The sequence below is a fragment of the Streptomyces macrolidinus genome, from assembly GCF_023887685.1.
GTDB lineage: Bacteria > Actinomycetota > Actinomycetes > Streptomycetales > Streptomycetaceae > Streptomyces > Streptomyces macrolidinus.
Genome location: NZ_JAMWMR010000004.1, coordinates 55964 through 168095 on the forward strand (window position 1 = coordinate 55964; position 112132 = coordinate 168095).

Below are 112132 nucleotides of genomic sequence, written 5' to 3' on the forward strand. Positions count from 1 at the left end.
TCCTCGCCATGCCCGTGTTCTGGTTCGCCGTGCTGCTCAAACAGGCCGGTATCCGGTTCAACCAGCAGACCGGCAGCCAGTTCCTCGGCACGATCGGTGAGAAGTCGCCCTACCTCGAAGTCGACACCACCTGGAACCAGTTCACCGACCGCATCGGCCATCTCACCCTGGCCACCATCACCCTGGCCCTGGTCTCCTTCGCCTCCTGGACCCGCTACACCCGGGCCTCCATGCTGGAGGTCCTGGACAGCGACTATGTGCGCCTGGCCCGCGCCAAGGGGCTGCGCCGGGGCAAGGTCATGACCCGGCACGCCCTGCGCACCGCCCTCATCCCGCTCACCACCGTCGTCTCCCTCGACATCGGGATCATCCTCGGCGGGGCCGTGGTCACCGAGACGATCTTCCAGTGGCACGGCATGGGCGAGATGCTCGTCCAGGCGGCGACCTCCATCGACGTCTACCGGACCATGGCCTGGCTGCTGCTGTCCGCCGTGATCGTCATCGGGCTCAACCTCATCGCCGATCTTCTCTACGCCGTACTCGACCCGAGGATCCGCTATGACTGATCTCAAGGCCCCCGGCTCCCCGGGCACCGAAGTGCCGCGCGCCGACCATGAGTTCACGGTGAAGCAGCGCAGCCAGACCCAGTTGATCCTGCGCCGCTTCCTGCGCCACCGGGCCGCGATGATCAGCCTGGTCGTCTTCCTGCTGATCCTGCTGTGGGCGTTCCTCGGCCCGCATCTGTGGCACTACTCGTACCAGAAGTACACCCCGGACAATTCCCAACCACCCTCGGCCAAGCACCCGTTCGGCACCAACGCCGCCGGATACGACGCCTACGCCCAGGTCATGCGCGGCACCCAGACCTCGCTCAAGATCGCCCTCCTGACCGCCCTCGGGTCGACCCTGCTCGGCGCGGTGTGGGGTGCGATCGCGGGCTTCTACCGGGGCGTGGTCGACGCGGTCATGATGCGTGTCACGGATCTCGTCCTGACCCTGCCGCTGTTCGCGATCGCCCTGGTCATCTCCTCGCGCACGGGCGGCGACTGGTACTGGATCGCGATCGTCATCGCGGGCCTGACCTGGGCGTACGTGTCCCGTGTCGTACGCTCCACGGTGCTGTCGCTACGGGAGAAGGAGTTCGTGGAGGCGGCACGGGCGCTCGGCGCCTCCGACGCGCGCATCATCTTCCGGCATCTGCTGCCGAACACACTCGGCCCGATCATCGTGAACGCCACCGTGCTGGTGGCCACCGCCATCCTCACGGAGACCGCGCTGTCCTTCCTCGGCTTCGGCGTCCAACCGCCCGACACCTCCCTGGGGTTGCTCGTCTCCCAGGCCCAGACGGCGGTCGACACCCGGCCCTGGCTCTTCTACATCCCCGGCGCCTTCATCATCGCGATCGCCCTGACCATCAACTTCATCGGTGACGGGCTGCGCGACGCCTTCGACCCCCGGCAGCAAAGGGTGCGACAGTGACGACCACGAGCAGTGAGGGCGTCCGGGCGGGCGCCGCCACCGACGCCGTTCTCGAAGTCGACGGCCTCGGCGTGGAGTTCCCCACGGAGGACGGGATCGTACGGGCCGTACGCGGGGTCGGCTACCGCCTCGGCCCCGGCGACTCGCTCGGCATCGTCGGCGAGTCCGGGTCCGGGAAGTCCGTCACCGCCACGGCCGTGATGGGGCTGCTCCCGGCCACCGCGAAGGTACGCGGCTCGGTGCGGTTCGAGGGCACCGAACTGCTCGGCCTGTCCGACGCACGGCTGTCGGACATCCGCGGCAAGGGCATCGCGATGATCTTTCAGGACCCGATGACCTCCCTCAACCCCGTCTACACCGTGGGCTACCAGATCGCCGAGACCCTCCAGCGACACCACCCGGACATGAAGACCAGGGAGGCCCGGGTACGCGCGGTCGACCTCCTCGGCACGGTCGGTATCCCCGGACCCGAGCGCCGCGTCGACAGCTATCCGCACGAACTGTCCGGCGGTATGCGCCAACGGGTCGTCATCGCCATCGCGATGGCCAACGACCCGGACGTGATCATCGCCGACGAACCGACCACCGCGCTCGATGTGACCGTACAGGCGCAGATCCTGGACGCGTTGGAGACCGCGCGCGCCGAGACCGGAGCGGCCCTGGTCCTCATCACCCACGATCTCGGGGTGGTGGCCGGACACACCGACCGCGTCGCGGTGATGTACGCGGGCCGGATCGTGGAGACGGGCTCGGTCGAGGACATCTTCTATGCCCCGCGCATGCCCTACACCCTCGGCCTGCTCGGCTCGCTGCCCCGGCTGGACCGAGAGGAGGAACGACTCACTCCCATCAGCGGATCGCCGCCGTCACTGCTGAACCTGCCACCGGGCTGCCCCTTCGCACCCCGCTGCCCGATGCGCCGGGACGTCTGCGACCGCGACGAGCCGCCACTGCGTCCGGCCGGGCGCGACGGCCATCTCAGCGCCTGCCACTTCGCCGAGGACCTCGTCGGCACCGGAGCCGAGCAGGTCTTCGACGCGGTCGGCGCCGACTCCGAGGCCCTGGCCCGCTTCGCCGACGCGACATCCACCGGCAACCGCGAGGAGGATTCCGTATGAGCGCGCCCGCGCGGACAGCAGCCACCGCGCTGCCCCCGCTTCCCGGCCACGGCGGCACCGGCGAACCCGTCCTCCAAGTCCGCGACCTCGTCAAGCACTTCCCGGTCATGTCCCGCGGTGTCGTCCGCCGACGCGTGGGTGACGTCCACGCGGTCTGCGGGGTCTCCTTCGACCTGTTCGCGAACGAGACCCTCGGCCTGGTGGGGGAGTCGGGCTCCGGCAAGACGACGACCGCGCGCACCGTACTGGGGCTTGAGCAGGCGACCTCGGGTCAAGTCCGCTACGGCGGCCAGGAGTTGACCGAGCTGAGCCGTCGCCGAATGCGCCCGCTGCGCCGAGAGCTGCAGATCGTCTTCCAGGACCCCTACGCCTCCCTGGACCCGCGGATCACCGTGCACGAGATCGTCGCCGAGCCCCTGCGTATCCACGGCCGCTACGGCCCAGGCGCCCGCGACGAAGTACGCGAACTGCTGCGCCTGGTCGGCCTCAACCCCGAGCACGGCAACCGCTTCGCGCACGAGTTCTCCGGCGGCCAACGCCAACGCATCGGCATCGCACGGGCGTTGGCCCTGCACCCCAAGGTGATCGTGCTGGACGAACCGGTGTCGGCGCTGGACGTGTCGATCCAGGCGGGCGTCCTCAACCTGCTCATGGACCTGCAGAGCGAACTCGGCCTGTCCTTCCTCTTCGTGGCCCACGACCTGTCCGTGATGCGCCATGTGGCCGGCCGGGTCGCCGTCATGTACCTGGGTCGCCTGGTGGAGATCTCCCCCGCACGCGAACTGTTCGCCCGCCCCGCGCACCCCTACACCCAGGCCCTCGTCTCCGCGATCCCCCTGCCCGACCCGCGCAAGGAACGGGCCCGGAAGCGGATCACCGTCCACGGCGACGTACCGAGCCCCGTCGACCCGCCGAGCGGCTGCCGCTTCCGCACCCGCTGCCCCAAGTTCGCCCACGGACTGACCGACCCCGAACGCACCGCCTGCGTCGAACAGACCCCGGAACTCATCGACCGGGGCAGCGGCAACCCGGTCGCCTGCCACTACGCGGAGACGGTGCGCCTGCTGTAGACCTCCTGACGCATACGAGTCGAGGGCCCGGCTCAGTACGTGTCCGCCGCCCTCCGCAGCACGTCAGCCGCGTTCTCCAGGACCGGCTCACCATGGCCGAAGCACGCCACTTCCGTGTCGAGCGCGGCGAGTTGACGGAACGAGCGAATGGCCTGCGCCCGGTCGAGGTTGAACACGCCGAGGATGACGGCGCCGTCCGCGGGGGAGACGGCCACCGCGTCGCCCGTGAACAGGACGCCGTGCTCGGGGAGATGGAGCGCGATACTGCCGTGCGTATGGCCGGGGGCATGAACGACCCGGGCGCCGCCGCCGAAGTCGAGGACGTCTCCGTCCTCCACGCTGCCGACGCGGTCCGGTCGCAGGGGTTCGCCCCGCGGCAGACGCCGGGCGACCGCCGCCTGTACGGCGCGCTCCCCTTCCTCGAAGACCGGTGGCGGGGCGGGCAGTTGCCCCAGGACGACGGGTGCGTCCAGGCGATGGGCCAGGACCTCCGCGCCGCTCAGCGCGGCGAGTTCGGCCGCTCCGCCCATGTGGTCCTCATGGAAGTGGGTGAGCACGATGCGCCGTAGCTGAGACACATCCAGGCCAAGTGCCCTGATCGCCTCGGCGATCGGTGCGCCGGAGCCCTTCACACCGGCATCGACGAGGGTCAACTCGTCGTCGTCGCACCAGAGACAGGCCTGGCCGACCACGAAGCGCAGAAGGTGAAGACGAGGAAGGAGCGGGATGACGTCCATGCCCCGACCGTAGGCAAGGCCCCCGCCCGAAGGCAGGGGCCTCAGCCATGAGCAGAGGGGGATCAGCCCGCCGCGTAGTTGCGCAGGAACAGCGCCTCCGTGACCGACAGACGCTCCAACTCCTCCGGGGACACGCTCTCGTTGACGGCGTGGATCTGCGCCTCCGGCTCGCTCAGGCCGATGAGGAGGATCTCCGCCTGCGGGTACAGCGACGCCAGCGTGTTGCACAGCGGGATGGAGCCGCCCTGGCCCGCGTACTGCATCTCCTCACCGGGGTACGCGACCGCCATCGCCTCGGCCATCGCCGCGTACGCCGGGCTGGAGGTGTCCGCGCGGAACGCCTGACCCTGCCCCACCTGCACCGTCCGCACCCGGGCACCCCACGGCGTGTGCGCCTCGAGGTGGGTCTGGAGCAGCTTCGTCGCCTCCGCCGCGTCCGTGCCCGGCGCCACCCGCAGGCTCACCAGCGCGCGGGCGCTCGCCTGCACGGACGGCGTCGCGCCGACGACCGGCGGGCAGTCGATACCGAGGACGGTCACCGCGGGGCGCGCCCAGATACGGTCGGCGACCGATCCGGAACCGATCAACTCCACCCCGTCGAGCACCTTGGCGTCCGCGCGGAACTGCTCCGGCGCGTACTCCACACCCTCCCAGTGCGCCTCGGAGGACAGCCCGTCGACGGCCGTCGAACCGTCCTCGGCCCGCAGCGAGTCCAGGACCCGGATCAGCGCGGCCAGCGCGTCGGGCGCGGCCCCGCCGAACTGACCGGAGTGCAGATTGCCCTCGAGCGTGTCGATCGCGACCTGGACGAGGGTCATCCCGCGCAGGGTCGAGGTGACCGTCGGCAGGCCGACCCGGAAGTTGCCCGAGTCGCCGATGACGATGGCGTCGGCCGTGAGGAGGTCGGGGTGCTGCTCGGCGTACCGCTCCAGACCGCCCGTGCCCTGCTCCTCCGAGCCCTCCACGATGACCTTGACGTGCACGGGCACGCCGCCGTTGGCCTTGAGCGCGCGCAGCGCCAGCAGATGCATGACGACGCCGCCCTTGCAGTCGGCGCTGCCCCGTCCGTACCACCGGCCGTCCCGCTCGACCAGTTCGAAGGGCGGCGTGGTCCAGCCGGCCTCGTCCAGCGGCGGCTGCACGTCGTAGTGCGCGTACAGCAGGACCGTCTTCGCCCCCTCGGGGCCGGGCAGGAAGCCGTACACCGACTGCGTGCCGTCCGGGGTGTCGAGCACCGCCACGTCCTGGAAGCCCTCGGCGTGCAGGGCGTCGGTGATCCAGCGCGCGGCGCCCTCGCTCTCGCTCCTGGCGAACTGGTCGAAGTCCGCCACCGACTTGAAGGCCACCAGTTCGGTGAGCTCCTCCTTCGCCCTGGGCATCAGAGAGGCGACGGTCTCGGCGACCGGATTCGACGACATGGGCACGCTCCTTGTAGGTGCGATGGTGTACCGATGGGTATCGCGGTGTATCGGTGTACGTGATCGTATGGGCGTATGCGCGTCCTGGTCGGTCGTGCGTACGCAATGCCGATCCTCCCACAGCGGTCCGTACGGACGTCGCCGTAGGATGCGGGGGACAGGTGCGGCAGGTGGCTTGATCGGAGCAGTAGACCATCGTGAGCAGCGAGAACTCTTCGGCGGACGACGTGCAGCGGGTGTGGGACGTCGTCGTGGTGGGCGCGGGACCCGCGGGAGCGTCGGCCGCCTACGCGGCGGCGGTCGCGGGGCGCAGCGTGCTGGTGCTGGAGAAGGCGGAACTGCCGCGCTACAAGACGTGCGGAGGCGGCATCATCGGCCCGTCGCGCGACGCGCTGCCGCCCGGCTTCGAACTCCCGCTGCGCGACCGGGTGTACGCGGTGACGTTCGCCAACAACGGCCGCTTCACCCGTACCCGCCGCTCCAAGCAGATGCTGTTCGGGCTGATCAACCGCCCCGAGTTCGACCAGCAACTCGTCGAGCACGCGCAGAAGGCGGGCGCGGAGGTGCGTACGGGGGTGACGGTGTCCCGCGTCGAGCAGCACGGCTCGGCGGTGCCGGACCGGCGCACGGTCGCCGTCGTCCTGCAGAGCGGCGAGACGGTGCTGGCGCGGGCGGTCGTGGGCGCGGACGGCAGCGCGAGCCGGATAGGCGCGCATGTCGGCGTGAAGCTCGACCAGGTCGATCTGGGCCTGGAGGCGGAGATCCCGGTGCCCGAGACCGTCGCCGAGGACTGGAAGGGGCGGGTGCTCATCGACTGGGGCCCGCTGCCCGGCAGTTACGGCTGGGTCTTCCCCAAGGGGGACACGCTGACCGTCGGTGTGATCTGCGCGCGCGGTGAAGGCGCGGCCACCAAGCGGTACTTGGAGGACTTCATCGGCAGGCTCGGGCTCGCCGGTTTCGAACCGAGCATCTCCTCAGGGCACTTGACCCGTTGCCGTGCCGACGACTCGCCGCTGTCGCGCGGGCGGGTGCTGGTGTGCGGCGACGCGGCCGGGCTGCTGGAGCCGTGGACGCGCGAGGGGATCTCGTTCGCGCTGCGGTCGGGGCGGCTCGCGGGGGAGTGGGCGGTGCGGATCGCGGAGGCCCATGACGCGGTCGACACCCGCCGCCAGGCCCTGAACTACGCCTTCGCCATCAAGGCGGGCCTGGGTGTCGAGATGAGCGTCGGCAAGCGGCTGCTCGCGGTGTTCGAGCGCCGCCCCGGCCTCTTCCACGCGGGCCTGACCGGCTTCCGCCCCGCCTGGAAGGCGTTCAAGGAGATCACGCAGGGCGCCACGACCCTGGGGGAGATCGTCCGCTCCCATCCGATCGCCCAGCGCGCTCTGGTCGGGGTGGACCGCACGCCTTCCGGTGACGCTGCCGGTTCCGGTGAGGCTGCCGGTTCCGCTGACAAGGCCGGTTCCTGAGGCTGTTCCCGCGTCTGTTCCGGCGTCACTTCGTGACGGAGATGCGGAAGACCGGGTGGTCGGGCGCCGCCGCGATCAGTTCCTCGTCGGAGGACTTCGCCGTGACGCCCTGGAAGAACTGGTTGACCTCCCAGCCCCACCGCTCCAGATAGGTCCGCAGGATCGGGAGCTTCTCCTCGTCGGGAAGCTCCACCGCGGTGAACGCGCGGACCTTGCGCCCCACGCGCAACTCCCCGCCACCGGCGACCCGCATGTTGCGCACCCACTGCGAGTGCCCGCGGGCCGAGACGAGGTACTGCGTGCCCTCGTACGTGTGCGGGTTGACCGGGATGCGCCGCAACTCCCCGGACTTGCGGCCGCGCACGGACAACTCCGCCGCGCCCGCGAGGCTGATCCCATGGCGGGCGAGCCAGCCGACGGCGTTGTTGAAGCGGTCGTTCATCGCCGTGCCCTTGCGGTAGTACGGCGAGGACGGGGTCGGCGAGGAAGAGGAAGAGGAAGAGGACGACATGGGGACCCCCACGGGTTGATGTGCGTGAGCAGTGCTCTCGCGAGATTCCGAGAGCGGTGCTCTCGCTTGTGAGAAGTATGCAGGGGAGCGGCGCTCCAAAGCAAGAGCAGTGCTCTCTAATGTGGGCGCCGCTCCAAAACGTGTGCACCGCTCCGAAAGCTGGCAGACTGCCCCCATGAACGCTCCCCGACCGAACGCCCCCCAAGGAGCCCGCGCCCGCGCCCGGATCGAGGTCACCGCCGCCATCAAGGACGAGGCGCGCAGACAGCTCGCGGCGGAAGGCGCCGCCAAGCTCTCCCTGCGCGCCGTCGCCCGCGAGCTCGGCATGGTCTCCTCCGCGCTCTACCGCTACTTCCCGAGCCGCGACGAGCTGCTGACGGCGCTCATCATCGACGCGTACGACTCCCTCGGCGCGGCGGCCGAGGCCGCGGACGCCAAGGCCGCTGGCGCGGTCCCCGCCGAGCGGTGGGTCGCGGTGTGCGAGGCCGTGCGCGGCTGGGCGCTGGCGCATCCGCACGAGTACGCGCTGATCTACGGTTCACCCGTGCCCGGGTACTCCGCGCCGGAGACGACCATCCCGTCCGCCGCGCGCGTAGGCCTGCTGCTGATCGGCATCGTGCGCGACGCGTACCAGCGGAACGGCGTGGCCCGTACCCCGCTGCCCGCCGAACTGAAGCCCGAAGCGCAGCGCATGGCCGCCGCACTCGCGCCCGACCTCCCGCCGGAGGCGATCGCGAGCATGATCGCCGCGTGGGCGCAGCTCTACGGACTGGTCGGCTTCGAGCTGTTCGGGCAGTTCAACAAGGTCGTCGAGGACCGCGAGGCGTTCTTCCGGCACGCGGCTGCCCGACTCGCTCATGAAGTGGGGCTGGTGTTCTCGTAGGAGAAGTGGCGCGCCCGAAGCGCAGCAGCACGCTGACGACGCGTACGACGAAGAGCACGGCGGCCACGACGGCGCCCGAGACGACGAGCGCATGCCGCGTCGAGCCGGAGAGATGGAAGGCGAACGCCGGTCCGGCCACGGCCCCGAAGGCCAGCGCGGCGGCGAACGCCGCACTGCACAACGCGTATCCGATCTCGACGGTGATCGCGTCCCGCTCCGCCTGGCTACGACGCTGTGCGCGCCCGGTCGTACGCCCGCTGCTCCCCATGCGCCGAGTCAAGCAGGCGGGTGCCCGGCGAGGCAACATCGTCACGGGGTTTCGGGCGAACGTCAGCCCAGTGCCCGGTCCAGGTTGAACGCCGCGCTGATCAGCGCCAGATGCGTGAACGCCTGGGGGAAGTTGCCCTGTTGCTCCCCGGTGTGGCCGATCTCCTCGGCGTACAGGCCCAGATGGTTGGCGTAGGTCAGCATCTTCTCGAAGGCCAGGCGCGCTTCGTCGACGCGGCCCGCGCGGGCCAGCGCCTCGACGTACCAGAACGAGCAGATCGAGAACGTCCCCTCGTCGCCGCGCAGTCCGTCCGGGCTCGCCTGCGGGTCGTAGCGGTAGACCAGTGAGTCGGACACCAGATCCTGTGTCAGCGCGTCGAGCGTGGAGAGCCACTTGGGGTCGGTGGGGGCGATGAACTTGGCCAGCGGCATCATGAGCACCGCGGCGTCGAGCACGTCGCCGTCCTCGTGCTGCACGAAGGCCTGACGCGCCTCGCACCAACTCCGTTGCATGATGCGCCGGTAGATCGTGTCGCGGCACTGCTGCCAGCGGAGCAGGTCGGCGGGCAGGCCGCGGTGGCGGGCCATCCGGATGCCCCGCTCGATCGCGACCCAGCACATCAACCGCGAGTACAGGAAGTTCTTGCGCCCGCCCCGGGTCTCCCAGACGCCCTCGTCGGGCTGGTTCCAGTGGTCGCAGACCCAGTCGACCAGCGCGCAGACGTCGTCCCACTCGGCGCTGGAGATGGGCTGCGCCCACTTGTCGTAGAGGTAGATCGAGTCGATGAGGGCACCGTAGATGTCGAGTTGGAGCTGGTCGACGGCGGCGTTGCCGATCCGGACCGGTGCGGAGCCCTGATGGCCTGCCAGATGGTCGAGTTGACGCTCGGGCAGGTCCGTGCGGCCGTCGATCCCGTACATGACGTGCAGGGGGCCGGTGGGCCCGCTGTTGCCCGGAGTGATGTGCCGGGTCACGAACTTCATGAACGCCTCGGCCTCGCCGGCGAAGCCGAGCCGCAGCAGGGCGTAGACGCAGAAGGCCGCGTCGCGTACCCAGACGTACCGGTAGTCCCAGTTGCGTTCGCCGCCGATCCGCTCGGGCAGGCTGGTGGTCGGCGCGGCGACGATCGCGCCCGTCGGGGCGTAGGTGAGCAGCTTCAGCGTGAGGGCGGAGCGGTGCACCATCTCCCGCCACCGGCCGCGGTACCGCGACGCGGAGATCCAGCGCCGCCAGTACGCCACCGTGGTGCTGAACTGCTTCTCCGCCTCCCTGCGCGCGCACATGCGCGGCGGCAGCTCCTCGTTGATCTGGTCCAGCGAGAACACCGCCGTCTCGCCCTCGGCGAGCTTGAAGTCCGCCCAGACGTCGTGCTCGTCGCCCTCGAGCGGCATGGTGGACGTCAGCGCCAGGGACAGATCGGCGGAGTCGAAGACCGCCACGTCGCCGAGCAGGCGGACCGTGTGGGGCCGGGAGCCGTAGTCGAACCGGGGCGCCACCCGCACCCGGAACGGAATGGAACCGCGTACGCACAGGACCCGCCGGATCAGCCGGTGCCGCTCGGCCTCGATCGACTCCGCGCCGACGGGCATGAAGTCCTGCACCTCGCCGAGGCCCTCCTCGGTGAAGAACCGGGTGATCAGGACGTTGGTGTCGGGGAAGTAGAACTGCTTCGTCCGCGCGGGCACGGTCGCGCCCAGCTCGAAGGACCCGCCCCGCTCCGCGTCCAGGATCGAGGCGAAGACGCTCGGGGCGTCGAAGGCCCCGGCGCAGTACCAGTCGATGGTGCCGTTGGTTCCCACCAGGGCCACGCTGCGCAGGTCACCGATCAGTCCGTGCTCGGCGATCGGGAGATACCCGGAGGCACCGTCCAACGGCCGGTCCTTCGGCGATTCGGTCATCGCACCCTCCTGACCAGCCGATACGTGCCTCGCGTGCGCCAGCTCGTCCCGCAGCTCCCAGCTTAGGCGCAGCGGGGGAGGGGAGCACCAGGCGTGGAGCAGGAGGAGGGTGGACCACCTCGTGCGCGTGAACCACCACGGCCGTGCCTCGGCCCGTTCCGCAGACCGTGCCGGACCGTGCCTCGGCTCGTGCCTCAGACCGTGATCACCCGCAGGCCGGTCTCCTCGAACCGCCGCACCATGTCCGCCTCCGCCGCCGTGTCCGTGACCAGGGTGTCCACGGACTCCGCCGCGCAGATCCGGGCGAACGCGCGCTGTCCCAGCTTGCTGGAGTCCGCCGCGACGATCACGCGGTCGGCGCGTTCGCACAGCAGACGGTTGACGGCCGCCTCGGCCTCGTCGTGCGCTGCCGCGCCGTGCGTGACGTCGAAGGCCACGACGCCGAGCACCGCCACGTCCAGGGTGATCTGGCCGAGCACACCGTCCGCGAGCGGGCCGATGAGTTCGTACGACTGTGCGCGGGCCACCCCGCCCGTCACCACGATCTTGAACTGGGGGCGTACGGCCAGTTCGTTCGCGATGTTCAGCGCGTTGGTGACGACGGTCAGCGCAGGGGAGCCGCTCGCGAGATCGCCGCGCACCGCGAGGGCCCGCGCGACCTCGGTCGTGGTGGTGCCGCCGGTGAGGCCCACCGCCTCGCCGGGCGCGACGAGACCGGCCACCGCCTGCGCGACGCGCTGCTTCTCGGAGGCGTGGCGGGCGGTCTTGTAGCGCAGCGGAAGCTCGTACGAGACGCCGTGCACCACCGCGCCGCCCCGGGTGCGTACGAGCATCTGCTGCTCGGCGAGCCGGTCGAAGTCGCGGCGGATCGTCGCGGCCGACACCGCCAGCTCGGCCGCGGCCTCCTCGACGTCCAACCGGCCCCGCTCGACCAGCAGTTCCAGCAGCGCCTGCCAGCGGGCGTCGCGGGACATCCGCACTCTCCGTTCCTCGATCTCCCGGTGACCCTAACGCACCCTGCTCCGCGCCTGTTCTGCTCCGTCCCGCCCCCTGTCGCGCCACGAAGCGCGGGATGACGTCCGGCCCAAATGCTTGATGATGCTCGAAAGGTGGCTATATCTTGCAGGAACACGCATGGGCAGTGGATACGGAACACGCACGGACAGTGGACACGCAGGGCGGGGAGGCCGTGGCATGACGTATGTCGAGGACGAGCTGAACAGTCAGCCCGAGTGCTGGAGTCGCGCGGCCGAGGCCGCGGAGGCGCACGGGGACACGCTGCCCTCGGCGGGGGAGCGGGTCGCGATCGTGGGGTGCGGGACCTCGTACTTCATGGCCCAGGCCGCCGCCGTGCTGCGCGAGAGCGCCGGGCACGGCGAGACGGACGCCTTCGCCGCGTCCGAGTTCCCCCACGGACGCCCCTACGACAGGGTCGTCGCCCTCACTCGGTCCGGGACCACCACCGAGGTCCTCGAACTCCTCGGCCGACTGCGCGGACGGACGCGGACGACCGCGATCACCGCCGACCCGCACACCCCCGTGATGGAGTCCGCGGACGACACGGTCGTCCTCGCCTTCGCCGACGAACGCTCCGTCGTGCAGACCCGGTTCGCCACCACCGCCCTCACGCTCCTGCGCGCCCATCTCGGCCTGCACACGGACCGCGTGGTCGCCGACGCCCGCAGCGCGCTGGAGACCCCGCTGCCCGAAGGCCTCGTCGACTGCACGCAGTTCACGTTCCTCGGCCGCGGCTGGAGCGTCGGTCTCGCGCACGAGGCCGGGCTGAAGATGCGCGAGGCCGCGCTGGCCTGGACGGAGGCCTACCCGGCGATGGAGTACCGGCACGGCCCGATCAGCATCAGCACCCGGGGAACCGCGACCTGGATGCTCGACGAGGCGCCGGAAGGCCTGGCCCGGCAGGTGCGGGAGACCGGCGCGCTGTGGGTGGCCGCGAGCCTCGATCCGCTCGCCGAACTCGTCCGTGCGCAGCGGCTCGCCCTCGCGGTGGCCGCCGCGCGGGGGCTCGACCCCGACCGGCCCCGCCATCTGACCCGTTCGGTGATCCTCGCGCCCGACCCGAGCGCCAACCGAAGCGCCGACCGAAGCGCCCGCTGAGGAGGAACCGTGCCCCTCGCAGCCACCGGTGAGCTGGTCGCCGCTGCCGCCGCCGCGCGCGGTGCCGTCGCCGCGTTCAACGTCATCACCCTCGAACACATCGAGGCCGTCATCGCGGGCGCCGAGCGCGTGGACGCGCCGGTCGTCCTCCAAGTCAGCGAGAACGCCGTCAAGTTCCGCCACGGACGCGTGCTCCCGCTCGCCCGCGCCGCCGCCGAGGCCGCCGAACGCGCCGCGGTGCCCGTCGCTCTCCACCTCGACCACGTCCGCGACGACGACCTGCTACGGCAGGCCGCCCGCGCCGGGTTCAGCTCCGTGATGTACGACGCGGCCCGCCTGCCGTACCAGGAGAACCTCGCCGCCACGCGCGCCGCCACCGACTGGGCGCACGCCCAAGGACTGTGGATCGAGGCCGAGTTGGGGCGGATCGGCGGCAAGAACGGCGAGGCGCCGCCCGATCCGCACGCACCCGGCGCCCGTACCGACCCCGGTGAGGCCGCCGCCTTCGTCGCCGACTCCGGGGTCGACGCCCTCGCCGTCGCCATCGGCAGCACACACGCGATGACCACCCGCACGGCCGCGCTCGACCACGGGCTGCTCAAGCGGCTGAGCGCCACGCTCGACGTACCGCTCGTGCTGCACGGCTCGTCCGGGCTGCCGGACGAGGAACTGACGGGGGCGGTCGCGGGCGGCATCGCGAAGGTCAACATCGGGACCGCACTGAACGTCGCCATGACCGGCGCGATCAGGGAGTTCCTCGCCGCGCACCCCACGGCGGCCGACGCCCGCACCTACCTCGGTGCGGGCCGGGACGCGATGGCCGGGGCCGTGGCCCGCCTCATCAGGGTGCTCGGGGCCGTCCCGTGATCCCGGCGGGCGCGCTCTACCGCTTGACGGCCTTCAACACCACGAACTTCGCGTCGCTCGCGACCAGTTCGCAGGCACCGAACAGACGGCGCAGCGTGACGTGATAGCCCAGATGACGGTTGCCGATCACCCACAGCTCGCCGCCCGGCCGCAGGGCGCGCCGCGCCCCGGTGAACATGCGCCGGGCCGTGGCGTCCGTCGTCGCCTGATGGGAGTGGAACGGCGGGTTGTTGAGGACGAGGTCGACGCTTCCGTCGGGCACGCCCGCCAGCCCGTCGCCCACCCGGAACTCCGCCGCCCCGTCCGCGTTCTCCCGGTAGGTGGCCTCGGCCGAGGCCACCGCCTGGTACGACTCGTCGACGAACAACACCTCCGCTTCGGGGTGGGTCAGCGCGGCGGCCAGACCGACGATCCCGTTGCCGCAGCCGAGGTCAACGATCCGCTCGGCGCCCCGGTCGTGCGGCAGGTGCCGCAGGAAGAACCGGGTGCCGATGTCGAGGCGGTCGGCGCAGAAGACGCCCGCGTGGTTGGTGACGGTCCGGCCGGACAACGGGCCGATGCCGTCGGGAAGTCGATAGCGGTACGGCCAGGGGCTGGTGCCCCGCTCCCGCTCCCGCTCCGGGTCGGGGGTGCAGAAGATGAGCCGGGCCTTCTGCTCGGCGAGCGAGGTACGGGTCGGGCCGAGGATGCGCTCGAACAGCTTCAGCGTCGAGGTGTGGATCTCCTTGACCATCCCGGTGCCGACGATCACCGTCCCCTCGTGCACCGCGGGCGCCAGCCGGTGCAACTGGTCCTCCAGCAGCGCGAGGCTCTTCGGCACCCGGACGAGCAGGACGTCGATACGGTCGGGGGGCGCGTCCTGGGTGGTGAGCAGGCGCACCGCATCGCTGTCCACGTCCACGCCGCTGCGCCGGAGGTTCGCGCGGGTGGCCTCGTGGGCCAGGAACGAGTCGGTGATCTGGATCGGCCGGTGGGCCGCGAGCGCCGTGGTGAGCGCGCCCCACCGGTCACCGAGGATGACCACCGTGCCGTTCGACAGGGTGCCGCTCGCGGCCAGGTGCCGCAGCAGATACGCGTCGGAGGCGTCCCAGGCGCGCAGCCGGTCACGGGGATCCTCGGGGAAACGGGTCAGCGCGTACGCGCCCCACGGCGTGGTCATACGGTCGTTCATCGTGCGTCCAGGCTATGCGACCGGGGAGAAGGGCCGGGCACCCGCCTGGCTGTGGGGTACGTGATGATGGGGTGATGGACGCCGAGCTGTTCCCGCGAAGCCGCAGGGAGATCACGCCGGGCGCGGTCCATGTGCCGGACTGGCTGGACGCGGACCGCCAACGGCGCCTCCTCGAAGCCTGCCGGGAATGGGCCAGGCCGCCCGCCGGTCTGCGTACGGTGCGCACTCCCGGCGGCGGCACCATGACCGCCCGGCAGGTCTGCCTCGGCCGGCACTGGTATCCGTACGGATACGCCCGCACGGCCGTCGACGGCGACGGCGCCCCCGTCAAGCCGATGCCCGACCGGCTGGCCGCCCTCGGCCGTGAGGCGGTCCGGGCCGCGCTCGGCCCCCGGGCGGTGCCCGCCGAGCCGTACGACATCGCGCTGATCAACTTCTATGACGCGGATGCCCACATGGGCATGCACCGTGACAGCGACGAGAAGTCGGACGCCCCCGTCGTCTCCCTCACCCTCGGCGACTCCTGCGTCTTCCGCTTCGGCAACACCCGGACCCGGACGCGTCCGTACACGGACGTCGAACTGCGCAGCGGGGACCTGTTCGTCTTCGGCGGCGCGGCACGGCTCGCCTACCACGGGGTGCCGCGCGTGCATCCGGGAACGGCGCCGCCCGAGCTGGGGCTGACGGGGCGGCTGAACATCACGCTGCGGGTCAGCGGCCTGTGACCGGCCTCGGAAGGGACGGGCGGGAAGGGATGAGCGGTCCGGGATCGTCCCTGGTAGGGATCATGGGAGACTCGCCCTCATGAACGGAAAGGCGGGCCCCCGCGCGGCGACCACACGGACGCGGCTGGACCGGGGGCGCGGGGCGCTCGGACCCGCGTTGGAGCTGGTGCACACCGGACGTGCGCCGACGCGTGCCGTGCTCACGGCGGAACTGGGCATCACCCGGGCCACCGCCGGAGCGGTCGCCGCCGAGTTGGCGGCGCTCGGGCTGATCCGGGTCGACGCGCACCCGAACGCGGCCGGTGCGCAGGGCCGCCCCTCGCACCGGCTGGAGGTCGCCGAGGACGGGCCCGTCGCGCTCGCCGCCCAGGTGCACGCCGACGGCTTCCGGGCCGCGCTCGTCGGGCTCGGCGGCCGGATCGTGGCGACCGCGCCCGGCTGCGGGACCGTCGGCGCCGACCCGGCGAAGGTGCTCGGCTCGGTGGTCGAGGCGGGCGCCGAACTGCTGCGGCAGACCGGGCGGCGCTGTGTGGGCGCCGGGCTCGCCGTGCCGTCCGCGGTCACCGAACCCGAGGGCCTCGCGCTCAACCCCCTGCATCTGGACTGGTCGGCGGGCGCGCCCGTGCGCGAGGTGTTCGCCGAGCGGGTGCGGGCCGCGGGCATCACCGGGCCCGTCTTCGCCGCCAACGACATCAACCTGGCCGCGCTCGCCGAGCACCGGCACGGCGCGGGCCGCGGCTCCCGCCAGTTGCTGTGCGTGGCCACCGGGCACCGGGGTGTCGGTGGTGCGCTGGTGCTCGACGGCCGTCTGCACACGGGCAGTTCGGGGCTGGCCCTGGAGGTGGGGCACCTCACCGTCCGTCCCGAGGGGCACCCCTGTCACTGCGGCAGCCGCGGCTGTCTGGACGTGGAGACGGACCCGCCCGCGTTCCTCATGGCGGCCGGCCGCGCCGAAGGCCCCGAGGTCTCACAGCTCCAGCAGGCGGTCGACCTGATCCGTACGCGCTATCCGGCCGACCCGGCGGTGCGCACCGCCGTCGAGAAGCTGATCGAGCGGCTGGGCCTCGGTCTCGCCGGGCTGGTCAACATCCTCAACCCCGACCGCATCATCCTCGGCGGGCTGCACCGCGCTCTGTTCGAGGCCGCCCCCGAGCGGCTGCGCGCCGTCGTCGCCGACCGGAGCCTGTGGGGCCGCAGCGGCGGCGTCCCCATCCTCGCCTGCACGCTGGACCACAGCAGTCTGGTGGGCGCGGCCGAGGTGGCCTGGCAGCCCGTGCTGGACGATCCGCTGGCGGCACTGACCTGAGCGCAACGGGTCTACGGCACACGGATGTTGGCGATAACAGATGGTCCGCCCCCTTTCTCCTCATCGGACACATGTTCACCATCAGTCTCTGATTTGCCCCGCACGGTCTGGGCAGAGAATGATCGGCGGCCCGTCAGGATGATCTGACGGTCCGTCACTTCGTGAGTTCTCGCGCTCGACAAGGGGGCAAAGAGTGGCTGAGTTGACGCGTCGTAGACTTCTGGGTTCGGCCGCGGGCGCGCTGGGCGGCGCCGCGGCGCTCTCCCTTCTTCCACCGAGTGTCCAGAAGGCCGTTGCCGCCGAGCCGCCCCGGCGCGGCTCGTTGAACGAGATCGAGCACGTCGTCCTGCTGATGCAGGAGAACCGTTCGTTCGACCACTACTTCGGCACTCTGGCGGGGGTCCGGGGCTTCGACGACCCGCGCGCCCTCAAGCTGGCGGGCGGACGGTCCGTGTTCTACCAGCCCGATGCCGAGAACCCGAAGGGCTATCTGCTGCCCTTCCATCTCGACACCCATACCTCGAACGCGCAGGCCATCCCGTCCACCAGCCATGCCTGGTCCGTGCAGCACCAGGCGTGGAACGGCGGCAAGATGGACCAGTGGCTGCCCGCCCACCGCAAGGCCGACGGGGTCAACGGGCCCTATGTGATGGGGTATTACACACGCGAGGACATCCCGTTCCAGTTCGCCCTCGCCGAGACCTTCACCATCTGCGATCACTCCTACTGCTCGGTGCTCGGCCCCACGTGGCCCAACCGCCTGATGTGGATGACCGGTTCGATCGACCCGGGCGGCACCCGGGGCGGTCCGGTCATCAGCAACGCCGCGCCGACTCCGTACCGTTGGACGACGTATGCCGAACGACTCCAGGCGGCGGGCGTCAGTTGGAAGGTGTACCAGCAGAACGACAACTACGGCTGCAACATGCTCGAACGGTTCGCCGCGTTCAAGAACGCCAAGCCGGGCTCCGAGCTGTACGAGCGCGGCGTACGCCCGCAGCCCGAGGGTACGTTCGAGGACGACGCCCGCGCTGATCGTCTCCCGGCGGTGAGTTGGCTCATCCCGACGAGCCTGCAGTCGGAGCACCCCGACTATCTTCCGGCGGCCGGTGCCGACTTCGTGGCCTCGAAGATCGAGGCGATCGCGTCGAACCCGAAGGTGTGGCGCAAGACCGCCTTCATCCTCAGCTACGACGAGAACGACGGCCTGTTCGACCACGTGGCCCCGCCGACCGCACCGCCCGGTACCCCGGACGAGTACATCCAGGGCCAGCCGATCGGCGCCGGGTTCCGCGTCCCGACCCTCATCATCTCGCCCTGGACGGTGGGTGGTTGGGTCGCCTCCGAGGCCTTCGACCACACCTCCGCCCTGCGGTTCCTGGAGCGGTTCACCGGGGTGGCGGAGCCGAACATCAGCGCGTGGCGGCGCCGTACCTTCGGCGACCTCACGAGCGCCTTCCGCTTCCGCGACGCCGGCTCCCGCCCGCCCGCGCTCCCCGACGACACCGCCGAGCAGTTGACAAGGGCGAAGGCGGAGGCGGCGAAGCTGCCGAAGCCGACGTTCCCGGGCGCGGCGCAGACCGTCCCGCACCAGGAGAAGGGCCGTCGTCGGCGCGTGTGACCACTGAGTGACGTGTGGCCCCTGAGTGGCCTGTGGCCTCTGAGCGCCCTGGCGAGGCGCGTCACGCGAAGGTGCTCACCGCCCGGTCAGCCGACGACGGCGGACCGGGCGGGAGCGTGACGCGGCCGATGATCGTCGACCGCGTGTCCCGGGGCGGGCGGCTCCAGCGCCAGGTCGTACGGGGTGACACCGTCGTACGGGGTGACACCGCGTATCGGCCTGGTCGGGGTGGAGACGCGCGCCGGAAGCGTGAACCAGACGACCTTGCCCGAGTCGCCGTCCGGTTGCGCTCCCCAACTGTCGGCCACCGCCGCGACCATCGCGAGCCCGCGTCCGCAGGTGGCGGAGAGATCCACCTCGCGCACCACCGGCAGGCGAGGGTCGTGGTCGTGCACGGAGACGGTCAGCCGGTCGAGCAGCAGTTCCATCTCCACGGTGCAGGTCTTGTCGGGCCGGGCATGCAGGTGGACGTTGGTCAACAGCTCCGTCACACCGAGCGCCGCCCGGTCGATCAACGGATCGAGATGCCAGTAGCGCAAGTGCGCCGATACGATTCTGCGGACCTGACCGATCCGCGACGGCAGGGCTTGGAGCTCCACCGTGTACTGCCTGCTTGGCTGGCTGATCACGGCTGCGACTCCCCGAATTGAGGTCCGGAAGAAGACGGAGAACGGATCCAGCAGGATGGCCGGACATGCATGCCGCCTGCTGTGCGGCTGAGTGCTCCGGCCGCCTGGTGCGGAACGGCTTCGCACGAGGGCCGCCCGCTGTCCTGACCGGCGGGCTGGTTCTTCAGCGTGATCGCCGGTAAACCCAGAGTGATGTGAGACCAGCGTGACCTATGCGATGGTGTCCCGCAACTCGCGTGAGACGACAGGCGTCCGTGCCCGCCCGCGCTCCGTCAACCGCCGTGCCCGGCCGCCCTGCGCACCGCCTCGATGAACCGCCGCGCCGAAGGGGGCCCCGACTGTCCCGGCGAGGGGTCGCGGTCGCCGAGCGTCAGTGAGTAGCGGGTGCCGTTGAGATCGGCCAACGCCTTGTCCTCCGGCGCGAACCACGGCCTCGACGCGCGCACCGCCTGGACCGGCGCGCTGTCGATCTCGCTGCCGTAGCTGGTGAGCAGCCGCAGCCTGCCGTCACTGATCCGCACCTGCCCGGCCCGGGTGAGCGACCGCAGCCTCTTCCCGATCCGCACACCCGTGGCCGTGAACTCCGGTTCCGCCATGATGTCCGCCCCCTTGCGCCTTCGGCTGTGCCCGGTCCGGATCCGCGGTGGGACACGATCCGGCACGGCCCGATCGAGTTCGCTCGCGTCCAGTCTGCACCCCGTACGGGCCCGTGTCCCGCGCGGGTTCCGTCGGCCCGATCGTCGTCCTGTGCCGTGCGGTGTGCCCGATCGTCGTCCCGTGCCGTGCAGTGTGCCCGGACCCGGCGCCGGGCACCAGTGCGCACGACGGGGTCACACCGGGCGCTCGGGCGCACACGCGTGGACGCGCCCCCGCCCCGGCCTGCCGCACGCCCGCCGCGATCGCCGCACGCCGCAGGAACACCTTTGAGCCGCCCAAAGCATCGTTTATGCAAACAGGAATTGCGCCAAGCCCTGCTTATCATCAAGCTGTCCGACCGCGCGAACACGGCGTAGCCGCATTCCCGTAAGGAGCCCTGGCGTGAGCACTCCCCGGCCGACCCAGCCGACCCACTGCGGTGGGACCCTCGACGTCGACCGCAGCGACGCGGAGTACCGGGCCTGGCTCAAGGAGGCCGTCCGCAAGGTCCGGGCCGACGCCAACCGCTCGGCCGACACTCACCTGCTGCGCTTCCCGTTGCCCGAGCACTGGGGCATCGACCTCTACCTCAAGGACGAGTCGACCCACCCCACCGGCAGCCTCAAGCACCGCCTGGCCCGCTCCCTGTTCCTGTACGGCCTGTGCAACGGCTGGATCCGCCCGGACCGCCCGGTGATCGAGGCCTCCAGCGGCTCCACGGCCGTCTCCGAGGCCTACTTCGCGAAGCTCATCGGCGTGCCGTTCATCGCGGTCATGCCGCGTACGACGAGCGCCGAGAAGTGCCGCCTCATCGAATTCCACGGCGGGCGGTGCCACTTCGTGGACGACTCGCGCAAGATGTACGAGGCCTCGGCCGCCCTCGCGGCGGAGACCGGCGGCCATTACATGGACCAGTTCACCTACGCGGAACGGGCCACGGACTGGCGCGGGAACAACAACATCGCCGAATCCATCTTCCGCCAGTTGGAGTTGGAGCGCTTCCCCGAGCCCGCCTGGATCGTCGCCACGGCAGGCACCGGCGGCACCTCGGCGACCATCGCCCGCTACGCCCACTCCATGCAGTACGACACCCGCGTGTGCGTCGCCGACCCCGAGAACTCGTGCTTCTTCGAGGGATGGACGGCCGGTGATCTCGATGTCACGTGCGAGCGCGGCTCGCGTATCGAGGGCATCGGCCGGCCCCGGATGGAGCCCAGCTTCGTACCGGCCGCCATCGACCGGATGATGAAGGTCCCGGACGCCGCCACCGTCGCCGCGCTCCGGGCCCTCGAAGCGGCCATCGGCCGCAAGGCGGGCGGCTCGACCGGCACGGGCCTGTGGAGCGCGCTGAAGATCGTCGCGGAGATGGTCGCCTACGGCCGCACGGGCAGCGTGGTGACCCTGCTGTGCGACTCCGGCGACCGCTACCTGGACAAGTACTACTCGGACGCGTGGCTCGCCGAGCAAGGCCTGGACATCACCCCGTACACGGCGGCGATCGAGTCGCTGCTGGCGACGGGGGTGTGGCCGGACTGACGACCGGCCCTCGGCCCGACGGCCGGACCGGTCACTCAGGCGCCCGTAGCTTCCCCGGACTCTCCGGACTCTCCGGGCTCGCCGGGTTCCCCGGGCTCTCCGGCGATCACGAGCTGCCTGAGGTGGTCCGAGACCTCCGCCCGCGCCTCGGCCGGCAGTCCGGCGTCGGTCACCAGCGTGTCGACCTGCTCCAGCGCAGCGAACGAACTCAGGCCCACCGTGCCCCACTTGGTGTGGTCGGCGACCACCACGACCCGCCGCGCCGACTGCACGAGCCGCCGGTTGGTCTCGGCCTCCGCCAGGTTCGGCGTCGACAGGCCCGCCTCGACCGATATGCCGTGCACCCCGAGGAACAGCACGTCGAAGTGGAGCGAGGCGATCGCCTGGTCGGCCACGGGTCCCACCAGCGAGTCGGACGGCGTCCGCACCCCGCCGGTCAGCACCACCGTGGCCGCGCCCTGCCGTTGGCCCGAGGTGCGCTGCGCCGAGTGGAAGACATCGGCCACGCGCACCGAGTTGGTGACGACGGTCAGATCCGGTACGTCGAGGAGGTGTTGGGCCAGCGCGAACGTCGTCGTCCCGCCGGACAGCGCGATCGCCCTGCCCGGCGCGACCAGTTCGGCCGCGGCCCGCGCGATGTCCTCCTTGGCCGTCAGCTCCAGGCCCGACTTGGCCTCGAACCCCGGCTCGTGCGTACTGGCCTCGACCACCGGCACCGCGCCGCCGTGCACCTTCGCCAGCATCCCCTGGCGGGCTAGCGCGTCGAGATCGCGACGGATCGTCATGTCGGAGACGTTGAGCTTGCGCGTCAGCTCGTTCACGCGGACACCGCCGCGCCGCCGCACCTCGTCCAGGATCAGGGCACGGCGCTGCTCCGCGAGGAGGTGCTGATTCTCACTCACGTCCGCTCCGCTCCCATTCATCCGATTCATGCCCGATACTTCGTGGCACAGCGGCTCCGACGAGACCATGTCCCGCCGTCCTTGCCGAGGAAGCCTCATCCTCGCACGCGCCGTCCCCCATCGCGCCACCGCCCATGCCTCCGGGAGCCACCCCGGCGAGCCACCGCGGTCGAAGCACGGACCGCTTTCCGCCATCCGTCACACATATCGGGGAGATTTGCGGGGCAACAGGTGTGCACCCCCACGAGAGCGGAGATCCTGTGCCTGCGCATGCCGTACCGTCCGCGCGCGGGGGATGCAGACCAGTGGATCTCACACAGGAACACAAGGAAGAACGCGACGGCGCGAGACAGCCGTCCGAAGAGTCCGGAGCGACCCTGGAACTCCTGGTCCATGGAGTCGGCGGCACCACTCCCGAGGAGATGCTGGGCGATCCCCGCACGGTCCGGGTCACCGGCGACAAGACGGCCGCCGTCTACCGACGCGCCGACGACGCCGACGCGGAACAGCACCCGCGGGACCAGCGGGACGGGCCGATCCCGGAGGCGTACGTCTGGTGCAACCTCACCTCCGGGAACGCCGCCCGCGCCCTGTGGCTGTTGCTGCTGCCCTTCATGGTGGCCAACCTGGCGCACTGGATGCACCCCACGACGAGCGACCACCGACGATGGGTGCGCCTGTACGGCGTGCTCGTCCGCCTGGTCGGCCTCACGCTCACGGTGCTGCTGGTCGCCGCCGCCTGCGAAGTCGCCCTCGACCTGGCCGTCTGGCAGTGCGCGGGCTCACGGGCCTGCGCCGAGCGCCACTCCTGGCTCGGCTTCCTCTCGCCCGCCGTCTCCGGCGACGGCTGGTGGAGCCTGCCGGGGCGGCGCCTCGCCCTGGCCTCGCTCGTGCCCCTCGCACTCACCGGCCTGCTCTGGTACCTCTCCCGGCGCACCTGGAGCGCGTACGAGTCACAGCGACCGCTCGCCCCGCGCTCCGAACCCGACGAGGAGACTCACCGCGCGGGGCTGGGCAGCCCCGGCTTCTGGTACGGGCGGCGGCTGGTGGCCCGGCTGCGGGCCGCGCACACCGCCGCGGGGTTCCTGACCGTCGCGGCCGTGCTCAGCCGCCCCGCCGCGCACTACGACCAGGGCCACGACTCCGTCGCGCTGGAGGTGCTCAGCCGACTCCTGGAGGCAACTCTCCTCGGCAGCGCGGTGGTCGTGGTGTGGGTGGTGTGCCGCCGGGGCCGCACCGAGAACCTGCTCGACCAGGAACTCGACCGCGTACTGGTGCGCGTGCTGCCGCTGATCGCGCTCGCGGTGCTCGTCCTGACCCTGGTGTACGCGGGCTGGGCGCGCCCCGGCTGGCGTTCGACGGGACGGCTCGCGGGCGACGCGACGTTCGGCACGATCACCCTGGCGCAGGGCCTCCTCGTCGTCGCGCTCGGCGTCGTCGCCCATGTCCTGCACCGCGCCCGCCCGGACGCCCGCGCCGCGATGCGCGGACTGGCCGGACCCGCCGTGGCGATGCTGGCCTGCGCGCTCGGCGGCGTGATGACCGGCGGCGTGGCCCAGCGGGTCGCCGACTGGCTGGACGGCACCGGGCACAGCCTGGCCGGCCCACCCGTCCTGCTCACCTGGCAGGCGTCCGTGATCCCGCCGCTGCTGCTCGTCCTGCTGGCCGTCGTCGGCCGGCTGGTCCGGCGCGCCCTGCTGCTGCGCCGCACCGAGAAGGCCGCCGTCGAAGCCGACTACCCGGGCGAACCCATGGACCCGGCCCGCACGTTGCGCATCGCGAGCACCCGCGCGATGGCGAGCCTCACCGACCGGGCCCCGCGCGTCGTCGGCATCACCTCCGCCGTGACGCTGCTGCTGGGCGCGGCGGCCCTGGTGGGCGCCTTCGCCACGGGGGACACGCCGAACGGCGCCGCGCACGGCACCCGACCCGTCCTCCAGGGCTGCGCCGAGGCCGCGCAGGCGCTCGGCTCCTGGCTGATCGGTATCGGCTTCCTCCTCTTCGTCACCTCGGGGCGCCGCGCCTACAAGGACCCGTCCGCGCGCCGCACCATCGGCATCCTGTGGGACGTCGGCACGTTCTGGCCGCGCGCGGCCCATCCGTTCGCCCCGCCCTGCTACGCCGAGCGCGCCGTGCCCGACCTGACCTGGCGCATGGCCACGTGGACGCGGAGCACGGGCGGGCGGCTCGTCCTCTCCGGCCACTCCCAGGGCAGCGTCCTCGCGGCAGCCGCGGCCTGGCAGCTCGAACCCTCCGTACGCAGACGGGTGGCCCTCCTGACCTACGGTTCACCGCTGGAGCGGCTCTACGGGCGCTGGTTCCCCGCGTACTTCGGCCGGGCCGCGCTCAGCTCCCTGCACCGCGAGGTCGACTGCTGGCGCAACCTCCACCGCCTCACCGACCCCATCGGCGGCCCGATCCTGCTGCCCGGCGAGTGCGGTCCGCAGGTGGACCGGGCGCCGCTGAAGGACCCGCTGGTGTCCGGCCGCACCCAGGAGCACCCGCTGCCCGCCCCGATCCTCGGACACGGCGACTACCAGGCCGATCCGGCCTTCGCCGAGGAACGCGAGCGGCTGCTCGCGCGGCTGCGGTCGGGGCTGCCAGGACCGCGGCCGGGTGAGGCCGCTCAGGGCAGTTCGGGCAGGTCCTCCGGGTAGAGCAGCGACAGGTCGTCCGTGCTCGGCTCCGTCAGTTGGGCGACCCGGCCCGCGTGCCGCTCCACCATGGCCTCGAAGGTCTGGCGTGCGGTACGGCCGTTGCCGAACGCGGGCCCCTTCGGGAGCACCGTGAAGTACTTCACCAGGGCCTCGGCCGTCCCCGGGCCCAGTCGGTACTCCTGCTCCTCGGCCTGCTGTTCCACGATCCGCAGCAGCTCCTCGGGGTCGTAGTCGCCGAAGGTGATGGTCCGCGAGAAGCGGGAGGCCACCCCGGGGTTGACCGACAGGAACCGCTCCATCTCGGCCGTGTAGCCCGCGACGATCACCACGACCGCCTCCCGGTGGTCCTCCATCAGCTTCACCAGGGTGTCGATCGCCTCGCGCCCGAAGTCACGCCCGGAGTCCTCCGGCGAGAGCGCGTACGCCTCGTCGATGAACAGCACACCGCCGCGCGCCCGGTCGAAGGCCTCCTGGGTGCGGATGGCGGTGGAGCCGATGTGCTCACCGACCAGGTCGACCCGCGACACCTCCACGAGGTGCCCCTTCTCCAGCACGCCGAGCGAGGCCAGGATCTCCCCGTACAGCCGGGCGACCGTCGTCTTGCCGGTGCCGGGGGAGCCCGTGAACACCAGATGCCGCCGCACGGACGCCGCCTTCAGGCCCGCCTGCTGCCGACGGCGCCCCACCTCGATCATGTCCGTGAGGGCGCGCACCTCGCGCTTGACGCTCTCCAGGCCCACCAGCGCGTCGAGTTCGCCGAGCACGTCCGCCGACGCGCGCGCGGGCTGCTCCGGCGTCCGCGTGGCCTCGACCACCGGCTCCCGCTCGCCGGTCCGCTGGCCGGGGATGGAGCCCAGCAGGCCCAGGGACCCGCTCGCCGGTTGCGCGGCGGTCTCCCGGACCACCGGGGGCCGCAGCCCGGCGCTCTCGTCGCTGGTGCAGTCCTCCACCACCGCGCTGCCGCCGCCGGGCGCGCTCGGTCCGCCGTCCGCGAACTCGTAACCCGCGCGCGCACACCGCTCCGTACGGCACTTCCGCAGCGTGGCGCGGCAGCCGTCGATCACATGGAAGCCGTAGCCGCCGCTGTCGGTGACCCGGCAGTTCAGGAAGCTGCCCCGGCCGCCCGCGGAGACGTAGAAGCCCGCCTCGGACGGCGAGGTCACGGTGCAGCGCTCTACGGTGGGGTCGGCGCCCTTGGTGACGATCACACCGGTCTGTGTGCCGTCGATGGTGCAGTTGGACAGCGTGCCGCCGCTGCCGTGGTCCCGGAACCAGGCGCCGGTCGACGCCTCCCGGATCCGGCAGTCGTCCAGTTGCGCTATGGCGCCGTCGCTCACCGACACCGCTGTGTTGCGCACCTGAGCGAAGTCGCTGTCCACGACGTCCGCGCGGGAGCCGCGGTCGAGGACGAACAGGGCGTCCGGCACGTCGTGCACCCGGCAGGCGTCGAGCACCGTCGTCGCGCCGTCGCTGACCCACACCGCCGGGTAGTCGCCCGTACTGTCGGAGATCTCGCACTGGTTGGCGTCCACCCGCGTGCCCGGGTCCCACACCGACAGGCCGTTGCGCCCGAACTGCCGCACCGTCGTACGCGTCAGCGTGAGCACCGAGCGGGACCGCAGGTCGACCGCGTTCTCCGGGATGTCGTGGATCCGGCAGTCGGCCAGCGTCAGCACCGCGTCCGTGTCCAGCGTGATGCCGTCCGCGGTCGTGCGGTGCACCTCGCAGTCCGTCAGATGCGCCGCGGCATGCCCCGCGATCCGCACACCCGAGCCCCGGACCTCGTACACCTCGCAACCGACCGCTTCCAGCGAGGAGTTCTCACCGGTGGCCGACAGCCCCGCGCCCGACGTGTGGTGCACGCGGCAGCGCTCCAGCCGGGGGTGGGCTCCGCCGCGGACCGCGACGCCCGACTGGGCCGCGGCCAGCACCTCGCACTCCTCGAAGACGCCACCCGCGCCGTCCACGACCGCGATGCCGATACCGGCGGGGTTGTCGACGGTGCACCGCCGGACCGTGGGGCGGGCGCCCGCGCGGACCTCGATGCCGGCCGCGGACCGCGTCATGATCCGCACGTCCACCAGCTCCGGCGTGCCCTCCTCGACCAACAGCGCGGGCGCGGACGAGTCCTGGCCCTCGATGTGCAGGTCCTGGACCACCGCGGAGGCCCGCACGGTCAGCGGGACGCCGTCGACCGGCGCGATGCGCACCGAACCGGGGGAGCCCTCGGATCCGCGCAGCCTCACCGCCCGTTGGACGACCAGGTTCTCCCGGTAGATCCCCGGCGCGATGGTGAGCACGTCCCCGTCACCCGCGGCCTCCAGAGCGGCGGTGAGCGAGGGGTACTCGCCCGTGCGGCGTCGCCACCGCGATGTTCCGGTGTGCGTCACCTGGACCGTGCCCTGTGCCATGGCGTTGCTGTGCCCCCACCTCGTACTCACGCGGGTTCTCGCGAAGATGCCGAACAGCCCGAGAGTCCGGCCGGTCCACCGTAGCGTGCGGGACGGCGGGTGGTTGACCGGAGCCCGAAGGCGATCAACTGCCCGTGCCCGTCCGGCCCCAGTCGGGGCCCGCCTTCTCCCAGGCCTGGTCCCACCGCGCGTACCGACGCCGGACCAGGCTCCAGACGATCAACCGGCGGCAGGTCTCGGCGAAGGCCACGACCAGCGCGGCGGCACCGACACCCGCCAGCACGGCGTGCGTTGTCGCGGTGGCGCGGTCCAGCGGCCGGTCGGCTATTCGGCCGTGGTCGTCGGTCCAGAGCGTGAACCGGTCCCCGGGGTGCGGTGATCGGAGGTCGGTGAGGACCGCGCCCTGCTGTGTGGTGCCGTCGGCCCCGGTCCAGTCGGCGAGTACACGATTGCGGGTGTCGCGCGTCGACGTACTCGACGGATCCGGGTCCAGCAGGCCGCGGCCGAGCTTCTCCACGACCGTGGCCGTCACGAGGTGGTGGGTGCGCTGCTGTTCCCGTACCGACCGTTGCAGGGAGTCCTGGACGCGCGATCCCGTCACGACCCCGGCGAGGGGCGCGAAGGCAAGGATCAGCACCAGGGAGGCGAGCGCCACCCAGGCTTCGACCAGATCGGTCGTACGGCGCAGCGGATTGCCGCGCCAACGCCAGAGCCCCCCGATTGCACGCACCGCCCCGTATCCCCCTTCTTCGTCCCTGACAGCCCCGCGCCGCCGCCGTTCACCCCGGGCGGCAGGACGGGAGAGGGCACCTCCCTCTCGCGTCCCGCGGGTCTCTCATGAACGTCTCATGCACACCCAACGACCGTGCCCGTGGCCCTGGTTCCCACCCGTGCTCCGTTTGTGGATCCGCCCCGTCACTCCAGGATCGTGACCGGGTCGCCGACCCGTATCGTGCCGGGCGTCTGCGGGACCACGTACCGTCCGAAGACCAGGCGGTGGCCGATGCGGTGATGGCGGGCGAGGGTGCGCAGCGGTTCCTTGCCGCGCTCGGTGGTGCTCTGGTCGGTCGTCGTCACCACGCAGCGGCCACAGGGCTTGGCGGCCCGGAAGACGACGTCGCCCAACGCGAGGCGCTGCCAGTCGTCCTCGGCCCAGGGCGCGGTGCCGGACAGCACGACGTTCGGCCGGAAGCGGTTCATGGGCAGCGGGCCCTCCTCGGGGTGATCGCCTTGCGCGATCAGTGAGTTGAGGGCGTCGAGCGAGGCGAGGGTGGTGATCAGCAGGGGATAGGCGTCGGCCAGGCTGACCGTCTGGTCCGGGTCTTCGTGCGCCCAGTCGGCGAGCCGGCGGCGCGTGGCGGGGTCGTCGAGATGGACGAGGGTGACGTCCGCGCCGAGGTACGCGCTGAACCACCGGCTCGCCTCGGCGGCGGCGGGAACCGTCTGGATCTTCTCGCTGTTCCACGTCGCGGTCCGCGTGCCGACACCGTCGGGCACGGCGACGCTCAGCGGCTCCGGACCGGGCGCGGACAAGCGGAGGCCGCCGCCGGACAGAGGTTCGGCGGCGGCCAAGGCCAGGCGCGGACACTCGCGTTGGGTGACGAGCTTGCCTTCGTCGTCGATCACCGCCCAGCGCCGGTCCCCGGCCAGCCCCCATGGCTCCACCGCGGCTTCGCGAAGTGCGTGACCGCGCAGTGCTTTGACCGGGTGAACGTGAATCGACTGCAGCGCTGGTGTCGGCATGAGGCCCATGGTGCCATCGGGCACCGACAGCCTCCTGCCGAGAGGTGGATCAGTATCCGCGGTACTGCTGCCCGTTGTTGTACGGGTCCGGGTACGGCATCGGAGCCGGGGCGGGGGCCGGGCGCGGCGCGGCGGGGCGCATCGCCTCGTAGCCCGTGCCCGCGCCCATCGGGTGCGGCGGGGGCGCCGGCTGGAGCCCCGGCTGGGGTCCCGGATAGCCGCGGGGGCCCGTCTGCTGCGGGATGTACGCCGTGGGAGCCTGCTGCGGCGCCGCGGGCTGTGGCGGCTGCGGGTAGCCGTAGGCGGGCGGCTGCGGAGACGGCGCGGCCGGCAGCGCGGGCAGCGCCGACGGCAGTGCGGGCAGATGGGCGGCCGGTGTCTCGTACGGGGAGGAGACACGGATCGGGGCGATCTGAGGCGTTCCCCGTTCGGCGACGAGCGAGTCGTAGATCGGAGTGTCCCGGAAGGGCGACGCGGAGTGATAGCCGCCGCCGTAGGTGGAGCGGGGGGAGGTCATGGCACATAAGGTAAGCCCACGATGTGGTGGTTGGGGAGACCGATCAGAGGGTTGTTTGTCGTGTCCGTTGCGACCTGAGATCGCTAATCCGAGCGAACTTGGTGAAATAGGGCGGCAAATGATGTTTAGATCGTGTAAGGGCCATGTTCTTGCGGGTCGTCCGCGGTCGTCTCCCTCGTCTTCCGCTACGGGTCAGGGGAGTTCGGGGGCGCGGAAGGAATAGGTTGGCCGCGACGGAAACGACCGACTGCCCGGGGCGCGGCCTCGGCGCGGTGACATGTGAGGGGGCGGCCATGTCGATGCCCAAGGGATCCAACGTTCAGGTACCGACAACGGCTCTACGGGTCGAACTGGGGTGGCGCGCCGGACCCGGTGTGCCCGACGCGGACGCCTCGGCGCTGCTGCTGGCCGCCGGACGGGTCCGCAGCGACGGCGACTTCGTCTTCTACAACCAGCCCGCGCATCCCTCCGGTTCGGTGCGTCACGAGGGCAAGCGGAAGGCGGGCGACCAGGTGACGGACACGCTCCTCGTCGACCTCGCGCGCGTGGAGCCCGCCATCGAGACCATCGTGCTCGCCGCCTCCGCCGACGGCGGACCGTTCGGACGCGTGCCCGGCCTGTACATCCGGGTGCTCGACGCGCAGCGGGGCACCGAGGTGGCCCGCTTCGACCCCGCCGCGAGCGTCGAAACCGCCTTCGTGCTCGGGGAGTTCTACCGCCGCCAGGGAGCCTGGAAGTTCCGCGCCGTCGGGCAGGGGTACAGCAGCGGACTGGAAGGCCTCGCCACGGACTACGGGATCACGGTGGACGAACCGCAGCACGCGGCGCCGCAGCCATCCGCGTCGGCCACCCTGCCTCCTCCTCCGGTCACCATGGCCCCGCCGCCCCCGGTCACCATGCCTCCGCCCCCGGCCGTCGCGCCCGGGGCCGTGCCGCCTCCGCCGCCCGTTCCGCCGGTCGTACCCCCGGCCCCCGTACGCCTCACCAAGGTCACTCTCACCAAACACGCCCCCTCGGTCTCGCTGACCAAGCAGGGCGGCACCTCCGGCGCCCTGCGCGTGAACCTCAACTGGCAGACACGCAAGCAGTTCTCGGGCTGGGGCACCAAGCGCGGCCGGGCGGTGGCCCAGCACGCGGACCTCGACCTCGACCTGTGCGCCCTGTACGAACTGACCGACGGCAGCAAGGGAGTCGTGCAGGCCCTCGGCAATGCCTTCGGGGCCCTGCACCAGCCGCCGTACATCCACCTCGACGGCGACGACCGCACCGGAGCCGTGGAGAGCGGGGAGAACCTCACCGTCAACCTCGACCACCAGCGGAACTTCCGGCGCATCCTGATCTTCGTGACCATCTACGAAGGCGCCCGCTCCTTCGCCGACCTGCACGCCACGGTCACCCTCCAGCCCCAGCACGGCGCACCCGTCGAGTTCTCCCTCGACGAGTGCACGGTGCCCTCGACGGTGTGCGCGCTCGCGCTCATCACGAACACCGGAGGCGACCTCGTCGTCCAGCGCGAGGCCCGCTACCTCGTGCCGGACCGCGGCGTCAGCCCCCAACGCACCATCGACCACGCCTACGCGTGGGGCATGAACTGGACCCCCGGCCGCAAGTGACCGGCCCGCTCACCGCTCCTCGAACGCGGCGTCCGGACGCGCGTAGGTGCGGCCCTTCCAGGCCGCACCACGCCCCCGGTAGTGCTGCACCGCCGAATCGACGGTCATCAGCAGATAGAGGACCGCGGTGAACGGCAACGACAGCGCGAGCCACGCCGGTTGACGGTAGTAGCGCAGCATCGGCAGGTACGTCACCGTCATCACCAGCTTCGCCAGCCCGCCGACCACCATCGCCGCCACATCGCCGGTGACGATCCCGGCGACCAGGGCCGCGCTCGGCACGAGATAGACGAGAGCCAGTCCGAGCACCGTCCCGAGGAGCAGCGGCGGACTGTGCCGCAACTGGGCGTACGCGCTGCGCGAGACCATCCGCCACAGGTCGTGCAGCCGCGGATAGGGGCGCACGCTCTCGACCCGGTCGGCGAGCCCCAGCCAGATGTGGCCACCGCTCGTCTTGACCGCCCGCGCGAGCGCCACGTCGTCGATGACGGCCTGACGGATCGAGTCGGGAATCCGCGCCCGTTCGGCGGCGTCGGCGCGCAGCAGTACACAGCCGCCCGCCGCCGCCGCGGTGCGCGAGCCCCGCACCGCGATCCAGCGGAAGGGATAGAGCTGGGAGAAGAAGTACACGAACGCGGGTACGACCAGCCGTTCCCACACACTCTCCACCCGCAGCCGGGCCATCTGCGAGACGAGATCGAAGCCGCCGCCGTGCGCGGCGGCGACCAGCTCCCGCAGACTGTCGGGCGCGTGGGCGATGTCCGCGTCCGTCAGGAGCAGGTACTCGGGCTCACGCGCGCGTGCGAGAGCGATGCCATGACGCACGGCCCACAGCTTGCCCGTCCAGCCCGCGGGCGGTTCGCCGGGGGAGCCGACGGTCAGCGGAAGTCCGCCGTGCCGCCGCGCCAGTTCACGGGCCAGCTCCCCGGTTCCGTCCGAACTGCCGTCGTCGACCAGGAAGACCTCGGCACGTCCGGGATAGTCCTGCGCGAGCAACGACGGGAGGCTGTCGGGGAGTACGGCGGCCTCGTCGCGCGCCGGTACCACGACACAGACGGACGGCCAGGAGCCGGGCTCCCGGCGCGGCGGCAACCGCAGATCCGTACGCCAGAAGAAGCCCTGGCCGAGCAGCAGCCACAACCAGGCGACCAGAGACACGACGGCGATCCACACAAGGGCAGTCACCCCCCGCAGTCTGCACCACCACGCGGGCCGGTTCGAGGCCATCGACTATGGTTGCCGCGTGAAGATCGCGCTTATGGACTCCGGAATCGGCTTGCTACCCGCTGCTGCCGCAGTACGGCGTCTGAGGCCCGACGCGACCCTCGTGCTCTCCCTCGACCCCGACGGGATGCCCTGGGGACCTCGCACCCCCGAGGACCTCACCCAGCGCGCCCTCGCCGTCGCCGAGGCCGCCGCCGCACATCGGCCCGAGGCACTGATCGTCGGGTGCAACACCGCCTCCGTACACGCCCTGCCCGCCCTGCGCGCCCTGCTCGAACCCGGCCTTCCGGTCATCGGCACGGTCCCGGCGATCAAGCCGGCCGCCGCCGGTGGCGGCCCGGTCGCGATCTGGGCGACGCCGGCCACCACCGGCAGCCCCTACCAGCGCGGTCTCATCCGCGAGTTCGCGGACGGGGTGGAGGTCGCCGAGGTGCCGTGCCCCGGGCTCGCCGACGCCGTGGAGCACGCGGACGAGGCGGCGATCGACGCGGCCGTCGCCGCCGCCGCGGCGCGCACTCCGGCCGAGGTGACGACGCTCGTCCTCGGCTGCACCCACTACGAACTGGTCGCGGACCGCATCCGCGCCGCCGTCCAGCGCCCGGACCGTCCGCCGCTCGTCCTGCACGGTTCCGCCGGGGCGGTCGCGGCCCAGGCCATGCGCCGACTCGGTGTGGAACCTGCACCGACGGCGTCCGCCGACGGCGGGATGACGGTGCTGCTCAGCGGGCGCGAGGCAGCGCTGCCGCCCGCGGCGCTGGCGTACGCGGAGGGCAGGCTGCTGTCGGCGGTCAGCCCCGCGCGCTGACCCGCGTTCGGGATCGCCCCTGCCGTCGCTCGGACTGCCGCTCGCATCGGTGACGTTGCGCGACCCCGTGCCCGCGATGCGGAACGTCGGTACCCTCGAGGGCATGAGGGACCATCCCGATGGCGACACCGCCCCGCACCCCGAGGTGTGGACGGGGCGCGCGACCAACCGAGTCCAGTGGCTGCTCGCCCTCGTCGGTGCCGCCTGCATGGCGCTCGGTATCGAACTGGCCGTCGACTCCGCGTGGACGTCCGGCGTCGCCCCGCTCGTCATGTCCGTCGTGGGCTGCATCGCCGCCGGACTGCTGGTCCTCTTCGGCACGCTGGCGTTCGTGCATGTCGCCGTGAAGGTGGACGAGGACACCCTGGAGGTGCGCTGCGGCCACATCGGTCTGCCGCGCCGCCGTATCCCCCTCGCCCAGGTCGCGGGCGCCGACTTCGCTCCCCGGGTCACCCCGTGTCAGTGGGGCGGATGGGGCTATCGCTGGCGGCCCGAGAAGGGGACGGCCGTCGTCGTACGGCGTGGTGAAGGTCTCGTGCTGCGCCTCTGGGACGGCCATACGTTCACGATCACCGTGGACAACGCCGAGTCGGCGGTACGGGTCATCCGCGCCCGGCTGCGGCCGAGCCTGCCCGGCGCCGCGCACTGACGTCACTCCTCTTGCGGCCCGGCCCTCCCGGACTCCCGCTTCCCTTCTTCTCCTCTCTCCCCTTCCTCGCTCCCGAGTGGACGAGCCGTGGCGAATCCGGCCAGCAGGCCCGCCCCCACCGTCACCGTCGTGAAGCTGAGCGCGTTGCCGACCGACGCGATCACCACCAGCGCCGTCAGCGAGACACCCGCCGTCAGCGCGACCGGCGTGGGCCGTGATGTCCGCCACAGGGCGTACAGGGCCCAGCAGTAGACCGCGGCGAGCAGCGCCACGCCGACCAGTCCCTGCTCGGCCGCCTGCTGGAGCGGTGCGGAGTGCGGCTTGCCGTCGGGCAGGAGCGTCTGCGCCGTGGTGGGGCTCAGCTCGCCGAAGCGTCCCGGGCCCGCGCCGAGCGCCGGATCGTGGTGGGCCAGGGCGAGGGCGTCGCGCCACAGCAGGACCCGGTGCGCGGTCAGCCGGTCGCCGAGGAAGGTGGTCGGGCCGTCCGGCAGTACGTCCTCGGCGATCGCCCAGATCGCTCCGGTCACCGTCGCCGCGACGAGCGCGAGCCCTACGAGCGCGGGGCCGCGGTGGCGCAGCCGCGCGGCGGCGAGCGAGCACAGCAGCACGACGGCGGAGGCGACCAGCCCCGTCGTCGAGCCGAGAGCCGCCGCGGCCACCACGATGCCTGCGGCCGACGCCCTCAGAGCGAGGCGTGGCCACGGCGCACGGGCCGCCCACGCGGCGCAGCACCCCGCCCCCGTGGCCAACGTCAGCAGCGCGGCACTCGCGCCGTTGTGCCCGAGCGGTGCGACGAACTGCGGCGCGGCCGTGACGCGCGGGGCGGCGATCGCCAGTCCCAGCCCGGCGAACGCCCCCGCGGCGGGCGCGGTCAGCGGCAGCAGCGCCCCGAAGATCCGGCCCGACGCGTAACCGGCGGCGACCGCGAGCACCGCCAGCAGCACGCCCTCGGGTCGGCCTCCCTGTGCGGCGGCCGTGATCAGTGACCAGGCCGCGCAGGCGCCGAGCACCAGGAGGCCCGTCGCATCCGCGGTGTTGCGACTCTCGTCCTGTGTCTCCGCGGCCTCGGCCGCGGGCCCTGTCCCCGTGGATCTCACCCCGCCGCCCCCCTGTGACGGGCCCCGACCGTCCCGGCCGCAACCGGCCGCACGTTCGAAGCTCGGGCACACGGTAACGGTGTTGCGCCGTGTTGTGGACGAGTCGTGCAGAAACGATGCGTCAGAGGGGGTTGCGAACAGGTCATCAGAAGGCGGGGCGCCGGGGAAGAGGGGCGCGGGCCCGGAAGGGCCGAGCTGCCCGCGCTGTCCGCGGCCTGGTCACGCACCGTACACTCCCCGGGTGACCGTCACCGCACCTTCCGTGGGCGAGCCGGAACAGCTCGAACCCCAGGCCGCACCCGCACTCCGTGGTGCCCGCCGGGTACGCCGCCTCGTCCCGGCCGCCGTCGCGGCGCTCTCCGGAGTGCTGCTCTACGTGAGTTTCCCGCCCCGGACCCTGTGGTGGCTGGCCCTCCCGGCCTTCGCCCTCTTCGGCTGGACCCTGCGCGACCGCACCTGGAAGGCAGGCCTCGGCCTCGGCTACCTGTTCGGCCTCGGCTTCCTGCTGCCGTTGCTCGTATGGACCGGCGTCGAGGTCGGCTCCGGCCCCTGGCTCGCCCTGGTCGCCGTGGAGGCGCTCTTCGTCGCGCTGGTCGGCGCGGGCATCACCCTGGTCTCCCGGCTGCCCGCCTGGCCGGTGTGGGCAGCCACCCTGTGGATCGCGGGAGAAGCGGCACGCGCACGTGCGCCGTTCGGCGGCTTCCCCTGGGGCAAGATCGCCTTCGGGCAGGCGGACGGAGTGTTCCTGCCGCTCGCCGCGGTGGGCGGCACCCCGGTAATCGGCTTCGCGGTCGTGCTGTGCGGCTTCGGGCTCTACGAGATCGTGCGCGTGGCCGTCGACGGGCGGCGTGCCGGGGGCACGCTGCGGCGCGGCGCCGCCCTCACGGCCCTGCTGAGCTTGGCCGTTCCGCTCGTGGGCGCTCTCGCCGCGCGCTCCCTGGTCAGCGACAAGGCCGAGCACGGCACCACGACCGTCGCGGTCGTCCAGGGCAATGTGCCGCGCTCCGGGCTCGAGTTCAACGCCCAGCGGCGCGCCGTCCTCGACTACCACGCGCGCGAGACCGAGCGCCTGGCCGCGAAGGTCGAGGCGGGCAAGGCGCCGCGGCCCGACCTCGTCCTGTGGCCGGAGAACTCCTCCGACATCGACCCCTTCGCCAACGTCGACGCCGCCGCCGTGATCCAGGGCGCCGCGCAGGCCATCGGCGCGCCGATCTCGGTCGGCGCCGTCGTCGAGCGCGACGGCAAGATGTACAACGAGCAGATCCTGTGGGACCCGGACAAGGGGCCCGTCGACACCTACGACAAGCGGCAGGTACAGCCGTTCGGCGAGTACCTTCCGCTGCGCTCCCTGCTCGATGTCATCAACAAGAACTGGACGTCGATGGTGCGCCAGGACTTCAGCCGAGGCCACGAGCCCGGCGTGTTCACCATGGCGGACGCCAAGGTCGGGCTCGTCACCTGCTACGAAGCGGCCTTCGACTGGACCGTGCGCTCCACGGTCACCGAAGGCGCGCAACTGATTTCGGTGCCCAGCAACAACGCGACCTTCGACCGCAGCGAGATGACCTACCAGCAGCTCGCCATGTCCCGGGTGCGCGCCGTCGAACACAGCCGCACCGTCACGGTGCCGGTGACCAGCGGTGTCAGTGCGATCATCATGCCGGACGGGAAGATCACCCAGCGGACCGGGATGTTCGTGGCCGACTCGCTCGTCCAGAAGGTGCCGCTGCGCTCCTACGAGACCCCCGCCACTCGGCTCGGCACCCTCCCCGAACTGCTCCTCGTACTCGTCGCCGCCTGCGGGCTCGGCTGGGCAGTGACGTCGGCGGCGCGCGGTCGTCGCGGGAGCGGTGACGACCAGGACGTGCGCGCCGACGAGCAGGACGTGACCGAGGAGCAGGACGTGACCGAGGCCGCCCGCTAGGGTCGGCCCATGGCTACTCCCGAATTCATCCGGACCATCCGGGCCTCCGCCGGTCAGCAACTGCTCTGGCTTCCCGGCGTCAGCGCCGTCGTCTTCGACGACGAGGGCAGAGTGCTGCTCTGCCAGCGCGCCGACAACAGGGAATGGACGGTGATCACCGGCATGCCCGACCCTGGTGAGCAGCCGGCGGACTGCGCCGTACGCGAGGTGTACGAGGAGGCGGCCGTGCGGTGCGTGGCCGAGCGGGTCGTCCTCGTCAGGTCCGGGAAGCCGGTCACCTTCGACAACGGTGACATCTGCCAGTTCATGGACGTCACGCTCCGGTGCCGGGCCGTCGGGGGAGAGGCGGCCGTGAACGACGACGAGTCCTTGCAGGTCGGCTGGTTCCACGTGGACGCGCTCCCGGAGATGCGGGAAGGTCAGAAGTTCCGGATCAAGCAGGCGCTGTCCGATGCACCCACGTGGTTCGAATCCACGAGTTCCGACTGAAGTGTGGGGGGCGGCCATATAGAGCCGCATGTGGCCGCTTCCTAGAGTCGACATATGACCCCGCCCCCGCCCCGCGCCCTTCCGGGCTCCGAAGCCTTCGCCCTCGACCTCCGCGGACGCACCGCTCTCGTCACCGGTGCCGCAAGCGGCATCGGCCGCGCCTGTGCGCTGCGGCTGGCCGCCGCCGGGGCCGAGGTGAGAGCGGTCGACCGGGACTCCGACGGCCTCGACACCCTCGTCGGCGCGGCACAGGGCCTCGCGGGTGGCGTCGAGCCGCTGGTCCTCGACCTCACCGACCTGGACGCGGCCGAGCGGGCCGCCACCGGCACCGACGTCCTCGTCAACAACGCGGGGCTGCAACTGGTGCGCCCCTTGGAGGAGTTCCCGCCCGAGGTCTTCCACACCGTGCTGACGGTGATGCTCGAGGCCCCGTTCCGGCTCATCCGCGGGGCACTGCCCCGGATGTACGCCCAGGGCTGGGGGCGCATCGTCAACGTGTCGTCGGTCCACGGGCTGCGCGCCTCCGCGTTCAAGTCGGCGTACGTCGCCGCGAAGCACGGACTCGAAGGGCTCTCGAAGACCGCGGCCCTCGAGGGCGCCCCGCACGGAGTCACCTCGAACTGCGTGAACCCGGGCTATGTGCGGACACCCCTCGTGGAGAAGCAACTCGCGGACCAGGCACGGACGCACGGGATCCGGGAAGAGCGCGTGCTGTCCGAGGTACTGCTCCAGGACAGCGCCGTCAAACGGCTGATCGAACCGGAGGAGGTCGCGGAGGCGGTGGCCTACCTGTGCAGCCCGTCGGCCTCGTTCGTCACCGGTACGTCGCTGGTCCTCGACGGTGGTTGGACGGCGCACTGACCGGGCTCTCGGCGGAGTTGGACGGCGTACTGGCGTACTGGCCGGTTCTCGGCGGCGGTTGGACGGAACACGGGCCAGGTCATCGGTGGCGGTCGGACGGCGCACGGACCAGGACATCGACGGCAGTTGGGCGGAGTACGGACCAGGTCCTCGACGGCAGTTGGGCGGAGCACGGGCGGTGAGCATGCCAAGAGTTGTCCACAGGGCCGGGTTGCCCGGTCCGCCCGTGGGTCATCCTGAGGACATGTCTCGCGATCACGTTCAGTCCCCCCAGCGCCCCGGCACCAGTGCCGAGGAGCCGTTCCTCCAGCTCCTGGCCCGCGGCGCGTCCGCCGACGCCTACGAGCAGCCGGTTCTGCTCGCCCGCGCCGAGGGCCTGCCGACCGAGCACGTCCGCGCGCTCGAGCAGGCCAAGCGGCTCGCGCTGCGCGTGCGCGCGGAGATGGAGGGCAGACGCCGCCGCGAGGCGGAGCTGTCCGCGCTCTTCGAGACCGCCCACGACCTGGCCGGGCTGCGCGACCTCGACGCCGTCCTCCAGGCGATCGTCCAGCGCGCCCGATCGCTGCTGAGCACCGACATCGCGTATCTGACGCTGCATGACGAGGCCGCGGGCGACACGTACATGAGAGTCACCGAGGGCTCGGTCGCCGCCCGCTTCCAGCAACTGCGGCTCGGCATGGGCGAGGGGCTCGGCGGCCTCGTCGCCCAGACCGCCCGCCCGTATGTGACGCCCGACTACTTCCAGGACGACCGCTTCCGGCACACGTGGACGATCGACACGGGCGTCCGCGACGAGGGGCTCGTGGCGATCCTCGGGGTGCCCCTGATGATCGGACCCCAGGCCATCGGGGTGCTGTTCGCCGCCGACCGGCGGGCCCGGGTCTTCGAACGGGAGGAGATCGCGCTCCTCGGCTCGTTCGCCGCGCTGGCCGCCGCGGCCATCGACACCGCGAACCTCCTCACGGAGACGCGGTCCATGCTGGACCGGCTCGCCCGTGCCAACGAGATCATCCGCGACCGCAGCGCGGCGATCGAGCGTGCCTCGGACGTCCACGACCGGCTCGCCGAACTCGTCCTGCGCGGCGGCGGTGTCCATGACGTGGCCGCCGCGGTCTCCCAAGTCATCGACGGCACCGTCGAGTTCACGGAGGCCACCGTCGCGCCGACCGCGGCCCTGGAGACGTCCCGCGCCGAGGGGCACGCCGTGCGGCACGGGGCCGACTGGATCGCCGCCGTGACGGCCGGCGGCGAACTGCTCGGCGCGCTGGCGCTGCGCGGCCATCCGGAGCTCGACCCCGTCGACCAACGCACCCTGGAGCGCGCCGCGATGGTGACGTCCCTGCTGCTGCTCGCCCGCCGCTCGGCCGCCGAGGCGGAACAGCGCGTCCGCGGCGAGCTGTTGGACGACCTCCTGGACGCCCGCGACCGCGACCCGCGCGTGCTGCGCCGGCGAGCCGCCCTGCTGCGTGCCGACCTCGACGCCACCCATGTCGTGCTCGCCGCCCATCTCGACGGCGCCGCTGCCGACGCCGACCAGGCCACGGCCGCCCGCCACCGGCTGTGGTCCGCCGCGTCCCACCTCGCGGCCACCCGGCAGGGGCTCGCCGCCGCCCGGGACGGCGGTACGGTCCTGCTGCTGCCCCTCGACCCGGGGGACACGGCGACCGACCTGGCCCGCCGTACCGCACGGCAGCTCGGCACCGCCGTCCGCGACCAGGTCACCGTCGGAGCCTCGGCGCCCGTCGCGGACCTCGCCGGGCGCCCGGACGCCGTGGCCGCCGCCTACGCGGAGGGGCGCCGCTGCCTCGACGCCCTGCGGCTGCTGGGCCGTTCAGGAGACGGGGCCGCCGCCGAGGACTTCGGCTTCCTCGGACTGCTGCTCGCCGGGGAGCGGGACATCGCCGGCTATGTCCAGCGCACCCTCGGCCAGGTCATCGCCTACGACGAACGCCGCGGCACCGACCTCGTCCGCACCCTCGACGCGTACTTCGCCTCGGGGATGAGCCCGGCCCGCACCAAGGACCATCTGCACGTCCATGTGAACACGGTGGCCCAGCGCCTGGAACGGGTGGGCCGCCTGCTCGGCGACGACTGGCAGAGCCCGGCCCGCGCCCTGGAGATACAACTGGCGCTGCGGCTCCTGCGGTTGTCGTCGCCGCCCGGCTCCTGACGGAGCGCGCACTCACACGGTGTGGGCGTCCGCCACCGGGACGTCCTCGCTCTCGGCGTCCGCCGGGGAGTCGATCCGGGCCAGATCGCGGTCGCGCGTCTCCTTGGCGACTCCCACCGCGATCAGAGTGAGGACGGCCGCCGCGATGACGTACAGAGCGATCGGTGTCGAACTGCCGTAGTCGGACAGCAGCGCGGTCGCGATGAGCGGGGCAGGCGCCCCGGCCGCCACCGAGGAGAACTGCGCGCCGATGGACGCGCCCGAATACCGCATGCGGGTGGCGAACATCTCGGAGAAGAAGGCCGCCTGGGGCGCGTACATCGCTCCGTGCAGCACCAGGCCGACCGTCACGGCGAGGACGAGGTTGCCGAAGCTTCCCGTGTCGATCAGCCGGAAGAACGGGAACATCCACAGGCCGACCCCGGCCGCACCGAGCAGATAGACGGGCCGTCGGCCGACGCGGTCCGAGAGCGCGCCCCACGCCGGGATGACCACGAAGTGCACGGCGGAGGCGACGAGTACGGCGTTGAGTGCGGTCTGCTTGGAGACGCCGGCCGATGTGGTGGCGTACACGAGGATGAAGGCGGTGATCACGTAGTAGCTGATGTTCTCCGCCATGCGCGCGCCGATCGCGATCAGTACGTCCCGCCAGTGATGGCGCAGGACGGACACCAAGGGCAGCTTCTCCACGCCGGTGCTCTCGGCCGCCTTGCGCGCCTCGGCCTGCTTCAATGCCTGCTGGAACACCGGCGATTCATCGACAGAGAGACGGATCCACAAGCCGAGCATCACCAGGACACCGGACAGGAGGAACGGAATGCGCCACCCCCAGGTACCGAACGCGTGGTCCGAGAGCACGGCGGTCAGCAGCGACAGCACACCCGTCGCGAGGAGTTGCCCGGCGGGCGCCCCGGTCTGCGGCCAGGAGGCCCAGAAGCCACGCCGTCGCGCCTCACCGTGCTCCGACACCAGCAGAACGGCTCCGCCCCATTCACCGCCGAGGGCGAAGCCCTGCACCAGACGCAGGGTCGTGAGCAGGACGGGCGCGAAGGTACCGACCGTCGCGTGCGTGGGCAGCAGCCCGATGGCGAAGGTCGCCCCGCCCATCAGCAACAGGCTCAACACCAGCAACTTCTTACGCCCGAGCCGGTCCCCGTAGTGCCCGAAGACCAGCGCCCCCAGCGGCCGGGCGGCGAACCCGACGGCGTACGTCAGGAACGACAACAACGTGCCCACCAACGGATCGGAGTCCGGAAAGAACAACGTGTTGAAGACGAGCGCGGCGGCAGACCCGTAGAGGAAGAAGTCGTACCACTCGATGGTGGTCCCGATGAGGCTCGCGGCGACGATGCGGGGGAGTTTGGAGGGGGCTGGTGGAGCGGCTGCGGGGGAGGACATCGGCACCACTTCCTGGCGGTCGACGGGGACGTTTGTGTGTCGCCACACCGTAGGAATGCGCAGGTCAGGGGCGTATGTGTTGGGACAACATAGTTCTAGGCGTAAGAGTGCGCGTGGTCACCATGGAGGCGGCGCCGGGGCCTCTGAGAGGGCCTCGACGGGGCCGCGAAGGAGGGTGTCCAAGGTGCGTCATTCGGGCAGGATTTGGAGGCGCGGTGTTCTTTCCCGTGCTGACTTGGTGCTGACTACGCTGCGTAGAACTCCGGCATAGGTAGCGGATCGGACTCCGCAAGGCTGCGGCGACCTTCGGGGTACGGCGTGGTGTGCGTGCCCCGGGATCACGACCAAGGGACAACACTCGTGTTGCGTGAGCCTGCGCGGAGCCCTGTCTGCGCAAGGACGTCATCGCAGAGACGACCGCTCCCTCGACGAGTGTCATGGGGCACGTCGTTGTGCCCGTGGCCATCGGTGACCTGTCGCCGCGAAATCGGGCGACTTCTTCAAGAGGGAGCAAGACCCAGCGTGGTTTATGAGCGGGGGCCTGTGGTCCTCCAGGGCGGAACGCTGCTCGGGAGCGGGTTGGTTTCCCGACGACTCCCAACCCGACGCGCTCGGCCTTGTGCCTGCACGAGGTCGTCTCGCAGATCACGGCCGTGAGTTGGTCGGCGCGGTCGGGGTGAAGGGCGTGTCAGTACGGTGGACCACGCCAGCCTCAAAGACATGTGGGTTGGGTGTCGTCGTTCCTGGACGGGCGGGGTAGTTCGGTTCCAGTTGGTCCCGGAGGAGTGCGCCGGGCAGCGGTGGCCGGCTACCTGCGCGTGACCCCGTTGATCTGCGGTTGCTCGTCGGCACGGTTGGCGAGCGCGCGCAGTTCGTCGGCGTAGGTGGCCCAGACATCGCGGGTGAGGAAGTGACCGACGCCGGGCACAAGGTGCAGGCGTGCGCCGGGGACAGCGGCGGCGATGTCGCGCGCGGACGCTGCTCGCAGGAGCGGGTCGCGCTCGCCGTGCAGCACGAGGGTCGGTGCGGTGATCTGGGCGAGCAGCCCGCCGTGCCACTTCGCGCCGATCTGGCGGCTCTGCGCCTTCGAGTCGCGGAAGCTGGCGACCTGGTGCGCTGCCTCCTTGTCTACGAGCTCGCGCACATCGTGCTCGTCGATGTGTTGGCCGGGCGTGGCCAGGATGCGGGCGATGGCCACGGCCAGGTCCAGGTTGCCCTGTGGGGTCTCGGGGTAGTGAAGCCGGGCGAATCGGGGCAGGCATGCCAGGCGTAGGTAGCGCAGGATGCTCAGGCCTTTCGCGTCGCTGGGGACGGCCGAGGAGGTGGCCAGGCTCAGCACGCGCTGCGGGTGGCGGATCGCGATGCGCTGCGCGATGAGCCCACCCATCGAGTGGCCGAAGAGGTGGGCGCCTTTCCAGCCGAGGGCGTCGAGGACGGCGATCGCGTCGTCGGTGAAGTCCTCGACGCTGTAGGCGGGAGCTTTGCGCTGCAGCAGGGCCTTGATCGGCAGGCCGACGCGCCGGTTGGGCAGGTGGCTGGATTCGCCCGCGTCACGCTGGTCGTAGGCCACGACGTGGAAGCCGCGGCCGACCAGTTCGGCCACCAGGCCGTCCGGCCACCAGAATCGTGTGGTTCCCAAGCCCATGATGAGCAGCAGCGGGTCACCGCCCGCGCCCCCCAGATCCTCGAAGGCGATCTGGATCTCGCCGTTGTGCGCGAAGTGCGTCATCGTACCCCTCCCATTCGCATACGTCGTTCGCGAACACCGTATGCGATAGGTAGGGTTGCGGCAACACGGGAGGTGGCAGTGGCAGGACAGCAGGAGCCGGTGATCTGGATGCGGCCGGAGCGGGCACCGGTCGGACGCCCAGCCGAGCGCAGCCGCTCCGAGATCACCGCTGCCGCGGTGGAACTGGCCGACCGCGAGGGCCTGGAGGCCGTCTCCATGCGCCGCCTCGCATCCATCCTGGGCACCGGCGCCGCTTCGCTCTACCGCTACGTGGCCACCCGCGACGACCTGCTCGACCTGATGACCGACAGCACCGCGAGCGACTACGACCTGCCCGACCCAAGCGGCGACTGGCAGGCCGACCTGCTCGCCATCGCCCGCCAAGCTCGGCAGATCATGCGCCGCCACCCGTGGCTGCCAACCATGGTCATTAACCGCCCCACTCTCGGCCCCCACGGGATCGACCTCCTGGAGCACGTGCTCGACGTGCTCGCCGACCATCCGGCCGGACCCGGGCGCAAACTCGAGGCGTTCGCGCTCCTCAGCGGCCTGAGCGCGCTGTTCGTCCAGAACGAAATGGCTGCCGCGGACACCAGTGCCACGCGCCGATCCACCGCCTACCTCCGCCACGTTGCCGCAGGGGGAAGCCACCCCCGCATCACCGCCTTGCTCGCCACCTCCCCGCCCGAGGACCCCCACGACCGGTTCGATGCCGTACTCATCCGCGCCCTGACCGGCGTGCTGGGCTGACTCCGCCGCAGTTGGCCACACAGCTGGGCATCGTGATCAGGCAGCGGCAGTCTCCGTGCGCTCGACCAGGACGCCGTTCTCGAACCTGGCGCCGGAGTGGACCAGGGCGACAAGGGAGGCGCCGGTGATCGTGCGCCGGCGGGCTTGGGCAGACTCGACCAGCTTGAACGCCATCACCAGGGCCGCGGCCGGGCTGCCGGCACCGCGGGTGACCTTGGTCCGCAGCTTGACCGTGGAGAACGTCGACTCGATCGGATTCGTCGTCCACAGGTGGACCCAGTGCTCCGCCGGGAAGTCGTAGAACGCAAGCAGTTCCCGGTCGTCGGTGATCTTCGCGACGGGCGAAGTGGCCACAGACCCCGGCGTCACTGGGAGCGGCTGATCGCCGGCACGCGCTCGGGCGGCGGCGGTGGCGGGGGCGGGGTCCCGTCGCCGAAGGGACGGCCGCCGAGCTCCTCCCGCCCGTGCGGCGAGAGCCAGGCGCGGGTGTCCGGGCCCAGGGGGACGATCCCGGTCGGATTGATGTCGTGATGGACGACGTAGTAGTGCGCCTTGATCTGCGCGAAGTCGATCGTGTCACCGAAGCCGGGCGTCTGGAACAAGTCCCGCGTGTAGGCCCACAGGGCCGGGAGTTCTGTCAGTCTCTGTCGGTTGCACTTGAAGTGGCCGTGGTAGACGGCGTCGAAGCGCACGAGGGTCGGGAAGAGGCGGACGTCGGCCTCGGTAATGGTGTCACCGACCAGATAACGCCGGCCGCCGAGCCGCTCCTCCAACCAGTCCATCCGTTCCCAGAGGCTTCGGTACGCCTTGTCGTACGCCTGCTGGTTGCTGGCGAAGCCACACCGGTAGACACCGTTGTTGACGTCCCGGTACACCTTGTCGGCGACGTCGTCGATCTCGTCGCGCCACCTCTCCGGATAGAGGTCCGGTGCGCCGTCCCGCTGATGAGCCGCCCACTGGCTGCCCAGGTCGAGCGTGATCCGCTCGAAGTCGTTGGTCACCACTTGGCCGGTGGGAACGTCGACGATCGCGGGCACCGTGATGCCGCTCGGATAGCCCGGTTCGCGCCGGAAGTACGCCTCCTGCAGCCTTTCGATGCCGAGGACGGGGTCCAGGCCGCCCGGGTCCAGGTGGAAGGACCAGCTTCGCTCGTCGTGCAGCGGCCCGGCGATCCCCAGGGAGAGCACGTCCTCCAGGCCCATCAGGCGCCTGACGATCGCGCTCCGGTTTGCCCACGGGCAGGCCCGCGCGATGATCAGGCGGTAGCGCCCGGGCTCCACGGGGTAGCCGTCCCGCCCGTCGGCCGTGATCCGGGTCGTGAGGTACGTGCGGTCGCGCTCGTACGAGCCCTCACCGGTCATGGTTGCGAACCTCCCTCGTGGACCCCGGTCCGGCAACCGTCGTCTGGGCCGGCGGCTCCGTCGCGCCCGGGCTTCTTGCGTACCGTACGCCTGTTCCTCTCGCTCCACGAGTGGGTGTCGCGCGGCGCGATGTACGGTTCCTCGTCCGGCGGCCGGCCCCGACCAGCACGGCTGAGTTCCGGTGCTGGTTCCGTGCTGACATTGGTGGCCGGAATCGTGGAGAACCACAGGGAGGGTATCGGCGCCACTTCCTGGCGGTCGACGGGGGACGTATGCGTGTCGCCACACCGTAGGAACGTGCAGGTCAGGGGCGTATGTGGTGGGACAGCATGGTTCTGGGCGCGAGAGTGCGCGTGGTCACCATGGAGGAGATGCCGGAGCCTTTGAGCGGGCCTCGGAGGCACCGCGAGCTGCCCTCAGGGGACAAACCGGCCGATCACCGATCCGGTCCCGTCGTGGCCTTCGCGGGCATCGCAGCAATCCTCATCTGCTACGGCCTCTGACAGGGCGCGCACTGCTCGCTAGCATCGCCCCACATGATCGCAGTGGTCGTCACCATCGGGCTGGCGTTCGTCGGCTATGTAGTCACCTACCTCAACGGCTTGCGCCTCTCACAGCGTCAAGAACGTCTTGCTCGCGTGAATCGCCAGCTCAGCGACTTCTACGGGCCCCTGTTCGCCCTCACGGAAGCCAACAGCCGTACCTTCGGCGCGTTCGTGGAACGTCATGGTCGCCCTGGCGGAACGTCACCGTTCGACCACGAGATCCCGCCCACCGCAGAAGAACTGACCGAGTGGCGACTGTGGGTGACCACCGTCTTTCTTCCGAACATCCGGGCCATGCGCGACCTGGTCATCGATCACGCCGACTTGTTGAGCGAACCAGAGATGCCGCCGCTTCTGCTCCAACTGTGCGCTCACGTCTCGGGCTACGAGGTCACAACCGCCCGGTGGGCACAGGGAATTCACGACCAGCACCTCTCGGTGGTGTCGTTCCCCAGCGAGGAACTCGCCGCGTATGCGCGCCGGGGATTCGCCACGCTGAAGCGAGAACAGGCCCGCTTGCTGGGGCAACGGCAGGAGGGCTGACCCATTGCGACGATGTCTTGGGCCGAGGCGCGTACTGGGTGCTCATCGTCGTGGCCACGATCGTTGTCATCCGTGACAAGCTCGCCGATCCCGGTCACGTCTTCTTGCGCAGCAAGCTGGTGATCTGACGGCCCGTGGCCTGTGTGAGGCGGGCGTCGGGGTGATGTCGGAGGCCCAAGCGCCTGGGCCGGTCGGCGTGCGTACAGGTCGCACAGGTCGACGGCCGACTCCGCGAGTTCCGCGTAGGGCCGCGCGCCGGACGCCGAGGCCGAGCAGGGTGCTGATCAGTGCGGCAGGCCACACCACAGCGCGGGAATCAGGTAGAGCGGGCCACACCCAGCGCGGCCAGCTCGCCGACGGCTGGAACAACCTGGGCAACCTGATGCGGTAGCGCGACCGCATGGATGAGGCCGAGGACTGTTGGCGCCGAGCGGCGGCGGCAGGCAGTGCCGCCGCACGGGCCGGGCCTGGGTTTCTGCCGCTTCCAGCGCGGTGAACTGGCTGCTGCCGAGCGGCGGTTCCGGGAGTCCGCTACGGCGGGCGACCTCTCCGGCATGAACACCCTGGCCACCCTCCGGCCGTCTCACCGCCCGCCGACTCCGACCGCGACGCCGTCACCCGCTGGCTCTCCGGGGCGTCCGGCACGGGGGCCGAGAGCGATACCGGGGATGGCTTACGGCGCGCTGACGAGGACGGCTGAGGACCGCAGTGCCGATCAGGCGATGGACTGGTAGTTGGCGAATTCCTCCAACTCGCTTGGACCGGGCGGATATTCGATTCGGTCCAGCCATGGAGTCCGGGTTGGATGGGGTATGGACAACCATCAGGTCTGCACAGGCACAGGCACAGGCACAGGCACAGGCATGGGCATGGGTATGGGCATAGGCACCGGCAACGGCTTCGTGGCCAGGTCCATGACCTGTTACGAGCCAGGCCCGGCCTGGGGCGGCAGGTGGGTCGGCCCGTGAATCGCTTCGGTGGTCCCGGTGGGGACCTGGACCTGCCCAACGGTGGTACCGAGGTGTTCGTCGAAGTCATGATGTTCGCGGTCAGCGCGCTTGCTCAGGAACCGTGGGAGTACCGGTTCGCCGCGTTGATGGCCGCGCAGGACCAGAACATGGTCGGGCGCGGCTGCGTGGGCTTCGACCTGGACGAGGTCGCCTGGGGGAGTACGGCCGAGGAGCGGGCCGCCGTCCGGGACTTCGTCCTGCGTGTGGTGGACCTCGCGGCGCGGGAGTACCGGTGGGACGAACTGGGGTACGAACCGCCGTACGCCAAAGGCTACCTGGGCCGATTCCGGACCATGGTCGAGGAGTTCGCCCCGGTCCGTGACGGAAGTGGCCCCGCGTGCACGACGGTCTTCCCCGGGCACGACGACGACGCGCTGGCGATGTGCGTCCGACACCGCGTGCTCGCTCTTGCGGAATGGGGCGGCTGCTGCGTGTTCTGCACACGCTGAGTGCTGCCGGGGTGGGTCTGATTTACAGCCTTAGAGGTGAGTGTCAAATTTGTAGGCATGCCGAAGGTTCCCGCCTCCCAGGTCGTGCTCGACGCCGCCTACCGCTGCTTCTGTCGTAGCGGATATCGCCGTACCACGGTCTCCGACATCGTCGAAGAGGCCCAGATGTCGCGCCCGACCGTCTACAAGTACATCGGGAGCAAGGAAGAGGCGATAGTCGAGGTCGTCCAGTCCCGGCTGGATCAGGCCGGTGCGGCGGCGCGCGCGGCGGCCGAGAGCGCGGACACGCCAGAGGAGAAGGTCCTCGCCGTGCTCATGGCGAAGCTGGAGGTCGCCATCGAGCTGTGGCGCGACAGCCCCGCGCACGCCGGGGAACTGCTGTCGGCCGCAACCGCCCAGGCCCCCGGCCTGGTCACCGACTACACCGAGCGACTGGCCGAACTCCTCGCAGCGGCCCTGGCCGACGTCGCCCCCGCCGACACCGCGAAGCAGGCCGCCGCCGTCCTGCTCACCTTCACCTGCGGTCTGGAGGAGGACCTGCGCGACGCCGACGCCGTACGCCGCGAACTCCGCGCCGGCGCGCAGATGATCACCCGCGGGGCGCTCGCCCGCCCCCTCCCCTCCCGGGCCTGAACACCGGTACCGGCAGGCTACACACGAAAGACACCACCATGACCAGCACCGCCCCCACCTCCTACCGCGATCAGCAGGCATGGCGCGACCTCCAGCAGTTCCTGCCCTCCCGGCTGCGTCTGACCGACGCCACCGCGCCCGAGGAGGAGTTCTGGAACTGGCGCGGCCACCGCGTTCACCTGGATCGCTACCGCAACCCGGAGGCGAAGGCCAAGGTGGTCCTGCACCATGGGGTCGGCACCAACGGCCGCCAGATGTCTCTGGTGTTGGGCGCACCGCTGGCGAAGCGCGGCTTCGAGACCGTCGCGCTGGACAACCTCGGCTACGGCCTCACCAAGGTCCGGCCCGGCGCCACCCCTTCCTACGACGACTGGGTCGACCTGGTCGTGGACTTCCTCGCCTTCGAACAGTCCCGCGACGACCGCCCGATCGTGCTCTACGGCCTGAGCGCGGGCGGCATGCTCACCTACCACGTCGCCGCCAAGGCGCCCCGCGGCACCCTTGCCGGTATCGTCGGCATGACCTTCCTCGACCAGCGCGATCAGCGAGTACGCGACGAGACCGCCCACGACAAGCTGACCTCGCGCGTGGGCGTCCCCTTCTTTCACCTGCTGGCCAGGACTCCCGGGGCCCGTCTGAAGTACCCCATGACACTCGCCTCCAAGATGTCGGCCCTCGCCAACGACCCGGCCGCGCTCAAGGTGATGCTGAAGGACCGCACCTCGGCAGGCAACTGGGTCAGCGTCCGCTTCCTGGACCGCTACGGCAGCTACACCCCGGCCGTCGAGCCCGAGAACTTCGACGCCTGCCCTGTCCTGCTCACCCAGCCCGCCGAGGACCGCTGGACCCCACTCCACCTGAGCAGGCCCTTCCTGTCCCGCATCACGGAAGTCCCCGTAGACATCGTCATGCTCGAAGGCGCAGGCCACTACCCGCTCGAAGAGCCCGGCCTCCAGCAGATGCAGGACACCATCGCCGACTTCGTCACCAGGCACACCACCTGACCTCGGCTCTACCGGACGGACGCTGCGTCTTGAGGCCGCTCGTAGGCGGCTGAGGCCGGAGGACATCGAAGACTGGTGACCAGTAGGAGTGTTCGGGCATACAACGGCAACGCTCGCTGGAGCGGCCGTGCCGGTCGAAGACGTCAGTGAAGGAGAAGTGGTACCACCACGATCGCGATGAGGTCCACGCAGAAGTGCGTCACGATCGGTGCCACAAGGCTGTGCCGCCACACGTAGACAAGGGCGAAGATCATGCCCGTCGCGCCGACCGTCAGTACTCCCGCGACGCCTTGGTAGCCGTGGCCGATGGAGAAGAGCGCCGATGACAGCAGCATGGCCCAAGTGCGGCTGCGGAGAACCCTGGTGAGCCGCGAGATCAGATACCCGCGGAAGATCGTCTCTTCGGCGATCGCGACCACCGTGACGAGTACGACGGCGAGCAGCAGGTCGGCGACATGCGGTGCGGGCAGCAGGCCTGTGGCGGGTGTCCGCGGCCCGGGCAGGCCCGCCGCTCGCAGTACGGCGTTCAGCACTTGCATGCCGACCAGCACCGGTGCCGTGAGAAGGATCCCCACCATGGTCTCCCGCCCGACGGTGCCGCGGACCCAGCCGACGGTGGTGACAGGCTGCCGGCCACGGGAGAGCAGAAGCAGGATCAGGGCGACCAGACCCACATCGCGCAGGATCGTCGAGGCGGCGATCAACGGGAACGACAGGGGGCTCTGGCCGGCGGCCGTGAAGAACGACAACGCCATCGACGGCACGATCAGCAGGAGGAAGACGCCCGTCTCGGCCAGCTCCTGGCGGCGGGTGAGGACACCGGCCGACGCCCCATCCTGCATGCGGACTCCCCGTCTGTACGTTCCGGCCCGTGGACCGACGCGGCCCCGCAGCGGAGCCGCAGCGCCCGGCCCGGCACCGGACTGCCCCGTTCGCCCGTGCGGACGCCTCCGGTCTCACTGCCGCGCATGGTGCGACGAGGCCGTCAGGAGCAGCGCAGCAGGATCATGAACCCGTAGTCCATGTGGAGTTGCTGGTGGCAGTGGAACAGGGACAGTCCTGGCTGGTCGGCGGTGAAGTCGAAATCGAGGGCCTGGTAGCTGCCCAGCATGACGACGTCCTTGTGCAAGCCGTGCGTGGGGGTGCCTGCGATGTGGGTGACTTCGAAGGTGTGGCGGTGCAGGTGCAGAGGGTGGATGTCGTCGGTGGCGTTGCGGAACCGCATTCGGTACCGCTTGCCGTGCTCGACGTCCAGCACCGGCTTGTTGGTGTCCATGGAGAAGGGGACACCATTGAGGGTCCAGATGTTGAACCCCTTGTCGGCGGCGTTCCGCTTCTCCACCAGCAGGTCGATCGTGTGGTCCGGCCGCTGGGTGGTGGCGGCGGTGGCGGTGCCGGGACGGGCGAACGTGCGGTAGTCCCAGGTGAATGGGGGTGGCGCGATCCACTGCGGGGGGCCGCTGCGGCCGGCGTACTCGACCACGGTGCCCATGCCGTTCTTCCGGTCGTCGTCGGACAGGTCTCCCAGCACCCACACGCCCGGATGCTTCATCTCCACCAGAGCCGAGACGCGTTCCGCGGTGCCGATCCACAACACCGGCACCTCGGCCTGGCGAGGCACCGGATTGCCGTCGAGCGCCACCACCTTGAAGGTGTGGCCGGGCAGGGCGAGGCTGCGGATCTCGCTGGCGCTGGCGTTCAGAACATGGAACAGCACGCGCTGTCCGGACTTGACCCTGATCGGCTGACCGTGGCCCAGTTTGCGGCCGTTGACGCTGAAGACGCGGTAGCCGACTTCGTAGCCGTGCGGCATGCCGTGGGCCAGCGAGTCGGCCATCGCCTTCTCGCCTCTGCGCTTCAGGTCCGGCACGGGGGAGCCGGCCAGGAAGTGCTGGGCCATGTCACCGCCGTGGCCGAGTGAGGGCTCGAACTCCTTCAGGGTCAGGAACACTTCCTGGTCGTAGGCGCCGGGGTCGGCTTTCGGCTCGATGTAGACCGGGCCCGCCTGGCCGGTGTACGTGCTCCGGGTCAGGTCACCGTGTGCTGCCACATGGGTGTGGTAGAAGCGGAACCCTGCCGGTCCGGGAGTGAAGGACAGACGGCGCATCCCGTGCGCGGGGATGAAGGGAGTGCCCTCCTCAAAAGCCCCGTCCACTTCGGCGGGAACCACCTGGCCGTGCCAGTGCAACAACTCCGGGACGTTGGTGTCGTTGTGTACGTCGACCACGACCGGGCGGTCCTCGGTGAACCGCAGCAGCGGACCGGGGAACTGCCCGTTGTACGTCGTGGTGGAGACGACCGTGTCCGGCGACAGCTCGATACGCCCGGTTGCGATCCGCACCGTGTAGTCCGCCTTACCCGAAGGCGAAGGCGAAGACGAAGGAGCGGCAGCGCCGGACGGCGCCCTGGAATCGCAGGCGGTGACCACACCGGCGCTCGACCCGGCCAGCAAGGACGCCCCGCCCAGTCTGAGGGCAGCGCGACGGGAGATCGGCATGGCTCTGCTCCCTTCCCCGTTCCTGCGGAAGCGGGTCGATCCACCATTCGGGAAGTCAGTACGCGTGACTGATTCGCTACGCTCTGTAAGCGTAGCTTGTCTGCGGACGGGGCGCCTCGTGGGTGTGGCGGCGCGATCCGTACGTCTGTCCGAATGGGTGGATCGACCTGCCTTGCGTGCTTCAGCCGTCAATAGTTCCGTTCACCGTTCCCGTTCAGTGGACGCAGAGCTCGTTGCCTTCCGGGTCCTGCATCACGACGGAGAAGGAACCCGAGTTCTCCGAGTCCTCGATGCGCAGCGCGGACGCGCCCGCGCTCTCCAGGCGCTTCATCTCGGCGAGTACTCGCTCCTTGCGAGTGGCGAAGGGGACGCTTCGCCCTCCGCTCACTCCCAGATCGAGGTGCAGTCGGTTCTTGACGCCTTTCGGCTCGGGCACCTGCTGGAACCAGATCCGCGGGCCGGCACCTCGCGGATCGATGACGGAGTCGCTGCAGTCACCTTCACCCAACTCCTCCTCGGGCACGCCTTGGTCCAGCCAGTGGGCGCGCCAAGTCGCGAACGGCGCGGGCGGCGGCTCGACTTCGTACCCCAGCGCGGCGGCCCAGAACGCCGCGAGCCGCTCCGGATCAGTGCAGTCGATGGTCAACTGGAGCTTGAGATCGGTGATCATCGGCCAACTGTAGTGGCTGGGAAAGGTGCCGGCTCCGGCCCGGTGGGCTCAAAAGGTGGGTACCGCCCTGTCGTCGACGTGCCGGTACCCGCTATGACGTCCGGGTGAAACGCCTGGCTCAGGCGGGTTCAGGGCGCAGGAAGGCTTCCGCGTTGCGTGTGCACCAGTCGGCGAAGGTGTGCGGCTTGCGTCCGAGCAGTCGTTCCACGGTGTCCGTCCGGAACCCCACGGTGTCGGCACGCATGAGAGTGAAGCCCTCCGTGATGGCGTCGGCGAGTGCCTGGGGTGCTCCGTCGGGGAAGCGGGATCGTACGATATCGGCCGGTGTGGCCGCTTCCCGGACCTCGATGTCGCGGCCGATCGTCTCGGAGATGGTCCTGACCTGTTCGGCGATGGTGACTGTTTCGTCGCCGGTGAGGACGTACTCCTTGTCCTGGTGGCCGTCCTCGACCAGGGCGAGGGCGGCCACCGCGGCGATGTCCGCAGGGTCGATCGGCGCGTAGCGGCCCGGGCCGACCGGGTCGAGGACGTGGTTTCCCTCGCGGATGGTGGGCAGCCAGTCGAGGGCGTTCGTCATGAAGCCGCCGGGCTGCAGGAGTGTGGTGGGTATGCCGGACGCGCGGATGATCTTCTCGCGTTCGTGGTGCCAGCGTCCCATGGCCGGTATCGGGTCGAGGGTGACATGGAGCGAGGACACGTTCACGATGTGGTCCACCCCGGCGGCCTCGGCAGCGGCGATCGCGGCGGCGGTGTGGTCGGTGCCGATGCCCTGCGTGAGCAGGAAGAGTCTGTCGACGCCGACGAAGGCGGGGGCCAGTGTCGCGGGGTCCCCCAAGTCGCCGACGGCGCGTTCGGCGCGCTCGGGCAGACGCGCGGCGCGGGCGGGATCACGGACGAGCAAGCGTAACTCCGCGCCCTTCGCGTCGAGTTCGCGGGTGAGTTCGCGACCGATGTTTCCGGTGGCTCCGGTGACAAGTATCATCATGACTCCTCAAAGTCGTTTGCCGCCTAGCGAGTTGAGAAGAACGCTAGCCGGTGAATGATTAGCCGTCAATCGATGTGCGTGCGGTTCGGGCACGCACTCTCACGCATCACCGAAGGGCCGCGATGTCAGAGTTCCTGGACCTGCACGGCAGAACGTCGAAAGTGCTCCGGTCTCTGGCGGACGCGGCCATGCGACGCCATGGGCTGCACGTCGGACAGAACCACCTGCTCGCCGTGTTGTGGGAGCGGGACGGCAGTACGCCGGGTGAGGTCGCCGCCGCGCTGAACGTCACGACGCCCACCATCGTCAAGATGGCCGACAGGATGACCTCGGCCGGGCTGCTCACTCGTCGCCGCGACGACCGGGACAACCGCCTCGTCCGGCTCTGGCTCACCGACGTGGGGCGTGCGCTGCGGCAACCGGTCGAGGCGGAACGGCGGTTGATCGAGGAGAAGGTCACCGCGGATCTCACCGAGGCCGAACGCGAATCCCTCCTGAACGCCCTGGCGAAGGTCCACCGGGCGGCGAGCGAACTGCTGAACGAACCGATCGACTACTCGTCCTGACCGGACGGAGCGCCTCCCGCGCGAATCCACATATCCGCTCTCGCCCCACGGCCCACCGTGGCCCCATCGGCACCGTCACCGAGCACGTTTCACCCGCATCAGCAGCGGAATCGCGGCCAGTTGCAACACGTAGGCGGCGGCGATCCGGCCCATGGCGGCCTGGAAGATCCAGAAGGCGCGCGGGATGCCCCGCCGGTCCGGAACACGCTTGCTGCTCCCGCCCCGCGCGGTCCCGTGCCGCACGCCGAGGACCGGAGCTCGCCCGCGGAGCGCCGCCGGAAGCCCTCCAGGGTTTCGACGGTGGTGGTCTTCCTCGCGCCGTTGGGGCCGAGCAGGGCGAAGATCTCTCCGCGGTGGATGTCCGGTTCGACGCCTCGAAGCACCTCGGTGCTGCCGTACGACACCAGCAACTCCCGTGCGAAGACGGCCGGTTGGCCACGGATCACGACCTCAAGCGGGACTTCGTCCCCGAGCGGGTCACCGATGAAGTACGCGTCGTGCTTCGCAGCCGTGCGGCCACCAACCTCCTGTGCCGTGACCGCGACGCTGCCTGTGCACAGGAAGGTCGTGCCGGACCGCACCCGCCCTCGGTCCGCAGGCGGTCACGGCCGCAGCAGCCGAGCCTGTGGGTCGTAGCAGACGAGCCCCATCGCTGCAGCGAGATCGGCGGCGTAGGCCGAAGCCTCCTCGGCCATGCTGTGCCGCATCGGGAGACAGATGAACGGCCCGGACGCCTCTCCGATCAACGGCCCTGTCGACCAAGGGGAGTTGTCCTCCTCGTCCTCCGTGAGATCCTCCCATCGCGCCAAGAGCCCGGCAACGTACTCCGCGATACGCGGTGACGGCGGAATCTCTTCCTCCGTGTCGATGTAGCAGTCGTACAGCCGGGTGAGGACCTCGCCCGCGACCACATCGTCAGCGGGCTTGCTGCCTTCCCATACCGCCAGGTCGTAGCTCATGGCCGAACTGTGCCACACCCTGCTGACAGCACCGCTCAGCGCCGATCGGCAGGCCAACTGCCCGACCATCGGGACTTCGACAGCCTGTAGCGACCCCTGGTGCGGTGCATCGCGCGATGTCCTCGCGGTCGGGAAGGGCCGGCGGACCGGGCTTCTTTTGTTGACACGCTTATGGATCTTCAGGGGGCAGGCGGGAGGCACGTGACGGATACACAGACAGGTACGGAAGTCTGTGCGAGCATATGCGGATTCGCAGATTCACCCGACATGTCCCGTTTTGGCGACCACTTTTGATCGAGTGTCACTGTTTGCGAGCGGGGCTCTCTGGATATGCCCGGCCGTGTGGTGGTGGGCACCCATACCCATGACGCTACTTTCTGGCACCGCTCCGCTGCACCAGGTAGTAGCGTCCTGCTTCCGGCGTCTTCTGCCGGACGGCAAAGACCCCGGCTCTCATGGTTGGTAGCCCGCGTGCCGGGGTCTTGTCGCTCACAACGCCAGCCCGACACGAGGGAGATCCCTGATGCCGCTACGCCGACGCCCAACTCGGCTTCCCGCAGGCGCGAACGCACTCGCGAAACCGAGCCGCGAACGTATCATCCCGTCACCGCCTCCAGCTCAAACCCCGGTGTGGCATGTCAAGGCTGTCATGCTCCGCGGGAGCCTGCCTGTCGCCGCGATCTGCCTCTTCCTGCTCGCGATCCCGGGCGCTCTGCCGTCGCGTGTACTGCCCATGGTCGCCCTCTTTCTGACGGCCGCTCACAAGTCTGTGCTGGTCCACCAGTGGATTCGCCGCCGCTGACCTGATCGCCGGTGGGGCGCGGACCGACACCTGCGTCCCACCGGCTCCAGCCCGCGTCCGGCCGTCTGCGGCCGGACGACCCGGTACAGATACCTGTCCAGCACCCCCGAAAGAGGTTCCCTGTGTCCACTCGTTCTCACGCGCAGACGGCTGACGGCACACGGCGGCCCGCCCGCTCCGTACCGTCGGCCTCCCCGGCCCGTGCCACCCGCTGCACCGAGGCCCTTCGTGACTTCGCCGAGGACTGCACCGTGGTCTCCGAAGCCCTGCTGTCCAGCGCGTACAGCGCGGCCGTACCCAACACCGAACTCCTTCAGCGTCTCGTCAGCCTCCGGGACCTGGTGGACGAGGCGATCGGGGTCGTGGTCGTCCGCCAGCGAGCACAAGGCAAGCCGCTCGCAGAGCTCGCACCGATCGCGAGAATCACCGAGGACAGACTGCGCAGGAAGTACGACCCGCCCTCCGTCGACCATTCCCTGACCATCCGCCACCGACCCAAGCCGGTCACCCCCGCCCAGCCCGCGGCAGCCGCTGACGGCACACCGACCCCGAGCCGCCCGAGTCGGCGTCTGGCCGCCGCCCTCACCCGGATGCGGAACAGCTCCAACCGCCGCCAGCGGGAACTCGCCCAGCAGATGGGCGTCGACGAGTCCTACGTCTCCCGTATGCTCTCCGGCCAGCGCGACCCGTCCTGGAAACACGTCAGGACCATCTGCGAGATGTGTGGGACCGACCCCAAGCGGATGAAGCCCCTGTGGGAAGCAGCCGCCGACGTACAGCCCTCGAACTCCGACGACCCCGTCCAGTACTTGCGCACCTATCTGCAGGGGCTCCACTACGCGCTCAACTCACCGGACGCCGAAGGCATTCTCGCTGCCACTCAGTACACCATCAGCGCCGACGACCTCGACCGCGCGCTCCACGGCCCCGGCGTCCCGGAGTGGTCGGTGATCGACCGTCTCACCGTCGTCCTGCAGAGCCGGACCACCATCACCCGGCCCCTGTGGCGCCGTGCTCAGGCGGCGGCCGAGAACGACCCCACCACCGCCTCCAGTTGACCCGCCCGCCCATCGCCAGGGGAAGGACCATGAAGCCCACACCGCCCACCGCGTCCGTGCTGACAACCGCCTTCTACGCCTTCTACGACCTGCACCGCCCGGCCTACCACGCCTACGCAGCCGCACGTCTCCCTCAAGAGGAGGCCCAACTCAGCGTCACCCAGCTCTTCAACCTCATCGCCGGCAACTGGACCTGGCTCATGACCGAGCGGTGCCCCTCCGCCTGGGCCTGGGAAGAGCACACCAGGGCCGTCGCCCGTCGCGCCGGCCGCACCTCCACCCCGGCCGAGGACGCCGCGTTCCTCCACGACGACCTCCGCCTGAGCATCGACCGCATCGCCATCATCACCGGTGCCGCCCCCGCCCGGGTCACCGCGCTCCTGGCCGCCGCCCGCCGCATCTGCCAACCGGCCGGCCCCAGCGCCGTGCTCCAGCACGGTCTTGCCGGCCCACCGCGGCGCCGGTGACGACGAGGCGACGCGCCAGCGGTTGCTCAGCCGGGACGGATGCCGCCTAACTCGTCACCGCGTTCAGCGCGTTCACGATCCCCTTCCCGTAGAACCCGTTGTTGTTCCTCGGTCCCTCGCACACCGCGTCGATCGTGCCGTCGGAGTCGATGTCGTACGGGTTCGTGCACGGGGTGGCGTCGGCCTCGGAGTACAGCAGGGCCTTCACCTGGCCGGGGGTGGCGTGTGGGTGTGTCGACTTGATGAGGGCGGCCACGCCCGCGACATGGGGGGAGGCCATCGACGTGCCCGCCTTGTAGGCCCATCCACCGCCGGGCATCGTGCCCCGGATCCGACTGTGGGTGGCCGGTGCTGTCGGAGGCTGGTAGAGGGCGGAGTCGCCTCCGGGGGCGGCGACGTCGATGACTCCGTGACCGTAGTTGGAGAACGATGACTTGATGCCCTTCGTGCCGGTCGCGGACACGGTCACCACGCCGGGCAACTGCGCCGGTATGTCAAGGCACTTGTGTGGGCGATGACGCGGTCGCCCGGTGTGCCGTCGTCCGGGGAGGCGGGGTCGGTGAGAGAGTCCGCGTCCAGGTCGTTGCGTTCGTTGCCCGCCGCCGCGACGTTGACCGTGCCCTTGCGCTCCGCGTACCGCGAGGCACGGGTGACCGCGTCCACGAGCGCCTTCCGGTCCACATCATCCGGGCAGTTGAAGTTCCACGGGTCCAAGTAGTAGCTGTTGTTGGTGACGTTCACGTGGTGCTCGGCCGCCCAGACGAAGCCGCAGACCGCGGCCTCGGTGTAGACGTAGCCCTCCGGATCGGCCACCTTGATGCCGGCGACCTTCACGCCGGGCGCTACGCCGGTCATGCCGCTGCCGTTCTTGGCCGCCGCGATCTCCCCCGCGACGTGCGTGCCGTGGGCGCTCCCCGGCGATGTACCCGGCCGCCAGGCTGCGTCGGCGGTGTCCGGCTTGCCCGACACGCAGTTGACGGACGCCGCGCGGTCGAAGTTCGGGTCGAGGTCGGGGTGGGTGTCGTCGACGCCCGTGTCGATGACGGCGACCGTGACATCACGGCTGCCGAGCGTCTTCTCGTGCGCCTTGTCCGCCTCGATGGCGCGCAGGTCCCACTGGGACGGTTCCAACGGGTCCTGACCATCGGCCGCTTGAGTGATCGCTACGTCGTCGGCGCTGAGCACCTTCGTCGTACCGACCTCGGTGGTCGACTGCACGGCAAGGGGTGCCGTGCGGGTGGCACCGGCCGACTGCACGCCCGGGACCTTGCGGATGGTGCGGGCGAAGTCGGGGTTCGAGGAGTGGACGACGACCACACCGATCTGGTCGTACGCGACCGTGATCGTGCCGCCCGCGGCGGCGATGGCCTTCTTCACCGACGCGGACGGGCCCTTCCCGGTCGCGATGTTGACGACGTAGCTGAGGGAAGTCGCATTGGTTGCCGTTGCCTTCCCTGCTCCCTCGGCCGCCGACGCCGTGACGTCGGGCAGGAGGCGACGGTGGTTGCCATGGCCATCCCCAGCGGAAGGGCGACGGGGCGAAGTGTGCGCGTGCGCGGCGTTGTCATGGAGGTCTCCGTCCGTTCGCGGTACGAGGGTTATGACGCGCGCTGAGGATCAACTAGTTGATCGACCGGGCGGCGGCTTCCTCGAGTGCCGCGAGGGCGGTGGTGGCCTCGGACCGGCGTGGGTTGCTCAGTGCGGCAAGCGCGTCGCGGGCGGCGAGCAGTGTTTCGCGGGCCTCCGGGTGCCCTGTGGCGCGGAGTACCAGGCCCAGGTCGAGTCGGGCCGGTCCGGCCCAGGCCGGCATCTGGGCGGCCTCGAAGGCAGCGAGGGCCTGGCGGAGCGAGGGTTCGGCCTCGGTCCAACGTCCCAGGGCCGCCAGGTCGTTGCCGATCTGTTGCCGGGCGACCGCGTGGTACAACGCGATCAACTCCTCCGGCCGGCCCGGGATTCCCTCGCGGCAGATCCGCTCGCTGCGGCGGTGGATGTCCAGGGCCTCCGCCGTTCGACCGGCCTGACGGAGCAGGCTGCCAAGGGAGTTGAGGATCGTCAGCTCGGCAAGACGGGCCTGCGGGGAGTCCTGCGAGGTCAGGCAGCGGGCCGCCTCTCGCAGCCGCGCGTGAGCCTCTTCCGTCCGGCCCAGCCGGTGGAGCGCGCCCGCACCGTAGCCGAGTGCCCAGCCTTCCTGAAGCCCGTCCCCGCAGTCTCGGGCCGCCACGAGCGCGGCGTCGGCGGTCGTCAGGGCGGTGTGCGGATCGTGGACGCAGAGGTTGTAGGCCCAGGCGAGGTAGTTGAGATGGACCGCCTCCTCCTGACCGCTGCCGAGCGCGCGGGCGGAGTCGGCGGAGCGCTGGAACACCTCCACCCACTGCTCCCAGTGCTGGTTGAGGTCGGAGAACCAGTGCATCGCCTCCGCCGTGTCCAGGACCTGCCGGTGGTGACCGCTGTCGTGGGCCCGGCGCAGCGCGGCGAGCCACTGGGCTCGCTCGGCCTCCAGCCAGGCCCGCGCCTCCTCTCGGCCTGTGGGCGCCCCGTCCGGGTCGGGGTCGCCGTACGGTGAGGTCCGGGCGTGCTCGACGTCGAAGTGCAGCGCTGCGGCCGTGGCCCGGCGCAGCATCCATCGTGCGGTCCGGTCGAGGGCGGCGTCGCGGATCACGGGGCCGTCCTCGGCCGCGACCTGCTCGGCCGCGTAGAGCTTGAGCAGGTCGTGGAAGCGGTAACGCTCGGCGGCGGCATCGCTCTGGAGCAGCCCGGCGTCGGTCAGTTCCTCGGCGCGGGCCACCGCGTCGTCGTAGGACAGATCGGCCAGGAGCGCGCCGGTCTCCGGGCTGAAGTCCGCCCCGGCGGCCAGCGAAGCACGGCGCAGGAACGTCCGTGATTCCGGGGGCAGTTGCCGGTACGAGAGCGCGAACGCGGCACGCACCCGCAGGCTTCCGGCCTGGAGGCCGTCCAGTCGCCGCCCCTCGGCGGCGAGGCGGGCGACGAGCTTGCCGAGGCGTTCGTGCGGGCGGCTGAGGAGGCGTTGGCCCGCGATCCGGACGGCCAGCGGCAGATACCCGCACAGGTCGGCGAGGTCACGTGCGGCCTGTGCCTCCGCCCGCACCCGGTCCGGGCCGATGATGCGGGTCAGGAGTTCGACCGCCTCCTCGCGCCGCAGCAGGGCCAGATCACAGCGGTGGACGGACTCCAGACCCGCCAGGGAGTGACGGCTGGTGACGAGGGTCAGCGACGGGCCGGTACCGGGCAGCAGGGGAGCGACCTGGGACTCGTCGACGGCGTTGTCCAGCAGCAGGAGCACACGTCGGCCGCCGACCATGGATCGCCACAGACCCGCACGGTCGTCGGTGCCGACCGGTATCGCGGCGTCCGTGACCCCCATCGCACCCAGCAGCCGGGCGAGTGCGTCCCGGGGAGTGGTCGGTTCGGGATCCATGCCGTGCAGGTCCAGGGCGAACTGCCCGTCCGGGAAGTACGGGGTCAGGCGATGCGCCGCGTGCACCGCGAACGCGGTCTTGCCCAGACCGGGCTGCCCGGTGACCACGGTGACCACCGGCCGGCTCGGCTCGATGTCCTGGGCCAGCTCCAGCAACCGGGCGAGGGCCGGGACGCGGGCGGTGAAGTCCTGGATGTCGCGCGGCAGGGCCAGGGCGGAGGGGGCGGCCGGGCCGGTGGCCGTCCGGGGGCGCGGACGGCCCAGTGCGGCGGACTTCTCCAGGCTCGCCGCCTCGTCGTCGTCCAGTCCCAGCGCCTCGGCCAGCATCTGAACCGTACGGCGCTGTGGCCCTCGGGTGCGCCCGCGTTCCATGTCGGCCAGGGCCCTGACGCTCACCCCGGCCGCGTGCGAGAGAGCCTCCTGGCTCAGTCCGGCGCGTGCCCGCAGATGGCGCAGCCGCTGCCCGAAGTCCCCCGTGGGAAGCGTGCCATCGCGCACCGTCGATGTTCCCCGATCGTCCGGCCCGTCCGGATGCGAGCCCCCGGCAGAAGTATGGCGGACGGTACTTCTGCCGGGAGAACCGCCTGGTGAGGCAGGGCCCGGAGGTGGTCGACTCAAGGCAGGCGCCGCACTTCCCACAGGTATGTGAACCAGTCATTCGAACGACGTGTTCGGTGCAGACCGCGGCCCCGTACTACTCACGGAAGAACCTCCATGAACACTCTTCGTCACCGCTCCGCCCTGCTCGCTGTCGCCGGCACCGCCCTCGTCCTGTCCCTCACCGCCTGCCAGAGCGACGAGGACACCAAGTCGACGTCCGCGGCCACCTCTTCGGCGACCGCGGAGGCGTCGGACAGCAAGGACACCGGCATGTCCGACCCGACGGGTTCGACCGACTCGGCGGCCTCGAACGGCTCGACGGGATCGAAGGACTCGAAGGGAGCGACGGGGTCGAAGGGCTCGGCGGGCTCCGCCGACGCCGACGGCTCCGCGGGGACGACCGGCGCCAACGGCTCTTCCGGGTCCACCGGCAAGCAGGCGACCGCCTCCACCCCGGTCTGCACCGCGCGGGATGTCACCATCACCGCCGCCAAGCAGGGCGGCCCGCCCTACACCCATCTCGTCCTCACGGCGAAGAACACCTCCGGCCACTCCTGCCGGCTGACGGGATTTCCGCGCATCCAGTTCCTGGAGAGCCACAAGCAGGACGTACCGTCCGTCGCCAAGAGCAAGCCGGCCGCACCGGTCGTGCTCGCGGCGGGAGCCCCGGCCTACGCCCTGGTGAAGCTGTCGAACGGCGGGGTCGACGAGGACAACGAGCCCGTGGTGGCGTTCTCCGTCATGTTGGAGGGCGACTCGACGGTCATCACCGTCTCCGCGCCCGGCAGCGGCGGCGTCGCCGTCGACCCGGCGCAGGCTCTCACCGGCTACTGGACCCCCGAACTGCGCAACGGCGCGGACGACTTCTGACGACGACGGCTGAGATCTGCTGCCGGTACCTGACGGGTCGAGGGGCCCGTCAGGTACCGGCAGCTTCACTGGTGCCTCCCCGGCCGATGTCTCCGTCCGGCCGTCACCCGCGTGCCCCGCCAAGATGCCGCTTCGTCCGAGCTGAGGAACGCTTGACGCGTCGTCAGTCTGTTCGTCTCGTCCACCCTGCCGGAGGGCTCGATGAAGCGCACGCGCGCTGCCGGAGTTGCTCTTGTCGCCGCCGCCCTGTTGTTCGACGGGACCGGAGCCGCGTACGCCGCCACGACACACGCTTCACCCTCCGCTCATCCCCACGTGCGCGCGAACGCCTCGCACTCACCCACCAAGCGGCAGATCATCGACGTCCTCGGCCCGACCAGCGCCGTGAACACCGGCCTGTACCGCTTCACCCGCACCATGTCCGACGGCAGGTGGGTCATCGCCAACCGCCACTCCTCGGTCGTTCCCACCGAACTCGGTCGGGTGTTGTCGGGCCGTCAGTCCGGTAGTTGAGCAACTTCCACACGTCGCGCCACGATGACCGCGCCTCCCCTGCCGGGCGTACTGGCCGACCTCGCCCCGGTCCTCGAGGACTGGGGCTACGCGGCGGTCGGCGGCCTGATCTTCCTGGAGGACTTCGGCGTTCCGGTTCCCGGGGAGACCGTGCTGATCGCCGCGGCCGTATATGCCGGGGCAGGGCGGCTGAACGTGTTCGCCGTCGCCGTGATCGCGGTGGTCGCGGCCGTAGCCGGTGACAACATCGGCTACGTCATCGGCCGTTACGGTGGTCGCCGCCTCGTCGCGCGGTTCGGCCGCTATGTCCTGCTGACCCCGGAGCGTGTCGCCAAGGCGGAGGAGTTCTTCACCCGGCACGGCGGCAAGGTCATCACCGTCGCGCGCTTCATCGAGGGGCTGCGTCAGGCCAATGGCATCATCGCCGGACTCAGCGGCATGCCCTGGCACCGCTTCCTCGCCTTCAACGCCCTTGGTGCGGTGCTCTGGGTGGGCACCTGGGTGTCCCTCGGAGCTCTCGCAGGCGGCCACATCAACACCTTGTATCCGGCCGTTCAACGCTACGGGTTGTACCCGACCGCCGTAGCGGTGGTCGTCCTGATCGTCCTGCTGGCGCGTAGGCGGCTGCGTCGCCGTACCCCTTCGGCGCCGTCACCGCCGTCACCGTCGTCGCCTGCCCCGAACACCCGGGACGCGCGGGACGCCGGGAACGCCCGGGACGACCAGGACGGCCAGGGCGACCGGGATGACCAGGACGGCCAGGGCGACCGTTAACCTGGTCTTCGTCAGTAGGTGCGGTCCGTAAGGACAGCAGGTAGAAGGGGCGGGTCCGGTGGCGGACATCGAGACAGCACGCAAGGAATTCCAGCGGATCGACGAGAACGGCGACGGGTTCATCACCGCCGCCGAGTTCAAGACCGCCCTCGCGCAGGGAGGCGACTGGAACGTGACGGAGGCGGTGGCGGAGGCCGTCATCGCGTCCCGCGACCTCGACGGTGACAAGCTCCTGTCGTTCGACGAGTTCTGGGCGCACCTGAACAAGTGACGTGACCGCGAAGGGGGCGCCCGCCGACCGGCCGGGCGCCCCCTTCGTCGTCGTTCGCCTCAGGAACGCTTGCCGCACCAGCTCTTTCGCCCGGCCCGAGCCGTGGTCCGAGTCGCGCTCCGACCCCAGGTCCGACTCCCGGTCCCGGTCCCGGTCACCTTGTCCCGGGCCTGGGTGCCCCAGTACTGGATGGTCTCCAGCGGCCCGTTGGGGGTCTGCCGGCGCCGGGCCCGGCGCCGTCGGAGCAGTACTCCCGCCGTGGTCAGCGCCGCGGCCGTCCCGCCACCGGTGAGCAGCGAACGCTTGTTTGAGCGCTGGCCTCCCTTCGAACCGGCCTCACCCACTCCTTCCTGGGTGCCGGCGGGCCCGATGTCCGAACCGGTGCGGCCCGTCCCGCCCATCTGCTTGTGCCCGTCGTGCCGGTGCGCGCGGGCGGCCCGTCGTTCCTGCACCGTGTGCGTGGCGTGCGCCGCCTTCTCCTGGGCTCGGTGCGCGGCCTGTGAGGCACCGCTGCGCAACTGGCCCGTCATCGTGCCCGCCTTGTTCTTCAGGCCGGAGGCGCGGGCCTTGGCCCGGCTCTTCACATCAGCTCTGTAGGCCAGCTCCTCGACGGTGTCGCCGAGCCGGCTCCTGGTCTGTGCGATCTGCAGCCTCAGCTCGTCGGGGCCCTTGGCACCGTAGGCCGCTCCGGGCCCTCCGCGCGCCCCTCGCATCCTGTCGCTCATCGGTGGTGTGCCCTTCCCTTGATCTCCCCGACGTCCGCTCTGACGCTCTGCATCGTCTCCTGAGGCTTGGGCGGTACGGCCCGGCGCAACTGAGTGCGTCCGACGATGCCCAGCAGACCCGCGAGCAGCATCAGCCCGAACGCCACGGTGAGTGCCGCGGCCCACACGGGCAGCAACAGCACCAGGGCGGCAGCCGCCGCCGCGGCGAACGCGAACAGTGCGATGTAGGCGAGCGCGCCGGACGCGCCCAGCATCCCTCCGCCGCGGCCCGCACGGCGCCCCTTGTGGGTCAGTTCCATCTTGGCGAGGGCCATCTCCTGCCGTACGAGCTGGGAGATCTGCTCGGTGGCCTCGTGGACGAGCTGTCCCATCGAATGGTCGCCCATCGGGCGCTCGCCGGGCGCACGCTCGCCCATCGAGCGGTCGCTCGGCGCACGCTCGCGCAGGGCGTGGTCCCTCATCAGGTCCTCGTCCCTTATGCGGTCGTCCACCGGATGTGCGCCCGTCGGGCGGTCGCGCACGGGGGTGCGCCGATCACTCCTGGGCCTTGCTTCGATCGTCCCGGTCACGGTCTCCGCCTCCTCTCGGTCCGGAGCACCCGAGTACCCCGGGTACCCCGGCTCACTCGCGCTACGCACACCACGTCGCGACACCACTCCTTCCTGTGGGTGAGTCGGCCGCTCTGGTCCGCCGCTGTGGCGTGCACTCGTCCGGGTGAACGCAGGGCGTCGTACCGCGGTGGTCGGACAAGGCCGACCGACGCGGGCGCAGACGGCTTGGCCGCACGTCCGGGGTCGTACGGAGCCGAGGCGGGGGCGTGGACGGCCCGTACGCGGCCGTGCCGGACGCGGCGATCGCGTCGTTACGATCTGCGCTGCCGAGGCCGATGCAGCGGCTGTCTGCCGTCATGCACAGACCTGACCTGCTGTTATGGCGCTATGCAGGCGCTGCGGAGGCCTGGTGTTCGGCAGGACGCTGTTCGCCAGGACGACGGGGAGGGACGCGTACACATGGCGCAGGAGCGGGGTGGCGAGGACCGGGAGCGGAGCGCGGGGGTGCGGTTGGCGCGGCTGCTGCGCCGCTGGTGGGAGGAGGCCGGGAGCTCGGCCGGTGGCACCCGGCCGACGCAGCAGGCGCTGGCCGCGCGGCTGGGGGTCGACCAGACGACACTGTCGCGCTACCTGAACCCGATGCATCTGTCGACCGCTCCGCTGAGAGTGGTGGAGTCCCTGCACACCCAGTTGCGCGCCCCGGCGGCGGAACTCGAACAGGCGCGGGCGCTGTGCCGGGCCGCGCTGCGCGAGAACAGCCGTCGACGGGCCGCCGACGGTGCGGGGGAGCAGGGCGTGGCGGCGGGGCGTGCGAACGGATCCGACGAACTCCCTGCCCCCGGTGCCGTTCCCGGGGAGGCTCCCCGGACCGTTCCCGGGGAGGGAACCGACGCCGCCGTCGCGCGCGGCGGCGCATCCGGTCGGCTCCGCACCCGCTGGCTGCGACCGACTCTCCTCGCGGCGGCCATCGTCCTGGCGTTCAGTTCCGGAATGGTCGTCAACGACCGTCTCTCCACGCCGGACCGCGAGGCCACGGTCGCCGCCGCGGCCGGTGCCGCTCCCGCGAGCGAGCCGTCGTACGAGTGGCCGTTGCTGTACATGGACGGGCAGGACCAGTACACCCGTGCGCGCGCCCTCCAGTACCTGCTGAACGCGTACGGCTACAAGGTGCGGACCGACGGGTTCTTCCGGGAGGACACCCGGGACGCCGTCATGGACTTCCAGCGCAGGAAGTTCCTGCCGGTCGACGGCAAGGTGGGCAAGCTGACCTGGCCGGAGCTGGTGCGGGAGGTCGGGCCCGGCTCCAAGCCCTTCGAGGTGCGGGCCGTGCAGGAGTTGCTGAACAACGTGGGTCTGGGCGGCACTTCGGTGTCGGGGAAGTTCACCGCGGTGACCGCCGAGGACGTGAGGTACTTCCAGCACAGGTACGGCATGCCCGAGACCGGCCGGGTGGACGTGGACACATGGCTGGCGCTGCTGGTGAATCAGCTCCCTCCCGTCAAGGCGCCTGAGTACCAGAGAGCCACGAGCCCGCTGCCTTCCGCTTCCGACTGAGCAGGGCTGCGATCCGTGCCGCCCGAGGACGGGGCCTTCACTCCCGAGAGTGCTCCGCATTCCCTATGCAGCGGGATGCACCGAGCCATAACACCAGGTCAGCGCCCTGCCATGCACGGTGCATCGATGCACCTCGGCAAGCAGCCGGGATCTTCTTCTCCCGCCCGGCCGCCCCGGCAATGCTGATTCCGCGACCGGCACTCCCGGACGGTCCGCCCCTCGGCGGGCGATCAGGTCCAGGTACTCGTCCCGGCACGCTCTCTGTTCCTTGTCAGCACACTGCCCGAAGGGGGCACTCATGTCCGCTGTCCGCAAGACCATCACGTCCGTCACGTCGGCCGTCGTCATCGCCGGTGGGCTGGCCCTCGGCGCCGCCGGCCAGGCGAGCGCGGCCTCCTGCCCGTCCTCCGCGTCCCCGAAGATCAGCGGGGCCGAAGCCCACTGGGACCTGCGCTGCTCGGGCAACAACCTGACCGTGTCCGGCTGGGTCGAGGACACCCGCATGGACGGCAAGTGCGCCGTGGTCCGTATCAGCGCGGGCAACGGTGCCTACCGCAAGGTGTCCGCGTGCAACTCCGGCGTCCGGAAGTCGTTCAACTTCACCTTCGCGAAGACGAAGTCGGCCCAGCTCCGCCTGGCCATCGCCTGACCGCGCACGGGGCGGGCCGCACGGCCCGCCCCTGCCCGCGCACACGACCCCTGCCACACCCACAAGCCCTACGGAAGCCCTACGGAAGAACGAGGGGTACACATGAGCAGCGACGGACTTCCCCTGCGCGGCGCCGTGATCGCCTGGGCGGTGGTGACCGCGCTGGCCCTGGCACCGACCGCCGCCGCACAGCGGCCGGTCGAGGCGCCCGCGGCGGCAACCACGGCGACCGCGCTGGTCTTCGACAAGAACCAGCACGACCCCACCGACTCACGGCTCTCCGTCTACCGGGGCAAGAAGCTGTGGGCCGTCTACCGGGCCGGGTCGGGCATCGGCGTCAAGAACGACTGCGCGCGCGGCAAGGGCTGGCTGCCGAACGGCAGTTGGGGGATCAGGCGCAAGACCCGTACGTACGACGGTGAGTTGATCAAGGGGTACGCCGTCTACCTCCAGGACATGAGGTGCTCCAAAGGCACGTTGACGCGTACGGAGATGTTCATCCACTCCGAGATGAACCGCGACGGCAGCCAAGGCCGCGGCAAGGCCCGCAAGTGGGACGGCGACGTCGACTACCAGTCCAACGGATGTGTGAAGTTGACGCCTACCGACATCAAGAAGATGTTCCGGCTCCTGGACCGCATCGGCTGGCCGACGCACCTGCGCGTGGTGTCCTGACGCACTGTCACCACAGGTACGGGACTCGGTGTACCTGCATCAACCGCCTTGAGGCGGGCCCGACATGGCCAACAGCCAGAAGTACTGGCCGCAACCTCGGGTGACGCGGCGTCGGGGTGACAAGTGCCACCACGCGTCACGTCGGCGCTTCCCGTCAACTCGGCTACCGCCGCGCAACACCACCGTCTGGTTCCCGTCGCCCACAGGAGTGAGCCGCCCCCGCGCCACCCGCCGCACGCTTGCCCCGCCGCGAAGACTGGCGCCATGTCTGTGCCTTCACTCACCGTGCGGCTGCTGCGGCGTGCCGCCCTGGTCGCGGCCACCGTTCTGGCGACCACCCTGTCCACCACGCTCGTCGCCGCGCCCGCCGCACAGTGCGCGGAGTCCTGCGGCGGCTCCGTCGTCGTCGCCCCGCTGTCCCAGGAACCGCCCAGCACCGGCCCGTGCACGAGTCCGGAACCGGTGGTGTGCGAGATCCGCCGCTCCACCCCGGCGGAGCGAGTGGAGCAGCGGGAGATCCGTATGCGGTACCACCAGCTCATCGGTGACATGGACCGTGAGCGGTGCGCGATGCGTACGGAAGGGCGCAGCCCGGAGGAGATCGCCCGCCGCCTGGTCGACATGCGCAATGACGCCAAGGAGATCACGCGGGCCGGGATGTCACCGGAGGACGTCCGGCTGCTCGAGGAGCGCAACCTGGCGAAGTACGGCAACCCGCTCGGCCCGACGGCCGACCAGCTCTACCTCAAGTACGGCTCCTGGGAGAAGGTCGCGGACGCCGCCACCCGGACCAGCGGCGCGGTCGACGGCGAACTCGGCCTGGAGTACCGCCCGTGCCCCTGTGAACCGGCCCCCGCGGCCTGACGGTTACTGGTGAAGCTCGTCGCTGTCGGCGGCGTACGTGCTGATCTCGATCAGGTTGCCGTCGGGGTCCCGTAGATAGGTGCTGGTCATCGGGCCTAGGGCACCGGTGCGCGGTACCGGCCCCTCCTCCACCTCGACACCGCAAGCGGTCAGGTGCCGGTGGACCTGGCTCTGGGGCAGTTCGGTCACCAGGCACAGGTCGGCGCTTCCCGGTGTGGGGCGGGTGGCGCGCGGCATGAGTTCGCGGCCGACCTCATGCAGGTTGATCTTGCTGGTGCCGAAGGCGAGGGCGCGGCGCCCTTCCCCGAAGGTGACCGGCCGCATACCGAGGACCCGTTGGTAGAAGTCGAGGGTCCGCTCGATGCTCGCGACGGTCAGCACCAGGTGGTCGATTCCCGTGATCTGTACGGGAGAAGCGAAGTGGCCGAGCTGCCGCGTGCAGGCCTCGCGGGCGGCGGTGGAGAGCAAGTCGCCCGAGCGGACGAACAGTTGATGCAGATCGGCTCCGTAGCGCGCGGCCAACTCGTCGTTGTGGGCCAGTACGTCGAGTTCATTGGCGGCGGTGATCTCGATGAACGCGCGCAAGTCGGCTTCGCTCGGCGTGTGTTCGGAACCGGTGAAGCGATCACGGAAGACGATCGGCTCGGTGCCCCCGAACTGCGGGTAGACGACATCACGGTTGCAGCACGCGTACAGATGGACCAGAGCCTCGGCGCGGTCGCCGATCAGCTCGGCCAGCAAGGATCGATCGGTGACCGGATGCAGCCACTGGTCGAACCCGTCGGTCCCGTACGTCGCATGACACAGCCCCGCCACCTGGACCACGGGATCCGCTCCCCAGTCCGCCAGCAACTGCCGTACGCGACACAGGTGTTGCAGGAGAGTGCCGCCGGGGTGGGGCATGTCGGCGGCGCCTCGGTCGCGGAGGAAGGTCTCGACACGAGACCACGAGGGTATGGGCGCGGAGCCATCAGCCATAGCCATGGTCACGAGTTATAGTCGTGACGTGACCATCCAGGCAAGCCCATCGGGCGAGGTACCCGCGGAGGAACTCGCGTTCAACTTCCGCTCCGGACGCCTCTGTCTCGCGTTCGTGGCCACGGTGGGCGAACGCTGGCGTGGCCGGTACGAACGTCTGCGCCGACCGTCCGATCTCACACGGTGGTGCCGGGAGGCGGGCCTCCTGGACGCGTCCGTGCGGGTCACCTCCCGCGAACTCGACGAAGCGCGTGAGCTGCGCGAGGCGATCTACCGCCAGGCGCGGACAGTGATCAGCGGTCGCCCGGCGGCCCGCCAGGACGAGGCGTTGATCAACGCGGCTGCCGCGGCCCCGCCGCTCGTTCCCGTCCTGCGCGCCGGACACGTCCGGCTGACGCTCCCGTCCGACGGAGCCGCGCAGGCCGTACTCAGTACGCTCGCCCGTGACGCGATCGACCTGCTCGGTGGCAGCGCCCGTGGCCGCGTCCGGGAGTGCGCCGGCGCCGAGTGCGGACTGCTCTTCGTCGATACGAGCCGACCTGGCCGACGGCGCTGGTGCTCCAGTACCGCCTGTGGAGGCAAGGAGCGGGCCGCCGCCTACCGTCGCCGCAAGCGCGAGGAGTCGGAGAGCGGCGGCGACCCTGAGTGAACTGGTGGCGATCCGGGGCTACTTGCGCAGGATCATGCCGAGGTCGATGGTGTCGGCCATCACCTGGTAGCCGAGGTCGCCCGGGTGGAGGTGGTCGCCCGAGTCGTAGGCCGGGAGCATGTACGCGGGGTCGGCGGGGTCACGGAGGGCCTTGTCGAAGTCGATGACACCGTCGAAGGCATGGCTGGTACGGATCCACTCGTTGGCGGCCTGGCGCTGCTGCTCACCGTAGGCGGAGCCGTACTCACCGCCGAACCTGCCGTTGGAGCCCATGAAGGGCACCAGCGTGCCCCCGTAGACCTTCAGGCCACGGGCGTGGGCCCGTGCGATGACCTCCTGGTAGCCGGAGACGAGGTCCGATGCCTTGGCACCGGCGGCGCCGATGTCGTTGATGCCCTCCAGCAGGATCACGGACGTGACGCCGCTCTGGTTCAGTACGTCGCGGTCCAGCCGGTGCAGCGCGCTGATGCCGAAGTACACCGGGACGCGGTCGACGAGTACTTCGTTGCTGCTGATCGACGCGTTGGCCACTGCCGGTACCGCGCCGGGCAGTCGGCTGAGGCGCCGTACGAGATAGTCGGGCCAGCAGTGGTCGGCGTTCATGGTGGAGGCGGCGCCGTCGGTGATGGAGTCGCCCAGGGTGACGAGGGTGCCGTCGGCGCCGTGACCGCGTACCACGTCGACGCCGTCGACCAGCATCATGCAGGTGGTGGTCGTCGGGTAGTCGGTGCCCCCGTCGGCCGCGGCGTGGTCACCGGCCGACGAGATGAAGCTGTTCTGCATACCGAGGTTGTGGTGGGTGACCGGCCCGGTGCTCCCCGGTACGTACACACTCACCGACAGACGCGACAGCCCTCTCACACTCAGGTTCACCGGGTCGCTGAACAGCTCCGCCCCGGCCGGTATGTCGGCGGACTTCCGCCCGGAGAAGGTGAGTTCGCGCAGGGTGCCGCTCTCAAGGGAGGCGCCGGAGCCTTGGCGGGCGACGGTGGCGTGGCCTACGTGGAGGGTGCTCGTCCCGAACGAGTTGGTCAGCCGGACGCGGATACGCCGCCCCGCGGCCCCGGTGGTGACGACGTTACGGACGGTCTGATGGGACAGCCCCTCGGCGCTGGGACAGGCGGCGGACGAGGTGCTCCCCTCCACCGGACTCCCGGCCCAGGCCGTGGCCCAGGGCCCGGCGCCGGGTCGCGGAGCTGCCGATGAAGGGGTTGCCGACGACGGGGTTGCCGCGATGAGCGAAGCGCCTGCGGCGAGAACGGTGGAGAGAGCGAGGGCGGCGGTACGTAGCCTCGGGCTGGCCATGTAAGTCTCCTGATCTGATGCCTGCGTTGGTGCTCTGCGATGGCGCACGTGCGGCGGCGGAGAGAGTCGGTGTGGCCGGTGATGTGACGTCAGTCACCTGATGAGCGCGGGATCGAGTGTGCGATCACGGGGGACTCGGGTCAACCCCGCGCAGGGGCGTGCGAAGGATGTGACCGGAGTTCACCACCGTCGACCCGAAGATCTTCACGAAGTGCTGGTTCCTGTGCTCAGCGGCTCCTGTGCTTCAGCGGCTCGCCTGTCGGTCGGCTCGGGCCTGGATTCCGTCCAGCACCATGTCGAGCATCCGGTTGAACTCGGTCATGGACCCGAAGTCGGTCATCAGAGGTGCGAGGGCGGACATCGTCGGGTGTGTCTCGGTGTCGAACTCGGGGACAGGGCTGGGTCCGTCGGGCCCTTCACCCGTGCGTGCCAGCAGATGTCCGTTGAGGAAGCCGAACAGCACCATGGGTGCGTCCGCGACCACTTGGTCGGGCAGTCCGGCTTCGCGCATCGCGGTGAGCAGGCGTTCCAGGGCGGTGAGGGCCACCGGTGAGGTCTGGGCGCGGGTGGCCAGGAGCGGGAACACCCGGGGGTGGCGGTAGGCCATGTCCCGGTAGAGGTGCGCCGTGTGGCGGGCGATCTCCCGCCAGTCGTCGCCGTTGTGTGCCGCGTCGTCGGCGCCCGGCGGCATCTCGGCGAGCACGGCCTCGGAGACCGCGTCCAGCAGCGCCGCCTTGCCCTTGATGTGGTGGTAGATCGACATCGGGTCGACCCCGAGGTCCTCCGCGAGCCGCCGGACCCCGAAGCGCTCCAGGCCGTCGCGGTCGACGAGTGCGACGGCGGTGGCGGCGATGCGCTCGCGGTCGAGCCCCGCCGAGGTGCCCCGTGTGCGTCTGGCCACGTCCAACTCCCTCTGTTTCTCCCTCTGTTTGCACAACCTACACCGTAGAAAGTACCTTGCTGAGCGAAACCTACGGCGTAGGTTTCGGCCATGCGGGCCATCTGAACTCCAGGAGGAGACATGAGCGAGAAGGCCATCGGAACGGACCGCCCCTCGGTGGACGACGGGTTACGGCGGCAGGCCACGGGAGGTGCGCCGGACTGGTCGGCGATGACGGCCGACGAACTGGCCGCGTACCGCGACGCGGAGAACCGACGGCGTGCGTCTCCCGACATGCGTGCCATCACCGGGCACCCGGACCCGGGCGCCGCGATCGACTGGCAAGAGGTGGCATTGCCCGGCCGTGACCTCCCGGTCCGGGTGCACCGGCCGACAGAGCGCGACAGCGGCAGCGGCGGTGACGGCGCGGGCCGGGGCGAGTTGCCCCTCGTACTCCACGTGCACGGCGGCGGGTTCGTCGGTACGGCGGTGCAGTGCGACTGGGTGACCAGCCACCTCGCCGCCCGACTGCCCGCACTCGTCGTCTCGGTCGAGCACCGCCTCATCGCCCCGGACACCCCACTGGCGGCGGCCGTCGACGACGGCTGGGACGTGCTTCGGCATGTGAGGGAGAACGCCGCGACCTGGGGTATCGACCCCTCGCGCATCGCCGTCTTCGGTGAGAGCTGCGGCGCGTTGATCAGCGCGCTGACGGCGATCCGGGCCCGGGAGGCCGGTCTACGGCTGCGAGCGCAGGTGCTGGTCAACCCCGCTGTCGACGTGACCGCGACGATGCTCGACCACGCCTCGGTCGCCGAGCACGCCGACAGCCCGACGCTCACCGTGCCCCAACTGCGCCTGATGCGACGGCTGGCCGTCCCGCCGGGCACGGACTCTCGCGCGCTGTCACCGCTGTACGCCGACAACCTGGGCGGCTTGCCCCCGGCGCTCGTGGTGGTGCCGACCCGCGACCCGCTGGCCGATCACGGCCGCCGCTACGCCGAACGACTGCGAGCGGCCGGGACGCCCGCGCGACTGACCGAACACCCCGAAGCGGGGCACGCGTTCCTCAGCATGCCGGGCGTGGTGCGGCAGGCCGAGGCCGCGCGTGCGGAGATCTTCGAGTTCCTCCAGGACTCTCTCGCCGCGCCGCACGGAAGGACGACGCTCTGATGACGAAGACACAGCGTGAGAGATGGGTAACCACGGTTATGTGTACGGGACTTGGGCTCACCGTCCTCGCGGCGATCGTCCCGTACACCGACCGTTCCACCACTCACCTGATGGCCCATCACATCCGTGACGCCTACCCCACGTACACCCCCACGCGCATCGACTCCGCCGTCACCACCTACCTGGTCCTGTCCTCCGTCATCGGAGCGCTCGGTGTGCTCACCTGGCTCGGGACGATATGGGCGGTCAGGGCGGGCAAGCGGTGGGCCCGCCCCGCCGCGACCGTGGCGTTCGTGCTCGGGGTGAGCGTGGGGCTGGCCGGGCTGCTCACCAAGGACACCTCCAGCGAGACCGGTCTGCCGCCGGTGCTGGGCTGGGTCGGGATGGCGCCCTGTCTGGCGGGGCTGCTGGTGGTCGTCCTGCTGTGGAGGCGACCGCCGCCCCGTAGAGGGTGACTTCCGGACACCGCGTAGGCTAAGGCAAGCCTTAGCTAAGCGATGCCGGGAAGGGTTCATGTCAGGAGTCGTAGGACGCCGCCTCGGGTGGCTGGTCGCCGCCCTTCTCCTCCTGCTGCTTGCGGTCCTGCTCAGCCTCGCGGTGGGCAGCCGGGCGATCGCGCCCTCCGTGGTGTGGGACGCCCTGCTGCACGGCGGTAACAGCGCCGACGCGCAGGTCGTACGGTCGTTGCGGGTGCCGCGGACGGTCATCGGGGTGATGGTCGGGGCCGCACTCGCCGTCGCCGGAACCGTCTTGCAGGGGATCACCCGGAACCCCATCGCGGAGCCCGGCATCCTGGGCATCAGCCAGGGGGCGTCGATGGGCGTCGTCTGCGCCATCGCCTTCCTCGGCGTGCACAGCCTGAACGGCTATGTCTGGTACGCCTTCCTGGGCGCGGGCGTCGCGGCGGTCCTGATCTACGCCGTCGCCAGCAGCGGACGAGGCGGGGCCTCGCCGGTCAAACTGGCGCTGGCGGGCGCCGCGATGAACGCGTTCCTCGCCTCGCTGATCTCGGCCGTCCTCACCACCGACGCACGCGCCCTGGACGAGTTCCGGTTCTGGGACGTCGGTTCGATCAGCGGCAGGGACGCCGCGATCGCCGGTCAGGTCTGGCCGTTCCTCCTCGCCGGTCTGCTGCTGGTCCTCGCCATGGCCCGCGGCCTCGACGCACTCGCGCTGGGCGACGACATCGCCCGAGGGCTCGGCCGCAACGTCGCCCTGCTGCGCGCGACCGGCGCCCTGGGCGCGACCGTCCTGACCGGTGCCGCCGTCGCCGCCGCCGGTCCCATCACCTTCATCGGTCTCGCCGTACCGCACATGGCCCGCGCCCTCGTCGGGCCGGGCCACCGCTGGCTGCTGCCCGTGGCCGCACTGCTCGGGCCCGTGATGCTGCTGCTCGCCGACGTGCTCGGACGGGTCGTCGTACGGCCCGCGGAGGTGCCCGTGGCCGTGATGACCGCGCTGGCCGGGGTGCCCTTCCTGGTCGTACTGGTCCGACGGAAGACGGTGGCGGCATGACGCGCGGCGGAGCAGTCGGAGACATCAGCGGCGTCGGGGGCGTGGGAGGCGGTCGGCCCGCCGGGCATGTCGTCCTACGAGCCGGGCAAGGCAGCTTCCTCGTGCACCGCAGAGCCCTGGTGGTGGGTGCCGTCCTCACCGTGCTGCTCGCCGGTGCGGGGGTGACGTCGCTGTGCGTCGGTGAGTCCTTCGTCGCGCCGAGCGAGGTGGTCCGCGTCCTCCTCGGCATGCCCAGCCCCGATCAACTCGTCGTCGGCACGCTGCGGTTGCCGCGCCTCGTGACCGGACTGCTGGTGGGCGCCGCCTTCGGTATGTCCGGCGCGCTGATCCAGACCATGGCCCGCAACCCGCTCGCCAGCCCCGACGTCATCGGCGTCACGCACGGCGCGGGCGCGGCCACGGTCGCCGCGATGACGTTCGGCCTCACCTCCTACACCGTTCTGCCGTACGTGTCCGTGGCGGGCGGACTGCTCGCCGCGCTGCTCGTCTATCTCTTCGCCTGGCGGGGCGGGTTGACGGCCTCCCGCTTCGTCCTGATCGGCATCGGCATCTCGGTGGCACTCGGTTCGCTGACCCGTCTGCTGGTGACCAAGGGCGACTATCTGGTCGCCCAGCAGGCCAAGACCTGGCTCACCGGATCGCTCAACGGCCGCGGTTACGACCAGGCGGCGCCGCTCGCCACGGTCCTGCTCCTGATGGTGCCGTTCCTGCTGTGGGCGGCCCGTGCGCAGCGCGGCGCGGCGTTCGACGACGACACGGCCACCGCCCTCGGTATCCGGCTCGGCCGGGTCCGGGTCGGACTCAGCGTCCTCGGTGTCGTCCTGGCGTCCGTCGCGACCGGGGCGGCGGGGCCCGTCGACTTCGTAGCACTGCTCGCCCCGCAGATCGCCCGTCGGCTCACCCGTACCCCGCATGTCCCGCTGGTGTGCTCGGCGCTGACGGGCGCGCTGATCGTAGTCGTCGCGGATCTGCTGGCCCGCAGGCTTCTCTCGCCGCTGGAGCTTCCGGTCGGCGTGTTCACCGCCCTGGTGGGCGCCCCCTATCTCATGTGGCTGATCGTCCGCACCCGTAGCAGCCGTTCCGGAGGAAACGCGTGACCGGCAACCCTTCCAGCGCCCCGAGGCCTTCCCGTCTCACCGCACGGGATCTCACCCTCGCCTACGAGGACCGTACGGTCGTCGAGGAGTTGGACCTCGACATCCCGGACGGCAAGGTCACCGTCATCGTGGGCCCCAACGCCTGTGGCAAGTCCACCCTGTTGCGTGCCCTCGGCCGACTGCTGAAGCCGCGGCGCGGGGCCGTCCTGCTGGACGGAACCGAACTGGCCCGCCTGCCCACCAAGCGGATCGCCCAGGTGATCGGGCTGCTGCCGCAGACCCCGGTGCCACCGGAGGGCATCACGGTGGGGGATCTGATCGCGCGTGGGCGCCAGCCGCACCAGAAGTGGTGGCAGCAGTGGTCGGAGGCGGACGAGGCGTCCGTCTCGGCGGCGATGGAACGGACCGGGACCGCCGAACTGGCCGAGCGTCCGGTGGACGAACTGTCCGGTGGCCAGCGTCAACGGGTCTGGATCGCCATGGCACTTGCCCAGGACACCGATCTGCTGCTGCTCGACGAGCCGACGACGTACCTCGACATCGCGCACCAGGTGGAGGTCCTGGACCTGGTGCGCCAACTCAACCGGGAACGCGGCCGGACGGTTGTGGCGGTCCTGCACGATCTGAACCAGGCGGCGCGCTACGCGGACCATCTGATCGCCATGCGGGCGGGGCGGATCGTCGCACAGGGAGCGCCTGTTGACGTCGTCAAGGCCGAACTGGTCGAGGAGGTGTTCGGGCTCGCGTCGGTCGTGGTGCCGGACCCGGTGACGGGTGGACCCATGGTCGTACCCGGGCCTCCGCGGTCGACGGACGGTACGAGCGAGAGCGAGGGCGTGCTCGGGGACGCCGACGGCGGTGGCGCGACGGTCCCGGCCGCGCGGGAGGCCGCACGGTGAGCCCCGTAACGACCCGACGGAGCAAACCGATTCACGGGCATGTGACCGGAAGCACAGATTCCGAGTATGCCAGAGGCGCGGACTTCTCATAAGGTAAGCCTTACCTAAACATCGCGGGCTGCTTGCGCGTTGCGGTGCCGCCTTGTTCCCCTCGCCCCCTCGATCCCCTTACGACAGGAGCCCTCCCCATGTCTGTCGGACGCCGTGGCACCGCCGCCGCAGCCCTCACCCTCGCCGCTGCGCTCGCCCTGACGGCCTGTGGTGGTTCCAGTGCCTCGGACGAGGGTGCGAGCGGCAAGTCCTCGGCGGAGGCCGGTGCGGGCGGCAAGAAGTCCGTCGCCCAGGGCGGGAAGGAGTTCGCGGACGCGGCGAAGAAGACCGCGGCGATGGGCACCGACGCGGCACCGGGCGAGTGGCCCCGCACCGTCACCCACGCCATGGGCAAGACCGAGTTGAAGGCCCAGCCCCAGCGTGTGGTGGTCCTCGACGTCGGTGAACTCGACAACGTCGTGTCCCTGGGCATCAAGCCGGTCGGTCTCGCGCCCACCGAGGGATCCCCCGAACTCCCCTCGTACCTGAAGAAGGGCGCGGGCAGCCCGAAGAACGTCGGCACGATCAACAACCTCAACCTGGAGGCGATCGCCGCCCTCAAACCCGACCTCATCCTGGGCAGCCAGCTCCGCGCCGCCGACAAGTACGACGAGCTGTCGCAGATCGCGCCGACCGTCTTCTCTCTCCGTCCCGGGTTCACCTGGAAGGAGAACTACCTGCTCAACGCCGCCGCGCTCGACAAGACCGCGCAGGCGAAGCAGAAGCTCGCGGCCTACGAGAGCAAGGCCGAGGAACTCGGCGAGAAGCTCGGCGCGGACAAGCCGACCGTCTCGATGGTCCGTTACCTGCCCGATGGCGTCATCCGTCTGTACGCCAACGCCTCGTTCATCGGCACGATCCTGAAGGACGCCGGGATCCCCCGGCCGAAGAACCAGGACATCGACGACCTCGCCGCCGAGATCAGCGCCGAGAACATCGACAAGGCCGACGCCGACTACATCTTCACGGGTGTCTACGGCGACCCGAAGGCCACCGACCGCTCCAAGGCGCAGAACAACCCGCTCTGGAAGAACCTCGGCGCCGTGAAGGCGGGGCACGCCTACAACGTCCCCGACGAGACCTGGTACCTCGGCCTCGGCGTGACGGCCGCCGACGAAGTCCTCGCGGACCTGGAGAAGCACCTCACCAAGTAGGCCGCGACGCAGGGGATGTGGGCGATGCGGGTACCTCAGGCGTCCCTTCGCCCACAGCCCGGTCGTCGGCAGTGCCCCGGCGGGCATACAGTGCCCGCCGGGGCACTGATGCGTCAGCGGGCCCGCTGATCGATGAGTACGGCCAAGCCGTCCAGGATGCGCCGCAGGCCGAACTCCCAAGCCTGGTCGTGGCCGTTGGACCGGGCGGCTGACGCGAGGGCCGCGGTGAGCGCGGGGAATCGCTTGCCGTGTTCCCGCATCAGATCACCGAGAACGGAACCCAGTTGGGCCTCGGGATCGCCCGTCGGCCCTGCCGCACGGGCCTGTTGCGTGATCCCGCGGACATGCCCCACCAGCAGAACGGCCGCGTCCATCCGCTCGGCGCCGTCCAGCCCCGTACCGTCCAGGGCCGAGACCGCACGCTCCATCCAGGACAGCTCACCGGGCCCTAGGACGCGTGGCCCGACCGTGGCTTCCAGCGCCCAAGGGTGCTGACGGAAGACGGTGAACAACTGACGGGCCCATTCCTCCAGTTGGTCACGCCAGCCATCGCGTCGCGCCTTCCGCTCCGGGTGCGGGCCGATCGCGGCATCCACCATCAGGGCGACCAACTCGGCCTTGCCCGGCACGTATCGGTACAACGCCATCTTGGTCACGCCCAGATGCGCTGCGACGCGCTGCATGGATGCTTCGGCCAGCCCGTCCGCGTCGGCGATCTCGATCCCGGCTCGCGCGATGCGGTCCAGGTCGAGCGTCGGCTTCGGGCCCCGCGTGGGCTTGGCGTGCGGACCCCACAGCAGCCGTACGACCTCGGCCTGTTCACCACTCATGCCCACCACGCCTTCTGTCTTGGCCTTGCCCTTGACCTTGCCGAACCGACCGTGTCCACGGTACACAGTAAGCAACTGTATCTATGGGACACAGTTCTGGTGTGGAGGGAATCCATGAACAAGAACGTCCTCATCTCCGGCGCGAGCATCGCCGGTCCCGCGCTGGCCTACTGGCTGGGGCGCCACGGCTTCCGGCCCACCGTCGTGGAATTGGCGCCGGCCTTCCGCGAGGGCGGTCAGGCCGTCGACTTCCGCGGTGAGACGCATCTGACGGTGCTGGAACGCATGGGACTGCTGCCTGAGTTGCGCCGTCTCCAGACCGGCGGCAGCCCGATGCGCTTCGTCGACGAAGACGGCCGCACGCTGCTGCGGCTGCCCGCCGAGTTCGCGGGCGGCGAGGTGGAGGTGCTCCGCGGGGACCTGTCCCGCGTGCTGTACGAGCACAGCCTCGCCCACACCGAGTACCTCTTCGGCGACTCGATCGAGTGCCTCACCGAGACGTCCTCCGGGGTGCGGGTCGAATTCCGCAGCGGCGTCTCACGGGAGTTCGGCCTGGTCATCGGTGCGGACGGCTTGCACTCCACCGTCCGCCGCCTCGCCTTCGGCCCGGAGGAGGACTATGTGACCCACCTCGGCTACTACGCCGCCACCTGGCAACTACCGGGCGACGGCCCGGGAGTGGACAAGGGCTCGGTCGGCTACAACGTGCCAGGACGGCTCGCCTCCTTCGGCGCCGACCCCCGGGACCCGGCGCGGGCAGGGGCGTTCTTCGTGTTCGCCGCGCCGGAACTGTCGTACGACCGCCATGACCTCGCACAGCAGAAGCAACTGATCGACGACGTGTTCTCGGGCCTCGGTTGGGAAGTGCCCCGCCTGCTCGCCACCTTGCACGAAGCCCCCGACCTGTACTTCGACTCGATCAGCCGGGCGGACGTGGACAGTTGGTCCAAGGGGCGGGTGTGCCTCGTCGGTGATGCCGCCTGTGGGGCCACCATCGGCGGCATGGGCACAGGGACCGCGGTGGTCGCCGCGTATGTGCTGGCCGGCGAACTCGCGCGAGCGCGGGACGACCACCGAACGGCCTTCACCCGGTACGAGGACAGGCTCCGCAAGTTCGCGACGCGCTGCCAGACAGGCGGCGACCGCACCGGGAAGTTCCTCGCCCCCGGCACCGCGACCGGCATCCGCATCCGCAACACCCTGCTGTCCCGCCCGCTGTTCCTGAACGGAATGCTCAAACTGGGCGAGAAGATCAGCAGCACGGTGGTCCTGCCCGACTACCCCACCGCCCTCGGCAGTTCTCAGAGGTCCCGCGGAGACAACCCGTCGAGTCCCGTGCCGCGCATGATGTAGTCGATCGTGTCCTCAAGAGAGCTGTTGGCACCGATGACGTCCTCGACACCGCTGGGCAGCAGGTCTCGGGCGCGATACCAGTCACGCAACTCGCGCTCGGTGACCTGCGCCGGCAACTCCGGATCGGGCTTGGTCGAATGCCGCACCAAGGTCTCCGCGAGCGACACGTCGAGGTAGTAGCAACGAGAGACGCCACGGTGATCGCGGACGAGAGCCTCCAACATGTCCCCGTACCGGTCCGCGTACAGGATCCCCTCCACGACCACGTGGTATCCGGCATCGAGCGCGTAGCGCGCGACCGTGGAGATCAGGCCGATATTGGACGCGCCGGGCCGATCCCGCTCGCGCAGCACCACGCGCCGGAGGTTGTCCTGCCCGACCAGGGCAAGCCCCCGGCCGAACCGGCCCCGGATCCCCGCCGCCACGGAGGACTTGCCCGACGCCGAGTTCCCCCGGATCACCACGAGCCGACTCTCTTCGCTTCCCACGGTCACCTTGAGCACAGTACTGGCAGCCACCGCCCGGCAGACACATGTCCGTTCGGGATGCGGTTTTCCGCAGGGTGGGGGTGCGGAAGACCGCATGGGACTGGACGGCAATCCTCATACCGCCGTTGACCTGTGATTTCTAGCGTGGAAGGCACTCGGGCACCTGCCCGGTCGATCGCCTTGCCAGCTTGGAGACTCACATGCACGTCATGTCCTCGGCCCTGCCTCACGAGCCCGCGGGCGGTATCGCGGGCTGGGCAGCCGGTCTCGTCGACACCCTGGGTGGTCCCGGAGCCGGCCTGGCCATCGCTCTGGAGAACCTCTTCCCGCCGCTGCCGAGCGAGGTGATCCTGCCGCTGACCGGGTTCGCCGCCGGGCAGGGAGTTCTCAGCCTGGCCTCGGCGCTGTTCTGGACCACGCTCGGCTCGGTCGCGGGAGCCGTGGTCCTCTACTGGATCGGCCTGCTCTTCGGCCGTGAACGCATGCACGCGGTCTGGGCGAAGCTGCCGCTGGTGAAGGCTTCCGACCTGGCGCGCACCGAGCGGTGGTTCGCGAAGCACGGCACCAAGGCGGTCTTCCTCGGCCGTATGGTGCCGATCTTCCGCAGCCTCATCTCCGTCCCCGCCGGAGTGGAGCGTATGCCGCTGCCCGTGTTCGTGATGCTGACCACGCTCGGCAGCCTGGTCTGGAACGCGGTGCTGGTGACGGCCGGTTACTGGCTGGGCGACCAGTGGGAGACGGTGGGGACGTACGTCGGTGTCCTCTCCAAGGCCGTACTGGTTCTGGTGGTCGCCGCCCTCGCGGCATACGTGGCCGTACGGCTGCGCGGTCGTAACCAGGCCCGGCATCGCCGTAGTTCATGACCCGCCACGGCCCCCGCACCGAAGTGCTGCCCGGTGCGCGCCCTGAGCGATCTTGTCCCGACCGTGCGACCGCACTAGGCTCATCCCCCGTGCAGGGGGATTCGGCGGGCGCCATGGCTCACTGCCCGCCGGACTCAAGAGGCCAGGCCGACTCCGTCGAGGGCGATGCCGCAGCACCACGGCCCGCCTCCTGGCCACGTCGCTGCGCCGGTACGCTCCTCGGCTGTGTCACGGCCGTGTTCGACCTCCTCTACTTCCTCGTCGTCGGCGCGGCCCTCGGCCCCTTCTTGCTGTGGCCCTCCACCCGCACCAGCGCCCTGAGTTCAGGGGCTCCACTCACTCACCGCCCTGGACGCACGCGTCGCCCGCGAGTGTTTCGGCCCTTCGGAACGCGAACTGCTGCGGCGACGCATCCATGAACTGGCCACCAGCCGGGCAGCGGTCGTGCAGGCGATCGACACCGAACGCAGACGGATCGAGCGGGACCTCCACGACGGGATCCAGCAGCGCCTGGTGGCACTGGGCATGCTGCTCGGCCGGGTACGCAGGGGACGCAGTCCCGAGCAAGCGGACGCCTTGCTGCGCCAAGCACACCAGGAGGCCCAGGACATGCTCGCGGAACTACGCGAGGTGACCTGGCGCATCTATCCCTCGGCACTGGACAGTCTGGGACTGAAGGAAGCGCTGGCCGGCGTGTCCGAGCGGAGCGGCATCCCCGTCCGTACGGAGTTCGAAGCCGATGCGGAACTGCCCCAACCGGTCAAGGTCGCCGCGTACTTCATGGTGTCGGAGTCGGTGACCAACGCGGTCAAGCACTCCCGCGCCACGGCTGTCTTCGTACGGGTGGTGCTTCGCGGCGGCATGCTCGCTGTGCGCGTCCAGGACAACGGCCGGGGCGGCGCCGATCCTTCGGGCAGCGGGCTGAGCGGATTGCGCAGCCGGGTGGCCGCGCTCGACGGCGCGCTGCACGTCGACAGCCCCGACGGGGGACCCACCACTGTCACCGCGGAACTGCCATGCGCCTGATGATCGCCGAGGACTCGACCCTGCTGCGCGAGGGGCTGGTGCGGCTCCTCGTCGAGGAGGGACACGAGGTCCTGGGCGCGTTCGGTGACGCCGATGCCCTGCTGGCGGAGATGGTCCTCGGGCGACCCGACGTCGTCGTCCTGGACATCCGGATGCCGCCGACGCACACGGACGAGGGGCTGCGCGCGGCGCTGGAGATCCGCGAGCGATGGCCGGCGGTCGGCGTACTGGTGCTGTCTCAGCACATCGAATGCAACTACGCGGCGCAGTTGTTGGCCGCGAACGCGGAACGCGTGGGATACGTCCTCAAGGATCGGGTCGCCCAAGTCGAGGAGTTCCTCGGCGCGTTGGAACGCGTCAAGGCAGGCGGTGCTGTCATCGACCCCGAAGTCGTACGGCAGTTGGTGATCCGTTCGACCCACGGGGATCCGCTGGGCCGCCTCACACCCCGCGAACGCAGTGTCCTCGAGGCCCTGGCGCAGGGGCACACCAACACGGCGATCGCGCAGAAGCTGCACATCTCCTTGAGTTCGGTGGAGAAGAACCTCAACGCGATCTTCGACAAGCTGGAACTGTTGCACACCACCGGTTACAGCCGGCGCATCCTGGCGGTCCTGAGGTATCTGGAGTCCTGACGCGGCACCAGGGTCGGTCGCACCCGGTCGGGCGACCTCCGTACGAGCGGTCGTGACATCGACACCTTCGGACCGACAACAGCGAACGAGTGTACGGAAGTTGAGCGCTCCCGCAGCCGTTCTGTGCCATCCTTCGATCATGAGTGACCGAGGCGACCAGGACAGCAGGCTGCAGACCGACCGACCCCACTCGGCGCGTGTGTGGGACTACCTGCTCGGGGGGAAGAACCACTACCCGGTGGACAGTCAGGCCGGTGAGCTGATCCTCCGGAACTTCCCCGAGTTCGCGGCCATCGCCCGCCTGCAACGGGGCTTCCTGGTGCGGTCGGTGCGGTTCCTGACGCGGGAGGCGGGGATCCGGCAGTTCCTCGACATCGGTACCGGGCTGCCCACGACCAACAACACCCACGAGGTCGCCCAGTCCATCGCGCCCGAGAGCAAGATCGTCTACGTCGACAACGACCCCATCGTGCTGGCCCATGCCGATGCCTTGCTGCGCAGCGCGCCCGAGGGGGAGTGCGCCTACCTCGACGCCGATGTGCGTGATCCGCAGAAGATCCTCGCCCAGGCGGCTCATACGCTCGACTTCGACCAGCCCATCGGGCTCATGTTGCTCAACATCATGGGTCAGGTCTCGGACGCGGAGCAGCCGGAGCGCATCGTGGCCGAGCTGGTCGACGCTCTGCCGCGCGGCAGCTACGTGGCGTTGAGCGATGGCACGGCCACCAATGACCAGCTCAAGGTGGCCGTCGAGGCGTACAACGCGGAGTCGGTCAACACGTACCACCTGCGCTCGCCCGAGCACATCGGGAGCTTCATGCGGGGGCTGCGTCTGGTCGAGCCGGGCCTGGTCAGGTCCGCCGACTGGCGCCCGGACCCCGGCGCCGCGGAGGTCACTCGGGAACAGGGGAACGCGGTCGGGGCGGTGGGTCTCAAGGAGTAGAGGTCACGGAGGTGTGGTGTCCTGTGTCCGCCGTCCATGGCATGACACAGGACATGGGCCGGGTCGGGTCGGGTCGTCGGGTCAGGCAGGGTCTTCCTCCGCCTCCGCCTCCGCCGCCGCTGCCATGAGCGCGGTCTCGTACAGGTCGACGACCTGCTCCACGGTGCGGTCGGTGTACTTCGCGAGATCGGAGATCGCCGCGACGGCCCAGTTCGCCAACGACAGGGCGAAGGCCAGCAGTTCGTCATCGCCACGAGCGCGTTTGACCCCCAGCAGATAGGCCAGGTTCAGATAGGGCACCAGGTCGGGCTGCGAGACCTGCTCCGCGCTCTTCCTCACCATCTCGATCGTGGTCCGCGTCGCCTCACCGCGCAGCGGCAGCAACCGCTCCCGCTCGGCCTGGACTTCGGCGATCAGCCACGTGCGCTCGTGCTTGTCCACGCTGTACCTCCCGAACGATGTCCCCGTCCAATGTCGCGGACAGAGCGCGGTATTACCTCCGGTTCGGCAGAACTACGCACGTTGTGGGGGTATTTGCTGGCTCTCTGCGCGCCTCCCGCTCGATCGGCTACGGAGACGGCGGTAGACGGAGGTGGCGGACACCCCTCGTGACGCGGACCGCATATCAAGGGACAGTGGGGGACACCTACGGCCTCTGGAGGTAGCACCGTGCTCTCGCAGAAGTCCCGTCCCGTCGTCATCGCGACCCTTCCGGTCGTCGCCGACCACATCGGTGAGATCGCCCAGCGCTTCTACCAGCACATGTTCGCCGAGCAACCAGAGCTCCTCGACGGCGTGTTCAACCGCGGCAACCAGACGCAAGGCCACCAACAGCAGGCGCTGGCAGGCTCGGTGGCCGCCTTCGCGAGCGCGTTGGTGGAGACACCGGAGCGGCTGCCCGAGCATCTGCTCCGGCGTATCGCGCACAAGCACGCGTCGCTCGGCATCCGCCCGGACCAGTACCAGATCGTCCACGACCATCTGATGTGGGCGATCGTCGACGTCCTGGGCGACGCGGTCACCCCGGACGTCGCGGCGGCCTGGGACGAGGTCTACTGGCTCATGGCCGACACCCTCATCAACCAGGAACGCGGCCTGTACAGCGCGCGCGGGGTCCGGGCGGACACGGTGTGGCGGGACTGGCGCGTGGTGCGGAAGACCAAGGAGGCCGAGGAGGCGGTCACCTTCCTGGTCAGGCGGATCGACGACTGCTTGGTGAAGGCGTCACTGCCGGGCCAGTACGTCACCGTACGGATACGCATGCCCGACGGGACTCTCCAGCCGCGCCAGTACAGCCTGACCCGGGCCGACGACGGGGAGCACTGCCAGTTCACGGTCAAGCGGGTGCGCGGCGAGGACGGCGATCCGGACGGCGAGATGTCGGCGGTGCTGCACGACACGGTGGGCGTGGGCGATGTCCTGTCCCTGTCGGTGCCGTACGGCGACGTGGTGCTGGACGACTCGGGGCGCCCGGTGGTGCTCGTGAGCGCGGGTATCGGCGTCGCTCCCATGGCGGGCATGCTCTCGCACCTGGCGGCGGCCGAGTCAGGGCTGCCGGTCACGCTGCTCCACGCCGACCTGGACGAAGCGTCCTTCCCGCTGCGCCGCCAGGTCGTCAACGACATCCTGGCGCTGAAGAACGCGCGTATGTACCTGTGGTACGAGCGGGGTGCGCACAGTCAGGAACCCGTGGACGGCGTGTTCGAGGGCTTGCTGGACCTCACGGCCGTCGACCTGGCCGAGGACGCCCTGTACTACCTGTGCGGTCCACTGCCGTTCATGCGGGACGTACGGAGCCGGCTGATCGACCGCGGGGTGGCCCCGCGTGACATCCGGTACGAGGTCTTCGGCCCCGATCTGTGGCAGGCCGACCGCGATTGAGACGGCTCGACCCTGGTGGCGCGGCCGACGTCCGGCGCTGATTCGGCCGGTACCACCGCCCAGTACTCCAGAGCACGCGCCGGGGAGCGCGGCCCGCAGCGAAGCTGCCGCTTCACCGACCGGAGTGGTTTGGCCGTTCCCGGCGAGTGACGGCCCCGGGGTGACCATGGCCTGTCGCGAGGAGCCTTGGTGCACTCGTACCGCACTCGTCCGCCTGCCCGGCACCCCCAGGCAGGCGGATGAGTCCAGGCACCTCGGCAACCCACATCTGGAGGACTGGATGACGACACGCAGAGGCTGGACGGCGGCAGGCCGATGGGCCGCGGCCACGGCGGCGGCGCTGGCGCTGGTCGGCGCGGCATCGGCGACCGCGACTGCCGACCCGGCACACGAGCACGAGCCCACCTACCGGTGTGTGCTGCTGGAGACCCATGAACTCCCCTTCGCGGTAGGCCGGTTCTGCGAGGCCCACCACGGGGCGCCGCACGAGGGGCCCATCTTCGGGCACTTCCGCATCGAGAGCCCCCGAGGAGCCGTGCGCTGCGAGGTCTTCCGCCCGTTCTCCGGCTTCGCACAACTCCCGGAGCGGGTCGAGGGGCGGTTCTGTCACCACATCGTGAGGTGACCGGCCGACGTGACCGGCTGACGGTGACCGGTTGACCGGTTGACTGGTTGACCGGCCGACGGTGACCGGCTGATACGGAGCGGCGAGCGGAGCGCCCTGGGCAGCAGCCCGAGGTGTCCTCCGCTCGCCGTTCCGTACGCGTCTCCACTGACAGCTCCACTGACAGCCCTCTCCTGCGTGCGGTGAGGCGTTCCGGGCGGGAGGCTGGAGCCATGGCTGAGCGTCGTGTGATCGTGGACCGGCCCGGAGAGGGCGGCGGTCGGCGTGTCCAGGTGGATGGTGAGTCGCTGGGCATGGCGTACAACCTGCACGATCTGTCGGTGTTCCTGGAACGCGCGGGCCTCGAGGGGCTGGACGAGCTGGACGTGGCCATGTCGCCGCTGATCGAGTGGCACGGCGGCGGGCCCGAGGTGTGGCCGGCGACGGACTGACGCCACGCCACGACCGGTGGCCCCACATCGATGGCTCACATGTCAACGGCGAGCACGCGCCGCGCCGCGATCCGGGCCGAGCGGACAGCCGCCTCGCTGTTGGGCCGCAGCATCACCCAGTCACCGGCGTAGTCCACACGGCGCCGGGGCCGCTCCATGAACTCCGACCGCAGGCGCAGCGCGGCCGGAGTCGCCTCGGGCAGCCCGTTCGGCCACCGCACCACGAACTCCGTACGCGTCGCCCCGGTCAGACCCGGCAGATACCGCTCGGCGCGTGCGCGGAGCACGGACGCGATCTCGTCGTCGGATCGCGCCATCAGGTCCGGTGACGCGTACGGCGAGACGAACAGGCTGACCAGTCCCCGGCCGGGCGGGACCCGGTCGGGTGCCTTGAGATGGTCGAGGATGGCCCCGGCGAGCAGCGGGTCGGCCGCGGCCGGGACGGCCAGGGCGTACGACGGGTGCCGGGTCGGGCTCGGCAGCGGGCGGTCCAGCAGACACAGCACCTTCAGCATCGGACTGTAGGTGCTCGCCGCGAGGTAGGGACGCTCGTCGTCCGGCGGATCGGCGTGGAGCGTGAGCGCCACGGGTGCGGGCACCGCCAGGACGGCGCATCGCGCGGTCACCGACGCGCCGCCGGTCAGGTCGATGCGTACCGTACGCGGTCCCGGCTTGACCGCGACGGCCGCGGTGCCGGTGACGACGTCCGACCGGTCCGCCAGCGCCCTGGCCAGCGCGTCCATACCGTCCCGGTAGGCGCACCAGCGGGCCGCCGCACCTCCCACGGCGAGCAGCAGCGCGGCCATCGGGCCGATCGCCGAACGCTCCGGTCGCCAGCCGAAGAAGCCACCGGCCATCGGCTGCAACAGACAGTCGTACAGGTCGCGATGGTAGTGCCGGGCGAATTCCGCGACGGTCGCGTGGCCGAGGGGAGTGGCCTCGGGACGGTCCTGGTCGAAGCGGTCGCGGTGCCGCATGAGCGCGCCGGTGAACCGCAGCCAGTCCAGCCGCCCGCGCCATGACATCCCGGCCCCGGTCAGCAGTCCGGCCGGATGACCGAGGTTGGTGTGGGCGCGGCCGTCGCGCCAGAGCGCGATCCGGCCGCCGACCGGCATCACGGCGTCGTCGCCCAGGCCGACCGCCCGCACCAGCCGCCAGGTGTCCTCGTAGCCCCGGACCGCCAGGTGCTCCGCGCCCTCGTCCAGCACATAGCCGTCGTGGCGGCGGGTGACCATCCGCCCGCCCACCTTGTCGAGTGCCTCGAACACCCGCACGGATCGGCCGGCTCGGGCCAGATGGAAGGCGGTGGCCAGGCCGGAGATCCCGGCTCCCACCACGGCGATGTCGACGTCGGTCTCGGTCATGGGTGGTTCGCCCCTCGTGAAGGTGTCGCGTGCTCGTGAAGGTGTCGATACGGATGTGCCAGGGCGTGGACGCGGCCGGGATCAGGTCCAGTGCCCGGTGCCGTACGGTTCCGCCCCGTCGAGCAGCCGGTCCCGCAGCTCCTGTCTGCGGACCTTGCCGGTCGCGGTGAGCGGAAGCCGACCGTCCGGCACCAGCACCGGCTCGGCGAGCGGCGGGAGATCGGCCATGGCCCGGCGCCACGCGGCCCGGTCCAGCGTGCCGTCGCGGGTCACCAGGACCGGCAGCGGCCGTCCGCTCGCGCGACCGAGCACCACCGCCTCGACCACCTCCGGCAGCCGGTCGTGGATCACGTCCTCGATCTCCACACAACTGCCGTCCCGGACCGTGTCCACCTCGCGGTCGAGCAGGAGCAGCCGCCCGGACCGGGTGCGGATCCCGAGATCCCCGGTGGCGAACCAGCCGTCGGTGACCTTGGCCCGCAGCCGCTCCGTCTCGCCGATGTACCCGGCGCACAGCGTCCTCGTACGGGCCAGCACCAGACCGGGCCGACCACGCCCCACCGGCCGCAGCGTCTGCGGATCCACCACGCGCAGACGTGTCTTGCCGGGAACCGGGCGGCCCAGGTCGCGGGTCGTGGGGTGGCGTCGCCCCACGGCGCGCACCGAGCGCCGGGTGAGGCAGCGGAAGGTGAGCGGCCCGGTCTCGGACTGCCCCCAGACCTGCACCCACAGCGGCAGACGGCGGCGGGTGGCGCCGAGGAACGCCCGTACGGTCGGCGGGTGAACGGCGTCGAAGGTGTTGACGTAGAGCCGTACGTCGCGGAACGGGTGGTCCGGTGACGCGGCGAGCGACTGCCAGCGTACGAAGGCCGCGGGCGCCGCCTCCACGACGGTCGGCGGATGGGCGCGCAGGACCGGTTCGGCGCGCCGGGGGTCGTAGCTGTCCAGGATCACCGCCTCGCGCGGGGCGAGCCAGAGCACACTGACCGTCCAGGTGAGAGCCCGGCCGTGGGCGTACGAGGTGGCCTGGACGACGGTGTCGTCACCCCGGGGCGACACGAGGGGCAGGCGCCGTGCCTCGGCTGCGGCGATCCGGTGGATCAGGGTCTCACTCGTGTGGGCGACCAGCTTGGGGAGCCCGGTGGTGCCCGAGGTGTGCATGACGGCCAACGGCGCGCCGTCCGGGCGGCGTCGGGGCGGTGGCGGGCGGTGTCCGCGTACGTCCTCCAGCGGGACGGCGCCACGTGCGGGGCCGTCGAGCGTCAGGGTGCGACGCGTGAACGCGCTCAGATCCGTGCCCGCGGCATCGGCGCTCGCCAGGGTGTCCGCGGTGGTGACCAGCGCGGGGGCGTCCAGCCGCTTGAGCAGCAGTTGGAGCGTCTCGGCCGGGAGGCGGTCGGAGAGCAGCGCGGGCACGGCGCCGATGCGGGCGGCGGCGCAGGCGAGCAGGACGTGGTCCCAGTGGTTCGGTTTGACCACGGCGACCCGGTCGCCACGCTCCACGCCCAGCGCGTCGAGCCAGCCCGCGGCCCGCGCGACGAGTTCGGCAAGGCCTTCGATCCCGTACGTCGTCGGGCCGTTCGGCGCGATGTCCAGGGCCCGGCCCAGCCGGACGAGGGTCGGGGTGCCGCGCTCGGCGAGAACGTCGAAGAACGGGCCGGGGTCGAGAGGGGGCATCGTGTCGCTGCCTTCTGGATCAGGCTTCTGGATCAGGCTTGCGGGTCGGGCTTCCGGGGGGATCGGGCTTCCGGGGGGGATCGGGCTTCTGGATCAGGCGGTGCGGGCGCTCAGCAGATTCGCCGTCACCAGCGCGGCGACCAGGAGCCGGTGGGCGTGGATACCGATCAACCGGCCCCGCAGGACATCGCCGCGCACCATGCCGATCGTGAACTGCCCGACGCGGGCCGCCGTCACCGGCAGCAGGACCAGTGGGAACCACCACGGCACGACCCCCAGGAGCGCCGCCGCGACGACCACCGCGGTCTCCAGTACGGAGAGCGCGCCGATGAACGCGGTGTTGCCGCGCGGCGACAGCAGACACGCGACGGTGGGCCGGCCCACGGCCCGGTCACCGGAGATGTCGTTCGTGTTCGAGTACACGCCGAACAGAAGCGGCCCCAGACCGAAGAGGAACGCCTCCACGACGGCCGGACCGGTGGCCTTCCCGGTGAGCAGGCCGTGGAGCGGCAGCACGAAGGCCCAGCCGACGGCCGCGAGGAACACCTCCTGCACACCCCGGTGGCCCAGCCGCAGGCCCCACGAGTACTGCGGGACCACGAGCCCGGCGCTCACCACACCGAGCACCGCCCACAGCGGCCGGTGGGGCGCGACCACCAGCGCGACCGCCCAGCACAGACCGCCGCCGACGAGCGCTCCCCAGGCGAAGCGCAGCGCGTCCGCCTCGGTCAGCGTGCCGGCCAGCAGGGGCTTGCGGGCGAGTCTGCGGACCGGCGCGTCCGCCCCGTAGTTGACGGCGTCGCTTCCGTCCCGGTAACCGGCGACGTCGTCGAACGCGACCGCCGCGCCGACCAGGCACACCTCGCCGAGGAGGAACGCGAGCAGCGTCACCCCTGTCGACAGGCCCTCGCCCGGCCGTTCCCGCAAGAGAAGGAGCGACCCGACGACGAACAGGCTGAGGTAGTAGTCGACCATGCCGAGCTTGGCCAGCCGGACATAGGCGGCCAGCCGGACCCAGGCGGGCAGCCGCGCCCATGGGTGTCCGCCGGGGCGGCCCGAAGTCGCGGCGGTGGCGGCCGGGTTGAGCTCAGCGGCCATGAACGCTCCCTGCTGTCGTGCCCAGTTGTTCGAGAAGAGGGAGCCGCCGAATGTCTCGGCGGCTCCCCTTGCCTGCTCGGGCCCTTACTTGAAGTTGACGACGACCTCGTAGACACGGGGCCGGTGGGCGATGATCGTCGCCTGGCCCTGCGCGCCGTCGTACATCCCGGTGCCGCCCTGCACCACGCCCTGGAACGTGTACGGGTAGTCGCGCGGGTTCACGTCGATCGGGGCCTGGGTGCTCAGGTCCAGCTCGCTGCCGTTGGCGAACTTGACGTACACCGTGCAGATGACGTCCGCCGTCGTGGCGTTCTCGACGCCGTCCACGGCGCAGGTGTCGTAGGCCGTGCCGATCTGGTTGCCGTCGGAGTCGATCACCGGGCCGTTCCCGGCGAAGCCCGCGCCCAGCGTCGGAACCTGCGGGAACGAGGTCTTCGAGAAGTCGACGGTGAAGTTCAGGGGGTCGGGACTTGCCGCGTGGGCCTGCACCGAGCCGGTCAGGCCGAGGGCACCGGCGAGGGACGCGGTGGCGAGGGCGGCGGCGATCCGCCTGCCCACAGCGAGTTTGCGCATGAAGTCTCCTTGGACATCTCGGGCCCGTTGCCCGACGACCGACACAGTGGACCACAACGGGCAACCGTGAAACTACTAAGCGTGATCGTGGCGCGTCACGTGTCCGTGGTCCGGCACCGCGCCGATCTGACGCAGGACCGAGAGCGAGTCGAAGTACTCCCGCTCGCGGTAGATGAGCCGGTCGCGGACCTCGATGACATGGCAGGCGTGCGACATGACCGTCTCGCCGGTCGGCTGGATGTCCCCGAGCGGGCCGAGGTGGGTGCCGCGGCACACCACCTCCACGAAGGAGACGGCGTCGGACTCGCCGGAGTGGAAGGCCCGGTAGGAGAACCGCAGATCCGGGAACGCGGTGTGCACACGGCGCATCATGGCGACCGGGGTGTCGGTCTCCGAGAACTGGCGCCCGGTGTTGTCGGTGTAGACGTACTCCGGGTGGTACAGCGCTCTCATCCCCTCCCAGTCGTGGTTCTCCACGGCCTCCCACTGCCGCCGGTGGATCTCGGTCGCCAGCATCATGCGCGCTCCCGTAGTCAGTCGATCGTCCAGTCGGTGATCATCGCGATGGTGATCAGTACGCTAGGAGCGCCCGGGGCGGTGAACCATCACGCATCCGGGTTGACTTCGCGGGACGGACGGCCGACGCGGCAGCGGCGTGCCGCGTCGGGACCGTGCCCGCGGCCGGGAGTTCGACGGCCCGGTGTCCGATGTCCGGCACGGGTCGTAGGGTGCCTGCTGTCGGGCGAGGGAAGGGTGGGAGATGGGCGAACCTCGGGCAGGGCGGTCGTGGCGGTGGCTCGGCGTGGTGGTCTTCGCACTGGCCCTCTACGTCATCGTCCGCGCCGCCAACTCCCCACAGGCCGACACCCCGCCCGCGCCGGGCGCCCCCGCCTCCCCGTCGGCCTCGCCGACCGGACCCTCCGCCTCGGCGACCCCCTCCGCGTACGACCCCGCCGACCACGCCTCCCAGGTCCGTACCCGAGCCCGGCAGACCGGCGTCAGCGCCCAACTGCTCATGGCGATCCTCTACAACGAGTCCTACAAGCCGCACGATCCGGACCTGGAGCGAGCCTGGCAGCGGTACAAGTCGGACTCCGCCTTCGGGATCGCGAACATGCACCGCGCCGCCTTCGACGAGGTCAAGCAGGGCCGCGACTTCGCGAACCGGAGCTGGGAGGAACTGCCCGACGACCGCGATCTGGCGATCGAGGCCGAGGCCTGGTATCTGCACGACCTGTCGGCCCAGCTCCCCGCCCAGTGGCCGGCCGCCTACAGCCGGGACGAGCTGCTCGCCCTCGGCTACAACACGGGCGCGGGCAACATGCTCGCCTTCGCCCGCGGCGCGACCCCCGGCAGCCAGGCGCAGTCGTATCTCGACAAGCTGCACGCCAACTGGGCCAAGGCGGGCAAGGCGGTCGCTCCGTGACCGACAGCCGGGCCTGCCCGCTCTGGTGATTCCGGGCAGCGGCCTCAGGCATGCCCCCGCTCCCGGCGGGTACCCGTGCCGGAGTGCGTCCGGAGGGGATGGTTCCGGCGCGCCCGACCGTCACTATCTGGGGATCTGCCATGGACATACCTGACAAGAACCAGCATCCGACCGCGGCACAGGAAGCGCTGGACACCCTCGTGGTGCACTCCGAGGACACACAGGCGCTGGACACGCTGGCCGGGAGTGATGTGCTCGTCCCGGTACCGGACGACGCCACCGAGGCCGAGGCGGCCAACCCCAACACCGTGGCCCTGCCCGTCCTCCAGCAGCCGGACGGCGAGCAGACGGTGCCCGTGTTCACCTCGGAGACGGAGATGGCCGATCTGCTGCCGTTCGTCTCGCGCTACCGGCTCGTGCCGCTCGGCGCGCTGGCCTCGCAGTGGCCCACCGGCGAGCTGACGCTCACCATCGACGCGGCCTCACCGCACGGACTGACGCTCAACTCCGACGGCGTCCGCACCCTGCTGGCCCGGCCGCACGGGTGAGGCGGCGGGGCGCGCCCCGCGGGCCTGCCCCTTCGTGTGCGCCCCGCGCCCCTACCCCTTCAGCGCGCACCCCGCGCCCCTACCTCTTCAGCGTGCGGGCCAGTGCCTCGCGCTGGAGCGGCAGCACCTCGGCGTGCAGCGCGCGGCCCTTCTCGGTCAGCGCGACCCACACGCCGCGCCGGTCCTCCTCGCACACGGACCGTCGCACCAGGCCCTCCTTCTCCAGGCGGCCGATCAGCCGGGACAGGGCGCTCTGGCTGAGATGCACGCGTCCGGCGATGTTCTGCACACGGCAGTGGTCGCCGGGGGCGGACATCTCGGCGGCGAGGAGGTCGAGCACCTCGAAGTCACTGGCGCCGAGGCCGTACGGATGGAGCACGCGGTCGATCTCGCAGAGCGTGCGCGCGTGGACGCACAGGATCTCCCGCCACTGTTCCGCCAGCCGGGAACCGGCCAAATCCGCTGCCATGGGGGCACGGTAACAGAGACGGCGCATTGCATTTACGTGCAACTAATGCGTCTGCAGCAAGCTGGGCGCCGAACGAGCTGGGCACCCCAGGAGTCCCAGCGGTACGGGCCGACCGGTGTGCGCGACGTCCGCGCTCGCGGTTACCCTGTTTCCCGGCCGCGAACCTCTCTCGCGGCGCGGCGGTGGGGCCCGCCGTATCCGAACCGCGGCACTGCGCCGCCAACGGTCCCTACTTGCGAGCGAGCAGGCCCCTTCCCGGGGCCCGGCGAGTAGGAGACGTATGCCCATGAGAGTTCCGCAACCCCAGAGCGCCGACGCGGCCGGGGCCGCCGGGGCCGAGTCCGCCCGGCAGCCCTCGCCCTGGCGCGGCCAGGGGCCCGTGGTGGCGGTGGTCGCCCTCGGCGGCGGCATCGGCGCCGGCGCCCGGTACGGCGCCTCGCTGCTGTGGCCGACGCCGACCGACGGCTTCCCCTGGACCGTCTTCGCGGTCAACCTGGTCGGCTGCGCCGTCATCGGCGTCTTCATGGTCGTGATCACCGACGTCTGGGCGGCCCACCGGCTGGTACGGCCCTTCTTCGGCACCGGTGTGCTCGGCGGCTTCACCACCTTCTCGACGTACGCCGTCGGCGTCCAGGAACTCGTCGGCGCGGGCCACCCGCGCACCGCGCTCGCCTATCTGTTCGCGACGCCCCTCGGCGCGCTCGCGTCCGTGTGGCTCGCGGTGGCGGGCGCCCGCCGTGTGCTGGCATGGCGGCAGCGATGAACGACACGGCGGAGGCGGCGATGACACGACTGACCGGCAGGGCCCTGCGGCTGACCGTCCTCATCGGTGAGAACGACCGATGGCACCACAAGCCCCTCTACGCGGAGATCGTGCACCGCGCGCACGGCGCGGGCCTCGCCGGAGCGAGCGTCTTCCGCGGCGTCGAGGGCTTCGGCGCCTCCTCGCTCATCCACACCTCGCGGCTGCTGTCGCTGAGCGAGGACCTGCCGGTGGCCGTCGTCATCGTCGACACCGAGGAACGCGTCCGCGCCTTCCTGCCCCAGCTCGACGAACTCGTCGCCGAGGGTCTGGTCACCCTGGACGAGTGCGAGGTCATCCGGTACGCGGGGCGCCAGGACACGCCCGCGGACGGAGAAGGTGAGAACTCGTTGTGAACTGGCTGCTGGTCATCGGCGGTGCCATGGTCGGTGCGCCGCTGCGCTATCTCACCGACCGGGCGGTGCAGCTCCGCCACGACACCGTCTTCCCCTGGGGCACCCTCGTCGTCAACGTCATGGGCTCCGTGGTCCTCGGCGCGCTGACCGGCGCGATCGCGGCCGGACACGCCTCGCCGCACCTGCAACTCCTGATCGGAACGGGCCTGTGCGGGGGCCTGACCACGTACTCGACGTTCTCCTACGAGACGTTGCGGCTGACCCAGACCGGGGCGGGGTTCTACGCCGTCGTGAACGCCGTCGCGAGCGTGGCGGCGGGGCTCGGCGCGGCCTTCGTTGGCGCGGCGTTCGCCCAGGCGCTGTGGCGCTGACCCTGGAACGTCATCCGCGCGTAGTAGAAACGTCTTCACTGCCGGGGCCGAAGACACCGCCGGCAACTCCTCGGAAACTCCGCCGGCAACTCCTCGGAAACGGAACGCATGAGCGCCATCAACGTCGGTCAGGCCGTCATCCTCGGCGTCGTCGAGGGGGTGACCGAATTCCTCCCCGTGTCCTCGACCGGCCATCTCAAGCTGACCGAGGGGCTCATGGGGATCCCCGTCGACGACAAGTCCGTCGTCGGCTTCTCGGCCGTCATCCAGGTCGGCGCCATCGCGGCCGTCCTGCTGTACTTCTTCAAGGACATCGTGCGGATCGTCTCCGCCTGGTTCCGCGGCTTCACCGACCGCGAGGTACGGCAGCACCACGACTACAAGTTCGCCTGGTGGGTCATCTTCGCCACCCTCCCGATCGTGGTCGTGGGCCTGGCCGCCAAGCCGTTCATCGACGGCCCGCTCGGCTCGCTCTGGGTCGTCGCGGGCTCACTGATCGTCGGGTCCGGCGCGATGTGGGCGGCCGACCAGATGGGCCGGCACAAGCGCGGCGAGGACGACACCTCGTTCAAGGACGCGATGCTGGTGGGCAGTTCGCAGATCCTCGCTCTGCTCTTCCCCGGGTTCTCCCGCTCGGGCGCCACGATGTCGACCGCGCTCGTCCTCGACCTCGACCGGGTCGCCGCCACCCGCCTCTCGTTCTTCCTCGGCATCCCGGCCCTCACCGGAGCGGGCCTGTACGAGCTGAAGGACGCCCTCGGCGCGGGCGTGGGCGCCACCCCGCTCGTGGTCGGTACGGTCGTCTCCTTCGTCGTCGCGTACGCCTCGATCGCCTGGCTGCTGAAGTTCGTCGCCCGGCACTCCTTCAACGCGTTCGTGATCTACCGGATCATCGTCGGCGTCCTGCTCCTCGGCCTGCTCTCGACCGGCGTGATCGGCTGACCGGCGCGATCGGCTGACCTGGCGCGGATCGTCCGGCCGCCGCCCGCGCGGCCGGGCGGTCAGCCGCGCGACGTCCGGCCGCCCCACCGCCGCAGCGCCACCACCGCCGCGCCCGTGCCCACGCCGACCGCGCCCGCGAGCGCCCCCGCCCCGAGCCAGTCGTCGTCCGGCTTCGCGGCGTGCACCGCGACGGGAGTGGACCGCGGCACGGGCTGCCGGGGCGGCAGGAGCGAGCCGACCGGCGCGATACGACCGGACGTGGCGAACCCCCAGTCGAGCAGGCGGCGCGCCTCCTCGTAGACCGCGAAGCCGCCGTAACGGGGGTGCATCACCGTCACCACGAGGGTGCGCCCGCCGCGGCGGGCGGCGGCCACCAGGGTGTTGCCCGCGCCGCTGGTGTAGCCGTTCTTGACGCCGATCAGCCCCGAGTACGCCGTCACGCCGTCGCGGCCGGTCAGCAGCCGGTTGGTGTTCGCGATCTCGTAGGGCGCGCCGTCGCCGGGGAAGCTCGACTCGGTCGTGGCGCAGTAGCGGGCGAAGTCGGCGTTGCGCAGCCCGGCCCGTCCGAACACGGCGAGGTCGTACGCCGACGACACCTGACCGGGAGCGTCGTAGCCGTCGGGCGAGACGACGCGGGTGTCCAGGGCGCCCAGCGTGCGGGCCTTGGCCTGCATCTGGCGGGCCGTTGTCCGCCAGCCGCCGTTGAGCGAGGCCAGCACATGGACGGCGTCGTTGCCGGAGTGCAGGAAGACGCCCTTCCACAGATCGCTCACCTGGTAGGTGAGGCCCGCCTTGACGCCGACGAGGCTGCTGCCGGGGCCGATGCCCGCCAAGTCCTGTCCGGTGACGGTGTGCCGGGTGCCGCCGGGCAGCGCGGGCAGGACCGTGAGCGCGAACAGCGTCTTCAGGGTGCTCGCGGGCGGCAGCGGGCGGTGGGCGTCGTACCCGGCCAGCACCTCACCGGTGTCCGCGTCGGCCACCAGCCAGGACAGCGCCGTCACCTCCGGGACCTCCGGGAGCCCGGGACGCCAGTGGACCTGGGTGCCGGACCGGTACAGCAGCCGCTGCGAGGAGTCCGTCGACGACGCGCCGGCGGCGTCGGTGCGCGTCCGGGCGGCGGCCGGGTGCGGGGCGAGGGCCAGCACCCCGACCGCGCAGAGGGCGCAGCAGGAGACGGCGATGCGGCGCGGAGAAATGCGGTACGGAAATGCGACGGTCATAGCGAACACCGTAGGAACGGAGAGCGCCTGAGCCCTGATCACTTGAGCCGAGTGGGGGGACCGTACACCCGGATGCGGGACGCGGGGGCCTTACGGCCGGGCAGGTCAGGCGGTCGGCAGCGTGGGCTGGATCCGGCGCAGGAAGGACGCGTTGTCGGGCGTGGTCCGCATCCGCTCCAGCAGGACCTCCAGGCTCGACCGGCCCTCGCGTGACCGCAGGGCGCGGCGCAGGCCCCGTACCGCCGTCAACTCACCTGCGGACAGCAGGAGTTCCTCGTGTCGGGTGCCGGAAGGGGCGATGTCGACGGCGGGGTGGATCCGGCGGGTGGCGAGCGAGCGGTCCAGACGGAGCTCCATGTTGCCGGTGCCCTTCAGCTCCTCGAAGAAGAAGTCGTCGGCGCGGGAGCCGGTCTCGACCAGGGCGGTGGCCAGGATGGTGAGCGAGCCGCCCTCCTCGGCCGACCGGGCGGCACCGAAGAGCCGCTTGGGGCCGTGCAGGGCCGCCGCGTCGACCCCGCCGCTGAGCGTACGGCCGCCGGCTGCGGCAGCGTTGTTGTGCGCCCTGCACAGCCGGGTCAGCGAGTCGAGCAGCAGGACGACGTCCTGCCCCTGCTCGACCAGCCGCTTGGCCCGCTCCACGACGAGGTCGGCGAGCGCGATGTGCTGCCTGGGGGTCTGGTCGAACGTGGAGGCGTACACCTCCCCGCGCACCGAGCGGCGCATGTCGGTGACTTCTTCCGGACGCTCGTCGAGGAGCAGCACCATCAGGTGGCACTCGGAGTGGTTGCCGGCGACGGCGGCGGCGAACTGCTGGAGCAGAACGGTCTTGCCGGTCTTCGGCGGGGCGACGATCAGCCCGCGCTGGCCCTTGCCGACGGGCGCCATCAGGTCGACGACCCGCCCGGCGAGACCGCTCGCGGGGTGTTCGAGCCGCAGGCGCTCGCGGGGGTGCAGCGGGGTCAGATCGCGGAAGTGCGGACGGCCGCGCTGCTCGTCAGGGGTACGGCCGTTGATCCGCTCGACCTCGGCGAGGGCGCGCTGCTCCCCGCGTACGCCGACGAGCGTGTCGCCCTTGCGCAGGCCGAGACGGCGGATCAGGGCCGCGGGGACCGGGAGGTCCGCGGGCGAGGGCAGGCAGTCCCGGGCGCGCAGATGTCCCTTGCCACCGTGGTCGATGTCGAGGACACCGGTGACGGTCCGGGGGCGGGGTACGGGCGCCTGCTGTACGAGAGGCTGTTCGAGTGTGGTGGTCATGGAAGCCCTTTCACGGACGGAAGGCAGGAGGAAGGGGGGAGAGGGGGGCGGCCGTGAAGGCGGTGTGTGAGCACGCCCTGACACGGCGGGGGAAGGTCACCTCGGGTGCGGCAGAGAGAAGCACTGCTCGCGAGGTGATACCGGAAGCCGCTGCCGACCGGAGACGACGGGTCGGCGGGCTGGGGAGGAACAAGCACCGGCGCCCGAGAAGGGGCGTACACAGGTGCTGACGGCACTGTACCACTCGAGGCGCAAGTGTGAAGGGTGAGCGCAGTCGAACGTCAACGTGCAGTTGAAGGCGGGGAGTTGGGGAAGACGCGGAGTAACGCCCCTCGCCAGTTCGGACGTTGTCCCGGAAGCGGGCCGGTAGAGGCGTAGGCGTCGGTCAGCGGGTGGGCCCGTGCCGCCTCGACGGCCCGGACTCCGTTACGCGGTGTGCCGCACCGGACCCGCCGCCGTCACGCGGTGTGCCGCCGCCACTCCGGACCCGTACGGGCCCACTCGGCCTCCCACTCGGCCATGCGGTGCCGCTCGGCGACCCGGCGGATCACGGCGCGGGACAGCAGCACGGTTCCCGCGACGCCGCCCGCCGCCCAGACGCCGGCCGACACGGAGTGCTGCCACACCGCGGCGTCGCTCACCGGCGGCGCCACGCCGTGGCCGCGCGCGTCCAGCCACACCTCGGTCCGCTCGCCCTGCCGGGAGCCCGCCGGGACCTGGGCGTAGGCGGTGTGGGTGCCCTTCCCGGGGTCGGTCCAGTGCACCTTCACGCGGTACAGGGGCTGGTTGCCGTTCTGGGTCGAGGGCGCGGCGGCCGGGGCGTCCTCGACCAGGACCGCCGGTACCTCATGGCGCTGGGCACGCTGGGTCACCTGGGTCGCGTGCACCGTGCCGTACGCCCACAGGCCCGCGACCACGCCCGCGAGCGGGGCGCCGACGCAGAGCAGAAGCGCGAGGATCAGTGCCGTCCACGCCTCTATGACATCCGACCTGCGGCGCAGCGGATTGCGCCGCCAACGCCAGCCGCGCACCCGGGTTCGCATCTCGACGACCTCCTAGCCGCCGCGTCCCGCCCGTGGCGAGCCCGGTCCGCCTTCCCGGCGTACCGTGCCCGACGCGAGCGTTCCGGCGTCGACTCCATGCCCGTGCGACCACCCCCGGGTCGGACGGCGGCCGCTCGGTGGGGCACCGCGTGGCAGCGCCTGCGGCGCGTCCGAACCCCTCGCCTCTCGGCGGGCCGTTCCGGCACATCACCGCGTTCGGGAGGCTCCCGGATCGCAACGGCATGTCGAACGGCTTTTCATACCGATTGTCCTCCCGACGCAGGTTCCCGGCCATACGGTCCCGAAACGCCGTACGGGCACGCCGTGCGGGCACGCCGTACGGTGCGCGGCTCAGCCGAAGCGTTCGATCCGGATGCGGTCCACCGGCTGCCCCGCCGCGACCAGCAGGCGCGAGGCGTGTTCCGCGAACCCGTTGGAGCCGCACACATAGGCCTCCCACCCACCAGGAGGGGCGTCGGCCAGGAGCGGCGCCACATGGGCCGCCGACATACGGCCCACGGGCACACCCTCGGGCGCGCCGCGCGTGAAGACCGGCGTGGTCTCCGCGCCGTACTCGTCCGCGTAGATCAGCTCCCGCGGCCCGCGCGCCGACACCAGCAGCCGCAGCGGCACGTCCAGGCCGCGCGCCCGGTGGTGGCGCACCATCGACATCAGCGGGACGACCCCCGACCCGGCACCGAGCAGCAGCGCGGGCCGGTCGCCGGGCCAGGCGAAGAAGCCGCTCAGCGGCCCACGGACCCGCACCTCGTCACCGGGCCTGGCCACCGTGTGGAACCAGCCGGAGACCTCGCCGCCCTCGACATGGTCCAAGGTCAGCTCGATGTGCCCGGCGTCGTCCGGCGGTGACGCGATCGAGTAGTGCCGCTGCGCCACGTAACCGTCGCGCGCGGTCAGCCGCAGCATCAGATGCTGGCCGGGCAGATGGCCCGCCCAGTCCGGCACCGCGAACCGGAACGTCGCCGCACGCGGCGTCTCGCGGCGGATCTCGGTCAGCGTCGCGGTCTGCCACACGCTCGCCGTGCCCTCGCCGACGGCGATGCGCCCCGGCACGGCGAAGCGCGTGGGCGGGACGAAGGGCTGGGAGGTCACAGTCGTCTCAGTCACCGGAGTACCGCTGCTCCTCCCACGGGTTGCCCCGCGCGTGATAGCCGTTCTGCTCCCAGAACCCCGGCTCGTCGTGGTCGAGGATCCGCAGGCCCGCGATCCACTTGGCGCTCTTCCAGAAGTACAGGTGCGGCACGAGCAGCCGCGCGGGACCGCCGTGCTCGGCGGGCAGCGGTTCGCCGCCGTACGTGAAGGCGATCCAGGCCCGGCCGCCGGTGAGGTCGGCGAGGGGGAGGTTCGCGGTGTATCCGGTGTGGGAGTAGGCGACGGCGTGCGTGGCCGTCGCCTCGGGCCGTACGAGGTCCAGGAAGGCGTCCAGGGACACGCCACCGAACCGCACCCCGAACTTGGACCAGCTCGTCACGCAGTGGATGTCGCCCTCGTACACCGACCCCGGCAGCGCGTGCGCCTCGTCCCAGGTCCAGGTGCGGGGCTCGGCCACCAGGCCGTCGATCCGGAACGTCCAGTCGGCCGCCGCCAGCTCGGGCGTGACCTCGGCGGACAGGACGGGCCAGTCGTCACCCGCGTCGTACTGGCCGGGCGGCAGGTGAGGACCCGCGACCCGTGGGCGTCCGGTGAAGCCTCGGGTGACGTTCATGGCGGTGGTGCCTCCAGGCCGTCCTGCGGGGACGACCGGTCGTGCGTGAGCAGTGCGTACGCGTTCAACGGTACGTGCCCGCGGGGTGTGCTCCCGTCGGGGGCTGCCGGGGCTGCCGGGGCTGCCGGGTGCGGCCCGGTGTGCGCCGACTCGCGATGCGGGCGCCCGGCCGGTGGACGTGCGCAAGAGCCCGTCGGGGCGGTGGCGCTGCTGCTAGGGTGATCGTCCCGGCTGTGGAGCGTCCCGGCCGGTTCGTGATCGAGGAGGTGAGACCCATTTCCGCCGTGTCGGCTCGGGTGCTCTCCTCTCCCAACAGCGCGGATCTCCGCCGCAGTTGATCGCGAGAGCGCCCTTCGGTCCACCGAAAGGCTTCTTGGCTTCATGCCATCGCTGTCGTATCCCACCATCATCTCCCTGCTGCGCTCCGCCGGTTGTGTCTTCGCCGAGGACGAGGCGCGGTTGATCCTCTCCACCGCCCGTACGCCCGAGGAAGCCGCCGCCATGGCCGACCGGCGGGCCGCCGGGCTTCCTCTGGAACAGGTCCTCGGCTGGGCGGAGTTCCACGGTCTGCGGGTGACCGTGGAACCGGGCGTCTTCGTGCCCCGCCGCCGCACCGAGTTCCTGGTCGACCAGGCCCTCGCTCTCGGGACGGACGCCACCGTCGTGGTGGATCTGTGCTGCGGCTCGGGTGCGGTGGGCGCCGCCCTCGCCGCGGCGCTCGACGCGCCCGAACTGCACGCCGCCGACATCCATCCGGCCGCGGTGCGCTGTGCCCGCGGCAATGTGGCGGCGTACGGCGGGCGCGTCCACGAGGGCGATCTGTTCGCCGCGCTTCCGGACCAACTGCGCGGCCGGGTCGATCTGTTGGCCGCCAACGTGCCCTATGTCCCCACGGGAGAGGTCGCGTTGCTGCCCTCCGAGGCCCGCGACCATGAACCCCTGGTCGCCCTCGACGGCGGCGCGGACGGACTGGACGTCCTGCGCCGCGTCACCGCCGAGGCGGCGCGGTGGCTGTCACCCGGCGGCGCACTGCTGGTCGAAACCAGTGAACGCCAAGTCCCGCTGGCGATCGAGGCGTTCGGCCGGGGCGGCCTGGACGTCCGGCTTGCGGTGTCGGAGGAGCTGTACGCCAACGTCCTGATCGGCACCGCGCGTTAGCCGCCCTGGTCAGGAGTCCAGTAAGTGCAGGAACTCCTGGACGATCGTGTTGAAGGCGTCGGGCCGCTCCATGTTGGGGTAGTGTGCGGCGCCTTCGATCGTCGCGGTCCGGCCGCCCGGGACGGTGTGGGCGAGGCGTTCCGCCATACCGATGAGGTCGGGCGCGTCGACGCCGCCGTTGACGGCCAGCAGCGGCAGGTCGATCGTCGCGGCGCGGGCCCAGGTGTCGGTGACGGGGACGGACCAGTCCGGTTCGTCCGGGGTGTGCTTGCTGATCGTGCTCCGCGCCATCTCCCGTACCCGGCGGTCGACTTCGGGGCCCACGTCCTCGGCGGTGCGGTGCGGGCCGTAGGTGAACAGTGAGAACGCGTCCAGGAAGCCGTCGATGTCACCGGCGCCGAGCGCCTGCCAGTACGCGGACTCGCTGCGCGTGGTCCAGGGGTCCTGGAAGTCGGGCTCGCTGGTCCCGGCGCCGCTGACGACCAGGGCGCGCACGAGGGCGGGGTGTTCCAGCGCGGTGTCGACGGCGATCGCCCCGCCCATGGACAGGCCGACCAGGATCGCGGGCCCGGCGCCGAGGTGGCGCAGCAGCGCGGCGAGGTCGTCGGTGTGGCGGAACGGCCGGGTCGCGTTCGAGGAGGCTCCGTGCCCCCGGGCGTCCAGGGCGATCACCCGGTGGGTCCGCGCGAACACGGGAATCTGGTCGTCCCACATCCGGTGGTCGACGAAGCCGCCGTGCAGCAGCGCCAGCAGGGGGCCGGCGCCCTCGTCGCGGTAGGCGAGACAGCCGTCTTCGGTCTCGAACGTCCGGGTCTGTGAGGTCTGCGGAGTCTGCGGGGTGCGCATCATGACAACCAAGGTGTCAAAGTGTCCCGCACTTGACAACCCGGGTGTCATAATTGCCGCCATGACCGACGAGAACGCACCACACACCCCCGAGGGTCTCGCCCCTCATCTCATGGAGGTCTTCGCCCTGGTGGGCCCGCTGTACCGGCGGGTGCTGCGCAAGGTCGAGCAGGCCGAGTCGATCGAGGGGATCTCCGTCGGCGTGCGGGCCGTCCTCGATCTGCTGCGGGGGAGCGGGCCGCTGACCGTTCCGCAGATGGGCCGGGCGCAGGCGCTCAGCAGGCAGTTCGTCCAGCGGATGGTCAATGACGCGGCGGCGCGCGGGCTGGTCGAGAGCATCCCCAACCCGGCCCACAAGCGGTCCTCCCTGATCCGGCTGACGGACGACGGCCGGGCGGCCATCGACGCCGTCACCGCCCGCGAGTACGCCCTGCTCGCCCAGGTCCGCGGCGACCTGACCGAGGCCGACGTACGGACCTGTCAGCGAGTGCTCGCCGGAATGCTCGAACTGTTCGACGATGTGGATGTGAACTGAGCGCCTCCTGGGCAGGGGCGGTGTTATGCAACTAGTTGCATAACCGGGGCGTCGTCGTCTACAACAGACGAGCACCGCACCCCGACGGAGGGCCCCATGAGCCGCTACCCGCACCTGATGACCCCGCTCGACCTGGGCTTCACCACGCTGCCCAACCGTGTGCTCATGGGCTCGATGCATGTGGGGCTGGAGGAAGCGGACGGCGGCTTCGAGCGCATGGCCGCCTTCTACGCCGAGCGGGCCCGCGGCGGCGTGGGCCTCATCGTCACCGGCGGTATCGCGCCCAACGACGCCGGACGCCCGTACGAAGGCGGTGCCAAGCTCACCACCGAGGCGGAGGCCGAGCAGCACTCCGTGATCACCGAGGCCGTACACCGCGAGGGCGGGCGGATCGCGCTCCAGATCCTTCACTTCGGCCGGTACGCCTACCACCAGGACCTCGTCGCGCCCAGCGCGCTCCAGGCCCCGATCAGCCCGTTCGTCCCGCACGCGCTGACCGACGCCGAGGTCGAGCAGACGATCGAGGACTATGTGCGCGCGGCCCGGCTGGCCCGCCGCGCCGGGTACGACGGCGTCGAGATCATGGGCTCCGAGGGCTACCTCGTCAACGAGTTCATCGCGCCCCGGACCAACCGGCGCGAGGACCGCTGGGGCGGCTCGTACGAGAACCGTATGCGCTTCCCGGTGGAAATCGTCCGCCGTGTCCGCGAGGCGGTCGGCGAGGACTTCATCATCGTCTACCGGCTGTCCATGCTCGACCTCGTGCCCGACGGCTCCTCCTTCGACGAGGTCCGCACGCTCGCCAAGGCGGTCGAGGACGCCGGGGCCACCCTCATCAACACCGGCATCGGCTGGCACGAGGCCCGTATCCCGACCATCGCCACCTCCGTGCCGCGCGGCGCCTACGCCTGGGTGACCAAGAAGGTCATGGGCGCGGTCTCGGTCCCGCTGGTGACGGTCAACCGCATCAACACCCCTGAGCTGGCCGAGGAGTTGCTCGCCGAGGGGTATGCCGACATGGTCTCCCTGGCCCGCCCGATGCTCGCCGACCCCGACTTCGTCGCCAAGGCCGCGGCCGGGCGCCCCGAGGCCATCAACACCTGCATCGGCTGCAACCAGGCCTGCCTCGACCACACCTTCAGCGGCAAGATCACCTCCTGCCTGGTCAACCCGCGCGCCTGCCACGAGACCGAACTGGTGCTCTCCCCGACCCGGTCGCGCAAGCGCGTCGCGGTGGTCGGCGCCGGTCCCGCCGGGCTCGCCTGCGCCGTCACCGCCGCCGAGCGCGGCCACGACGTCACCCTCTACGACGCGGCGGACGCCGTCGGCGGTCAGCTCAACGTGGCCCGCAAGGTCCCCGGCAAGCAGGAGTTCGACGAGACGCTTCGCTACTTCCGTACGCAGCTCGACGAGCGTGGCGTGGACGTCCGGCTGAACACCCGCGTCACGGCCGCCGACCTCGCGGACCACGACGAGATCGTCGTCGCGACCGGCGTCACCCCGCGCACCCCCGAGATCCCCGGCATCGACCACCCCAGCGTCCTCGGCTACCTCGATGTGCTGCGCGACGGCGCCCCCGTCGGCAAGCGCGTCGCCGTCCTCGGCGCGGGCGGCATCGGCTTCGACGTCGCCGCCTACCTCACCGACCCCGGCGAGGGGGCGAGCCAGGACCCGGCGGTCTACTTCCGCCGCTGGGGCGTCGACATGGACTACCGCGCCGCCGGCGGCCTCACGGCGCCCGAGCCGGCCGCCTCGCCGCGCGAGGTCCACCTCCTCCAGCGCAAGACCTCCAAGGTCGGCGCGGGGCTCGGCAAGACCACCGGCTGGATCCACCGCACGGAGCTGAGGCACCGGGGCGTCACCATGGTCCCCGGCGTCCGCTACGACCGCATCGACGACGCCGGGCTGCACCTCACCGTGGACGGCGTGAGCCAGGTCCTCGAGGTCGACACGATCGTCCTGTGCACCGGACAGGAGCCGCGCCGCGACCTGTACGAGGAACTGCTGGCCGCGGGCCGCACCCCACATCTGATCGGCGGCGCCGACGTCGCGGCCGAACTGGACGCCAAGCGCGCGATCAAGCAGGGCACCGAGCTGGCCGCGGCCCTGTAGAGCGTTCCTGTGGCGACCTCGTGCCACCGGCGCATCCCTAGGATGACCTCATGTCACTCCCGCACGCGATCCTGACCGCCCTGCTGGAGAAGCCGTCGTCGGGGCTCGAACTGACCCGTCGCTTCGACCGGTCGATCGGCTACTTCTGGTCGGCTACCCACCAGCAGATCTATCGCGAGCTGGGGCGGCTGGAGCGCGACGGGCTGATCCGCGCCCTCCCCTGCGAGCAACCGGTCCGCGGGCAGAAGAAGTCGTACGAGGTGCTGCCCGCGGGCCGTGCCGAACTCGCCCGCTGGACCGCCGCGTCCCAGGACCCGAGGCCCGTGCGCGACGTCCTGCTGCTGCGGCTGCGCGCCGCCGCGGTCGTGGGCACCGAGGGCATCGAAGCGGACCTTCGCCGCCATCTCGCCCTGCACCAAAGGCAGTTGGCCGAGTACCAGGAGATCGAGGCACGCGACTTCGGACCCGGCAAGGACACGGCGCAGGACCGCCTCCAGCATCTCGTGCTGCGGGGCGGGATCGACCTGGAGACCTTCTGGATCCAGTGGCTGACCCACGCACTGGAGGAGTTCGGGGAGTTGCCCCGACCGGCGGATCCGGCATAGGTCCGCGCGGGTCCGGTCCGGTGAAGCCGACCCGGGCGTTGGCCGGATGGCGCGCAGGCTACGTATGCTGGGCCTGACGCGGCGTGAACTCGCTTGCCTTTGAGGGTAGTTCGTGCCGACGGCGCGGTCCGCTGTCGTCGCTGATCCCGCGCCGACGAGCGCGGGCGGGTGGCCGGGCCGCTACCGGCCCCGCCACCCGACCGCACACCTGTCCGACGGCCGGACACCACTCACCGCACCACTCACTGTCCGGACGCGGCTCCGCTGTCCGGACACCGCTCACTCCTTGCGGTACGTGTACGCCTCCTTGGCCGCCGCCTCCACCGCCGCCAGATCGGCGCCCGCGGAGGCCGTGACCACCGCCGCGACCGCGCCCTCGACGAAGGGCGCGTCGATCAGCCGCGCGTTCGCGGGGAGTTCGTCGCCCGCCGCGAGCAGCGTCTTCACGGTGAGGACCGCACTGCCCAGATCCATGAGCAGGGCCACACCCGCGCCCTGGTCCACGGCGAAGGCCGCCTCGGAGATCAGCTCGGCGCTCGTGCCGAGCCCGCCGTCGGGCGTGCCGCCCGCCGCCGCGACGGGCGCGGTCGCGCCGCCGCCCGCCAGCCCCTTCGCGAGTTCCGCGACCGACTCGGCCACGGCGGCGCTGTGCGAGACGAGGACGACGCCGACCATCTTCTGCGCGCTCTCACTCACCGGCGGCCTCCGCGAGCGCGGCGAACAACAGGGCCGAGGAGGTGGCACCGGGGTCCTGATGCCCGATGCTGCGCTCGCCCAGATAGCTGGCCCGGCCCTTGCGGGCCTGCAACGGTGTCGTCGCGGCGGCGCCCTTGTCGGCGGCGGCGCTCGCCGCGGCGAACGAGGTGCCGAGCGCCTCCACCGCGGGCACCAGGGCATCGATCATGGTCTTGTCGCCGGGCGCGGCCCCGCCCAGCGCCGTCACCGCCTCCACGCCCGTCCGCAGCGCCTCGGTGAGCTGCTCCTCGGTGACCTCGGCGGCGTCCCCGAGAGCCTTGCCGGCACGGCGGAACAGGGTGCCGTACAGCGGCCCCGACGCGCCCCCGACCGACGAGATGAGCCGGCGGCCCGCCACCTGGAGGATCGCGCCGGGCGTGGCGGGCTCCTCCGTCTCCAGCACGGTACGGACCGCGCGGAACCCGCGCTGCATATTGCTGCCGTGGTCGGCGTCGCCGATCGGCGAGTCGAGCGCGGTCAACCGCTCCGCCTCGCGGTCGACGGATGCGGCTGCCGCCGTCATCCAGCGGCGGAAGAAGTCGGCGTCGAGCAACTGGATCTCCTTGATCGAAACGGACGTTGACTCACTCACCTGCCCCAGCGCAGCCCCGGTGTGCTGACCGGCGCGTCCCACAGCCGCAACAGTTCCTCGTCGACCTGGCAGAGGGTGACCGAGGCACCCGCCATGTCGAGGGAGGTGACGTAGTTGCCGACCAGGGAGCGGGCCACGGCGACACCCCGCTCGGCCAGCACCCGCTGGACCTCGGCGTGATAGCCGTACAGCTCCAGGAGCGGGGTGGCACCCATCCCGTTGACCAGGACGAGCACCGGGTTGTGCGGCTCCAGATCGTCCAGGACGGCATGCACCGAGACATCGGCGATCTCGCGTGCCGTCATCATCGGGCGCCGCTCGCGCCCCGGCTCGCCGTGGATGCCGATACCCAACTCCAGTTCACCTTCGGGAAGATCGAAGGTGGGGGTGCCCTTGGCAGGCGTGGTACAGGCACTGAGGGCGACACCGAAGCTGCGCGAGTTCTCATTGACCTGCCGGGCGAGGGACTGGACGCGTTCCAGCGGCTGTCCCTCCTCCGCCGCCGCTCCCGCGATCTTCTCCACGAACAGGGTGGCGCCGGTGCCGCGCCGCCCGGCCGTGAAGGTGCTGTCGGTGACGGCCACGTCGTCGTCGACCAGCACCTTGGCGACCTGGATGCCCTCGTCCTCGGCGAGTTCCGCCGCCATGTCGAAGTTCAGTACGTCACCCGTGTAGTTCTTCACGACGAACAGCACACCCGCCCCGCTGTCCACGGCCGCGGCGGCGCGCACCATCTGGTCGGGCACCGGCGAGGTGAACACCTCACCGGGACAGGCCGCCGACAGCATCCCCGGACCGACGAAGCCGCCGTGCAGCGGCTCGTGCCCGGAGCCACCCCCGGAGACGAGCGCGACCTTGCCGGCCACCGGGGCGTCATGCCGCACGATCAGCCGGTTCTCCACGTCGATGACCAGTTCGGGATGCGCTGCTGCCATGCCCCGCAGCGCGTCCGCGACCACCGTTTCCGGGACGTTGATCAACATCTTCAAGGGAGCCTCCTGGTGAGCCCGGCAGCCGAGCCCCCCGACCTGTGCCCTGTCCAGGCCGGAGGGAACGGCGACAGTTTCTGATCTCAGTGGTCCGTAATGTGTGGTGGTTCGCTCACCGCAGTATCGGACTTGACAGCGCGATGGTCACGTGTGCGGACGATTGTGGGCGCGTACGAGTCTTGGGCGCGCTCGGGTGACCCACCGTGCCCAGGGGCGCGAGAGCGGTGGCGACGGCCTGTGCGGAAGGGTGATTGCGCAGGTGAGAGGCGTTACGGATGCGGACTCGGGCTCGGTTCCCTAGCGTGGCAGGCATCGGCGTCTCCGTCAGGAGGGACCTCTCATGGCCGTGCCCCGGATCGTGATCGTCGGTGGCGGATTCGCCGGGATGGAGACCGCGCGCAGACTCGAGCGGACCCTCAAGCCCGCCGAGGCCACGCTGCGGCTCGTCACGCCCTACGCCTACCAGCTCTATCTGCCCCTGCTGCCCCATGTCGCCTCGGGGATCCTCACCCCGCAGTCGGTCGCGGTCCCGCTGCGCCGGCTGCTGCACCGCACGGTCATCGTGCCCGGTGGGGCGGTCGGCATCGACCCCGGCGCCAAGGCCGTGGTCGTCCGCAAGATCAACGGGGAGACGAGCGTCGAGCACTACGACTACCTGGTGCTGGCGCCGGGCAGTGTGACGCGGCAGTTCGACATCCCCGGGGTGGACCAGCACGCGGTGGGCATGAAGACGCTCGCCGAGGCGGCCTGGGTCCGCGACCACGTCATCTCCCAGCTCGACCTCGCGTCGGCCAGCTCCGACCCCTTCGAACGCGAGACCAGGCTCCAGTTCGTGGTCGTCGGCGGCGGCTACGCCGGGACCGAGACCGCCGCCTATCTGCACCATCTGACCACCGCCGCGGTCCGGCGCTATCCGGGCCTGGACCCGGCGCTCATCAAGTGGCACCTGATCGACATCGCCCCCCGGCTCATGCCCGAACTCGGTGAGCGGCTCGGCGCGAAGGCCCTCGCCATCCTGGAGCGGCAAGGTCTGAACATCTCCCTCGGGGTCTCCGTCGCGGAGGTCACCCGCAACACCGTCACCTTCACCGACGGCCGCACGCTGCCCTGCCACACCCTGATCTGGACGGCGGGCGTCGCGCCCAGCCCGCTGATCGCCACCCTGGACGCCGAGACCGACCGGGGCCGTCTGATCGTCCGGCCGGACTTCACCGTGCCGGGCCTGGACGGGGTCTTCGCCCTCGGGGACGCCGCCGCGGTACCCGACCTCGCCAAGGGCGACGGCGCGATCTGCCCGCCGACCGCCCAGCACGCCATGCGCCAGGGCTGGACCGCCGCGAAGAACGTGGCGGCGTCGCTGCGCGGCGCGCCCCTGACCGAGTACCGGCACAAGGACCTCGGACTGGTCGTGGACCTCGGTGGCGTCCAGGCCGTCTCCAAGCCGCTCGGCCTGGA

Annotated in this window: 111 protein-coding genes and 3 pseudogenes (2 of these 114 cut by a window edge); 62 read left to right on the plus strand and 52 right to left on the minus strand. The window is 70.9% G+C overall.

What is annotated here, in order from left to right; genetic code table 11:
- The 4 genes in view from NGF19_RS06000 to NGF19_RS06015 are tightly spaced (each overlapping or abutting the next) and all read left to right on the plus strand, a layout consistent with a single transcriptional unit that may run on beyond the window.
- Positions 1–566 carry the 3' portion of an ABC transporter permease gene (locus tag NGF19_RS06000; RefSeq protein ID WP_252422731.1) on the plus strand. The gene continues 421 nt to the left of window position 1, outside the view, so the window shows 566 of its 987 coding nt (coding positions 422–987); the start codon falls outside the window, past its left edge; its stop codon occupies positions 564–566.
- Positions 559–1479, plus strand: coding sequence for an ABC transporter permease (locus NGF19_RS06005; RefSeq protein WP_252422732.1), 921 nt, complete (start codon positions 559–561; stop codon positions 1477–1479). The genes NGF19_RS06000 and NGF19_RS06005 overlap by 8 nt, the downstream gene beginning before the upstream one ends.
- On the plus strand, positions 1476–2597 hold the full coding sequence (locus NGF19_RS30875) for an ABC transporter ATP-binding protein (protein WP_252422733.1): 1122 nt from the start codon (positions 1476–1478) through the stop codon (positions 2595–2597). Before NGF19_RS06005 ends, NGF19_RS30875 begins: the two co-directional genes overlap by 4 nt.
- Positions 2594–3667, plus strand: a complete 1074-nt coding sequence (locus NGF19_RS06015) for an ABC transporter ATP-binding protein (protein ID WP_252422734.1) — start codon at positions 2594–2596, stop codon at positions 3665–3667. The genes NGF19_RS30875 and NGF19_RS06015 overlap by 4 nt, the downstream gene beginning before the upstream one ends.
- A gap of 32 nt (positions 3668–3699) precedes the next feature.
- On the opposite strand, the gene NGF19_RS06020 is transcribed toward NGF19_RS06015, so the two are convergent.
- The gene (locus tag NGF19_RS06020; protein ID WP_252422735.1) at positions 3700–4404 is read right to left on the minus strand and encodes an MBL fold metallo-hydrolase; all 705 of its coding nucleotides are present in this window, start codon (positions 4402–4404) and stop codon (positions 3700–3702) included.
- A gap of 62 nt (positions 4405–4466) precedes the next feature.
- Positions 4467–5822: a dipeptidase gene (locus NGF19_RS06025; protein WP_252422736.1), complete on the minus strand. Its 1356-nt coding sequence runs from the start codon at positions 5820–5822 to the stop codon at positions 4467–4469.
- A 197-nt stretch (positions 5823–6019) separates the two neighbouring features.
- Here NGF19_RS06025 and NGF19_RS06030 point away from each other — a divergent pair, with 197 nt between their 5' ends.
- The gene (locus NGF19_RS06030) at positions 6020–7288 is read left to right on the plus strand and encodes a geranylgeranyl reductase family protein (protein ID WP_252422737.1); all 1269 of its coding nucleotides are present in this window, start codon (positions 6020–6022) and stop codon (positions 7286–7288) included.
- A 25-nt stretch (positions 7289–7313) separates the two neighbouring features.
- On the opposite strand, the gene NGF19_RS06035 is transcribed toward NGF19_RS06030, so the two are convergent.
- Complete coding sequence (locus tag NGF19_RS06035) at positions 7314–7799, minus strand: nitroreductase family deazaflavin-dependent oxidoreductase (protein ID WP_252422739.1); 486 nt, start codon at positions 7797–7799, stop codon at positions 7314–7316.
- 175 nt (positions 7800–7974) lie between these two features.
- Here NGF19_RS06035 and NGF19_RS06040 point away from each other — a divergent pair, with 175 nt between their 5' ends.
- Positions 7975–8682 (plus strand): TetR/AcrR family transcriptional regulator, encoded by a 708-nt coding sequence (locus NGF19_RS06040; RefSeq protein WP_252422741.1) that lies wholly within the window; start codon positions 7975–7977, stop codon positions 8680–8682.
- Here the strand turns inward: NGF19_RS06040 and NGF19_RS06045 are convergent.
- From NGF19_RS06045 to NGF19_RS06055, 3 genes are all read right to left on the minus strand, one after another.
- Positions 8597–8950 carry a DUF6332 family protein gene (locus tag NGF19_RS06045; protein WP_252422743.1) on the minus strand — a complete coding sequence of 118 codons (354 nt, stop codon included), beginning with the start codon at positions 8948–8950 and terminating at the stop codon, positions 8597–8599. The two genes, NGF19_RS06040 and NGF19_RS06045, sit on opposite strands and share 86 nt — an antisense overlap.
- Positions 8951–9012: 62 nt before the next feature.
- A complete protein-coding gene (locus NGF19_RS06050) occupies positions 9013–10848 on the minus strand; it encodes a glycoside hydrolase family 15 protein (protein ID WP_252422745.1) in 1836 nt (611 codons plus the stop codon).
- 194 nt (positions 10849–11042) lie between these two features.
- On the minus strand, positions 11043–11822 hold the full coding sequence (locus NGF19_RS06055; RefSeq protein ID WP_252422746.1) for a DeoR/GlpR family DNA-binding transcription regulator: 780 nt from the start codon (positions 11820–11822) through the stop codon (positions 11043–11045).
- 220 nt (positions 11823–12042) lie between these two features.
- Between NGF19_RS06055 and NGF19_RS06060 the strand changes: the two genes are divergently transcribed.
- Together NGF19_RS06060 and NGF19_RS06065 are read left to right on the plus strand one after the other, a co-directional pair.
- Positions 12043–12963 (plus strand): SIS domain-containing protein, encoded by a 921-nt coding sequence (locus tag NGF19_RS06060; RefSeq protein WP_252422748.1) that lies wholly within the window; start codon positions 12043–12045, stop codon positions 12961–12963.
- Between the two features lie 9 nt (positions 12964–12972).
- A complete protein-coding gene (locus NGF19_RS06065; RefSeq protein ID WP_252422750.1) occupies positions 12973–13830 on the plus strand; it encodes a class II fructose-bisphosphate aldolase in 858 nt (285 codons plus the stop codon).
- Between the two features lie 16 nt (positions 13831–13846).
- Here the strand turns inward: NGF19_RS06065 and NGF19_RS06070 are convergent, their stop codons facing one another.
- Positions 13847–15001, minus strand: coding sequence for a methyltransferase (locus NGF19_RS06070; protein WP_252422752.1), 1155 nt, complete (start codon positions 14999–15001; stop codon positions 13847–13849).
- A 74-nt stretch (positions 15002–15075) separates the two neighbouring features.
- Between NGF19_RS06070 and NGF19_RS06075 the strand changes: the two genes are divergently transcribed.
- The 3 genes from NGF19_RS06075 to NGF19_RS06085 all read left to right on the plus strand — a co-directional run bounded on the left by NGF19_RS06075 (position 15076) and on the right by NGF19_RS06085 (position 18653).
- On the plus strand, positions 15076–15726 hold the full coding sequence (locus NGF19_RS06075) for an alpha-ketoglutarate-dependent dioxygenase AlkB family protein (RefSeq protein ID WP_252422754.1): 651 nt from the start codon (positions 15076–15078) through the stop codon (positions 15724–15726).
- Between the two features lie 79 nt (positions 15727–15805).
- A complete protein-coding gene (locus tag NGF19_RS06080; protein ID WP_252422756.1) occupies positions 15806–17032 on the plus strand; it encodes an ROK family protein in 1227 nt (408 codons plus the stop codon).
- 193 nt (positions 17033–17225) lie between these two features.
- Entirely contained in the window at positions 17226–18653 is a 1428-nt protein-coding gene (locus tag NGF19_RS06085) for an alkaline phosphatase family protein (protein ID WP_252422758.1), read from the plus strand.
- A gap of 86 nt (positions 18654–18739) precedes the next feature.
- Here NGF19_RS06085 and NGF19_RS06090 read toward each other — a convergent pair whose 3' ends face one another.
- On the minus strand, positions 18740–19282 hold the full coding sequence (locus NGF19_RS06090; protein WP_252422760.1) for an ATP-binding protein: 543 nt from the start codon (positions 19280–19282) through the stop codon (positions 18740–18742).
- 272 nt (positions 19283–19554) lie between these two features.
- Positions 19555–19878, minus strand: a complete 324-nt coding sequence (locus NGF19_RS06095) for a hypothetical protein (protein ID WP_252422762.1) — start codon at positions 19876–19878, stop codon at positions 19555–19557.
- 442 nt (positions 19879–20320) lie between these two features.
- Between NGF19_RS06095 and NGF19_RS06100 the strand changes: the two genes are divergently transcribed.
- A complete protein-coding gene (locus NGF19_RS06100; protein WP_252422763.1) occupies positions 20321–21454 on the plus strand; it encodes a PLP-dependent cysteine synthase family protein in 1134 nt (377 codons plus the stop codon).
- Positions 21455–21489: 35 nt separating this feature from the next.
- Here the strand turns inward: NGF19_RS06100 and NGF19_RS06105 are convergent, their stop codons facing one another.
- Complete coding sequence (locus tag NGF19_RS06105) at positions 21490–22356, minus strand: DeoR/GlpR family DNA-binding transcription regulator (RefSeq protein ID WP_252422764.1); 867 nt, start codon at positions 22354–22356, stop codon at positions 21490–21492.
- A gap of 305 nt (positions 22357–22661) precedes the next feature.
- On the opposite strand from NGF19_RS06105, the gene NGF19_RS06110 reads away from it, so the two are divergent.
- Entirely contained in the window at positions 22662–25013 is a 2352-nt protein-coding gene (locus NGF19_RS06110) for a hypothetical protein (protein ID WP_372505589.1), read from the plus strand.
- Here the strand turns inward: NGF19_RS06110 and NGF19_RS06115 are convergent.
- The 4 genes from NGF19_RS06115 to NGF19_RS06130 form a co-directional block, all read right to left on the minus strand.
- Entirely contained in the window at positions 24983–27424 is a 2442-nt protein-coding gene (locus tag NGF19_RS06115; RefSeq protein WP_252423201.1) for a right-handed parallel beta-helix repeat-containing protein, read from the minus strand. The genes NGF19_RS06110 and NGF19_RS06115 overlap by 31 nt on opposite strands.
- Before the next feature lie 124 nt (positions 27425–27548).
- On the minus strand, positions 27549–28154 hold the full coding sequence (locus NGF19_RS06120; RefSeq protein ID WP_252422765.1) for an Rv1733c family protein: 606 nt from the start codon (positions 28152–28154) through the stop codon (positions 27549–27551).
- A 185-nt stretch (positions 28155–28339) separates the two neighbouring features.
- A complete protein-coding gene (locus NGF19_RS06125; protein ID WP_252422766.1) occupies positions 28340–29167 on the minus strand; it encodes an MOSC domain-containing protein in 828 nt (275 codons plus the stop codon).
- A gap of 49 nt (positions 29168–29216) precedes the next feature.
- A complete protein-coding gene (locus tag NGF19_RS06130; protein ID WP_252422767.1) occupies positions 29217–29684 on the minus strand; it encodes a DUF6643 family protein in 468 nt (155 codons plus the stop codon).
- A 299-nt stretch (positions 29685–29983) separates the two neighbouring features.
- Between NGF19_RS06130 and NGF19_RS06135 the strand changes: the two genes are divergently transcribed.
- Complete coding sequence (locus NGF19_RS06135; RefSeq protein WP_252423203.1) at positions 29984–31297, plus strand: TerD family protein; 1314 nt, start codon at positions 29984–29986, stop codon at positions 31295–31297.
- 9 nt (positions 31298–31306) lie between these two features.
- Here the strand turns inward: NGF19_RS06135 and NGF19_RS06140 are convergent, their stop codons facing one another.
- Positions 31307–32482, minus strand: a complete 1176-nt coding sequence (locus NGF19_RS06140; RefSeq protein WP_252422768.1) for a glycosyltransferase — start codon at positions 32480–32482, stop codon at positions 31307–31309.
- A gap of 58 nt (positions 32483–32540) precedes the next feature.
- Between NGF19_RS06140 and NGF19_RS06145 the strand changes: the two genes are divergently transcribed.
- Positions 32541–33326, plus strand: coding sequence for a glutamate racemase (locus tag NGF19_RS06145; protein WP_252422769.1), 786 nt, complete (start codon positions 32541–32543; stop codon positions 33324–33326).
- A gap of 103 nt (positions 33327–33429) precedes the next feature.
- Positions 33430–33975, plus strand: coding sequence for a hypothetical protein (locus NGF19_RS06150; protein WP_252422770.1), 546 nt, complete (start codon positions 33430–33432; stop codon positions 33973–33975).
- A 2-nt stretch (positions 33976–33977) separates the two neighbouring features.
- Here NGF19_RS06150 and NGF19_RS06155 read toward each other — a convergent pair whose 3' ends face one another.
- The gene (locus tag NGF19_RS06155; protein ID WP_252422771.1) at positions 33978–35072 is read right to left on the minus strand and encodes an O-antigen ligase family protein; all 1095 of its coding nucleotides are present in this window, start codon (positions 35070–35072) and stop codon (positions 33978–33980) included.
- 241 nt (positions 35073–35313) lie between these two features.
- Between NGF19_RS06155 and lnt the strand changes: the two genes are divergently transcribed.
- The 4 genes from lnt to NGF19_RS06175 all read left to right on the plus strand — a co-directional run bounded on the left by lnt (position 35314) and on the right by NGF19_RS06175 (position 40516).
- Entirely contained in the window at positions 35314–36996 is a 1683-nt protein-coding gene (gene lnt / locus NGF19_RS06160) for an apolipoprotein N-acyltransferase (RefSeq protein WP_252422778.1), read from the plus strand.
- A gap of 9 nt (positions 36997–37005) precedes the next feature.
- Positions 37006–37485, plus strand: a complete 480-nt coding sequence (locus NGF19_RS06165) for an NUDIX hydrolase (protein WP_252422780.1) — start codon at positions 37006–37008, stop codon at positions 37483–37485.
- 54 nt (positions 37486–37539) lie between these two features.
- A complete protein-coding gene (locus NGF19_RS06170; protein ID WP_252422781.1) occupies positions 37540–38346 on the plus strand; it encodes a 3-hydroxybutyrate dehydrogenase in 807 nt (268 codons plus the stop codon).
- A 244-nt stretch (positions 38347–38590) separates the two neighbouring features.
- On the plus strand, positions 38591–40516 hold the full coding sequence (locus NGF19_RS06175; protein ID WP_252422783.1) for a helix-turn-helix domain-containing protein: 1926 nt from the start codon (positions 38591–38593) through the stop codon (positions 40514–40516).
- A gap of 12 nt (positions 40517–40528) precedes the next feature.
- Here NGF19_RS06175 and NGF19_RS06180 read toward each other — a convergent pair whose 3' ends face one another.
- Positions 40529–41914 (minus strand): MFS transporter, encoded by a 1386-nt coding sequence (locus NGF19_RS06180; RefSeq protein ID WP_252422785.1) that lies wholly within the window; start codon positions 41912–41914, stop codon positions 40529–40531.
- A gap of 808 nt (positions 41915–42722) precedes the next feature.
- Positions 42723–43643, minus strand: coding sequence for an alpha/beta fold hydrolase (locus NGF19_RS06185; protein ID WP_252422786.1), 921 nt, complete (start codon positions 43641–43643; stop codon positions 42723–42725).
- 78 nt (positions 43644–43721) lie between these two features.
- On the opposite strand from NGF19_RS06185, the gene NGF19_RS06190 reads away from it, so the two are divergent.
- Positions 43722–44393 (plus strand): TetR/AcrR family transcriptional regulator, encoded by a 672-nt coding sequence (locus NGF19_RS06190; protein ID WP_252422787.1) that lies wholly within the window; start codon positions 43722–43724, stop codon positions 44391–44393.
- A gap of 36 nt (positions 44394–44429) precedes the next feature.
- Here NGF19_RS06190 and NGF19_RS06195 read toward each other — a convergent pair.
- Positions 44430–44732: pseudogene (locus tag NGF19_RS06195) on the minus strand (transposase); the annotation flags it as partial.
- A 26-nt stretch (positions 44733–44758) separates the two neighbouring features.
- A complete protein-coding gene (locus NGF19_RS06200; protein WP_252422788.1) occupies positions 44759–45754 on the minus strand; it encodes a glutathione S-transferase family protein in 996 nt (331 codons plus the stop codon).
- Between the two features lie 536 nt (positions 45755–46290).
- Between NGF19_RS06200 and NGF19_RS06205 the strand changes: the two genes are divergently transcribed.
- The 4 genes from NGF19_RS06205 to NGF19_RS06220 all read left to right on the plus strand — a co-directional run bounded on the left by NGF19_RS06205 (position 46291) and on the right by NGF19_RS06220 (position 49938).
- A complete protein-coding gene (locus NGF19_RS06205; protein WP_252422789.1) occupies positions 46291–46842 on the plus strand; it encodes a hypothetical protein in 552 nt (183 codons plus the stop codon).
- Positions 46843–47806: 964 nt separating this feature from the next.
- Entirely contained in the window at positions 47807–48301 is a 495-nt protein-coding gene (locus tag NGF19_RS06210; RefSeq protein WP_252422790.1) for a hypothetical protein, read from the plus strand.
- Between the two features lie 57 nt (positions 48302–48358).
- Positions 48359–48934, plus strand: a complete 576-nt coding sequence (locus NGF19_RS06215) for a TetR/AcrR family transcriptional regulator (protein ID WP_252422791.1) — start codon at positions 48359–48361, stop codon at positions 48932–48934.
- Between the two features lie 38 nt (positions 48935–48972).
- Positions 48973–49938: an alpha/beta hydrolase gene (locus NGF19_RS06220; protein WP_252422792.1), complete on the plus strand. Its 966-nt coding sequence runs from the start codon at positions 48973–48975 to the stop codon at positions 49936–49938.
- A gap of 143 nt (positions 49939–50081) precedes the next feature.
- On the opposite strand, the gene NGF19_RS06225 is transcribed toward NGF19_RS06220, so the two are convergent.
- From NGF19_RS06225 to NGF19_RS06240, 4 genes are all read right to left on the minus strand, one after another.
- On the minus strand, positions 50082–50780 hold the full coding sequence (locus NGF19_RS06225; RefSeq protein WP_252422793.1) for a CPBP family intramembrane glutamic endopeptidase: 699 nt from the start codon (positions 50778–50780) through the stop codon (positions 50082–50084).
- Between the two features lie 143 nt (positions 50781–50923).
- Positions 50924–52279 carry a multicopper oxidase family protein gene (locus NGF19_RS06230; RefSeq protein WP_252422795.1) on the minus strand — a complete coding sequence of 452 codons (1356 nt, stop codon included), beginning with the start codon at positions 52277–52279 and terminating at the stop codon, positions 50924–50926.
- Between the two features lie 370 nt (positions 52280–52649).
- Positions 52650–53105 (minus strand): VOC family protein, encoded by a 456-nt coding sequence (locus tag NGF19_RS06235; protein ID WP_252422797.1) that lies wholly within the window; start codon positions 53103–53105, stop codon positions 52650–52652.
- A gap of 118 nt (positions 53106–53223) precedes the next feature.
- Entirely contained in the window at positions 53224–54090 is an 867-nt protein-coding gene (locus NGF19_RS06240) for an NAD(P)H-binding protein (protein ID WP_252422799.1), read from the minus strand.
- A gap of 161 nt (positions 54091–54251) precedes the next feature.
- On the opposite strand from NGF19_RS06240, the gene NGF19_RS06245 reads away from it, so the two are divergent.
- Complete coding sequence (locus NGF19_RS06245) at positions 54252–54656, plus strand: MarR family winged helix-turn-helix transcriptional regulator (RefSeq protein ID WP_252422800.1); 405 nt, start codon at positions 54252–54254, stop codon at positions 54654–54656.
- A gap of 75 nt (positions 54657–54731) precedes the next feature.
- On the opposite strand, the gene NGF19_RS06250 is transcribed toward NGF19_RS06245, so the two are convergent.
- From NGF19_RS06250 to NGF19_RS06260, 3 genes and pseudogenes are all read right to left on the minus strand, one after another.
- Positions 54732–54899 (minus strand): hypothetical protein, encoded by a 168-nt coding sequence (locus NGF19_RS06250; RefSeq protein WP_252423245.1) that lies wholly within the window; start codon positions 54897–54899, stop codon positions 54732–54734.
- 20 nt (positions 54900–54919) lie between these two features.
- Positions 54920–55237: pseudogene (locus NGF19_RS31095) on the minus strand (hypothetical protein); the annotation flags it as partial.
- A 21-nt stretch (positions 55238–55258) separates the two neighbouring features.
- A complete protein-coding gene (locus NGF19_RS06260) occupies positions 55259–55615 on the minus strand; it encodes a hypothetical protein (protein WP_252422801.1) in 357 nt (118 codons plus the stop codon).
- Positions 55616–56539: 924 nt separating this feature from the next.
- Here NGF19_RS06260 and NGF19_RS30880 point away from each other — a divergent pair.
- On the plus strand, positions 56540–57475 hold the full coding sequence (locus tag NGF19_RS30880; RefSeq protein ID WP_252422802.1) for a helix-turn-helix domain-containing protein: 936 nt from the start codon (positions 56540–56542) through the stop codon (positions 57473–57475).
- 29 nt (positions 57476–57504) lie between these two features.
- Positions 57505–57942 carry a hypothetical protein gene (locus tag NGF19_RS06270; RefSeq protein WP_252422803.1) on the plus strand — a complete coding sequence of 146 codons (438 nt, stop codon included), beginning with the start codon at positions 57505–57507 and terminating at the stop codon, positions 57940–57942.
- Positions 57943–57988: 46 nt separating this feature from the next.
- Here NGF19_RS06270 and NGF19_RS06275 read toward each other — a convergent pair.
- A pseudogene (locus NGF19_RS06275) lies at positions 57989–59510 on the minus strand (S8 family serine peptidase).
- A 53-nt stretch (positions 59511–59563) separates the two neighbouring features.
- The gene (locus NGF19_RS06280) at positions 59564–61876 is read right to left on the minus strand and encodes an ATP-binding protein (protein ID WP_252422804.1); all 2313 of its coding nucleotides are present in this window, start codon (positions 61874–61876) and stop codon (positions 59564–59566) included.
- A 216-nt stretch (positions 61877–62092) separates the two neighbouring features.
- Between NGF19_RS06280 and NGF19_RS06285 the strand changes: the two genes are divergently transcribed.
- The 4 genes from NGF19_RS06285 to NGF19_RS06300 all read left to right on the plus strand — a co-directional run bounded on the left by NGF19_RS06285 (position 62093) and on the right by NGF19_RS06300 (position 64406).
- Positions 62093–62848: a DUF4232 domain-containing protein gene (locus NGF19_RS06285; protein WP_252422805.1), complete on the plus strand. Its 756-nt coding sequence runs from the start codon at positions 62093–62095 to the stop codon at positions 62846–62848.
- Positions 62849–63049: 201 nt separating this feature from the next.
- Positions 63050–63361: a hypothetical protein gene (locus tag NGF19_RS06290; protein ID WP_252422807.1), complete on the plus strand. Its 312-nt coding sequence runs from the start codon at positions 63050–63052 to the stop codon at positions 63359–63361.
- A gap of 24 nt (positions 63362–63385) precedes the next feature.
- Entirely contained in the window at positions 63386–64135 is a 750-nt protein-coding gene (locus NGF19_RS06295; RefSeq protein WP_252422811.1) for a DedA family protein, read from the plus strand.
- A 58-nt stretch (positions 64136–64193) separates the two neighbouring features.
- A complete protein-coding gene (locus NGF19_RS06300; protein WP_252422812.1) occupies positions 64194–64406 on the plus strand; it encodes an EF-hand domain-containing protein in 213 nt (70 codons plus the stop codon).
- A gap of 59 nt (positions 64407–64465) precedes the next feature.
- On the opposite strand, the gene NGF19_RS30885 is transcribed toward NGF19_RS06300, so the two are convergent.
- Both NGF19_RS30885 and NGF19_RS06310 read right to left on the minus strand, forming a co-directional pair.
- Complete coding sequence (locus tag NGF19_RS30885; RefSeq protein ID WP_308288453.1) at positions 64466–65131, minus strand: DUF3618 domain-containing protein; 666 nt, start codon at positions 65129–65131, stop codon at positions 64466–64468.
- On the minus strand, positions 65128–65547 hold the full coding sequence (locus tag NGF19_RS06310) for a phage holin family protein (RefSeq protein WP_252423204.1): 420 nt from the start codon (positions 65545–65547) through the stop codon (positions 65128–65130). Before NGF19_RS06310 ends, NGF19_RS30885 begins: the two co-directional genes overlap by 4 nt.
- Positions 65548–66141: 594 nt before the next feature.
- Between NGF19_RS06310 and NGF19_RS06315 the strand changes: the two genes are divergently transcribed.
- The 4 genes from NGF19_RS06315 to NGF19_RS06330 all read left to right on the plus strand — a co-directional run bounded on the left by NGF19_RS06315 (position 66142) and on the right by NGF19_RS06330 (position 69424).
- Positions 66142–67236, plus strand: a complete 1095-nt coding sequence (locus NGF19_RS06315) for a peptidoglycan-binding domain-containing protein (RefSeq protein ID WP_252422813.1) — start codon at positions 66142–66144, stop codon at positions 67234–67236.
- A 298-nt stretch (positions 67237–67534) separates the two neighbouring features.
- Positions 67535–67885, plus strand: coding sequence for a hypothetical protein (locus tag NGF19_RS06320; protein ID WP_252422817.1), 351 nt, complete (start codon positions 67535–67537; stop codon positions 67883–67885).
- 102 nt (positions 67886–67987) lie between these two features.
- Positions 67988–68560: a L,D-transpeptidase family protein gene (locus NGF19_RS06325; RefSeq protein WP_252422819.1), complete on the plus strand. Its 573-nt coding sequence runs from the start codon at positions 67988–67990 to the stop codon at positions 68558–68560.
- A gap of 264 nt (positions 68561–68824) precedes the next feature.
- On the plus strand, positions 68825–69424 hold the full coding sequence (locus NGF19_RS06330; RefSeq protein WP_252422821.1) for a hypothetical protein: 600 nt from the start codon (positions 68825–68827) through the stop codon (positions 69422–69424).
- Between the two features lie 3 nt (positions 69425–69427).
- On the opposite strand, the gene NGF19_RS06335 is transcribed toward NGF19_RS06330, so the two are convergent.
- A complete protein-coding gene (locus tag NGF19_RS06335; RefSeq protein WP_372505591.1) occupies positions 69428–70408 on the minus strand; it encodes a VOC family protein in 981 nt (326 codons plus the stop codon).
- A 22-nt stretch (positions 70409–70430) separates the two neighbouring features.
- Between NGF19_RS06335 and NGF19_RS06340 the strand changes: the two genes are divergently transcribed.
- Positions 70431–71051 carry a CGNR zinc finger domain-containing protein gene (locus NGF19_RS06340; protein ID WP_252422825.1) on the plus strand — a complete coding sequence of 207 codons (621 nt, stop codon included), beginning with the start codon at positions 70431–70433 and terminating at the stop codon, positions 71049–71051.
- An 18-nt stretch (positions 71052–71069) separates the two neighbouring features.
- On the opposite strand, the gene NGF19_RS30890 is transcribed toward NGF19_RS06340, so the two are convergent.
- On the minus strand, positions 71070–72197 hold the full coding sequence (locus NGF19_RS30890) for an SGNH/GDSL hydrolase family protein (RefSeq protein ID WP_252422827.1): 1128 nt from the start codon (positions 72195–72197) through the stop codon (positions 71070–71072).
- 403 nt (positions 72198–72600) lie between these two features.
- Positions 72601–73257: a TetR/AcrR family transcriptional regulator gene (locus tag NGF19_RS06350; protein ID WP_252422829.1), complete on the minus strand. Its 657-nt coding sequence runs from the start codon at positions 73255–73257 to the stop codon at positions 72601–72603.
- Positions 73258–73467: 210 nt separating this feature from the next.
- Here NGF19_RS06350 and NGF19_RS06355 point away from each other — a divergent pair, with 210 nt between their 5' ends.
- The 6 genes from NGF19_RS06355 to NGF19_RS06380 all read left to right on the plus strand — a co-directional run bounded on the left by NGF19_RS06355 (position 73468) and on the right by NGF19_RS06380 (position 79164).
- Positions 73468–74409 (plus strand): alpha/beta hydrolase, encoded by a 942-nt coding sequence (locus NGF19_RS06355; protein ID WP_252423206.1) that lies wholly within the window; start codon positions 73468–73470, stop codon positions 74407–74409.
- 38 nt (positions 74410–74447) lie between these two features.
- Entirely contained in the window at positions 74448–74864 is a 417-nt protein-coding gene (locus NGF19_RS06360) for a hypothetical protein (protein WP_252422831.1), read from the plus strand.
- A gap of 58 nt (positions 74865–74922) precedes the next feature.
- Positions 74923–75924 (plus strand): FecCD family ABC transporter permease, encoded by a 1002-nt coding sequence (locus NGF19_RS06365; protein ID WP_252422832.1) that lies wholly within the window; start codon positions 74923–74925, stop codon positions 75922–75924.
- Complete coding sequence (locus NGF19_RS06370) at positions 75921–77021, plus strand: FecCD family ABC transporter permease (protein WP_252422835.1); 1101 nt, start codon at positions 75921–75923, stop codon at positions 77019–77021. The genes NGF19_RS06365 and NGF19_RS06370 overlap by 4 nt, the downstream gene beginning before the upstream one ends.
- Positions 77018–77920 carry an ABC transporter ATP-binding protein gene (locus tag NGF19_RS06375; RefSeq protein ID WP_252422837.1) on the plus strand — a complete coding sequence of 301 codons (903 nt, stop codon included), beginning with the start codon at positions 77018–77020 and terminating at the stop codon, positions 77918–77920. The genes NGF19_RS06370 and NGF19_RS06375 overlap by 4 nt, the downstream gene beginning before the upstream one ends.
- Positions 77921–78108: 188 nt before the next feature.
- Positions 78109–79164, plus strand: coding sequence for an ABC transporter substrate-binding protein (locus NGF19_RS06380; protein ID WP_252422839.1), 1056 nt, complete (start codon positions 78109–78111; stop codon positions 79162–79164).
- A 113-nt stretch (positions 79165–79277) separates the two neighbouring features.
- Here NGF19_RS06380 and NGF19_RS06385 read toward each other — a convergent pair whose 3' ends face one another.
- The gene (locus NGF19_RS06385; protein WP_308288454.1) at positions 79278–80060 is read right to left on the minus strand and encodes a TetR/AcrR family transcriptional regulator; all 783 of its coding nucleotides are present in this window, start codon (positions 80058–80060) and stop codon (positions 79278–79280) included.
- A 48-nt stretch (positions 80061–80108) separates the two neighbouring features.
- Between NGF19_RS06385 and NGF19_RS06390 the strand changes: the two genes are divergently transcribed.
- Complete coding sequence (locus NGF19_RS06390; protein WP_252422841.1) at positions 80109–81347, plus strand: FAD-dependent monooxygenase; 1239 nt, start codon at positions 80109–80111, stop codon at positions 81345–81347.
- Here the strand turns inward: NGF19_RS06390 and NGF19_RS06395 are convergent.
- Positions 81296–81850, minus strand: coding sequence for an AAA family ATPase (locus NGF19_RS06395; RefSeq protein ID WP_252423210.1), 555 nt, complete (start codon positions 81848–81850; stop codon positions 81296–81298). The genes NGF19_RS06390 and NGF19_RS06395 overlap by 52 nt on opposite strands.
- A gap of 185 nt (positions 81851–82035) precedes the next feature.
- Between NGF19_RS06395 and NGF19_RS06400 the strand changes: the two genes are divergently transcribed.
- From NGF19_RS06400 to NGF19_RS06415, 4 genes are all read left to right on the plus strand, one after another.
- Positions 82036–82698 carry a DedA family protein gene (locus tag NGF19_RS06400; RefSeq protein ID WP_252422843.1) on the plus strand — a complete coding sequence of 221 codons (663 nt, stop codon included), beginning with the start codon at positions 82036–82038 and terminating at the stop codon, positions 82696–82698.
- 444 nt (positions 82699–83142) lie between these two features.
- Entirely contained in the window at positions 83143–83724 is a 582-nt protein-coding gene (locus tag NGF19_RS30895) for a sensor histidine kinase (protein ID WP_308288455.1), read from the plus strand.
- Entirely contained in the window at positions 83715–84359 is a 645-nt protein-coding gene (locus NGF19_RS06410) for a response regulator (protein WP_252422845.1), read from the plus strand. The genes NGF19_RS30895 and NGF19_RS06410 overlap by 10 nt, the downstream gene beginning before the upstream one ends.
- Positions 84360–84498: 139 nt before the next feature.
- Positions 84499–85302, plus strand: a complete 804-nt coding sequence (locus NGF19_RS06415) for an SAM-dependent methyltransferase (protein WP_252422847.1) — start codon at positions 84499–84501, stop codon at positions 85300–85302.
- An 81-nt stretch (positions 85303–85383) separates the two neighbouring features.
- On the opposite strand, the gene NGF19_RS06420 is transcribed toward NGF19_RS06415, so the two are convergent.
- Complete coding sequence (locus NGF19_RS06420) at positions 85384–85743, minus strand: hypothetical protein (protein ID WP_252422848.1); 360 nt, start codon at positions 85741–85743, stop codon at positions 85384–85386.
- Between the two features lie 228 nt (positions 85744–85971).
- On the opposite strand from NGF19_RS06420, the gene NGF19_RS06425 reads away from it, so the two are divergent.
- The 3 genes from NGF19_RS06425 to NGF19_RS06435 all read left to right on the plus strand — a co-directional run bounded on the left by NGF19_RS06425 (position 85972) and on the right by NGF19_RS06435 (position 88239).
- A complete protein-coding gene (locus NGF19_RS06425; RefSeq protein WP_252422849.1) occupies positions 85972–87183 on the plus strand; it encodes a globin domain-containing protein in 1212 nt (403 codons plus the stop codon).
- Positions 87184–87463: 280 nt separating this feature from the next.
- Entirely contained in the window at positions 87464–87808 is a 345-nt protein-coding gene (locus tag NGF19_RS06430) for a hypothetical protein (RefSeq protein ID WP_252422850.1), read from the plus strand.
- A gap of 212 nt (positions 87809–88020) precedes the next feature.
- On the plus strand, positions 88021–88239 hold the full coding sequence (locus NGF19_RS06435; protein ID WP_252422852.1) for a hypothetical protein: 219 nt from the start codon (positions 88021–88023) through the stop codon (positions 88237–88239).
- Positions 88240–88274: 35 nt separating this feature from the next.
- Here the strand turns inward: NGF19_RS06435 and NGF19_RS06440 are convergent, their stop codons facing one another.
- The 5 genes from NGF19_RS06440 to NGF19_RS06460 all read right to left on the minus strand — a co-directional run bounded on the left by NGF19_RS06440 (position 88275) and on the right by NGF19_RS06460 (position 93470).
- On the minus strand, positions 88275–89603 hold the full coding sequence (locus tag NGF19_RS06440; RefSeq protein ID WP_252422853.1) for a protoporphyrinogen/coproporphyrinogen oxidase: 1329 nt from the start codon (positions 89601–89603) through the stop codon (positions 88275–88277).
- Positions 89604–89684: 81 nt separating this feature from the next.
- Positions 89685–91280, minus strand: coding sequence for a class I adenylate-forming enzyme family protein (locus NGF19_RS06445; protein WP_252422854.1), 1596 nt, complete (start codon positions 91278–91280; stop codon positions 89685–89687).
- A gap of 93 nt (positions 91281–91373) precedes the next feature.
- Positions 91374–92378 carry a UbiA family prenyltransferase gene (locus tag NGF19_RS06450; protein WP_252422855.1) on the minus strand — a complete coding sequence of 335 codons (1005 nt, stop codon included), beginning with the start codon at positions 92376–92378 and terminating at the stop codon, positions 91374–91376.
- A gap of 84 nt (positions 92379–92462) precedes the next feature.
- Complete coding sequence (locus NGF19_RS06455; protein WP_252422856.1) at positions 92463–92951, minus strand: hypothetical protein; 489 nt, start codon at positions 92949–92951, stop codon at positions 92463–92465.
- 75 nt (positions 92952–93026) lie between these two features.
- Positions 93027–93470 carry an ester cyclase gene (locus NGF19_RS06460; protein WP_252422857.1) on the minus strand — a complete coding sequence of 148 codons (444 nt, stop codon included), beginning with the start codon at positions 93468–93470 and terminating at the stop codon, positions 93027–93029.
- A gap of 241 nt (positions 93471–93711) precedes the next feature.
- On the opposite strand from NGF19_RS06460, the gene NGF19_RS06465 reads away from it, so the two are divergent.
- A complete protein-coding gene (locus tag NGF19_RS06465) occupies positions 93712–94377 on the plus strand; it encodes a lytic transglycosylase domain-containing protein (protein ID WP_252422858.1) in 666 nt (221 codons plus the stop codon).
- Positions 94378–94517: 140 nt separating this feature from the next.
- Entirely contained in the window at positions 94518–94925 is a 408-nt protein-coding gene (locus NGF19_RS06470) for an SseB family protein (RefSeq protein WP_252422859.1), read from the plus strand.
- 79 nt (positions 94926–95004) lie between these two features.
- Here the strand turns inward: NGF19_RS06470 and NGF19_RS06475 are convergent, their stop codons facing one another.
- The gene (locus NGF19_RS06475; RefSeq protein ID WP_252422860.1) at positions 95005–95394 is read right to left on the minus strand and encodes a MarR family winged helix-turn-helix transcriptional regulator; all 390 of its coding nucleotides are present in this window, start codon (positions 95392–95394) and stop codon (positions 95005–95007) included.
- 286 nt (positions 95395–95680) lie between these two features.
- Here NGF19_RS06475 and NGF19_RS06480 point away from each other — a divergent pair, with 286 nt between their 5' ends.
- The 4 genes from NGF19_RS06480 (at position 95681) to NGF19_RS06495 (ending at position 97865) form a co-directional block, all read left to right on the plus strand.
- Positions 95681–96157, plus strand: a complete 477-nt coding sequence (locus NGF19_RS06480; protein ID WP_252422861.1) for a fluoride efflux transporter FluC — start codon at positions 95681–95683, stop codon at positions 96155–96157.
- Between the two features lie 20 nt (positions 96158–96177).
- Positions 96178–96552 (plus strand): DUF190 domain-containing protein, encoded by a 375-nt coding sequence (locus tag NGF19_RS06485; protein WP_252423219.1) that lies wholly within the window; start codon positions 96178–96180, stop codon positions 96550–96552.
- Positions 96549–96923: a fluoride efflux transporter CrcB gene (crcB, locus tag NGF19_RS06490; protein ID WP_252422862.1), complete on the plus strand. Its 375-nt coding sequence runs from the start codon at positions 96549–96551 to the stop codon at positions 96921–96923. Before NGF19_RS06485 ends, crcB begins: the two co-directional genes overlap by 4 nt.
- Before the next feature lie 108 nt (positions 96924–97031).
- On the plus strand, positions 97032–97865 hold the full coding sequence (locus NGF19_RS06495) for an undecaprenyl-diphosphate phosphatase (RefSeq protein WP_252422863.1): 834 nt from the start codon (positions 97032–97034) through the stop codon (positions 97863–97865).
- A gap of 59 nt (positions 97866–97924) precedes the next feature.
- On the opposite strand, the gene NGF19_RS06500 is transcribed toward NGF19_RS06495, so the two are convergent.
- From NGF19_RS06500 to NGF19_RS06520, 5 genes are all read right to left on the minus strand, one after another.
- Entirely contained in the window at positions 97925–99085 is a 1161-nt protein-coding gene (locus NGF19_RS06500) for a D-alanyl-D-alanine carboxypeptidase family protein (RefSeq protein WP_252422864.1), read from the minus strand.
- 105 nt (positions 99086–99190) lie between these two features.
- Positions 99191–100339, minus strand: coding sequence for a transcription termination factor Rho (gene rho / locus NGF19_RS06505; RefSeq protein ID WP_252422865.1), 1149 nt, complete (start codon positions 100337–100339; stop codon positions 99191–99193).
- 458 nt (positions 100340–100797) lie between these two features.
- Complete coding sequence (locus tag NGF19_RS06510) at positions 100798–101382, minus strand: Rv1733c family protein (protein WP_252422866.1); 585 nt, start codon at positions 101380–101382, stop codon at positions 100798–100800.
- Between the two features lie 351 nt (positions 101383–101733).
- On the minus strand, positions 101734–102507 hold the full coding sequence (locus NGF19_RS06515; protein ID WP_252422867.1) for a ferredoxin reductase: 774 nt from the start codon (positions 102505–102507) through the stop codon (positions 101734–101736).
- Positions 102500–103105, minus strand: coding sequence for a sulfite oxidase-like oxidoreductase (locus NGF19_RS06520; RefSeq protein ID WP_252422868.1), 606 nt, complete (start codon positions 103103–103105; stop codon positions 102500–102502). The genes NGF19_RS06515 and NGF19_RS06520 overlap by 8 nt, the downstream gene beginning before the upstream one ends.
- A gap of 381 nt (positions 103106–103486) precedes the next feature.
- Here NGF19_RS06520 and NGF19_RS06525 point away from each other — a divergent pair, with 381 nt between their 5' ends.
- On the plus strand, positions 103487–104263 hold the full coding sequence (locus NGF19_RS06525) for a putative protein N(5)-glutamine methyltransferase (protein WP_252422869.1): 777 nt from the start codon (positions 103487–103489) through the stop codon (positions 104261–104263).
- A 9-nt stretch (positions 104264–104272) separates the two neighbouring features.
- Here NGF19_RS06525 and NGF19_RS06530 read toward each other — a convergent pair whose 3' ends face one another.
- Entirely contained in the window at positions 104273–105112 is an 840-nt protein-coding gene (locus tag NGF19_RS06530) for an alpha/beta fold hydrolase (protein ID WP_252422870.1), read from the minus strand.
- Positions 105113–105170: 58 nt separating this feature from the next.
- On the opposite strand from NGF19_RS06530, the gene NGF19_RS06535 reads away from it, so the two are divergent.
- The 3 genes from NGF19_RS06535 (at position 105171) to NGF19_RS06545 (ending at position 108361) form a co-directional block, all read left to right on the plus strand.
- Positions 105171–105644, plus strand: coding sequence for a MarR family winged helix-turn-helix transcriptional regulator (locus tag NGF19_RS06535; protein WP_252422872.1), 474 nt, complete (start codon positions 105171–105173; stop codon positions 105642–105644).
- Positions 105645–105740: 96 nt separating this feature from the next.
- The gene (locus NGF19_RS06540) at positions 105741–107756 is read left to right on the plus strand and encodes an NADPH-dependent 2,4-dienoyl-CoA reductase (protein ID WP_252422874.1); all 2016 of its coding nucleotides are present in this window, start codon (positions 105741–105743) and stop codon (positions 107754–107756) included.
- 50 nt (positions 107757–107806) lie between these two features.
- The gene (locus NGF19_RS06545; protein ID WP_252422875.1) at positions 107807–108361 is read left to right on the plus strand and encodes a PadR family transcriptional regulator; all 555 of its coding nucleotides are present in this window, start codon (positions 107807–107809) and stop codon (positions 108359–108361) included.
- A 279-nt stretch (positions 108362–108640) separates the two neighbouring features.
- Here the strand turns inward: NGF19_RS06545 and dhaM are convergent, their stop codons facing one another.
- Genes dhaM through dhaK form a run of 3 tightly spaced genes read right to left on the minus strand, consistent with a single transcriptional unit; the run spans position 108641 to position 110677 of the window.
- Positions 108641–109036, minus strand: coding sequence for a dihydroxyacetone kinase phosphoryl donor subunit DhaM (gene dhaM / locus NGF19_RS06550; protein WP_252423225.1), 396 nt, complete (start codon positions 109034–109036; stop codon positions 108641–108643).
- 13 nt (positions 109037–109049) lie between these two features.
- The gene (dhaL, locus tag NGF19_RS06555) at positions 109050–109649 is read right to left on the minus strand and encodes a dihydroxyacetone kinase subunit DhaL (protein WP_252423227.1); all 600 of its coding nucleotides are present in this window, start codon (positions 109647–109649) and stop codon (positions 109050–109052) included.
- 35 nt (positions 109650–109684) lie between these two features.
- Positions 109685–110677 (minus strand): dihydroxyacetone kinase subunit DhaK, encoded by a 993-nt coding sequence (dhaK, locus tag NGF19_RS06560; protein WP_252422877.1) that lies wholly within the window; start codon positions 110675–110677, stop codon positions 109685–109687.
- A gap of 340 nt (positions 110678–111017) precedes the next feature.
- On the opposite strand from dhaK, the gene NGF19_RS06565 reads away from it, so the two are divergent.
- A protein-coding gene (locus NGF19_RS06565; RefSeq protein ID WP_252422881.1) for an NAD(P)/FAD-dependent oxidoreductase crosses the window boundary here: on the plus strand, positions 111018–112132 show its 5' portion. 241 nt of this gene lie beyond the right edge of the window; 1115 of the gene's 1356 nt are visible here — the first part of the coding sequence; its start codon is at positions 111018–111020; its stop codon lies off the right edge, out of view.

Coding starts and splice junctions, on each gene's coding strand:
- NGF19_RS06430 (WP_252422850.1), top strand. CDS start 87,464: ATGACGACACGCAGAGGCTGGACGGCGGCAGGCCGATGGGCCGCGGCC.
- NGF19_RS06475 (WP_252422860.1), bottom strand. CDS start 95,394: ATGGCAGCGGATTTGGCCGGTTCCCGGCTGGCGGAACAGTGGCGGGAG.
- NGF19_RS06170 (WP_252422781.1), top strand. CDS start 37,540: ATGACCCCGCCCCCGCCCCGCGCCCTTCCGGGCTCCGAAGCCTTCGCC.
- NGF19_RS06095 (WP_252422762.1), bottom strand. CDS start 19,878: ATGGCGGAACCGGAGTTCACGGCCACGGGTGTGCGGATCGGGAAGAGG.
- NGF19_RS06355 (WP_252423206.1), top strand. CDS start 73,468: ATGACGGCCGACGAACTGGCCGCGTACCGCGACGCGGAGAACCGACGG.
- NGF19_RS06455 (WP_252422856.1), bottom strand. CDS start 92,951: ATGCGCAAACTCGCTGTGGGCAGGCGGATCGCCGCCGCCCTCGCCACC.
- NGF19_RS06470 (WP_252422859.1), top strand. CDS start 94,518: ATGGACATACCTGACAAGAACCAGCATCCGACCGCGGCACAGGAAGCG.
- NGF19_RS06015 (WP_252422734.1), top strand. CDS start 2,594: ATGAGCGCGCCCGCGCGGACAGCAGCCACCGCGCTGCCCCCGCTTCCC.
- NGF19_RS06125 (WP_252422766.1), bottom strand. CDS start 29,167: ATGCCGACACCAGCGCTGCAGTCGATTCACGTTCACCCGGTCAAAGCA.
- NGF19_RS06040 (WP_252422741.1), top strand. CDS start 7,975: ATGAACGCTCCCCGACCGAACGCCCCCCAAGGAGCCCGCGCCCGCGCC.
- NGF19_RS06445 (WP_252422854.1), bottom strand. CDS start 91,280: ATGCCCCCTCTCGACCCCGGCCCGTTCTTCGACGTTCTCGCCGAGCGC.
- NGF19_RS06135 (WP_252423203.1), top strand. CDS start 29,984: ATGCCCAAGGGATCCAACGTTCAGGTACCGACAACGGCTCTACGGGTC.
- NGF19_RS06485 (WP_252423219.1), top strand. CDS start 96,178: ATGACACGACTGACCGGCAGGGCCCTGCGGCTGACCGTCCTCATCGGT.
- NGF19_RS06530 (WP_252422870.1), bottom strand. CDS start 105,112: ATGATGCGCACCCCGCAGACTCCGCAGACCTCACAGACCCGGACGTTC.
- NGF19_RS06165 (WP_252422780.1), top strand. CDS start 37,006: ATGGCTACTCCCGAATTCATCCGGACCATCCGGGCCTCCGCCGGTCAG.
- NGF19_RS06050 (WP_252422745.1), bottom strand. CDS start 10,848: ATGACCGAATCGCCGAAGGACCGGCCGTTGGACGGTGCCTCCGGGTAT.
- NGF19_RS06315 (WP_252422813.1), top strand. CDS start 66,142: ATGGCGCAGGAGCGGGGTGGCGAGGACCGGGAGCGGAGCGCGGGGGTG.
- NGF19_RS06450 (WP_252422855.1), bottom strand. CDS start 92,378: ATGGCCGCTGAGCTCAACCCGGCCGCCACCGCCGCGACTTCGGGCCGC.
- NGF19_RS06540 (WP_252422874.1), top strand. CDS start 105,741: ATGAGCCGCTACCCGCACCTGATGACCCCGCTCGACCTGGGCTTCACC.
- NGF19_RS06480 (WP_252422861.1), top strand. CDS start 95,681: ATGAGAGTTCCGCAACCCCAGAGCGCCGACGCGGCCGGGGCCGCCGGG.
- NGF19_RS06545 (WP_252422875.1), top strand. CDS start 107,807: ATGTCACTCCCGCACGCGATCCTGACCGCCCTGCTGGAGAAGCCGTCG.
- NGF19_RS06525 (WP_252422869.1), top strand. CDS start 103,487: ATGCCATCGCTGTCGTATCCCACCATCATCTCCCTGCTGCGCTCCGCC.
- NGF19_RS06440 (WP_252422853.1), bottom strand. CDS start 89,603: ATGACCGAGACCGACGTCGACATCGCCGTGGTGGGAGCCGGGATCTCC.
- NGF19_RS06310 (WP_252423204.1), bottom strand. CDS start 65,547: ATGGGCGAGCGTGCGCCCGGCGAGCGCCCGATGGGCGACCATTCGATG.
- NGF19_RS06020 (WP_252422735.1), bottom strand. CDS start 4,404: ATGGACGTCATCCCGCTCCTTCCTCGTCTTCACCTTCTGCGCTTCGTG.
- NGF19_RS06360 (WP_252422831.1), top strand. CDS start 74,448: ATGTGTACGGGACTTGGGCTCACCGTCCTCGCGGCGATCGTCCCGTAC.
- NGF19_RS06175 (WP_252422783.1), top strand. CDS start 38,591: ATGTCTCGCGATCACGTTCAGTCCCCCCAGCGCCCCGGCACCAGTGCC.
- NGF19_RS06370 (WP_252422835.1), top strand. CDS start 75,921: ATGACGCGCGGCGGAGCAGTCGGAGACATCAGCGGCGTCGGGGGCGTG.
- NGF19_RS06035 (WP_252422739.1), bottom strand. CDS start 7,799: ATGTCGTCCTCTTCCTCTTCCTCTTCCTCGCCGACCCCGTCCTCGCCG.
- NGF19_RS06335 (WP_372505591.1), bottom strand. CDS start 70,408: ATGGCTATGGCTGATGGCTCCGCGCCCATACCCTCGTGGTCTCGTGTC.
- NGF19_RS06080 (WP_252422756.1), top strand. CDS start 15,806: ATGAACGGAAAGGCGGGCCCCCGCGCGGCGACCACACGGACGCGGCTG.
- NGF19_RS06115 (WP_252423201.1), bottom strand. CDS start 27,424: ATGGCACAGGGCACGGTCCAGGTGACGCACACCGGAACATCGCGGTGG.
- NGF19_RS06435 (WP_252422852.1), top strand. CDS start 88,021: ATGGCTGAGCGTCGTGTGATCGTGGACCGGCCCGGAGAGGGCGGCGGT.
- NGF19_RS06130 (WP_252422767.1), bottom strand. CDS start 29,684: ATGACCTCCCCCCGCTCCACCTACGGCGGCGGCTATCACTCCGCGTCG.
- NGF19_RS06320 (WP_252422817.1), top strand. CDS start 67,535: ATGTCCGCTGTCCGCAAGACCATCACGTCCGTCACGTCGGCCGTCGTC.
- rho (WP_252422865.1), bottom strand. CDS start 100,339: ATGACCACCACACTCGAACAGCCTCTCGTACAGCAGGCGCCCGTACCC.
- NGF19_RS06415 (WP_252422847.1), top strand. CDS start 84,499: ATGAGTGACCGAGGCGACCAGGACAGCAGGCTGCAGACCGACCGACCC.
- NGF19_RS06460 (WP_252422857.1), bottom strand. CDS start 93,470: ATGATGCTGGCGACCGAGATCCACCGGCGGCAGTGGGAGGCCGTGGAG.
- NGF19_RS06285 (WP_252422805.1), top strand. CDS start 62,093: ATGAACACTCTTCGTCACCGCTCCGCCCTGCTCGCTGTCGCCGGCACC.
- NGF19_RS06270 (WP_252422803.1), top strand. CDS start 57,505: ATGAAGCCCACACCGCCCACCGCGTCCGTGCTGACAACCGCCTTCTAC.
- NGF19_RS06180 (WP_252422785.1), bottom strand. CDS start 41,914: ATGTCCTCCCCCGCAGCCGCTCCACCAGCCCCCTCCAAACTCCCCCGC.
- NGF19_RS06045 (WP_252422743.1), bottom strand. CDS start 8,950: ATGGGGAGCAGCGGGCGTACGACCGGGCGCGCACAGCGTCGTAGCCAG.
- NGF19_RS06365 (WP_252422832.1), top strand. CDS start 74,923: ATGTCAGGAGTCGTAGGACGCCGCCTCGGGTGGCTGGTCGCCGCCCTT.
- NGF19_RS06220 (WP_252422792.1), top strand. CDS start 48,973: ATGACCAGCACCGCCCCCACCTCCTACCGCGATCAGCAGGCATGGCGC.
- NGF19_RS06205 (WP_252422789.1), top strand. CDS start 46,291: ATGATCGCAGTGGTCGTCACCATCGGGCTGGCGTTCGTCGGCTATGTA.
- NGF19_RS06240 (WP_252422799.1), bottom strand. CDS start 54,090: ATGATGATACTTGTCACCGGAGCCACCGGAAACATCGGTCGCGAACTC.
- NGF19_RS06510 (WP_252422866.1), bottom strand. CDS start 101,382: ATGCGAACCCGGGTGCGCGGCTGGCGTTGGCGGCGCAATCCGCTGCGC.
- NGF19_RS30885 (WP_308288453.1), bottom strand. CDS start 65,131: ATGAGCGACAGGATGCGAGGGGCGCGCGGAGGGCCCGGAGCGGCCTAC.
- NGF19_RS06500 (WP_252422864.1), bottom strand. CDS start 99,085: ATGACCGTCGCATTTCCGTACCGCATTTCTCCGCGCCGCATCGCCGTC.
- NGF19_RS06075 (WP_252422754.1), top strand. CDS start 15,076: ATGGACGCCGAGCTGTTCCCGCGAAGCCGCAGGGAGATCACGCCGGGC.
- NGF19_RS06200 (WP_252422788.1), bottom strand. CDS start 45,754: ATGACCGGTGAGGGCTCGTACGAGCGCGACCGCACGTACCTCACGACC.
- NGF19_RS06520 (WP_252422868.1), bottom strand. CDS start 103,105: ATGAACGTCACCCGAGGCTTCACCGGACGCCCACGGGTCGCGGGTCCT.
- NGF19_RS06060 (WP_252422748.1), top strand. CDS start 12,043: ATGACGTATGTCGAGGACGAGCTGAACAGTCAGCCCGAGTGCTGGAGT.
- NGF19_RS06330 (WP_252422821.1), top strand. CDS start 68,825: ATGTCTGTGCCTTCACTCACCGTGCGGCTGCTGCGGCGTGCCGCCCTG.
- NGF19_RS06400 (WP_252422843.1), top strand. CDS start 82,036: ATGCACGTCATGTCCTCGGCCCTGCCTCACGAGCCCGCGGGCGGTATC.
- NGF19_RS06465 (WP_252422858.1), top strand. CDS start 93,712: ATGGGCGAACCTCGGGCAGGGCGGTCGTGGCGGTGGCTCGGCGTGGTG.
- NGF19_RS06055 (WP_252422746.1), bottom strand. CDS start 11,822: ATGTCCCGCGACGCCCGCTGGCAGGCGCTGCTGGAACTGCTGGTCGAG.
- NGF19_RS06390 (WP_252422841.1), top strand. CDS start 80,109: ATGAACAAGAACGTCCTCATCTCCGGCGCGAGCATCGCCGGTCCCGCG.
- dhaM (WP_252423225.1), bottom strand. CDS start 109,036: ATGGTCGGCGTCGTCCTCGTCTCGCACAGCGCCGCCGTGGCCGAGTCG.
- NGF19_RS06260 (WP_252422801.1), bottom strand. CDS start 55,615: ATGAGCTACGACCTGGCGGTATGGGAAGGCAGCAAGCCCGCTGACGAT.
- NGF19_RS06410 (WP_252422845.1), top strand. CDS start 83,715: ATGCGCCTGATGATCGCCGAGGACTCGACCCTGCTGCGCGAGGGGCTG.
- NGF19_RS06215 (WP_252422791.1), top strand. CDS start 48,359: ATGCCGAAGGTTCCCGCCTCCCAGGTCGTGCTCGACGCCGCCTACCGC.
- NGF19_RS06185 (WP_252422786.1), bottom strand. CDS start 43,643: ATGACGCACTTCGCGCACAACGGCGAGATCCAGATCGCCTTCGAGGAT.
- NGF19_RS06380 (WP_252422839.1), top strand. CDS start 78,109: ATGTCTGTCGGACGCCGTGGCACCGCCGCCGCAGCCCTCACCCTCGCC.
- NGF19_RS06325 (WP_252422819.1), top strand. CDS start 67,988: ATGAGCAGCGACGGACTTCCCCTGCGCGGCGCCGTGATCGCCTGGGCG.
- NGF19_RS06025 (WP_252422736.1), bottom strand. CDS start 5,822: ATGTCGTCGAATCCGGTCGCCGAGACCGTCGCCTCTCTGATGCCCAGG.
- NGF19_RS06495 (WP_252422863.1), top strand. CDS start 97,032: ATGAGCGCCATCAACGTCGGTCAGGCCGTCATCCTCGGCGTCGTCGAG.
- NGF19_RS06290 (WP_252422807.1), top strand. CDS start 63,050: ATGAAGCGCACGCGCGCTGCCGGAGTTGCTCTTGTCGCCGCCGCCCTG.
- NGF19_RS06235 (WP_252422797.1), bottom strand. CDS start 53,105: ATGATCACCGATCTCAAGCTCCAGTTGACCATCGACTGCACTGATCCG.
- NGF19_RS06535 (WP_252422872.1), top strand. CDS start 105,171: ATGACCGACGAGAACGCACCACACACCCCCGAGGGTCTCGCCCCTCAT.
- NGF19_RS06005 (WP_252422732.1), top strand. CDS start 559: ATGACTGATCTCAAGGCCCCCGGCTCCCCGGGCACCGAAGTGCCGCGC.
- NGF19_RS06225 (WP_252422793.1), bottom strand. CDS start 50,780: ATGCAGGATGGGGCGTCGGCCGGTGTCCTCACCCGCCGCCAGGAGCTG.
- NGF19_RS06295 (WP_252422811.1), top strand. CDS start 63,386: ATGACCGCGCCTCCCCTGCCGGGCGTACTGGCCGACCTCGCCCCGGTC.
- NGF19_RS06150 (WP_252422770.1), top strand. CDS start 33,430: ATGAGGGACCATCCCGATGGCGACACCGCCCCGCACCCCGAGGTGTGG.
- NGF19_RS06070 (WP_252422752.1), bottom strand. CDS start 15,001: ATGAACGACCGTATGACCACGCCGTGGGGCGCGTACGCGCTGACCCGT.